This window comes from Actinomadura oligospora ATCC 43269, assembly GCF_000518265.1.
Classification (GTDB): domain Bacteria; phylum Actinomycetota; class Actinomycetes; order Streptosporangiales; family Streptosporangiaceae; genus Spirillospora; species Spirillospora oligospora.
In genome coordinates this window covers 1-115,343 of the sequence record NZ_KI912410.1, presented here as the reverse complement: position 1 = coordinate 115,343, position 115,343 = coordinate 1, and the positions used below count along the sequence as shown (strand labels likewise).

The window sequence follows — 115,343 nt, the reverse complement described above, 5'->3', positions numbered from 1 at the left end:
ATCGTCCAGGCGTACCTGGACGCGCTGGGCGTGCTCCCGGTCGCGGACGCCGCCGGGCTGAGGATCGCCTACACGCCGATGCACGGCGTCGGGCGGGACGTCCTGCTGCGGACGTTCGAGCGGGCCGGGATCCCGGCGCCCGCCGTGGTCGCCGAGCAGGCCGAGCCCGACCCGGACTTCCCGACCGTCGCGTTCCCGAACCCGGAGGAGCCTGGCGCGATGGACCTCGTCCTCGCGCTGGCCGCCCGGACGGACGCCGACCTGGTGATCGCGAACGACCCGGACGCCGACCGGCTGGCCCTGGCCGTCCCGGCGCGGGACGGTGGCTGGCGGGCGCTGACCGGCGACGAGGTGGGCGGGCTGCTCGCCGAGCACGTCCTGCGGCACACCACCGGCGACGACCGGCTCGTCGTCACGACGATCGTGTCGTCCTCGCTGCTGGACGCGATCGCCCGCGGGCACGGGGTGCGGTCCGCGCGGACCCTCACCGGCTTCAAGTGGATCATGAAGGCGGAGGGCCGGCTGGTCTTCGGCTACGAGGAGGCGCTCGGCTACAGCGTCGGCGCCGAGGACGGCGTGGTCGTCCACGACAAGGACGGCATCAGCGCCGCCCTCGCCGCCGCCTCGCTCACCGCCGAGGCGCGGGCCGAGGGAAGGACCCTGCTCGACCTGCTGGACGACCAGGCGCGCCGCTACGGGCTGCACGCGACCGCCCAGCTGTCGATCCGTGTGGACGACCTGTCGCTGATCACGAACGCGATGGCCCGGCTGCGGGCGGAACCGCCCAAGGAGCTGGCCGGACGTCCGGTCGAGGCGATCGACGACCTCGCCCGGGGCGTGGACGGCCTGCCGCCGACCGACGGCCTGCGGTTCCGGCTGGACGGGGCGCGCGTGGTCGTCCGGCCGTCCGGGACGGAGCCGAAGCTGAAGTGCTACCTGGAGGTCGTCACCCCGGTCGGGGAGGACGTGAACGCGGCTCGTGCGCGCGCGAAGGAGGACCTCGGAGCGCTCCGTGAGGCGTTCTCCGAGCTCCTCGGCTGACGCCTGGAGAAGCTGACGCCTAGAGAACGCTGACGACCACCAGCAGGACGACCGGCACGACCAGGGACGCCACGGCCACCGGGGACCACTTCACGGTCCCGGTCGTGGCGTCCTCGTCGGTCTTGGGCCGCTCGCGCTCGGCGATCTCGGTGAGCTGCTCGACCGCGAAGATCGCGGGCGTGCGGCCCTTCAGGGCCTTCTCCGCGCCCTTGGGCAGCCGCGCCGCCTCCCGCTGGCTGCGGGCCTCGGCCTTGGCGGCGGCGCGCGGCGAGGTCTGCAGGACCCAGGCCCGCATCGACCGGTCCGTGCCGTCCGCCTGCGCGAACGTGACGGTGATCGCGTCCTTCGCCCTGATCTCGCGGACCGCCCGCCACGGCGCGCGGATCTCGCGCAGCGGGTTCCGGACGGTCACCCCGGCCTCGTCCGCGACGATCGCGGGCCGCAGCCCGAGCGCGTACGCGACACCGCAGCCGATCAGCAGCAGTGCGGCCATCACCGCGCCGGTGGTGTCCCGGACCGGCTTCCCGGTCAGGCCGAGGCCCAGGTCCAGCAGGTTCAGCACGGTGAAGGCCACCCAGGCCCAGGCCGCGACCCGCGCGACGGGCGACCGGACGGTGTAGAGCGGGGTCATGGCTCAGATCATGCCACCGCGACCACGATGCTCACGCCGTCCGGCGCCGCTGACGTGGCCGGTCAGGCGTTCCGCTCGCCCGCGGTCAGGCGTTCCGCTCGGCCTTCAGGCGGGCGAAGCCGGGCTTGATCACGTCGTTGATCAGGTCCAGCCGCTCGGGGAAGGAGACGAAGGCCGACTTCATCGCGTTCACCGTGAACCACTGCAGGTCGTCCCAGCCGTAGCCGAAGGCGTCCGCGAGCGCGGCGAACTCCTCCGACACCGACGTCCCGCTCATCAGCCGGTTGTCGGTGTTGACCGTGACCCGGAAGTGCAGCTGCCGCAGCAGCCCGATCGGGTGCTCGGCGATCGACTTGGCCGCGCCGGTCTGGATGTTGGACGTCGGGCACAGCTCCAGCGGGATCCGCTTGTCCCGGACGTAGGAGGCGAGCCGTCCGAGCCTGGCCCGCCCGTCGCCGTCCACCTCGATGTCGTCGATGATCCGGACGCCGTGGCCGAGCCGGTCGGCGCCGCACCACTGGATGGCCTGCCAGATGGACGGGAGCCCGAAGCCCTCGCCCGCGTGGATGGTGAAGTGCGCGTTCTCGCGCTGGAGGTACTCGAACGCGTCCAGGTGGCGGGTGGGCGGGTACCCGGCCTCGGCTCCGGCGATGTCGAAGCCGACGACGCCCTGGTCCCGGTAGCGGACGGCCAGCTCGGCGATCTCCATCGACCGGGCCTGGTGCCGCATGGCCGTGACCAGCGCGCCCACCCGGATCCCGTGGTCGCGTCCGCCGCGCGCGAAGCCGTCGAGGACGGCCTCGACGATCTGCTCCAGGCTGAGCCCGGTCCGGGTGTGGAGTTCGGGGGCGTACCTGACCTCGGCGTACACGACGCCGTCCTTGGCCAGGTCCTCGGCGCACTCGTAGGCCACGCGGGTGAGGGCCTCGACCGACTGCATCACGCCGACGGTGTGCGAGAAGGTCTCCAGGTACCGCTCGAGCGAGCCGGAGTTCGACGCCTCGGCGAACCACGTGCCGAGCGCGGCGGGGTCGTTGCTGGGCAGGTCGTCGTAGCCGCCCTCGCGCGCCAGGTCCACGACGGTCTCCGGCCGCACGCCACCGTCGAGGTGGTCGTGCAGGAGCACCTTCGGGGCGCGCCTGATGTCCTCAAGAGTCAGACGTTCGTTCATCTACGAAAGATACCCGCCGCGACCGCCCACACAAGGACGATCGCGGCGGAATCTCCTAACTCAGCCGGTGATGTCGCTGGTCAGCGGCAGGCTGATGGCGCTGTGGCCGAGGTCGACCCGCACCTGGGTGCCCGCCGGGTAGCGGAGCGTGTAGGCGTGGTCGGTGGCGACGAGCATGACGCCGATCCGGTGACCGGCCTTGAACACGTAGTCCTCGGGGACCAGGTTCCACGAGAACGTGTAGTCCTTGCCCGCCTTGACGGGTGACTGGCGCCAGATCGACTGGCGGTTGCGGATGTCCGTCCAGCCGCGCGTGACGATCTTGAACGGCGCGGACGCCGTCTGGTACTTGCGGACGGCGCGGCAGCCCTGGTCGCTCGGGATCGAGTCGCCGTAGCACCACCGGTCCTGGGTGGACACGAGGGCGGTCGGACGGGTGTCGGTGCCGTAGTCGACCACGACCGCCGACAGGTAGGGCGAGCGGCCGTCGACCGACGCGCGCACCTTGATGTTGGCGGTGCCGGAGAACTTGACCGGGTTCTTCAGCGCCGGGGTGACGTAGAGCAGGCGGTTCGGGTCGGCCTGGGACTCGGCGGTGACCAGGTCCTCGGCGGTGCGGGACGGGGCGTCCACGAAGGCCGCCTCACCCTTGCCGCGCGCTCCGAGCACACCGGACGCGCCGTCCTTGCCGGTGGTGAAGCCCAGCGAGACCGGACGCGCGGACGGCGCCGGCCACTCGCGGTAGGTCTCCCACGCGCCCGGGCTGCGCTCGATGTCCACCTTCGGCTGCCGCATGACGTCGTTCTTCACGCCGTACAGCTCGTGCGCGAACCACAGGTTCAGGCTGTCCAGCCAGGCGCCCTGGCGGACGTCCAGCGGGTCGTCGTGCTGGCCCTGGTGCAGCCAGAGCTTGCGGTTCAGATTCGTCTTCTTGAGCGAGTTCCAGAGCAGGGCCATCTCGGAAGGCTTGACGTTCCAGTCGTTCAACCCGCCGGTCATGAAGACGCTGGCCTTGAAGTTCCCGATCTTCTTCGCGAAGTTCCGGACGTCCCAGGTGGCGTTGTAGTCGCCCGTGACCCGGTCCATCTTCTTCTCGATGTCGTGGATCTCGGGGGCGCAGACCTGCGGGTTCTTGCGGCTCAGAACGGCCTTGGCGTGGAGGTCGAGGTCCTCGCCCTCATAACCGTCCGGTGCGACCACACCGCCGTTGGCGCGGTAGTAGTCGTACCAGTTCGCCACGCCGGACACCGACACGACGGTCTTGAGGCCCTTGACGCCGGTCGAGGCCGCCGCGAGCGGCAGCGTCCCGTCGTAGGACTTGCCCGCCATCGCGACGTCGCCGGTGGACCAGCTCGCCTTGACCTCGTTGCCGGACGCGTCGTAGGCCTTCGCGTCGCCGGTCAGCCACTGGACGGCCTTCTTCATGCCGTTCACTTCGTTCGGGCCGATGGCCGTCGGGCAGCCGTCGGAGTTCCCGGTGCCGAGCGTGTCGGCGGCGAGGACCGCGTACCCGCGCGAGACGAAGTAGTTGTCGTAGTACATCCGCGCGTAGCTGGTCGGCGCCGGGGGCTCGGTCGGCGGCGTCCACGGGGACAGGCGCGGGTAGTCGGTGACGTCCGCCGGGTGGTACGGCGGGTCCTGGAGCCCCGCGTAGTACGGGCTGGCCTCCATGATCGAGGCGACCTTGAGACCGCCGTCGGTCTCCTTGGGCCGGGTGACGAACACCGCCACCCGGTCCTTCTTGCCGTCATGGTCGCTGTCCACGTCGGTCTCGACGTAGACCTGCTGCCGGATCGCGTCCTGGAAGGAGAACGTCGGCTGGGTGCGGCCGTCCTTGACGGTCACGTGCGGGCGCTCCGGCGCGGCGGCGGCGGGCAGGGCTCCGGCCACCAGGCCGGACGCCCCCAGGACCGCCGCGACGGGGACGAGTCGGGAAAGGCGCAAGCTGGGCTCCTCTGGGGGAATGAAGATCGCTCAAGACTGGCGATCCTTCCCGGCCCCCGTCAACGGTGAACTTTCACAAACGCGCAGGTTCGGCCGCATCCGGCAACGTCTCATCACCTTCCGGCGGGGCCTGGTCACCTTCCGCCGAGGGCGCGTCTTCGTCTTCCGCCGAGGGCGCGTCTTCGTCTTCCGCCGAGGGCGCGTCGTCGCCTTCCGCCGAGGGCGCGTCGTCGCCTTCCGCCGGGGGCGCGTCGTCGCCTTCCTCTGGGGGCGCGTCTTCGCCCTCCGCCGGGGGCGCGTCGTCGCCGCGCAGGGTCTCCTGCCGGACGAGCCAGGCGACGGCGAAGGCCAGCAGCGCCACGGCCGCCGCGCCGACCACCACGCCGTGCAGGCCCGCGCTGACCGCGTCCCGGACGGCCTCCCGCGCCCCCTCGGGCAGCGCGCGGACCTGCGCCGGGGTGAGGTTCACGGGGCCGTCCAGCCGGGACGTGTAGATCGCGCCGAGCAGCGCGACGCCGAGCGAGCCGCCGACCGTCCGCAGGAGGTTGACCGTCCCGCTGGCCGCGCCCATGTCGCGCGGGTCCGCGCCGTACAGGGTGATCAGCGTCGCGGACTGGGTCAGCAGGCCGAGCCCGACGCCGACCAGGGCGGTCAGCGCGGACGCGACGGGCGTCGGCGTGTGCGTCCCGAGCGGCAGCATGACCAGCGCGCCCGCCGCGGCCAGGGCCCCGCCCACCACCGGGAACCACCGGTAACGGCCCGTCCGCCCGACGACGCGTCCGGTGCGGAGCTGCGCGGCGAGCATCCCGAACATCAGCGGGAGCAGCAGCATCCCGCCGCCCGCCGGGGACGCGCCGCGCACGATCTGCATGTACTGCGGCAGGTACGTCATCAGCCCGAGCATCACCGCGCCGCCGAGGAAGCTCAGCACCTGCGCGAGCGCGAAGTTCCGGGACGCGAACAGCCTCGGCGGGACGATCGGCTCGGCCGCCCGCCGCTCCACCGGCACGAACACCGCGAGCGCCACGACCGCGACCGCCGCGAGCCCGGCGATCTGCGGCGACGTCCAGCCGTACCGGACGCCGCCCCAACTGCCGAGCAGCGTCAGCGCGACGATCCCGGCGGTCAGCAGCGCGGCCCCGGCGATGTCGATCCGCGCCCGGACGCGTCGCGCGGCCAGTCGCACCCGCGTCGCGACCAGCAGCAACGCCACCCCGCCGACCGGGAGGTTCACATAGAACGTCCAGCGCCAGTCCAGGTGGTCGGTGAGCAGCCCGCCGACCAGCGGCCCGCCGACGAACGCGACCGGCACGATCACGCCGATCATCGACTGCAGTCGGGCGCCCTCGCGCGGCGGCACCAGCTCGCCGATGATCGCCATCGCGCCGACCATCAGCCCGCCCGCGCCGAGCCCCTGCACCGCGCGGAAGGCGATCAGCTCGGTCATCGACCCCGACATCCCGGACAGCGCGGATCCGGCCAGGAACACCCCGATGGACGCCATGAACGCGCCCTTGCGTCCGGCGAGGTCGCCGAACTTGCCCCACAGCGGCGTCGTCACGGCCGCCGCGAGCAGGTACGAGGTCACGACCCAGGACAGCTGCCTCACTCCACCGAGGTCCCCGACGATCGTCGGGAGCGCCGTGCCGACGATCGTGCCGTCCAGCATGGCCAGGAACATCCCGAGCAGCAGCCCGAACACCCCGAGCCGGTCGTACCTCCCGCCGTCCATCACGTCGACCGCCGGGTTCGCCGCCTCCTCCGCGGCGGTCACCGCGTCCTCGGGGGCGCTCATGCGGCGTACGGGCTCGCCGCGCGCGCCCCGCGCAGCGCGTCCGCCCACCAGGCGAGCTGGTCGAGCATCTTCTTCGCGGCGGCGTCGGCGTTCGGGTCGGTGACCTCGCCGTCGGCGTCGAACGCGCCCCACACGCCGTTGAACCCGACGCCGTCCCGGATGGTGACGGCGTGCAGTTCGCCGAAGACCTGCCGCAGCTGCTCGACCGCGCGCGTCCCGGCCGAGAAGCCGCCGTAGGAGACGAACCCGACCGGCTTGGCGTGCCACTCCTTGTTGTGCCAGTCGATCGCGTTCTTCAGCGACGCCGGGAAACTGCGGTTGTACTCGGGCGTCACGACCACGAACGCGTCCGCCACCGCCAGCCGCGGCGACACGGCCGCGAGCTGCGCCAACGCGTCCGGGTCCGAGGGCGGCTTGCCGAAGTCCGGCAGGACGGTCGGCAGTGGCGTGGCGGCGAGGTCGACGACGTCCGCGTCCATGTCGTCCCGCTTCGCGAGATGCCGTTCGATCCACGCGGCGACCGTGCCGCCGAACCGTCCCTCCCGGGTGCTGCCGACGATGACCGCGACCTTGAGCATGAAAACCCCTGAGATGTGTACGACGTATCCAACGAGATACAACGTACACATCGATGTGTACATCGTCTACTCCGGATACGATGTACACATGGCCGCCGATCTTCCGCCGCTGTGGGAGCGCATGGAGCGCCCCGCCGCGCCCCGCCAGACGCTGACCCTCGACCGCATCGGCGAGACCGCCGTGCGCATCGCCGACACCGAGGGCCTGGACGCCATCACCATGCGCGGCCTGGCCACCCACCTGGGCGTCGCCCCGATGGCGCCCTACCGGCACATCGCGAACAAGGACGAACTGCTCGAGGTCATGACCGACCGCGTCTACGGCGAGCTGACGGTCGTCCGGCGCGGCACGTGGCGCGAGACCCTCCGCGACCACGCCCTGCGCACGCGCGCGCTCGTCCACGCCCACCCGTGGCTGACCGAGCTCCCCGCCACGGTCACGCCGCTGTCACCCAACCGGATGGCGGTCATGGAGCAGGCCCTCGCGGCCCTGGACGGCCTGGGCCTCGACGCCGACACGATGATGGTCGTCTTCCGGTCCGTCGACTTCTACACCCACGGCGCGACGAGCTCGGAGCTCGCCTTCCACCGCTTCATGAAGCGCCAGGACCTCGCCTCCCCCACCGACGTCCGCGTCGCCCTGGCCCCCCGCATGACCTACTTCATGGACACCGGCCGCTACCCCACCTACCGCCGCTACCTCCACGAGGCCACCCGCAAGGACGAAGCCGACTGGCAATTCGAAACGGGCCTCGACGCCGTCCTGGACGGCATCAAGACCCGCTTCAACCTCTGAAACCCCTACTCCGCGAACACCTCGTCAACGGACGACGCGGTGAGAGCGCGCTGGAACCACGTCTCCAACCGCTCCGGGTCCACGCAGTCGTTCACGGCCTCGCGCCGAGCATCGTCGATACGAAGCCCGCGCGCGTCCAGAAGGGCGAGAAGGTGCCGACGCGACGCCTCCGCATCCCCCTCACCCTTGCCTTCGTCCTTCCAGTCTTTGAAGAGCTGGGTCTTGGGCTCGGTGTCGCGGGTCACCATGAGCTCCTCCAGCATGTTTCGGACGGCGTCGGACTGCAGGGCGGTGACGTTGTCAATATCCGTCTTGCGCTGGTCACCGTCCGGGACGAGACGGGCGAGGGCGTCGATCATGGCCTCGGCGACATCCCGGCCGTGCGGACCGGCGGCATGGACGAGGGTGGACAGGACGGCGTCGAGGGGGTCCTGGACCTCGTCCGGGTCGGTGATGAGGGGGATCTCCTTGGGCCCCACGACGAGCACGTACAGGTAGGAGCCCGGATTGCCGAGGGGGATGCGCACGCGGCACCTCTCGGCCACCTTCTCGTCGTAGCAGAGCACGACGAGGTAGCCCTCGCACCGCTTGCGGGCGCGGAAGTTGGCGACGTAGGCGGGCCACGACCAGAACTTGCCCTCGTCGTAGCGGCGCTGGGACTCGACGATCACGCCGCATCCGGGGTGGCCGTCGGCGTCCGCGTAGACGCCGACGACGCGGTCGGCGCGGTATTCGGTGGGGTCGAACTCGGAGAGGTCCGCCGATTCCAGGCGGAACTCCGCATGGGGTGACATGACAGGGCCGCCCGCCCAGTGCAGGAGGCGGGCGGCCAGGGGTGGATCTTCCTCGATCAGAGCGAGGGGGGACTCATGCTCTCGAGTCGGCATGCTCGAACACTAGGGGTGATCAAAACATCGCGCACGGTGAATTTAGAACATGAGTTCTACTCGGGTCAGGAGAGGCGGTCGATGATCAGGGGGAGGAGGGTGGGGGCGGAGGTCCCGACCTCGTAGCCGCCGTCCAGCGACTCCAGGGCTCGCTCGAACAGGGACGCGTTGTCGGCGTGGAGGGTGAGGAGGGGCTGGCCCTCGGTGACCTTGTCGCCCGGCTTGGCGTGGCAGATGATCCCGGCGCCCGCCGACACCGGGTCCTCCTTGCGGGCGCGGCCGGCGCCGAGGCGCCAGGCGGCGACGCCGACGGCGAACGCGTCCAGCTTGGTGAGGACACCGGAGGACGGCGCGGTGATCGTGTGCGTCTCCGGGGCCACCGGAAGGGGCGCGTCAGGGTCGCCGCCCTGGGCGGAGATCATGCGGCGCCACACGTCCATGGCGGAGCCGTCGCGCAGGGTGTCCGCCGGGTCCTTGCCGACGATGCCTGCGGCGTCGAGCATCTCGCGGGCCAGCCGGACGGTCAGCTCGACGATGTCCTCGGGGCCGCCGCCCGCCAGGACGTCCACGGACTCGGCGACCTCGACGGCGTTGCCGACCGCGCGGCCGAGCGGGCGGTCCATCGCGGTGAGCAGCGCGACGGTCCTCACGCCGTGGTCGGTGCCGATCGCGACCATGGTCTCGGCGAGCTCGCGGGCCTGCTCGACGGTCTTCATGAACGCGCCGGAGCCGGCCTTGACGTCCAGGACGAGCGCGCCCGTGCCCTCGGCGATCTTCTTCGACATGATCGAGGACGCGATCAGCGGGATCGACTCGACCGTGCCGGTGACGTCGCGCAGCGCGTAGAGCTTGCGGTCGGCCGGGGCCAGGCCGCTGCCCGCCGCGCAGATGACCGCGCCCGCGCTCTCCAGGACGTCCAGCATCTCGGCGTTGGAGAGGGACGCGCGCCAGCCGGGGATGGACTCCAGCTTGTCCAGCGTGCCGCCGGTGTGGCCGAGGCCGCGGCCGGACAGCTGCGGCACGGCCGCGCCGCAGGCGGCGACGACCGGGGCGAGCGGCAGCGTGATCTTGTCTCCGACGCCTCCGGTGGAGTGCTTGTCGGTGGTCGGACGGCTGAGCGAGGAGAAGTCCATCCGCTCGCCGGACTCGATCATCGCGGCGGTCCAGCGGCCGATCTCGGCGCGGGTCATGCCGTTCAGCAGGATGGCCATCGCGAGGGAGGACATCTGCTCCTCGGCGATCGCGCCCCGGGTGTAGGCGTCGATCACCCAGTCGATCTGCTCGTTCGACAGCGCGTGGCCGTCCCGCTTGGCGCGGATGACGTCGATGGCGTCCACGTGGGGGGCCTCTTTCAGGAACGGGTGATCAGGTCGTCGGGGCCGAAGGCGTCCGGGAGGATCGCCGAGAGCGGCCGGATGCCGGAGACGGACTCCAGCAGGGTCTCGGGGGTGCCGTGCTCCCAGAGGAGCTGGCGGCAGCGTCCGCAGGGCATGAGGGGGTCTCCGTGGCCGTCCACGACCGCGACCGCGACGAGGCGGGGGCGGTCGCCGGACAGGTCGGCGTCCGGCCCGTACAGGGCGGTGACCAGGCTGCACTCCGCGCACAGGCCGAGCCCGTACGAGGCGTTCTCCACGTTGCACCCGGTGATCACGCGGCCGTCGGAGACCAGCGCGGCGGCCCCCACCGGGAAGCTCGAGTACGGAGCGTAGGCCCGCTTCATCGCGTCCCGGGCCGCACCACGAAGGACATCCCAGTCGATCTCACTCATCAGACAATGATCCCACTCGATGGTCGTGGATCGGGCCCGGCATCGACGGTGCGATGCCGGGCCCGTGTTCGGGGTGGTTACCTCGCCTCGCCGCGACGGTAGATGACGCCGTCGGCGGCGGGCATCCGGAGCCGCTGGCTGGCCAGGGCGAGGACGAGCAGCGTCGTCACGTACGGGATCGTCGAGACGAGCTCGCCCGGGAGCTGGTCGCTCACCACGAACCAGACCAGCAGGACGGCGGCCGTGACGACCGCGACCGCGGACGCGACGTAGGCGCCGCGCACCGTGCGCCGATCCAGGTCCGTGGTGACCAGCGGACGCAACTGCGACCCGCGGAAGAACTGCCAGCCCGCCACCGCGACGAAGATGACCGCCACGAACAGCAGCAGGGCGTGCGCCGAGTCGCCGCCGCCGCGGACGTTCATCGCGTCGGTGTAGCCGAACAGCAGCGAGCCGGACGCGAGCCCGACCGGACGCCAGTTACCGAAGATCATCGCCGCGAGGCCGATGTAGCCGCGTCCGCCGGTCTGGCCGTCCTGGTAGAGGGACGACACGGTGACCATGAACGCGCCCGCCAGGCCCGCGCAGCCGCCCGAGATCATCACGGCCGCGTACTTCATCCGGTACACGTTGACGCCCAGCGACTCGGCCGCGTACGGGTCCTCGCCGCAGGACCGCACGCGCAGCCCGAACGGCGTCCGCCACAGCACGAAGAACGTGACCGGGACGAGCAGGACCGCGATCAGCGTCAGCACCGACATGCCCGCCGTGAGGCCGCGCAGCACGCCCGCGACGTCCGACGCCAGGAACCAGTGGTGCTTCTCCAGCGAGCCCAGCCAGTCCGGGGACTGCCAGGATCCGATCTTCCCGCCGGACAGGAACGGGACGGTCAGCGTCGGCATCGCGTCCACCGGCGGCGACTGCCGCGGTCCGCCGCCCAGCGCCTTGGCGTGCCCGGTGTTGAACACCAGGCCCGCCAGGAACTGGGTCAGGCCGAGGCCGAGGATGTTGATCGCGACACCGGACACGATGTGGTCGACGCCGAAGGTGACGGTCGCGATCGCGTGCACGAGGCCGCCGAGCGCGCCGCCGAGGATCCCGGCGATCGCGCACGCCCACGGACCCCACTGGTAGCCCGCCCAGGCGCCCGTCCAGGTGCCGAGGATCATCATGCCCTCGAGCCCGATGTTGATCACACCGGACCGCTCGGCCCACAGCCCGCCGAGCCCGGCCAGGAAGATCGGGACGGCCAGCCGCAGCGCGGCCGAGACCGTGCCGGACGAGGTGACGTCGTTCGCGTCGTCCAGCACCCGGACGGCCGACAGCAGCACCAGCAGCGCGCCGGCGATCATCATGTAGTGCGGCCAGCGCAGGTTCAGCTTCGCGCGGACGCCGGAGACCTTCTCCGCGACGGTGGCGGTACTCACTTGGCGGCCTCCCCCGCGACGGTGTGCCCGGCGGCGAGTTCGCTGGCCACGCTCTTCTGCTGGAGCCGGATCTCCCAGCGGCGGACCAGCTCGTACACGATGACGACGGTCAGCACGACCACGCCCTGCATCACGCCGACGATCTCCTTCGGCACGTCGACCTCCTGGAGGATGTCCGAGGACTGGTCGAGGAAGGCGAACAGGATCGCGGCGAGCGCGATGCCGACCGGGTGGTTGCGGCCGAGCAGCGCGACGGTGATGCCGGTGAAGCCGAGCCCGGCCGGGAAGTTCAGCGAGTAGTTGTAGGACGCGCCGAGCAGCTCGGGCATCCCGATCAGGCCCGCGACCACGCCGGACAGCACCATCGTGATGACGACCATCCGGCCCGCCGAGACGCCGCTGGCCTGCGCCGCCGTCGGGGACAGCCCGGAGATCTTCAGGTCGAAGCCGAACCGGGTGCGGTTGATGACGACCCAGAACACGATGCCGATCACGATCGCGACCGGAAGCAGGCCGTACATCCGTCCCGGCAGGTCGATGCCGATGCTCGACAGGAAGCCGTTCAGCGGGCCGACCCGGCCGGACGACGGGATGTCCGGGGTGGCCACGTTGTTGCTGCCCGGACGGTCGGCGGCGAGCCGGTCGGTGTTCAGCAGGTAGGCGATGATGCCGGTCGCGATCGCGTTCAGCATGATCGTCGAGATGACCTCGCTGACGCCGCGGGTGACCTTCAGCAGGCCCGCGATGGACGCCCACGCGCCGCCGATCACCATCGCCGCGACGATCACCAGCATCTGCCCGAACGGGGCGGGCAGGGTGACCGCGCCGCCGAGCGAGGCCGCCAGCAGCGCGGCGAGCCGGTACTGGCCGTCCACGCCGATGTTGAACAGCGCCATCCGGAACCCGATGGCGACCGCGATCGCCGACAGGTAGTAGCGGGTCGCGCGGTTCAGGATGTCCACGATCGAGTTGGACGTGGTGCCGTAGTCGATCATCGACTGGATCGAGCTGACCGGGTCGGCCCCGGAGATCCGCAGCACGACCATGGTGATGCCCAGCGAGATCAGCAGCGCCAGCACCGGCGCGCCGATCTTCAGGCCGAGGCCGCGCGGGCCGAGGCCGCGCAGGATCGCCTGCCAGCCCGGCACCTCGTCCGGCCCGTCCGGCCCGTCCGGCTTCGCCACCGCGGGAGCCACGCCCTCCGAGGTCTTCGTCGGCTCGGCCGTCGCGGGGGCGGTGTCCGCCGAGGTCTCGGAGGGCTTGGCCACCGAGGGCCCCTCCTCGGACGGCAGGTCGCGCTTGTCGTCGCTCATGACGCGTCCTCGACGGTGGCGCCGGTCATGGCGGAGCCGAGCTCCTCCGGGGTGACGTTCGCCGGATCCACCTCGGCGACCAGCCGCCCCCGCAGGATCACGTGCAGCGTGTCGGACATACCGATGAGTTCCTCAAGGTCGGCGCTGATGAGCAGGACGGCGAGGCCCGCCGCCCGCGCCCGGCGCAGGTGTTCCCAGATCGCGGCCTGCGCGCCGACGTCGATGCCGCGGGTCGGGTGCGCCGCGATCAGCACCTTCGGCTCGCCGGACATCTCCCGGCCGACGATCAGCTTCTGCTGGTTGCCGCCGGACAGCGCGCCGATCGGCACCTCGATGCCGGGCGTGCGCACGTCGTACTCCTGGACGATCCGGGTCGTGTCCCGGCGCGCGCCGCGCCGGTCGATCCACGGGCCGCGCGAGTTCGGCTTCTCGGTCTGGTGGCCGAGGATCCGGTTCTCCCAGAGCGATCCCTCGAGGACGAGCCCGTGCCGGTGCCGGTCCTCGGGGATGTAGGCGATCCCGGCCTCGCGGCGGCGGCGCGTCGTCCAGCCGGTGACGTCCTCGCCGGCGAAGCCGATCGTGCCGGAGTCCGCGGTCCGGATCCCCATGATCGTCTCGATCAGCTCGCCCTGGCCGTTGCCCTCGACCCCGGCGAGGCCGACGATCTCGCCGCGCCGGATGTCCAGGGTCACGCCGTCCACGACCGGACGGCCCTCGGGGGTGAGCACCACCAGGTCCCTCACCGTGAGCTCGACGTCGTCGGTCACGGTGGACTCGCGGAGCTCGGGCGTCGGCAGCTCGGACCCGACCATCAGCTCGGCCAGCCGCCGCGAGGTGACCTCGCGCGGGTTCAGCCGGGTCGCGACCGTGGTGCCGCGCCGGATCACCGAGATCGAGTCGGCGACCGACAGCACCTCGTCCAGCTTGTGCGAGATGAACAGGACGGTCAGGCCCTCGGCGCGCAGCTCGCGCAGGTTGCCGAACAGCTCGTCGACCTCCTGCGGGACGAGCACGGCGGTCGGCTCGTCCAGGATGAGCACCTTCGCGCCCCGGTACAGCACCTTGATGATCTCGACGCGCTGCCGGTCGCCGACGCCCAGGTTCTCGACCAGCGTGTCCGGGTCGAGCCGCATCCCGTACTGCTCGGCCATCGCGCGGATCCGCTTGCGGGCGGTGCCGAAGTCGATCCGGCCCGCCTTCTTCGGCTCCGCCCCGAGGATCACGTTCTCCAGGACTGTCAGGTTGTCGGCGAGCTTGAAGTGCTGGTGCACCATGCCGATGCCGCGCGCGATGGCGTCCGCGGGAGTGCGGAACGAGACCTTCTCGCCGTCGATCTCGATGGTGCCCTCGTCGGGACGCTGCATCCCGTAGAGGATCTTCATCAGCGTGGACTTGCCCGCGCCGTTCTCGCCGCAGAGCGCGTGCACCTCGCCGCGCTGGATCTCGAGGTCGATGTCCCGGTTGGCCACCACGCCCGGGAACCGTTTGGTGATGGATGTCAGCCTGACGGCCGGCACCTGGTCAGGCACGAGTGCCCCCCTGTGAGGAAAAACCAGTGGAAAACGCGGACCGGCGTCGACCCGCGACAGAGCGCGGGGCGACGCCGGAACCGGTGCGGCGTCAGGCCCCGGGCTTGGTCGAGACCTTGATCTTGCCGCTGACGATGTCGGCCTTGTACTGGTCGAGCTTCGCCTTGATGTCGTCCACGAAGCCGCCGGAGGTCGCGTAGGACACACCGTCGTTCGACAGGTCGTACTTCTTGATGCCGGCCTGGAAGGAGCCGTCGGCGACACCCTTGACGAAGTCGAACACCGAGGTGTCGACGCGCTTCACCATGGAGGTGAGGATGTGGTCCTTGACCGAGCTGACGGCCGGCTGGCCGTACTGGTCGGAGTCGACGCCGATGGCCCACTTGCCGGCGGCGCCCACGGTCTTGATCACGCCGATGCCGGCGCCGCCCGCGGCGTGGTAGATCACGTCCGCGCCCGCGTCCAGCTGGCCCTTGGCGGCCTCGTTGCCGAGCGCCGGGTTCTTGAACCCGTCGAAGTTCGGCGGCTGGGTCAGGTACTTGGCCGGCAGGACCTTGATGCCCGGCTTGGCGGCCTTGGCGCCCGCCACGTAGCCGGCCTCGAACTTCTGGATCAGCGGGGTGTTCACGCCGCCGATGAAGCCGATGGTGCCGGTCTTGGACTTCAGCGCGGCGGCCGCGCCGACCAGGTAGGAGCCCTGCTCCTCGGAGAAGCAGGCGCCCTCGACGTTCGCGCCGGTCACCGTGCACTGGTCGGCGTCCACGACCAGGAACTTGGTGTTCGGGAAGTCCTTGGCGACCTTCACGACCGCGTTGGTGTAGGCGAAGCCGACGCCGACGATGGCCTTGTAGCCCTTGCCGGCCAGCAGGCGCAGGCGGGACTCCTTGTCCGCGTCCGGCTCGTCCGGCTTGGCGGAGATCTCCTCCGTCGTGACGTTCAGGTCCTTCTTGACCTTGTCGAGGCCGGCGGCGGCCGAGTCGTTGAACGACTGGTCGCCGCGCCCACCGATGTCGAAGGCCAGGCCGACCTTGATGCTCTTCTTGCCGTCGCCACCGCTGTCGCCGGAGTCCGACTTCTTACCGCCACACGCGGCGGCGTTCAGCGCCAGCACGGCGCCCGTCATGGAGACGAGCGTGATCTTGAGTACACGGCGCATTATGCCGCGCTCCTTCCGTTCCCCACCCAGAACAACGCGGCCGGACGCGCGTGAGTGCGTACCCCGGCCACACAAACCGATCGGACGCTACCCCGAGGTAGGTGGTGAAACATCCGATGTGCACCGTTTCGCAACGCGTCTGTTACCAACGCGTAGGCATATCGGCGCAGGTGGCGGGGTGAAAACCGGGGCGGAGCCCGGTCGCCGGGCGCGTGCCCAGGGGGAGGAACGGAACGACCCTACTCCGAAACGATCAGTTCAGTAACCGGCCGAACGATCAGCGTGACGGCCGGACCGTGACCGGAGCGGTGATCGGAGCGGTGACCGGGGGGACGATCAGCTCAGCGCGGCCCCCTCGGCGGCGCCGCCGACCGGCTCGTCCCGGCCGGCGTCGAGGCGGCCGTCCCAGAGGGCGGTCAGAGCGGTCGCGGCCAGCACCCGGACGCCGACCGCCACGCACCTCTCGTCCACGTCGAAGTCGCCCCGGTGCAGGTCGTACTCCGCGGACGAGCCGGGCTCGCGGACGCCGAGCCGGGCCAGCGCGCCCGGGATCGACTCCAGGTACCAGCCGAAGTCCTCGCCGCCGAGGCTCTGCGGGGTGGGCACCACGCCCTCGTCGCCGATCACCTGGCCCGCCGCGTCCCGGAACAGGTCCACGCTGACCGCCTCGTTCACCGTCGGCGGGACGCCCCGGACGTACTCCATCGACGCCTCGACGTCGTAGGCGGAGGCGACCGACTGGAGCAGCGCCTTCATCATCTCCGGCGCGCGGTGCCACGCCTCGTCGTCCAGGCAGCGGATGGTGCCCTCGGCGATCCCGTCGTCCGGGATGGCGTTGGCGACCGACCCCGCCGAGACCCGGCCCCACACCAGCGACAGGCTGGACCGGGGGTCCACCCGGCGGGACAGCGCCGCGGGGAGCTCGGTGACGATCTTGGCGAGCGCGTACACCAGGTCGGCGGTCAGGTGCGGACGGGCGGTGTGCCCGCCGGGGCCGGTCACCTTGACGTACACCTTGTCGCAGGCCGCGGTGATCGCGCCGGTCCGCAGCCCCAGCTGGCCGACCTCGATGCGCGGGTCGCAGTGCAGCGCGAACGCCCGATCCACGCCCGCGATGCCCCCCGCCGCGATCACGTCGAGCGCCCCGCCGGGCATCTCCTCGGCGGGCTGGAACAGCAGCCGGACCCGGCCCGGCAGCAGCCCGGCCTCCGCCTGGCGGGCCAGGAACAGGCCCGCGCCCAGCACCATCGCGGTGTGGACGTCGTGCCCGCAGGCGTGCGCGACGCCCGGCACGGTGGACCGGTACGGCGCGTGCTCCTTCTCGTCCTGGAGCGGGAGGGCGTCGATGTCGGCGCGGAGCGCGACGGTGTAGCCGTCCTCCGGGCCGATGTCGCAGTACAGGCCGGTGCCGCGGGGCAGGATCCGCGGTTCGAGCCCGGCCTCCTTCAGCCGCGCCGCGATCCTCTCGGTCGTGCGGTACTCGTTGTGCGCGAGTTCCGGGTTGGCGTGCAGGTCGCGCCGGAACGCGATCAACTCCGGCTCCGCGGCGGCCAGGAACCCGTCGAGCCGCACCCGCAGTGCCGCGTCTCCCACCTGCACGATCCCTCCCGTCCCTGCCGCATCGGGCATCGCCTCCGGCACGGCCCCGGCCACCGGTGCGGCCGGGGGGCCCGTGCCCGCGACCCGGGCCATGGCCTGTGCGGCCGTGCCCCGGGCGCTCGTGACCCCGGTGTCGGTGGCCCCGTCGTCGGTGGCCCTCGCGGTCATGCGCCTCGCGCTCCCGCCGGAATGGCCGGCGGTGTCCGCCGCCCCCGGGGCGGTGGCTGGTCCAGGGCCGGGCATCACCCCGGGTCCCATGTGTGTCATGTGCGCCCCCTGCGCGTGGGCGGGCCGGCCCGGTGGCCGCCCGCCGGTGTCGGTTCGCGGAACAGGCTGCCGGCCGGGATCCTCAGTTCCCGGCACGGGTGGCCTCCCCGCGGGTGACGAACCGGTCCTCCGCGAGCTCGAGGATCGCGGCGTCGACCACGTCCTCCAGAGCGCCGCCGCCCGCGCGGATCGCGCGCTGGCGCTCGTAGGGGGCCCCGTGCTCCAGGACCTCCCCGGCGATCTTGAGCTCGTCGGCGCAGCCGAGCCGCGCGGCGACCGGTTCCAGCTCCGCGACCAGTTCGTACACCTCGTCGCGGAGGGGTGCGGTGTGCCCGCTGTCATCGGTGATGACCAGGGCGTCCAGGCCGTACCGGGTGGCCCGCCACTTGTTGTCGCGCACCACCCAGGCGGCCGGGCGCGGCAGCGTGTAGCCGCGGTCGAGCTGCTGGTCGAAGAGGGTGACCAGGCTCTGGCACAGCGCCGTCGCCATTCCCACCTCGCGGAGCGTGGGTATCCCGTCGAACATCCGGATCTCGACGGTGCCGAACTCCGGGTGCGGACGGATGTCCCACCACACCTCCTTGATGCTGCGGATCGTTCCCGCGCGCAGCAAGGTGTCCATGTAGTCCTCGAACGCCCTCCAGTCGTCCAGCAGGTGGGGCGGGCCGGCGGTCGGGAGCTGGCCGAACACCACCGCGCGGGTGGACGCCAGCCCCGTGTCGTCCCCGCTCCAGAACGGGCTGGACGCGGTGAGCGCGAGGAAGTGCGGGAGGTAGCCGGCCAGCGCGTTCACGATCGGGATCACCTTCGCCCGGTCGGTGATCCCCACGTGGACGTGGACCCCGAACGTCTGGATCCGGCGGGCGAGCCACTGCATCCGCTCGACCAGGTCGGAGTAGCGCTGGGTCGGCGAGGTCTCGGCGTCCCGCCAGTCCGAGATGGGATGGGTGCCCGTGCAGGCGAGCGTCAAACCCCGCGGCTCGGCCACGGCGCGCAGCGCGTCCACCGTGGCGGCCAGGTCGCGCTGGGCCTCGGCGACGGTCTGGCAGACGTCGGTGACGGCCTCGACCGTGGACGCCATCAGCTCGTGGCGGAGCTTGCCCGCCTGCCCGGACGCGCCCGGGGCGTGCAGGGCGCCCGATGAGGGCGGAACGCCCTGTGAGGGCAGGGCGGCGAGCACCTCGCGCGCGTCCTGCCGCAGGCGCCGGGTCGCGGCGTCGACGAGCTGGAGCTCCCACTCCACGCCCAGCGTCGCGCCACGCGACGGGTTGAAGTCAATGGCCACGGCCAACCTCCGTCCACAATCCTTGCAGGTCGATGCGTGGCACGTGGGGCGATTCCGCCAGCGGGTATCTAAGCCTGGACAAACGGCGGCCCAGGTAGGGCGTGTTCCGCACGCGCGGGCCGCCGGGACCCATCATGGCGCGCGGCGCCCCGGCCCCGCCGGGTTCCCCGTCCTTTGCGCAGCATTTGGCCCGGTTGGGCGACCGCCCCTCACACGGCGTCACCGGTTTCGGTCACGACGTACCGGGCCGACATGCCCCATTGTGACTAGTACTTGGCCAGACCGGGAAACCCATTCGTCCGCCGCGGGTATCGGACTCCGCGACCGGTCGCCTACGCTTCCCGGGAGACAAGAGGGACATGCGTCATCGGTTGGAGATGGCCGGAGCGAGGAACGGCAGGGGCTTGCGAGCACAGCGACCTGGTTCAGCACTGCGTTGTCCGTCCCGCCTGCTCGCCGCGACCGCGGCGATCGCGTCCGGGACGGTCCTGGCCCTCCCCGGCGCGGCCTGCGCGGACGCCGGGCCGGTCGGCGGGGCACAGCTCGCCGGCCGCGGCGTGATCGTGAACACGGCGGCCGGGGTCCCCGCGCCGCCGAACATCCACGCCGCGTCCTGGGTGATCGCCGACGCCGACACCGGCGAGGTGCTCGCCGCCAAGGACCCGCACGGCCAGTACCTCCCGGCGAGCACGCTGAAGACGCTGACCGCGCTCACCCTCATCCCCAAGCTGGACGCGGCGCGCAAGATCAAGCCGTCCCAGTCGGCGTGCGACGTCGAGGGCACCAAGGTCGGCATGACGCCGAAGATGGCCTACTCGGTCGACCAGCTCTTCCACGCGCTGATGATGATGTCGGCCAACGACGCGGCGGTGACCCTGTCGGAGGCCAACGGCGGCCTGAAGAAGACGGTCGCCGACATGAACGGCGAGGCGCGCACCCTGCACGCCGGGGACACCCTCGCCGGGTCCCCGAACGGCCTGGACGTCGACCTCGGGCTGAACGTGCGGACGCAGCACACCTCGGCGTACGACCTGGCGCTGATCCTGCGCCAGGGCATGAAGGACCCGGCCTACCGCAAGTACGTGCAGGCCCTGAACTTCTGGTTCCCGGCCCCGCCGGACAAGAAGCAGAAGAAGAAGCACAAGCCGGGCGGCTACCCGATCTACACGCACAACCGGATGCTGCCGGGCCAGCCGCACGCCTACACCGGGATGCTCGGCGGCAAGAACGGCTACACGGTCACCGCCGAGCAGACCTTCGTGGCGGAGGCCAAGCGCGGCGGGCACACCATCCTGATCTCGCTGATGAAGGCCGACATCCCGCCGTCCCCGTACGCGGCGAAGCTGCTCGACTGGGGGTTCGCGGCGCGCGGGAAGGTCAAGCCGGTCGGCACGCTGGTCGAGCCCGGTGACGGGACGAAGGCGGACGCCGCCGGAGGCGAGGACGGCGGCCAGTCGGCGATCGAGAAGGCCAGCTCGTCCCGCACGTGGATGGTCGTGGGCGGCGGCGCGGTCGGCGCGCTGATCGCGATCGGCGTGCTGTTCCTGGTCATCCATCGCCGCCACCGGCGCGGCGACCTCCGGCTTCCCCGGCCGGACGGGGCTTCGGCGGGTTCTCCGCCCGCGGGCGCTCCGGACGTCGCGTCCGGCAACGTCCGCCTCGCGCCGTCGCCGCAGCCCGCCGCTGATGGGCACGACGTCCACGAGACGGCCGAGGACGACGAGGCCGGAGGCCCGCCCCCGCTCACCCCTCGCCTGGACGAGCACCCGTAGCGACGCGCCGCCTCAGGCCGCCGAGCCGGGGACGTCCGCCCGGTGGCTCCCGGGGCCGCGCTCCCCGGACGAGCCCTCGGACGCTTCGCCAGGTGAGTCGCCGGACGGTTCGCCCGGCGAGTCGGCGGACGGCTCGGCAGGCGAGCCGTCCGACGGTTCGGCGGGCGGTTCGCCGGACTCGTCCTCCGGGTGGCCGTCCGCCTTGAGGACGGTCTCGCGGGTGGCCGTCCACGCGGCGGTGAACAGGACGAACCGGGACACGATGTTGATCCAGACCATCAGCCCGACGAGGACCGCGAACGAGGCGTAGACCGGGTTGCGCGTGGTGTGCGCGACGAGCAGCGTGCCGACCTGCTTGAGCACCTCGAAGCCGAGCGCGCCGAGGAGGGCGCCGCGCAGGATCCGCCGCCAGGGCGCGCGCGTCCCGGACATGCGGGTGAACAGCACCAGGAAGATCAGCGCGTTGAACGTGACCGCGACCAGCAGGGACAGCAGCCGCAGCATCGTCCCCGCGCCGGAGACCCGGGCGAGGCCGAACAGGTCCAACGCGCTCTGCGTGGCCTGGGAGGCCACCGACGACACCGCGACGCTGAGCACCACGGTCGTGCCGAGGAAGATCAGCACCCCCGCGTCGCGCAGCTTGAGCATGAGGAAGTTGCCCTCCGGGGACGGTTCGTTGCCCCAGATGTCGCGCAGCGACTCGCGCAGGACCCGGACCCAGCCGAGCCCGGTGAACAGCAGCGCGACCAGGCCGAACACCCCGACGGCGGTGCGGGACTGGGCGATCCGCTCGACCTCCAGCGGGCCGGACAGTCCGGGCAGCAGCTCCTCGATCGCCTTGATCAGGTAGTCGCGGGCCTTCTCGCTGACCCCGACCAGATAGCCGAGCAGCGCGTAGGCGAGCGCGAGCAGCGGGAAGAACGACAGGAACCCGTAGCTCGTCATGGCGGCGGCGAGCCGGTCGCCGGAACGGTCCTGGTAGCGCTCGTAGGCGCGGCCGAGGTGGTCGAACCAGGCCCAGCGGGCACGCAGCGCCCCGATCGCGGCCTTCGACGCGTCCACCAGCGCGTCGAACCGGCGACGGAGCACTGCGATCACGGACATGCACGCAACGTACCCGGCCGTTCGATGATCAGTCCGAAACCGCCCGGCCTGTGGACGAGGTCACTCCGTGGCCCGCTGACCTGGCCTTTCGGTGGCGGGCGACGGCGGCCCGGCGGCGGACGAGGGCGGCGCGACACCGGACGACGGCCCGGCGGAAGGCGACGGCCCGGCGGCGGTGAAGGCGAAGTGGCGGTGTGGACGCCAGATGCCGTCCTCGCCGTGGAGGTAGAGGGAGAACCCGGACGCCTCGAAGTCGGCCCGGTAACCGGCGAGGTCCTTGAACGCGCGGTCGAGGACCTCCTCCGGCAGGTGGTGGGCGACGGTGACGTGCGGGTGGTACGGGAACGACAGCTCCCGGGCGAGCGGCCCGGTCAGCACCCGCGACTGGACGGCCTCGCAGCCGCCGATGCCCTCGGCGAGGGCCACGAACACGACCGGCGACACCGGGCGGAACGTCCCGGTGCCGCGCAGCCTGATCCGGAACGGCGTGCACTCCCCCGCGACCGCGCTCAGGTGGGTCTCGATCGCGGGCAGCGCCGCGTCGTCCACCCGGGTCGGCGGGAGCAGGGTGATGTGCGTCGGGATCTTCCCGGCCAGCGGGTCGCCGAACGACTCGCGCCTCCGCTGGAGGTACGCGCCGAACGGCTCCGGGATCGGGACGGACACGCCGATGGTGGCGGCGCGTTCGGGATCGGTCGCGAGCGAGCGGTGCTCAGCGGCCACGTCCGACGAATCCCACCCGGTCGCGCACGACGTCCATGGTCCGCGCCGCGACCTCGCCCGCCCGTGTCGCGCCGTGCGCGAGGATCTTGTCCAGGGCGTCCTCGTCGCCCAGCAGCTTGAGGGTGCGCTCGCGGATCGGGGTGAAGGTCTCGGTGAGCAGCTCGGCGAGGTCCTTCTTGAACTGGCCGTAGCCGGAGCCCTCGTAGCGGGTCTCCAGGTCGGCGATCGTCTCGCCGGACAGCGCGGCGTGGATGCGCAGCAGGTTGCTGACGCCCGCCTTCTCGGCCTCGTCGAACCGCACCTCCGACCCGGTGTCGGTGACCGCGCGCATGATCTTCTTGCGCATCGGGCCCGCCTCCTCGAGCACGTCCACGATGCCCTGCGGGGACGACGCCGACTTGCTCATCTTGATCGCCGGGTCCTGGAGGTCGGTGATCTTCGCGGCGCCCTGCGGGATGTAGGCGTCCGGCTCGATGAAGGTGGTGCCGAACCGGTGGTTGAACCGTCCGGCCAGGTCGCGGGTGAGCTCGACGTGCTGCCTCTGGTCCTCGCCGACCGGGACGCGGAACAGCCGCTCGCCCCGGCCTGGCTCGGGCGAGTAGAGCAGGATGTCGGCGGCCTGCAGGATCGGGTAGGTGAACAGCCCGACGCTGGCGGCGGACGAGCCCTGCTTGGCGGCCTTGTCCTTGAACTGGGTCATCCGGCTGGCCTCGCCGAACCCGGTCAGGCAGCTCAGCACCCAGGCCAGCTCGGCGTGCTCGGGCACCTGGCTCTGGACGAACAGGGTCGAGCGGTCCGGGTCCACGCCCATCGCCAGTAGTTGCGCGGCCGAGACGCGGGTGCGTCGGCGCAGCAGGGCCGGGTCGTGCTCCACGGTGATCGCGTGCAGGTCCACCACGCAGTAGAACGCGTCGTGCGTCTCCTGGAGCGCGACCCACTGCCGCAGCGCGCCGAGGTAGTTGCCGAGGTGGAAGGAGTCCGCGGTCGGCTGGATCCCGGACAGCACGCGAGGTGCGGCGGCGGGGCCGGACGCGGCCGGGGTGGGCTGTGACGTGGGCTCGGACATCTGCACGGACCGATTCTCTCAGGCCCCTTCCGGGGCGGCGGCTGCCGACCCGTCCGTCACGGAACGCGGCGGCGGACGGCGCGGTCGGCCGTCTCCCACGCCGCGACCCGGGAGCCAGGGTCGGTCGGGCCGATCTCCGCCGCGGGCCGCGGGGACCGGCGGCTCGTGGTGCGCCCGCGCGTGTCGTCCACATCTTATGCGCGCCCGCCGCCGGGTCCGAGTCGCCGGGACGGGCCGGGAGCCGTGGCCCGGCCGATACCCTTGGCCCGAACGGGGGTCCACGCCTCCGGCCCGTCCGGGGGCGCACGCCTCCGGCCCGATCGGGGGCACCGGCCCCCGGCCGGGCGGGGGCCGCTCGCCTCCGCCGAACGCGTCGTCTACGAAAGGTCGGACCTTGAAGCTGCTCGTGACGGGAGGCGCCGGCTACATCGGCAGCGTCGTCTCCGCGCAGTTGCTGGAGGCGGGACACGAGGTGGTCGTGCTGGACGACCTGTCCACCGGGCACGACGACGCGGTCCCGGCGGGCGCGCGCCTCGTCCGGGGGACGCTGCGCGACAGCGCCTTCGAGGTGCTGGACGGCGCGGGCTTCGACGCGGTCCTGCACTTCGCGGCCAAGTCGCTGGTCGGCGAGTCGGTGGCGAACCCGGCCAAGTACTGGGACGGCAACGTCGGCGAGTCGCTGGCGCTGTTCGACGCCATGCGGCGGGCCGGGGTCGGCCGGATCGTGTTCTCGTCCACGGCCGCGACCTACGGCGAGCCCGAGTCCACGCCGATCCTGGAGACCGATCCGACGCGTCCGACCAACCCGTACGGGGCGTCGAAGCTGGCGATCGACACGATCCTGACCGAGTACGCGCGGCTGTACGGCTTCGGCGCGGTCTCGCTGCGCTACTTCAACGTGGCCGGCGCCCTCGGCCCCCAGGGCGAGCGGCACACGGTCGAGACGCACCTGATCCCGAACGTCCTGAAGGTCGCGCTCGGCGAGAAGGACGCGGTGAGCGTCTTCGGCACCGACTACCCGACCGAGGACGGCACCTGCGTCCGCGACTACGTCCACGTCGTGGACCTGGGCCGCGCGCACCTGCTCGCGCTGGACGACACCGAGTCCGGCGCGCACAGGATCTACAACCTGGGCAGCGGCAGCGGCTACTCGGTGAACGAGGTCGTCGAGGTCTGCCGCGCGGTCACCGGGCACGCGATCCCGGCCGTGTACGGGGACCGCCGTCCGGGCGACCCGGCCGTGCTGGTCGCCTCGTCCGAGAAGATCAACGCGGCGCTCGGCTGGAAGCCCGAGCGGGACCTGACCCAGATGGTCACCGACGCCTGGGGCTTCGCCCGCCGCTGACGCCCGGCGCCCGGGCACCCTCCGGCGCCCGGCGTCCGGTTCGCACGTTTTCGTAGGAGTACGCCTTGTCCACCCCCGCCCCCTCCTCGCTCGCCGCCGCCTTCGCCGACGCCTTCGGGCACGCCCCCGAGGGCGTCTGGCACGCGCCCGGCCGGGTCAACCTGATCGGTGAGCACACCGACTACAACGACGGCCTGGTGCTGCCGTTCGCGCTGCCGCTCGGCGTCATGGTCGCCGCGTCCCGGCGGGACGACGACCTGGTCGAGGTGCGCTCGCTCCAGGCGGACGGCACGGTCACCGCCCCGCTGTCCGGCACGCCCGGCGACGTGAAGGGGTGGGCGGCCTACCCGGTCGGGATGGCCCGGGTGCTGCGCGAGCACGGGGTGGGCGGGGCGACCCTGCTGATCGACTCGGACCTGCCGCAGGGCGCGGGCCTGTCGTCGTCGGCGGCGCTGGAGTGCGCGACGGCGATCGCGCTCTGCGACCTGCACGGCGTGGAGATCGCGCCCGCCGAGCTGGCCCGGCTGGCGCAGCGCGCCGAGAACGAGCACGTCGGCGTGCCCAGCGGGATCATGGACCAGTCCGCCTCGATGCTGTCCACGGCGGGCAGCGCGCTGCTGCTGGACTGCCGGACGGGCCTGACCTCCAACGTCCCGTTCGCTCCGGGCGACGCCGGGCTCACCCTCATGGTGATCGACACCCGCGCCACGCACGAGCTGACCGGCGGCGAGTACGCCCAGCGCCGCGCCGAGTGCGAGAAGGCCGCCGGGATCCTGGGCGTGGACGCGCTGCGCGACGTCAGGGACCTGCCCGCCGCGCTCGGCGCCCTCTCCGACCCGGTGCTGCGGCGGCGCGTCCAGCACGTGGTGACCGAGAACCACCGCGTCGAGGCGACCGTGGGCCTGCTGCGCGCGGGCGCGGTCGCCGAGATCGGCGGGCTGCTGCTCGCGTCCCACATGTCCCTGCGCGACCAGTACGAGGTCTCCTGGGACGAGGCGAACGTCGCCGTGGACGAGGCCGTCCGCGCGGGCGCGCGAGGCGGACGCATGGTCGGCGGCGGCTTCGGCGGTTCGGTCATCGTCCTGACGCGCACCGACCGCGCCGACCGCGTCCGGGACGGGATCAACGCGGCCTACGCGTCCCGCTCCTGGACTCCCCCGGTCTTCCTCACCGACACCGCCCCCTCGGCGGGAGCGCACCGCCTCTCCTAGCGGAGCGTGGCCACGGCCGCGTTGTCGGACGGGTCGGTGTCGCTCAGGTCGAGTTCGGCGGACGCGGCGAGCGTCCCGGTGCCGCGCCCGTGCCTGAGGTAGGCGGTGACCGTCCGGCCGTGGCCGGGGCGGAGGTGGCCGAGGAAGCAGCGGACGTACCGTCCCAGCTTGTTCCTCCGCAGGCCGGGGCACTTGGCGCCGCCCACCCTGACCAGGGTGGCGTTGTGGACGCCGAGGTTCAGGTTCACGCGGCGGGCGTCGCGCGGGCCGCGGTCGGCGACGGTCACCCTGACCGGAACGACCTTTCCGGAACGTCCCTTGCGCGGTGTGGAGAGCCGGACGGCGATGTCGGTACTGGGCGTGACCGGCACGTCGGCCTCGGCGCTGTCGTTCCGGGTGGCCCGGTCGGCCGGGCCGACGAGGCGGGCCCTGGCGCGCAGCGTCCCGGACGCCCGGGGCCGGACGATCCCCAGGATGTGGACGGACCGCGAGCGCCCCGCCGCGATCACAGGGAACGCGCAGCGGACCGTCCGGCCGGAGTCGGCGCAGCCGTCTTCGCGCATGCCGACGACGTCCACGCCGTCCGGGAGCCGCAGCTCGGCCCCGCGCGACCCCGCGCCGGGCCCGGCGTCCCACACGGTCAGCGTGTATCCGAGCAGGTCACCGGCACGCACCGGACGAGGCGACGCCGACAGCGTCACCCCGAGATCGGCCGCCCGTCCGACGGCGGGCACCGGCCCCGCTCCGGCCCCGAGCACCCCGACGCCCACTCCCACGCAGGCCACCGCCCGCGCCACCACCCCGAAGAACACCCTCCGAATCCTATTGACAACCCTCCGTCATCGACCCCGGACACGCACATCCCGACCCCGACGGCCAAGGGCATGAACCCGCCACCGGACGGCCGAAGGCCCGGCCCGCGGCGGAGATCCGCTGCGGGCCGGGCCTATTTCGCCTGGTCGAGGGTGTGAAGCCCGGGTCAGTCCTCGGCTTCGAGGTCGGCGGCGATGTGCCGCCGGAGGGCCCGGACGGTGTCGGCGGCGTCCTCCTCGTCGAGGGAGGTGAAGCCCTCGATGGCGGCGTCGGCGAGCTCCAGGGCCTCGCCCAGGCGCTCCAGGCGGGCGAGGAGGCGGGCCTCGTCGTAGTCGATCCGGGCGGTGTGCCAGGTGATCGCGGCGGGGTTCCCGGCGGGCAGCGCGGCCAGGGCGGCGCGCGCCTCGGCCATCTTCTCCAGGGCCTGGTCGGCCTGCTGGGCCCACAGGTGGCACAGCGCGGCGCGGCGGCGGCACTCGATGGCGCGGAACGGCTCGTCCGCCCGCGCGAACGCCGCGGCGGCGGCCAGGAAGCGCTCGGCGGCCTGCGCGTCGCTGTCGCGGTCGGTGAGGACGTTCGCCGACTCCTCCAGGAAGTGGCCGACCACGGCGGGCTCGGTCTCGGCCTCGGCGATCTCGGCGAAGGTGTCGGCGGCCGCCACCTCGCCCAGGTCGCGCTGGGCGGTCGCGAGGATCACGCGGGCGCGCGGCCACTCCTCGGCGTCCGGCCGCAGGGCCGCGAGCGCCTCCTCGATCGTCTCGGCGGCCTCCAGCGGACGGCCCGCGCCCAGGTAGGCGGCGGCGAGGTCGACGCGCGCCTGGTCGGCCTCGTCGCCCCGGCCGAAGCCGGTGAACGCGGCGACGGCCTCCACGAGGTCGGGGACCGCGTCGTCCGCGCGCTGGTCGGAGAGCAGGAAGCGGCCCCGCTCCCAGTGCGCGAACGGGCGCAGGAGGGGCGCGTCGTCGGCGGCGGCGGGCGCGTGCGCGACGGCCTCGTCCAGCGCGGCGTGGACGTCGGGATCGTTGGTCTCCGGCGCGTGCGCGGCGACCTGCGCGTACATCATGGCCGCCTGCGCGAGACGGCTGCTCTGCCCGGCCTCGCGGAAGGCGTCGCGGGCGGAGCGCAGCACGGCCTGGGTCTCCTCGTGCCGCCCGAGCGTCCCGTGGGCCTGGCCCCGCAGGAAGTCGACGTCGCCGTCGGGGCCCTCGACGGCCTCGAGGACGGCGAGCGCGGCCTCCGGGTCGCCGCCCATGAGGTGGAACTGGGCGAGCCGCAGACGGGCCCCGCGGACCCGCTCGGGGTCGGCGTCCAGCCCGGGGAGCCGCTCGACGGCCTCGGAGAGCAGGGCGAACGCCTCCTCGCGGCGGTCGAGCGTCGCCAGGACCGCGCCGAGGCGGCTCGCGACCGACAGGGCGCGGGCGGGCTCGCCCGCCTCCTCGAACCAGGCGCGGGCCCGCACCCAGACGTCGTGGGCGTCCCGCATCGCCTCGTCGTCGGTGAGGGCGACGCCGAGGCCGTCCAGGCGGCGGGCGGCGCGCAGCCACTCGGCGGGCGTCGCGCCGTCGCCGGGCGGGGTGCCCGGCTCGACGCCGGTGACCTTGTCGAAGCGGGCGTACGCGGCGAGCGCGGCCCTGGTGTCCTGCTCGTTCCAGTGCTTCTCGGCGAGGTCGAGCAGCTCGTCCGGGTCGTCCACGGCGGACGGGTCGGGCGTCTCGGACGGCAGCGGGACGACCGCGGACGCGGGAGGCGGCGCGGCGGCGGCGCGGGCGTGCTCGGTCAGCGGCAGGCGCTCGGCCAGCGGCTCGGCGTCCAGCATCGCGCGGACCTCGTCGCTCTGGTGGGACGTCCCGTTGCGGGCGTCGAAGCGTCCGGCGAGGTCGAGCGCGAGCCGCTCCAGCTCGGCGCGCAGGACGGGCACCGCGACGTCCGCGGCGGGACGGTCGCCCGCCTCCGGGCGGTGCACGGTCAGGCCGTCCGCGCCGATCTCCGAGAGGCGGCGCAGCAGCAGCCCGCCCGCGGCGGCGAACCGCATCGCCGCGTACGGGCTGGGCGCGCGGTCGAGCCAGCCGAGGTGCCGCTGGAGGATCTCCAGGCCGCGCGGCTCGTTCCCGGTCACCGCGCAGAACCACACGTGGTTCGCGATGTGGCTCATGTCGCCGAGGTTCGGCCGGAGCAGCCGGTACGCGCGGCGGTGCGCGTCGCGCGCCTCGGCCAGCCGTCCGGTGCGCAGGTAGACGGGGAGCAGCGTGGTGAGCATGTCCTGCGGCTGCTCGGAGCAGTTCAGCTCGGCGGACAGGACGGGCGCGGCGACGGCGAGCGCGTCCTCGTACCGGCCGCGGTCGGCGAGGTGGTCGGCCAGCGCGGACGGGTCGCAGCCCTCGCAGTCCGACAGCGCGTCGCGCTCGGCGGCACGCCACTTGGCGAACAGGTCGTCGGCCGCCTCGACGTCGCCGATGTGCTGGGCCACGACGTGCCGGTAGTGGTGGACGGCCTGGAGGCTGTGCCCGCCGAGCCGGTACCGGCGCTCCATGTCGTCGAGGACGGCGCGGGTGCGGTCGAGCGGGATCTCCGGGAACAGCGTCAGCGAGTTGACGATCCACTTCATCTGCCACAGCAGCCGGTGCTCGGCGTCGTGGCGTCCGGGCTCGCGGTCGTACTCGGCCAGGCAGCGGCTGAACGTGGTGAACGCCTTGGCGGGCTCGCCCCCGTACTGGTAGGCGGTGGTCAGGCCCATCCGGACGCGGAAGGCGAGCTCGGCGTCGGCGGCGGCCTCGGCTCGGCGCAGCGCGTCCTCGACCAGGAGGGTTCTGGCCTCGCCGTAGGGCAGCTCCTCGGCGCGGGCCATCAGCTCGTAGACGTCGGCGGTCACTGGTCGGCCTCCGGGGCGGGGGTGTGCACGGCCCAGTCGAGCAGGCCCAGGAAGGAGCGGTTCAGCACGGCGCTGTCGGCCGGACGCAGCGGATGGTGGCCGAGCAGCAGCGCCTGCCCGTACAGCGCCTGCACCGCCACCTCCACCAGGGACGGCTCGGACAGCGAGGCGATCCGCCGGGTCAGCGGGTTGCGGTGGTTCAGCACGAGCTGCGGACGGTCGGCCGCGGTCATGCCGCCGAGCGCGCCCAGCACGTCCGACCACAGGTCGTCGGCCAGCTCGCGGGCCTCCTCCAGCTCGGCGTGGTGCTGCGCGGCGCGGCTGGTCAGATACAGCGCGGGCAGCGACGCCGGGTCGAAGTCGCGGACGACGACCTCGCAGCCGAGCCGCTCGACGGCGCGCTGCGCGGCGGCCAGGAACGGCCGCAGCCGCAGCTCGGTGCCGGGGTCGACGACGCCGAAGTGGGTGGTCAGCTCGGCCGGTTCGAGGCGGCGGAGCCGGGCGTCCGGGTCGATCGCGGGCAGCCGCTCGATGATCTCGGTGTCGTGCACGTAGCCGCCGTTGACCAGGCCGACGCCCTGCGCGCCCGCCACGGCCGACAGCCGCCGGAACTCGTCCACGCCGGTGACGAACCGGGCGTCGGCGTGGCGGCGGCGGAACTCGTTCAGCGTCATCGGCCCGGCGGAGGTCTCGAACTCCAGCCAGCGGTCGACGATGCGGAGCATGTCGTCGTCGTGCAGGGCCATCGCCTTCACGCCGAGCTGGTGCAGCCGCAGGAACGCGCGCATGCGGGACGGGTCGGTCTCGGCGAGCCCGACCAGCCACTGCCGGACGCGCTCGCCGAGCGCCTGCCGGGTGGCGTCGAGCAGCTCGTCCTCGAACAGGGCCTCGCGGCTGGCGGTCGGGCGCAGCTCCCCCGCGTCCACGACGCAGCGGACGAAGAACGCCCACTCGGGCAGCAGGCCCTCGACGTTCTCGGCGAGCAGCATGCGGCGCAGGTACACGCGGTGCGCGCCGCGCGCGGTCGGCGGGACGGCCTGCGGCAGCACGAACGCGACGCCGCTCAGGCCCGCCTCCGGGACGTCCAGGTCGATCACGTCGAACGGCTCGAACCCGAACACCTCGCGGCAGTAGGCGTCGAGCGCGCGGCGGCGGCGCGCCGGATCCGGGTGGGCGGCGCGCCAGGGCGGGCCGTCACCGGTGATCTTCACGCCGTCGGCGGTCAGGTCGATGGGCAGGAGGCCGCCGTAGGTGCGCGCGAGGTCGGCGACCGTCGCGGGCGCCATCAGGTCGGACGCGCCGGGCCTCGGGCGTAGCGTGACCGTCGTGCCGGGTTCGTCGCGTTCGGCGGGCTCCACCCGGTAGTGGCCGGACGCGTTGCCGATCCACCGGACGGCCGCGTGCCCCCCGCCACCGTCACCGTCGCCCTCGCCGTCGGAGCGCGCCGAGCGGGTCACGACCTCGATCTCGTCCGCGACGAGGAACGCCGACAGCAGCCCGATACCGAACTGGCCGAGGAAGTCCGAGCGGGCGAAGCCGAGCTCGTCCCGCTTGGACGACCGGCCGATCGTGGCCAGCAGCCGGTGCACCTCGTCCTCGGTCAGGCCGATGCCGTCATCGTGGACGCGCAGCGCGCCCCCGCCGGTCTCGATGCGGACCCGTCCGCCGCCCACCGCGCCGAGCGCGGCGGGTTCGTCCGGGGACGCTCCGGAGGCCGCCCCCAGGGCCGCCCGCGCGGTGCTCGCGTCGACCGCGTTCTGCAACAACTCCCGCAGGTAGACCCGGGGACTTGAGTACAGGTGCCTGCTCAGCAGGTCGACCACACCCCGAAGATCGACCTGGAACGCCTGCTCCACCCGAAATGCCTCCCGATTCGCCCGTTTTGGCACGTCCACGCACCCTAGCGCCAAGCATGCCGCGTCGCGCTGACAATTTCGGGGGCCGTTTTTCGCGGAAACGAGAAAACCCCGGGCCGAAGGGCCCGGGGTCCACTCCAAACGGTCAAGTCACGCGGTCAGATCGTTCGACCGGACCGCGTGTCCGGTCGCGCGGCTCGCCTCAGATGAGGCCCAGCTTGCGGACGGCGTCGCGCTCCTCGGCGAGCTCGTTCACCGAGGCGTCGATGCGGCCGCGCGAGAAGTCGTCGATCTCCAGGCCCTGGACGATCTCCCACTTCCCGTCCTTGGTGGTGACCGGGAAGGACGAGATCAGGCCCTCCGGGACGCCGTAGGAGCCGTCCGACACGACGGCCATGGACGTCCAGTCGCCCTCGGCGGTGCCGTTGACCCAGGTGTGGACGTGGTCGATCGCGGCGGACGCGGCCGACGCGGCCGAGGACGCGCCGCGGGCCTCGATGATCGCCGCGCCGCGCTTGGCGACGGTCGGGATGAAGTCGTTCTCGAGCCAGTTCTGGTCGCCGACGACCTCGGCCGCGGACTTGCCGCCGATCTCGGCGTGGAACAGGTCCGGGTACTGGGTGGCCGAGTGGTTGCCCCAGATCGTCATCTTCTTGATGTCGGAGACCGAGACGCCGGCCTTCTTCGACAGCTGCGCGAGCGCGCGGTTGTGGTCGAGGCGGGTCATCGCGGTGAAGCGCTCGGCCGGGACGTCCGGGGCGTGCTGCTGCGCGATGAGCGCGTTGGTGTTGGCCGGGTTGCCGACGACGAGGACCTTGATGTCGTCCGCCGCGCCCGCGTTGATGGCCTCGCCCTGCGGGCGGAAGATGCCGCCGTTGGCCTCGAGCAGGTCGCCGCGCTCCATGCCCTTGGTGCGCGGGCGGGCGCCGACGAGCAGGGCGACGTTGGCGCCCTCGAACGCCTTGGTGGCGTCGTCGAAGATGTCGATGCCGGACAGCAGCGGGAACGCGCAGTCGTCCAGCTCCATCGCGGTGCCCTCGGCGGCCTTCACGGCCTGCGGGATCTCCAGCAGCCGCAGCTTGACCGGTACGTCCGCGCCGAGCAGGTGCCCGGACGCGATGCGGAACAGCAGCGCGTAGCCGATCTGGCCCGCGGCTCCGGTGACGGTGACGGAAACTGGCGTGCGCGTCATAGCCTTCTTCATCTCCTGCAGGACGGGGCTCAGGCGGCCTTTCTGGGGATCTCTCGCCATCGAGATATCCGCGAGTCAGGCTATACCTCGCGCTCACCCTCGCCGTCCGTCAGGGCCGCGCCTGGCATGACTGACTGCTCACACCCTGTGGACGGACGCGGGAAACGGGCGAGGGCCGCCCTGCCGGGATGTCCCGGCGGGGCGGCCCTCTCGCGGCCGGAGGAGATCGTTCCTACACCGAACCATCTCGTTCCGCACCGCACGCACGCGAGGAGCGGCTACCTCAGGCGAGGGTCTCCAGGGCGCGGTTGAACGTGGCGGACGGACGCATCGCGGCCTCGGCCTTGGCCGGGTCCGGACGGTAGTAGCCGCCGAGGTCGACCGGGGAGCCCTGGACGGCGAGCAGCTCGTCCACGATGGCCTGCTCCTGCTCGCCCAGGGTCTTGGCGAGCGGGCCGAACGCGGTCGCGAGCTCGGCGTCACCGGTCTGGGCGGCCAGCTCCCGGGCCCAGTACAGGGCCAGGTAGAAGTGGCTTCCACGGTTGTCGATGCCGCCGAGCCGCCGGGTCGGGGACTTGTTCTCGTTCAGGAACTCGGCGGTGGCGCGGTCGAGCGTGTCGGCCAGGATCTGGGCGCGGGCGTTGCCGGTGGTCCGGGCGAGGTGCTCGAAGCTCGCGGCCAGCGCGAAGAACTCGCCGAGGCTGTCCCAGCGGAGGTAGTTCTCCTTGACCAGCTGCTGGACGTGCTTGGGGGCCGAGCCGCCCGCGCCGGTCTCGAACAGGCCGCCGCCCGCCATCAGCGGGACGATCGACAGCATCTTGGCGCTCGTGCCGAGCTCCAGGATCGGGAAAAGGTCGGTCAGGTAGTCGCGCAGGACGTTGCCGGTGACCGAGATGGTGTTCTCGCCGCGGCGGATGCGCTCCAGGGAGAACCGCGTGGCCTCGACCGGGGACATGATCTCGATGGTGAGCCCGTCGGTGTCGTGCTCGGTGAGGTACTTCTCGACCTTCTCGATCAGGACGGCGTCGTGCGCGCGGTCGGCGTCGAGCCAGAAGACGGCCGGGTCGCCGGACAGGCGGGCGCGGGTGACGGCCAGCTTGACCCAGTCGCGGACCGGCAGGTCCTTGGTCTGGCACATGCGGAAGATGTCGCCCGCGGCGACCGGCTGCTCCAGGACGACCGTGCCCTGCGCGTCCACGACGCGGACGGTGCCGTCCGCCGGGATCTCGAAGGTCTTGTCGTGGCTGCCGTACTCCTCGGCCTTCTGCGCCATCAGGCCGACGTTCGGCACCGAGCCCATGGTGGCCGGGTCGAACGCGCCGTTCGCGCGGCAGTCGTCCAGGACGACCTGGTAGACGCCCGAGTAGCTGGAGTCCGGCAGGACGGCGAGGGTGTCGTGCTCCTGGCCGTCCGGGCCCCACATGTGGCCGGAGGTGCGGATCATCGCGGGCATGGAGGCGTCCACGATGACGTCGCTCGGGACGTGCAGGTTGGTGATGCCGCGGTCGGAGTCGACCATGGCCAGCTCCGGCCCCTCGGCCATCTCGGCCTCGAAGGACGCCTTGATCGCCGCGCCCTCGGGCAGCGCGTCCAGGCCGGACAGGATGGCGCCGAGACCGTCGTTCGGGGACAGCCCGGCCTTGGCGAGGGTCTCGCCGTGGGCCGCGAACGTCCGCGGGAAGAACGCCCTGACGACGTGGCCGAAGATGATCGGGTCGGAGACCTTCATCATCGTGGCCTTCAGGTGGACCGAGAACAGCACGCCCTCGGCCTTCGCGCGCGCGATCTGCGCGGTCAGGAACTCACGCAGCGCCGATACTCGCATCACCGACGCGTCGACGACCTCGCCCGCCAGCACCGGCACCGACTCGCGCAGGACGGTCGTGGCGCCGTCCGCGCCCGCCAGCTCGATGCGCAGCGACCCGTCGGCCGGGACGACCGCGGACGTCTCGGTGGTGCGGAAGTCGTCGGCGTCCATGGTGGCGACGTTGGTCTTGGAGTCGGCCGTCCAGGCGCCCATGCGGTGCGGGTGCGTCCGGGCGTACTGCTTCACCGCGGCGGGGGCGCGGCGGTCGGAGTTGCCCTGGCGGAGCACCGGGTTCACGGCGCTGCCCTTGACCTTGTCGTAGCGGGCGCGGACGTCGCGCTCCTCGTCGGTCTTCGGGTCGTCGGGGTAGTCCGGCAGCGCGTAGCCCTGGTCGCGCAGCTCGGCGATGGCGGCCTTCAGCTGCGGGATGGACGCCGAGACGTTCGGCAGCTTGATGATGTTGGCCCCGGGGGTCTCGGCGAGGTCGCCGAGCTCGGCGAGCGCGTCACCGAGGCGCTGGCCCTCCTCGAGGTACTCCGGGAACACCGCGATGATCCGGCCGGCCAGGGAGATGTCGCGGGTCTCGACCCCGACCCCGGCGGTCGAGGCGTACGCCTCGATGATCGGCAGGAACGAATAGGTCGCCAGGAGCGGAGCCTCGTCGGTATGCGTGTAGATGATCGTCGAGTCTGTCACCCGGACACTCCCTCATTACATGGCGGCATCATTGCTCGATATCAAGATATCCGGTGTTCCGGGCCCTTCCGGACGGCCTCTGGTGTAGACCAGCGAGCACGTTCCAAGGCGCCCGCCCGCACATGGACTGACCTGGGAAAACGTCGGAAAAATCAGTGGTGACGCACTGCGCCTGAGTGGTCGCGCGGGGTCAGCGCGGGACGACCAGGGCGGTGCCCGCGATGGCCACCGCGAACCCGGCCATGATCGTGACGTCCAGCCAGCGCTTGCGGGTCTCCAGCATGCCGACCTGGCTCGGCGGCAGCACCAGCCGGGCGAGCGCGCCCAGCAGGACGGCGGCGGCGAGCAGGCCGGAGCCCTTGCGGAAGTAGTGCAGCGCGCACAGCACGAGGCCGCCCGCGACCCCGGACAGGACGATCAGGTACGGAAGCTGGCCCAGCCAGTTCGGGCCCACACCGCCGCCGCGCGGCGTGCGTCGTCGCCGATGCAGTTGCGTGCTCATGCCGAAGAGCCCCTCGTCCGACGGTCCGTACGGGCGCCCGGCGCACCCGGACGGCGCGCCGCCGCGCGGCACGCCGAGGTGAAGCCGTTCTCCCGCCTCCCACCGTAGCGCCGAACGCCCGAGGGCACGACGGGGGACATCCCGGGGCGCGACGGGCGGACGTCTCAGGGCACTCCGGACGGCGGCCCCGGCACGGTCCACGCACGCCCCGGCGGGGGCCGCGCACGCCCCGGGGCAGGGAGCGTGGCGCTATCGAACACGCGTCGCGGTGGGGGTGCGGATCGCCGAATAACGCCCGCCAGGCTACTTTTCCAACGAAAACCGGAGAACACGGAAACCCCTGCGTCATCGGCCCTACTCACCGGTAGGTGGGTGTGACGATCATCGGCACGGGTAACCCGGCAGACAGGGGTCGCTAACTAGCTGGGAGGACTGCCGTGGAGGGGCCGTTCATGCGGATCGAGGACAGCGGGCTGGTCATGCCGCTGCGCCCCGACGTAACGACGGTCGGCCGAGGGCGAGGAGTCGACATCCGCCTCGACGACCCGAGTGTGTCCCGTTTGCACGCAGAGATCATTCGGCGCGGCCCGTACGTGTACGTCGTCGACATGGGGCTGTCCCGAAACGGGACCCGTGTCAACGGCCGCCCGATCGCGCGCCGTGTCCTGGAGGACGGTGACGTCGTGAGCTTCGGCACGGCGCGCTGCCGGATGGGGGGCATCCCCCGCGAGGAGGTCGATCCCGACGTCGAGCTGCGGCGCGCCGTGGCACCGGAACTCACCCGCCGCGAGGTCGACGTGCTGACCTCGCTGTGCCGTCCCGCCCTGTCGGACGAGGCGTTCGTCGCACCGGCGACCGCCCGCGAGATCGCCGCCGACCTGGTGGTGACGGAGGCCGCCGTCAAGCAGCACCTGCTGCGCCTCTACCAGAAGTTCCGCATCCCGGAGGGCGCCAACCGGCGCACCCGGCTCGCCAACGAGGTGATCGCGATGGGACTGGTCCGGCCGCTGCCGCCGGTGCACGTGCCGCAGCAGGGCCGCACACCCGGGGACGCCCGGGCCACCGGAGAGATCCGTCGTCCCGTCCCGCCACCGCAGGGCGCGACGCACGGCCACCCTCTGAACGGCGGCCCCGGCCGCCACACCACCGCCGCTCGCAGAGCGAGTTAGCAGAAGCGGCACGATCACGCGGTCGCTCCTGAACCCGGCAGCGCACGGAGCGACCGTGCTTCCCCCCGCCGGGGCCCCACGGCCCCGGCGGGTTCTTCTTTTCCCGGGTGATCCGTCAGGCGCGGGCGGTGGTCTCCGCCAGCTCGACGACGTTGGCGAGGAGCATGGCCCGGGTCATGGGGCCGACGCCGCCGGGGTTCGGGGCCACCCATCCGGCGACCTCGCGGACGTTCTCGGCGACGTCCCCGGCGAGCTTGCCGTCCACGCGGGAGACGCCGACGTCCAGGACGGCCGCGCCGGGCTTGACCATGTCGGCGGTGATCAGACCGGGGACCCCGGCGGCGGCGACGATGATGTCGGCGTTCCGGGTGTGCGCGGCCAGGTCGCGGGTGCCGGTGTGGCAGAGGGTGACGGTCGCGTTCTCCGAGCGGCGGGTCAGCAGCAGGCCGAGCGAGCGGCCGACGGTGATGCCGCGGCCGACGACCACGACCTCGGCGCCCGCGATCGGCACGTCGAAGCGGCGCAGCAGCTCGACGATGCCCTTGGGCGTGCAGGGCAGCGAGCCCGGCTGCATGAGGGTGAGGCGGCCGAGGCTGATCGGGGCGAGGCCGTCGGCGTCCTTGGCCGGGTCGATCAGCTCCAGCACGCGGAACTCGTCCAGGCCCTTGGGCAGCGGCAGCTGGACGATGTAGCCGGTGCAGGCCGGGTCCTCGTTCAGCTCGCGGACGGCCCGCTCCACCTCGTCCTGGGTGGCGGTGGCGGGCAGGTCGCGACGGATCGACTCGATGCCGACCTCGGCGCAGTCGCGGTGCTTCATGTTGACGTAGGCCTGGCTGCCCGGGTCGTCCCCGACCAGGATCGTGCCGAGCCCGACGTTCACGCCGCGCTCCTTCAGCGCCGCGACGCGCACCGTCAGGTCGGCGCGGATCTCCGCCGCCGTGGCCTTGCCGTCCAGGATGTTCGCGGTCATCGGGTACCTCCGCGCGGATCTCGCCGAGGCGATAACGCGCACGCCCCGGTCTGCGAATCTCCGTCCACCCAGGCGCGCGGTGTCCGGACCGTGTTCGCTCCCCGGTGGTCGAATCCACCTTGACTGCGCCAGTCGCTTCCGGCACATGCTACCGGTCGGTTCGGAGGGCGGACGCTCCGCGCCGCCCGGCCGGGGCGCGGAGTGGTTTCCCAAAATCAGGCTGAAGTGGACGTTTCGGGCGTCCGTTTTCGTCCCTAACGTCGGTGGACATGAACGATGCGTGGTTCGAACGTCCCGTCCTGACCGGCCGATACGTCCGGCTGGAGCCGCTGTCCCAGGAGCACGCCGAGGGGCTGCTGGACGCCGGGAAGGACCCCGGGGTGTGGCGCTGGCTGAGCGCGCGGCAGCCCGCCGATCTGGCCGAGATGCGGGCGTTCGTCGCGGACGCGCTGGCGGCCTTCGAACGGCGCGAGCGGGTGCCGTGGGTGCAGATCGACGCGGCGACCGGAGAGGTCGCGGGGACGACGTCCTTCTACGAGATCGTCCCGGCGAACCGGAACCTGTACATCGGGTACACCTGGATCGGGGCGCGCTGGCAGCGGACGGGCCTGAACACCGAGTCCAAGCTGCTGCTCATGGAACGGGCGTTCGACGGGCTCGGCGCGGTGCGCGTCGGCTGGCACACCGACCGGCTGAACGAGCGGTCACGCGCGGCGATCCAGCGGCTCGGCGCGTCCTTCGAGGGGTTCCACCGCAAGCACCGGATCCGCCCGGACGGCACGTTCCGCGACACCGCCACCTACGCGATGCTCGACACCGAGTGGCCGGAGGCCAGAGCGGCGCTGCGGGCACGGCTCCACTGAGCGGCCACCACCGCGCCAGCCGGAACGGTCCTGGTCGACGCTGGGTCAGTCCTGGTCGGCGCCGCCGCGGCGGGCGATGAGCCGGTCGGTGCCGTGCCAGCCGAGGCGCGCGGCGAGCATCGCCGCTCCGGCGGCGGCGAGCAGGCCGACGACCTGCCGGGACTCCGAGATCAACACCGGGGCCTGGAGGACGGACCCCAGCGCGAGACTGACGAGGTATTCCATGCGCGGTACTCCCAAGCGAGAGCCGCGCGATGGGCAGGGATGCGTAAGGTGACGCGGCCTCGATCGAGGCTAGACGAAGCGGAAAGTAAAACCTGCCAAGATCAGGACGACCCCCGGCGGCCGTGGCCACCGGGGGTCGTTCCGTCGCCGATCAGTGGAAGAAGTGCCGGACGCCCGTGAAGTACATGGTGATCCCGGCCTTCGCGGCCGTCTCGATCGCCTGCTCGTCCCGGATCGAGCCGCCCGGCTGGACGACCGCCGTGACACCGGCCTCGATGAGGATCTCCAGGCCGTCGGGGAACGGGAAGAACGCGTCGGACGCGGCGACCGCGCCCCGCGACCGCTCCTCGCCCGCGCGCGCGACGGCCAGGCGGGCCGAGTCGACCCGGTTGACCTGCCCCATCCCGACGCCGACGGTCGCGCCGTCCTTGGCGAGCAGGATCGCGTTGGACTTGACCGGACGGCACGCCTTCCAGGCGAACGCCAGGTCGCGCAGGGTCGCCTCGTCCGCGGGCGCGCCGGTCTTCAGCTCCCAGTTCGCCGGGTCGTCGCCGTCCGCGTCCACCCGGTCGACGGCCTGGACCAGGAGGCCGCCGTCGATCCGGCGCGACTCGGTCCGGTTCGCGGGGCCGTCCGGGCAGACCAGCAGCCGGACGTTCTTGAAGCGCTCGGTGAGGATCGTCACAGCCTCGTCGTCGAAGGACGGGGCGATGACGACCTCGGCGAAGCTGCCGGTGATCTGCCGCGCCATCTCCGCGCTCACCGGACGGTTCGCCGCGATCACGCCGCCGTAGGCGGACGCCGGGTCGCACTCCAGGGCCCTGCGGTGCGCGCCCGCGATGTCCGCGCCCACGGCGATGCCGCACGGGTTGGCGTGCTTGATGATCGCGACGCAGGGCTCGGCGAAGTCGTAGGCGGAGCGGTGCGCGGCGTCGGTGTCGACGTAGTTGTTGTACGACATCTCCTTGCCGTACAGCTGCTGCGCGTTCGCGAGGCCGCCCTTGGCGCCCGGCTCGGTGTACAGCGCGGCCTTCTGGTGCGGGTTCTCGCCGTAGCGCAGCGGGTTCTTGCGCTCCCAGGTCGCGCCCTCGAAGTCGGGCCAGCCGGTCTCGGCGGCCTCGGCGTCCGGCGCGTAGGACGACGCGAACCAGGACGCCACGGCCACGTCGTAGGACGCGGTGTGCGAGAACGCCCGCGCGGCCAGGCGACGGCGCTCCTCCAGCGTGAACCCGCCCGCCTGCACGGCCTCCAGCACCTCGTCGTACCGGTCGGGCGAGACGACGACGGCGACGCTGGCGTGGTTCTTGGCGGCGGCGCGGACCATGGTCGGGCCGCCGATGTCGATCTGCTCGACGCACTCGTCCGGCTTCGCCCCGGACGCCACGGTGTCGGAGAACGGGTAGAGGTTCACCACCGCCAGGTCGAACGGCTCGACGTGCAGGTCGTCGAGCTGCTGGAGGTGGTCGTCCTTGCGCCGGTCGGCCAGCAGGCCCGCGTGCACCTTCGGGTGCAGCGTCTTGACCCGCCCGTCCAGGCACTCGGGGAACCCGGTGAGCTTCTCCACCTTCATCACCGGGACGCCCGCGGCGGCGATCCGCCCGGCCGTGGAACCGGTGGAGACGATCTCCACCCCCGCCTCGTGCAGGCCCTGGGCGAGCCGCTCGAGCCCCGTCTTGTCGTACACGCTGATCAGCGCGCGCCTGATAGCCACCCGACTCACCGGCCGAGCTCCCCTCAATCGTCAGCGGACGTGTTGCACGTACTGCTTTTGTCGAGCACTGCTCTTCATCGGGCGCCGCGCCTCATCGAGCGACGCTCTTCATGGAGACCCGTCTGCCCTCGGTGGTCCAGCCGTCCCGGGCGAGCCGGCCGACGACGTCCACCAGGAGGCGGCGCTCCACCTGCTTGATGCGCTCATGCAGGGAGTCCTCGTCGTCATGCCGGAGCACCTGGACGGCCTCCTGGGCGATGACGGGTCCGGTGTCCACGCCTTCGTCGACGAAGTGCACGGTACAGCCCGTCACCTTGACCCCGTAGGCCAGGGCGTCCCGGACGGCGTGGGCGCCGGGGAAGGAGGGCAGCAGGGCCGGGTGCGTGTTGACCGTCCGGCCGCCGAACCGGGCCAGGAACGCCGGGCCGAGGATCTTCATGAACCCGGCGGAGACCACCAGGTCGGGCTCGTGCGCCGCGACGGCGTCGGCCAGGGCGGCGTCCCAGCCCGCGCGGTCGGGGAAGTCGGGGATCCGGAGGGTGAAGGAGGGGAGACCCGCCTCATGCGCGCGCGTGAGACCGGCGATGCCGTCACGGTCGGCGCCCACAGCAACGACGGATGCCCCGTAGGCTGGATCTGCGCACGCGTCGAGGAGCGCCTGTAGGTTGGTCCCCGCGCCGGAGACGAGGACGACGAGCCGGGCGGACACCATGACTCCTCAGCGGTGACGTCGGGGCGGATCGGGCGACCCAAAGCCTATCGGCCCTGCTCGGCGCGCATGACCCGGCGTCGCGGTGAGGCCACGGCCCACCCGGCGGAACCTGCGCGCCCGTATCGACCGACCACGCCAGCAGGGGGACGAACAGTGAACGACCAGCCGGGGACGTCCGGCCAGCCGACCGGGCAGCCCACCGGCCAGGACCCGTGGCGGCCCGAGCCGCAGGACCCCCAGTCGCAGGGCCCGCAGCCCGGTGGCACGCTCCCGCCGGGCCCGGCCGAGCAGACCGCCCGGCGCGCGCTGTGGCTCGGCGTCGGCTCGCTGGTGATCACCCTGTTCTTCTGGCCGTTCGGCCTGGCGCTGGGCATCGCGGCGCTCGTGGTCGGGACCAAGGCCCGGCGCCTGGCCACCGGCCGCCCGGGCGCGCTGCCCGGCCTGACCGGCGGCATGGTCACCGGGGCCATCTCGGTGGTGCTGGGCGTCCTGATGCTCGGGTTCGCCGTCTACCTGTGGCCCGAGGTCTCCGGGCTGGAGAACTGCAAGTCCACCGCCAACACGCAGACCGACCGGCAGGCCTGCGAGGACAAGTGGCTCCCCGAGATCGCGCGCAAGCTGCACGTCCGCACCTCGGACCTCGACCCCCTCAAGGGCATGCTGTAACCGAAGCCACCAGAACGGGCCGGAGCCGCACCAGCGGCCCCGGCCCGCTCCGCGTTCCCGGGGTCAGGTCTGGTCGCGGGGGTCGTCGCGGAGGACGTAGATCGCGCCGCCGCGGGTCTCGGTGCGTTCGGGCTCGTCGTGGCGCTGGCGTGGGACGTCGGTCTCGGCCGGTTCGGGCGCGGGCTCGGGTGTGATCTCGGGCTCGGACGCGTGTTCGACGGCGCGCGGCGCCGGGGCCGGAGCCGGGGCGCGGACGGGTGTCGGGGGCGGGGTGGGCTCGTCGACGAGGTCGGGGAGGTCGTCCTCGGGGCGGGGCCTTGACCGTGCCGGACGGCGCGGGGCGAGGACGGGTTCGGCCTCCTCGAACTCCAGCGCGTCGGCCGGGTAGGGCGACGCCGGGGGCTGCGGCGTGGGAGGCGGGGTCGGCGTCTCGTCCTGCGGACGCAGGGACGGCAGGGACGGCGTGGACGGGGTCGACGACGGCGCGGGGACGCCCGCCTCGGCGGCCTCGCTGCGGCGGCGCTCGCGCCGGGACTCACGCCGGGACGGCTCGGGGGTGTCCTGCCGGACGGGTTCGGCGGCGGGGACGTCCGGGGCGTCGGCGCGGCGCAGGATGCGCCAGTTGGCCAGCCAGGCGGCAATGGCGGCGGAGATCCCGACCTCGAGGGTGGCGAAGAGCCCGACCTGCCACCAGGACGGCCCGACGGTCGCCATCCGCGCCCCGCCGAGCGGGCCGCCGGACAGCGCGGCGAGGACGGCCGTCACGACGCCGGTCAGCGCGCCGGACGCGAAGCCCCACAGTGGCGCGGCCTCCGAGGCCGTGCTCGGCATCGCCCGGACGGTCAGCACGCCGCCGACCGCTCCGGCGAGGAACGGCGCGGCCAGCGCCACCAGGGACACGACGGGCGCGGGCCCCGGCTGCGGCAGGGCCGCGAGCGGGGGGAACACCGGCACGATGTCCAGGAGGACGCCGGTCGCGGCCACGCTCGTCCCGGAGCCGACCGCGAAGCCGGGGCCGATCGCGTAGGCCATGCCCCAGATCACCGCGTTCGGCAGGAACGCCACCTGGACCAGGACCAGCAGGACGCCGCCGACGATGCCGGGGGCGAGCAGGTCGAACTGGCGGGCGGCCTCCCCCGAGTGCACCGCCAGGGACGCGCCGACCAGCACCGCGCCCGTCGCGAGCAGCACCGCGACGGACCCGGCGACGCCGATCACCAGGGAGCGCGGACGGTCCGGAAGCAGCCGCACCAGCGCGCCCAGACCGGACCGGACGCGTCGTCCCGTCCGGGCCGCGACGATGGTGCGGGCCGCGCCCGCGCCGCCTCCCGTGGCCGCGACCACGAAGCACGCGACGACGGCCTGCCAGGGCGAGGGCCGCGCGACCGTGGACGACGCGGCGAGCGCGAGCAGCCCCGCGAGCGCGGCGTAGGGGACCGCCAGCGCGACCGCGGCCCCGACGACGGCGCGGCGGGCGTCCGTGCGGCCCGAGGCGACCGGACGGCCCGCCGCGTCCCTGGGCAGGACGCGCCGGATCATCCAGCCGCCGGTGCGGTACAGCAGCGCGCCGGGGATCAGCAGGACGCCGAGGGGCAGCAGTCCGACGCGTCCGCCGTCCACGGAGAAGCCCGCGTGGTGGGAGACCAGCCAGAAGTTCACGGCCGTCCGGAACACGCCGGGGAGCCCGTGGCCGAAGGCGGTGCGGGGCGCGGCGATCCAGCCGACGAGGGTGATCGTGGTGAGGACGGCGAGGCCGATGCCGATGCTCCAGACCGCGCCGACGAGCCCGGTGACCCACAGCGGCCGTTGCCCCGGGGTGGCCGGGACGCGGGACGCGCCGTCCGCCTCCGCTCCGGAGCCCTCGGCGGGACGTTCCGCCGCGCCGCCCGGGGAGCGTTCCGCCGCGCCGGGCGGGAGGCGTTCCGCCGCGCTGGACGGGGCACGTTCCGCCGTGCCGGACGAATCCCCTGATGAGGGGCCCGCAGAGGTGCCCGCCGTCGTGCCGGTCGCCGCCGCCCGCTGCCGTCCCGTCTCGTTCACGGCGTCCATGCTGGCACCCTCAACTCGTCCCCCGCCCTCCCGAGCCCGGCGTGTCGCCTTTGCGGCGAAGCCGTGACCAGCCCGGCGGCGAAGCCGTGACCGACGCGGTGGCACGGCCGGAACCGGCTCCGCGGCGGGGTCGGGAATGGGCCACGGCGGTGCGGGGAGTGGCGTGAACCGGGTCCCGGCGCGGCAGGATGGACGGAGCACGCGCAACGATCGGGTAACTCTGGATCTCCACGCGACTTCGTTGCGTTGTGCGCATCAGGACGGGTGCTCCTCCGTCGGGGAGGAGGGCACTCGGCGTCCCACGGGGAGGGATCCTGTGTTCGGTCCGCAGAGCGTGCTGGTCATGCTGCTGATCGTGGCCATCGTCGGCGGTCTGGCGTACGTCCTCGCCCGGCAGGGCCCGCCGCTCGTGCTGCGGGTGAGCGCGGGGGTGCTGGCGTTCGCGCTCTCGTCGGTCTTCGGGATGGCGCTGGTCAACCGGTTCTACGACTACTACCAGACCTGGAGCGACCTGGTCGACGACCTGGCCGGGCACCATCCGGGGGTGCAGGCGCTGCCGCCCGGAGGCGGGAAGAACCTCAAGATCGGCGGTACCCCGGCCCGGGACGGCCTGCTGGTGACCACGACGTTCGCGGGGTCCAGGAGCCGGATCAGCCGCGAGGGCCTGGTCTACCTGCCGCCGCAGTACTTCCAGGCGCAGTACGCCTCGGCGCGGTTCCCGGTGCTGGAGCTGCTGCACGGCTCCCCCGGTGAGCCGGAGGACTGGCAGCGCGGCCTGCACGTGACCTCGACCTTCACCTCGATGCTGAACAAGCACCAGGTCAAGCCCACGATCCTGGTGATGCCGAACATCAACGGCAACGCCCACGGCGCGGGCGGTTCGCAGTGCCTGGACCGGCCCAAGGGCGACAGGAACGACACCTACCTCGCCGACGACGTCCCGGCGGACGTCGAGACGTCGTTCCGCACCGACCCGCCCGGGGCGCGCTGGGGCGTCGCCGGGTTCTCCGAGGGCGGATTCTGCGCGGCGAACATGGCGCTGCGGCACGCGAACGTGTTCGGCCTGGCCGGGGTCATGAGCGGCTACTTCCAGCCGCTGCCCGAGCACGGCTCCGACCCGTTCGACGGCAACGCCCGCGCGCGCCTGGAGAACGACCCGCTGTGGCGGCTCACCAACTGGCCGCCCGGCGCGAAGCTGCCCGCGTTCTGGCTGATGGCGGGCCAGTCCGACCGCGGGGACGTGTCGGACGCCAAGCTCTTCCACAGCGTCCTGCAGAGTCACGGGCAGGACGGGCCGATGGTCATGATCCCGCACGCCCGGCACACCTACGCGGCCTGGAATCCGGCGTTCCCCAAGTTCCTGACCTGGGCGACGAACCGGCTCGGCAACCCGGCGCAGGGGACGGCCCGGACGCCGGGGCCGAGCAGGGGGCCGGCGCGTCCGCCGGGCAGCATGCCGTCCGTCCCGGTCCACGCGATCAAGCGTCCCTGAGCCCGCGCCCACGCCGACGCCCCCGGCACGGCGTGCCGAGGGCGTCGATGGAAGTGCGGGTCAGAAGCCAGGTGGGGGCTGGTAGGCGTTCACGCGCTCCCACATGCGCAGGTAGGTCTCGGCGCCGTTGGCCATGTCGTCGGTCAGCTCGGGGCCGGCGGTCTTGCGGACGTCCTCCATCCAGTCGGGGACGAGGCCGTAGTTGGCGACGCCGTCCACGTTGAGGTCCCAGGTGCGCTGGCCGGTGCGCAGCTTGTCCAGCGTGACGCCGCTGAGCGCGGTGAACGGGTACTGGACGTCGCTGCCCTTGCGCGCGGCGGGCAGCGGGCCGAAGCCGTTGGCGTCCAGGCCGTAGCCGAAGCCGAACGGGCCCGTGGCGCCGGACTTCTGGAACGCCTGCTTCGCGTCACGCCAGCCGCCCGCGAACTGGTCGGCGGGCGAGCCGTACTCGGTGACCATGCCGCCGAGCCGGTAGATCCGCTCGTAGTAGCCCGGGTCGGCCCAGCTGTGCGACGAGATCACGCCCGGGTAGTGCGCCTGCTCCAGGATCGTCAGGGCCTGGTCGGCGGCCTTGGCGCTCATGTGGTCGATCTGGACGACCATCCTGCGCTTGATCATCTCCTTGATCATGTGCGCGCCGAGCGGGGTCAGGCCGCGGGTGTTGCAGTGCGGGGCGGCCGGGTAGAACGGCGCGGGCAGGTTCGGCAGGCCGAGCGCGAGCCGGACGGCGGCGGGCAGCGTGACCTGCGGCGTCACCGTGTTGTCGTGCGCGGGGCCGGTGCAGGTCTCGACGTTCCAGAACTGGCCCGTCCCGACGAAGTTGCCGATGTTGACGGCGACGCCCGCCATCCCGCCGTCCATGCGGACGCCGCAGAGCGCGTTGTCGAACTTGTGGCAGACGAACATGCTGGTCACGCCCTGGGCCTTCATGTGGTCCAGGCCCGCGTCGATCTGCTTCTCGGTGCACTGCGGGACGTCCCGGACCTCGCGGCACCCGAACGGCTCGGACGACTCGATGCTCTCGACGACGGCGAGCTTCCCGGACGCGGCGACCGCCCGCGCCTCCTCGGGCGTGTGGACGAGCCGGAACCAGCCCTTCCCCGGCCCGCCGCTCAGGTTGTCGACGTAGGTCTGCAGCTGGACGGCCTTGCCGTGTTCGAGGTCGATCGTGGCGTCCTCGTCACAGGGGTTCTTCTTCAGCGGGTACAGGTCGCAGAGCACCTTGTTCGCGACGTACTGGTCCACGATGATCCGGAGGCCGCCGCGCCAGGCCCGCTCCAGCCAGGTGTAGTAGACCTGCTGGTGGGTCAGCGAGTCGTGGGCGGGCCAGTCCTTGAACGTGGGCCAGCCGACCGGGTCGTGGGTGCCGAACGGGCTGCCGTTCTTGAGGAAGTTCTCGAAGACCGCGAACTCGCCGTTCGGATAGTGGTCCGGGCAGTCGCGCAGGGCGGCGGCGATGCCGTCGGGGTCGAACGGCTGGCCGCAGATCATGCGTCCGCCCATGTCCTCGGCGCCCTCGATGTGGGTGTGGGCGTCGAGGAGCCCGCGCACCGGCGCCGACGCGGCGGACGGCCGGACCGGCGGGGCGGCGGGACGGGCGGCGTGCGCGGCGGAGGCCGTTCCGAGGGCGCACAGGAGGGCGGTCAGCAGGGCCGTGACCGGGCGGGAGAGTCGGGGGACACGCGGGGGGCTCATGGCCGCTCCAGGGGGGTGGGGGCGATGCGCCCTCATTAGAACATGAGCATGGTTCATGTTCTAGCCCCGAACGCCGCGAAAGACGGCGGAAACGGAAAGACGGCGGAAAACGAAAGACGCCCGCGCCGCGGTGTGCGGCTCGGGCGTCCTTCGTGGCCCTGATCGGGTGGATCAGAGGTTGCGCATGATGTCCGCCATGAGGCGGGCGGTCTCGCTCGGGGTCTTGCCGACCTTGACGCCGACCTTCTCCAGCGCTTCCTTCTTCGCCTGGGCGGTGCCCGCGGAGCCGGAGACGATCGCGCCGGCGTGGCCCATCGTCTTGCCCTCGGGAGCGGTGAAGCCCGCCACGTAGCCGACGACCGGCTTGGTGACGTTCTTCTCGATGAAGGCCGCCGCGCGCTCCTCGGCGTCGCCGCCGATCTCGCCGATCATGACGATGGCGTCGGTGTCGGGGTCGTCCTGGAACGCCTGGAGGGCGTCGATGTGCGTGGTGCCGATGATCGGGTCGCCGCCGATGCCGACGCAGGTGGAGAACCCGAAGTCACGCAGCTCGTACATCATCTGGTAGGTCAGCGTGCCCGACTTGGACACCAGGCCGATGCGGCCGGGCGTGGTGATGTCGGCCGGGATGATGCCCGCGTTGGACTTGCCGGGGGACGCGATGCCCGGGCAGTTCGGCCCGATGATCCGGGTCTTGTTGCCCTTGGACTCGGCGTACGCCCAGAAGTAGGCGGTGTCGTGCACCGGGATGCCCTCGGTGATGACCACGCACAGCGGGATCTCGGCGTCGATCGCCTCGACGACGGCGTCCTTGGTGAACTTCGGCGGGACGAAGACGACCGACACGTCCGCGCCGGTCTTCTCCATGGCCTCCTTGACGGTGCCGAAGACCGGGAGCTCGGTGCCGTCGAACTCGACGGTGGTGCCGGCCTTGCGCGCGTTCACGCCGCCGACGACCTGGGCGCCCGAGGCGAGCATCCGGCGGCCGTGCTTGGAGCCCTCCGAGCCGGTGATGCCCTGGACGATGATCTTGCTGTTCTCAGTGAGCCAGATGGCCATTTCACGCACCTGCCGCGGCGAGTTCGGCGGCCCGCTCGGCCGCGTCGTCCATGGTCTCCACCTGCTGGACGCCGGGCAGCGCCGCGTCCTTCAGGATCTGGCGGCCGAGCTCGGCGTTGTTGCCGTCGAGCCGGACGACCAGCGGGCGGTCCACGGCCTCGCCGCGGTCCGCGAGCAGCTTGTAGGCCGACACGATGCCGTTCGCGACGGCGTCGCAGGCGGTGATGCCGCCGAAGACGTTGACGAACACCGACTTGACGTCGGCGTCCGACAGGACGATCTCCAGGCCGTTGGCCATCACCTCGGCGGACGCGCCGCCGCCGATGTCGAGGAAGTTGGCGGGCTTCATGCCGCCGTGGCCCTCGCCGGCGTAGGCGACCACGTCCAGGGTGGACATGACCAGGCCCGCGCCGTTGCCGATGATGCCGACGTTGCCCTCGAGCTTGACGTAGTTGAGGTCGAGGGCCTTGGCCTTGGCCTCCAGCGGGTCGGCGCCGGCCTTGTCCTCGAGCTCGTCGTGCTCCTGGCGGAAGGACGCGTTGTCGTCCAGCGAGACCTTGCCGTCGAGGGCCTTCACCTGGCCGTCGGCGGTGAGGATCATCGGGTTCACCTCGACGAGGGTCGCGTCCTCGTCGGTGAAGACGGCCCAGAGCCGCTCGATGATGGCGGCGGCGCCGTCCAGGGCCTCCTCGGGGAGGCGGCCCTGCTCGGCGATCTGCCGCGCCCGGGCCAGGTCGATGCCGTCCAGCGGCGAGACCTGCACCATGGCGAGCTGGTCGTGCGGCACCTCCTCGATCTCCACGCCGCCCTCGACGGAGCAGATGGAGAGGAAGGTGCGGTTCGCACGGTCGAGCAGGAAGGAGAAGTAGTACTCCTGCGCGATCGCCGAGCCCTCCTCGACCAGGACCTTGTGGACCGTGTGGCCCTTGATGTCCATGCCGAGGATCTGGTTCGCGAGGGTCTCCGCCTCGTCGGCGGTGTCGGCGAGCTTCACGCCGCCGGCCTTGCCGCGGCCACCGGTCTTCACCTGGGCCTTGACGACGACCTTCTTGCTGCCCGCGGAGAAGAGCTCCTCCGCGATGGCACGCGCTTCCTGGGGAGTACGGGCGACCTTGCCGGTGGGCACCGGTACCCCGTACTCGGCAAAGAGTTCCTTTGCCTGATGTTCGAACAGGTCCACGAGGCGTCCTTAACGGATCGACAGCCAACGACCGCGGGTCAAGTGAGGGGCACGGGGACTCAGGGCGCCGTGCGGCCGCCACTCTGCGGTCCGCTCCGTCGAAGCAGCCTAGTCAACCTCCGCCCGTGGTCACGCCGCCGGGGGGCCGCCGTGTTCCCGGAGGGGGTGTGAGGTTGCTCATCCGTCCCTGCTCCCCCGGGCCGGAGGGGGGTATGAGAGGAGGGAGGAACCCTGCGTCGAATGCGGCGTTCACCCCCTGAGCGCACTGCGGCGTTTGGCTGAGTTTGATGTACTAAGGCCCGTCTCAAGGGGGAGGTGCGGTGGCGGACAGCGGAGTCGGGCCGACGGCGTGGCCGACGGTGTGGCCCACCTCATGGCCCGGTCGCGTGCGGCGTGCCTCCGCGCTCCTGCTCGTCTCCGCCCTGGCCGCGACCTGCGGCGTCACGCTCCCGGAGAACGGCGACCCGGAGTGGGCCAGCCCCGGCCTCGTCGGCGGGGGCGGCTGGCCGTTCGCGGGCGACCCGCTGCCTCCCTCGGACGGCCAGGGCGCGCGCTACCTGCCCGACTCGTCCGTCGTCCGGCTCGCGGACGGGCGGGTCCGGCTCGTCCCGACGGGCGGCGAGGACGCCATCACCGTCTCCGGATCGGATCCGCGCGTCGCCGAGGCCGTCCGGGGTGACCAGACCTGGCTGGCGCGCGGGACCGTCCCGGGACGCCTCGTCCCCTGGCTGAAGCCGTGCCCGCCCACGGGCAAGAACCGTCCGGCGCGTCCTGACGACGTCCTCCAGACCACCCGGAACGAGATCAGCACGACTGCGGCATCCCCTCGCGCCGCCGGGTCCGCGCAGGTCGGCGCGGCGCGGCCCGCGGGGGTCGGCGGGGTGAGCGACCAGGCGGTCGCGGAGAAGGGGTGCGTGCCCGTCGCGCCGCGGCCGAAGGTGCCGGAGGTTCCGGCGGCCGGGTCTCCGGCGCGTCCGCCCGCCGCCGGGAAGCCCGCGAAGCCGACCATCGGGCCGACGCCCACGCCCACGCCGACCCCCTCGGAGGATCCGAAGGACGAGAACGGCGAGCACGACCGGCTGACGGTCGCCTCCGCCGCCGACAAGGCGACCGGGTACCGGGACATGGCCGCCCGCGCGCTCCAGGACCTGCGGCTGCTGACCAGGCCGAACGGCGCGTCCCTGGCGTCCTGGTACGGGGCGTGGCGGTACTCGTGGCCGCGCGACTCGGCGTTCGCGGCGGCGGCGTTCACCGTGACCGGCCACCCGGCCGAGGCCCGGCGGATCCTGCGGTTCCTCGCGCGCGTGCAGACCACGAAGGGGATGTGGGCCGCGCGCTACAACCCCGACGGCAGCGCGGTCGCGGACGGACGGCACGCGCAGCTCGACTCGCTCGGCTGGGTGCTGTGGGCCGCGTGGTTCTTCCACACCGAGAACCCGGAGGCCGCCGAGGACCTGCCGGAACTGTGGACGATGGTGCGCCGGGCCGCCGACGAGCTGACCGCGTCGCTGCGCTCGGACGGCCTGCCGCCGCCGTCCTCGGACTACTGGGAGCGACCCGCCTCGTCCGAGCAGGACCCGCGGCACGCCACGCTCGGCGTCGTCGGGCCCGTCCTGGCCGGGCTGCGGGCGGCCTCCGTGCTCGCCCGCGACCTCGGCCACGCCGACCGGGCGGAGCTGTACCGGGGGGCGGCGCACCGCGTGGAGGGCGGGATCACGGCGAGGTTCGCGCCGCTCGGCTACCCGCGCTCCCCCATCCGGGGCGGGCGCATGGACACCTCGGTGACCTTCCTCAGCCCGCCGTTCGGCCCGGCCGACCAGGGCGTGACCGACGCCGTGCGGTCGGCCGCCGGGAAGCTGGCGCTGCCGAACGGCGGCGTCCTGCCGGGCGAGCGCTGGTCGGGGAACGCGAAGGTCGCCTGGACGCCGGAGATGGCGCTGTTCACGCTGTCGGCCGCGGCGGCGGGCCGTCCGGAGGAGGCGATGGCCCGCCTGGACTGGCTGTCCGCGCACCGCACGACGCTGGGCGCGCTGCCCGAGAAGGTGGACGAGTACGGGCGTCCGGCGGCCGTCGCGCCGCTCGGCTGGACGTCCTCGCTGGTCGTGCTGAGCCTGTCCGCGCTGGAGAAGCCGCTCCCCGTCCCGGACGAGGGCTAGACGCCCGGCGGGGCGTGGCGGGCTACGCGAACTGCTCGTAGCCGAGCTTCGCGACCAGCAGCGTCACCACGCACAGCAGGACGATCCGGACGAACCCGGAGCCGCGCCGGATCGCGGTGCGCGCGCCGAGCTGCGCGCCGGTCGCGTTCGCGACGGCCATGGCGAGGCCGAGCGCCCACAGGATGTGGCCCTGGACGGCGAAGACCAGCAGCGTGCCGAAGTTCGTGCTGACGTTGATGACCTTCGCGTGCGCGGACGCGTGGACGAAGTCGACGCCGAGCAGGGCGGTGAACACCACGACCAGGAACGTCCCGGTGCCGGGGCCGAGGATGCCGTCGTAGAAGGCGATGACGAGGCCGGGGACCAGGATCGCGGCGGCGATCCGGCGGCGGGTGCGCAGCACGAGTCTCGGCTCGCGGCCGAGGCTCGGGCGGAACACCACGAGCGCCGCGACCGCGAGCAGGACGGCCATGATGACCGGCTTGAACACCTCCGAGGAGATCACCGAGGCGCACAGCGCGCCCGCCGCCGAGCCCGCGACGGCCAGGCCCGCGCCGGTGAAGGCGACCGTCCGGTCGATCTTGGTGCGGCGCAGGTAGGCGTAGGCGGCGCTGGTCGTCCCGGCGATCGAGGCGACCTTGTTGGTGGCGAGCGCGGTGGCGACGGGCTGGCCGGGGTTGAGCAGCAGCAGCGCGGGCAGCTGGATGAGCCCGCCCCCGCCGACCACCGCGTCCACCCAGCCCGCGCCCAGTGCCGCCACCAGCAGCATGACGACATGCTCGATCCCCACCCGGCGGCCTCCCTGTAAGGGTTTAACGAAGAATGTCGCTTAGCCTAGCGGGACGAACAAGGGCAATGGCCCCTCTTTCGGCGGCAGAGCCGCGTCGGAGGGGCCATGGGGCCGCGTGAGGTGTGGCGACGGTCAGCTCCTGGAGCGCCACTCGTCGGCGAGGACGGCCCACATCTGGTAGTCGCGCTGACGTCCGTCGAAGTTGAAGCCCTGCCGGATGGTGCCCTCGTAGGTGAAGCCGATGCGCTTGGCGGTCGCGATGCTGGCCTCGTTGGACGGCTCGCAGCACCACTCCACGCGCAGCATGCCGCGCACGCCGACCGCCCAGTCGATCATCGCGCCCACGGCCTTGGTGATCAGGCCGCGTCCGCGCACGTCCGGGTCCAGCCACACGCCGACCTCGCACACGTGCTGCTTGGTCTCGAAGATCCGGAAAAGGGTGCCACCGCTGAGCACGCCGTCCACCCAGATGCCCCACAGGCGCGGACCGTCGGCGGCGGCCGACTCGGCGAAGCCCTGGAGGTAGGCGCGGGCGGCGTCCTCGTCGAAGATCCGGGCGGCGAACGGGATGTACGGGCGGATGTCATCGCGGACCTTCTCCACCTGCGCCAGGAACTCGGCGGCCTGCCAGGGCTCCAGCGTGCGCAGCTCGGCCCCTTCGGCCAGCGTCAGGGAAAGCATCAACGACCTCCTGTTAGGGTGCGTACCGAACGTTTGTTATGCACCATAGCCCGCACCGCCGACCGGGAGGAAACCGATAACCCGTGCCCGCCAAGGGAGACCACGACGCCCGCCGCCGCGACGTGTCGGCGGCCGTGTGGCGGGTGCTGGCCGCGCACGGTTTCGACGGCCTGACGCTGCGGGCGGTCGCCGCCGAGATGGGCTCGTCCACGGGCCTGCTCACGCACTACTTCCCGAACAAGAAGGCGCTGGTCGCGCACGCGCTCGACCTCGCCGAGGAGCGGACGCTCCAGAGCCGTCTCACCCCGTCCGGGCAGGGTCTGGCGGCGGTGCGCGAGCTCATCGCGGACGTTCTGCCGATCTCGGCCGTGGCGATCGAGATGAACCGGGTCTGGGTCAGCTCATGGGACGCCTCGCTCGCGGACGCCGACCTGGGCGAGCGCGAGACGCGCCGGTACGAGCGGTTCCGGACGCAGCGGCTGCGCCCGTTCGTCGAGCAGGCGCGCGAGCTGGGCGAACTCCCGGCGGACGCCGACGTCGACGACGTCGCGACGACGCTCATCGCGTTCGCGCACGGCCTGGTGGTGCAGGTGCTGTTCGACCCGGAGCGCTATCCCGCCGCGCGCCAGCTCGCGCTGCTTGACGGATTCCTGACGGCTTTGTCCGTGTAGCGCGGGATCGACCTAGAACCCCTCTTTCGGCCAAGATGTCCAGCCAGAGCCGAAAGGGGTCTTTGGTGACCGTAATGGATTTCGTGGACGCCCATGTCCATCATTGGCTGTCGAGCGTGCACGACTGGTATCCGATGCTTCACGTCACGCTACCGGAGGTGCCGCGCGACTATCCGCCCGAGCGATTCCGGGCGGACGCGGAGGCCGCCGGGGTCCGCCTCCTCGGCACCGTGCACGTGTCGGCGACGACCGTGCCGGGCGCCTTCCTGGACGAGACACGCTGGCTGGACGCGATGGACGCGCCGGACCGTCCATCGGCGATCATCGGCTCGATCGACCCGGACGTGTCGCCGCCCGTCGTCGAGGCGCAGCTGGACGAGCAGGCGCGCAGCCCGCTGTTCCGCGGCGTCCGGGTGTTCGCCGGCCTGTCCCCCGAGGGCGACACCGCCGCCGCCCTCCTGCGTGAGCTGGGAAAACGCGATCTCGTCTTCGACCAGGTGATCCGCGCGCCCGAGGTGGACGCCTACCTGGCCGCGCTCGCCAAGGCCCCGGACGTGCGGGTCGTCCTGGAGCACGCGGGCTGGCCGGAGACAGGCACGCCGGAGGGGTTCATCGACTGGCGGCGGGGCCTGGCCAAGCTCGCCGCGCTCCCCCGCGTGGACTGCAAGATCTCCGGCCTCGGAATGCCGCTCGGACGGCTCGACGCCGCCGCCCTGCGCCCTTACGTCGAGACCTGCCTCGACCTCTTCGGGGTCGATCGCTGCTTCTTCGGCAGCAATTTCCCGGTGGACGGTCTTTCCGGCGGCCTCGCCGAACTCATGACGTCCTACCAGGAGGTCACGTCGGACCTTTCCGCTGATGAGCGACGCAAACTGTTCGTCGAGAACGCGACCCGCCGCTACCGGCTGAACTGATCGGCCCGCCTTCTCACCCGGCGCTCACTCCGCTTTCCGCGCCACCTTTCACGCTTTCCGCGTCGCCTTTCACCCCGCCTTTCGCTCCATCTTCACCCCGCTTCTCGGCGATCCGGCGTTCGACCTCGTCCCAGGAGATCGGGAGGTCGGACGCCGGGACGTTCCAGAAGACGAACGTCGACTCGCGCATCACCGTCCGCTTGGCCCGCATCGTGGACCGGTGCGGCTCCGCGGACGCGTAGGCGTTCAGCGCGTCCCGGCCCGACCAGGCGGAGAGCGTCCAGAACGTCCGGCGCCACGGCTCGGCGCGCAGCGAGATCCCCCAGGCGCCCGGCGAGCGCCGCGCCTGCCGCAGCAGCGCCATCGAGGCCAGCAGGAAGCCCGGCACGTGGCGCAGCGACCGCACCTCCAGCCGCGAGGCCATGACCAGGGCTTCCCCACCAGGCTCGGCGGGTTCGGGAGCGATCCAGGGCAGCGTGGGCATGACGCCCTCCAAGTCGTCGGCGACACTTCATCTTGTCACTGTCTAGTTTCCGTCGCGGACCTGAACTTGTCAATGGCAAGTTTCGGGCGATCTGCCCTAGGCTGGCGGGGTGAGTTCGACCTACCACCACGGCAACCTGCGCCGCGCCGTCCTCGACGCGGCCGTCGCGGCGATCGAGGAGTCCGGGCCGTCCGGCTGGAGCCTGCGCGAACTGGCCCGCCGCGCCGGGGTCTCGCACGCCGCGCCCGCGCACCACTTCGGCGACAAGACCGGCCTGCTGACCGCGCTGGCCGCCGAGGGCTTCGACCTGCTCACCGAGGCCCTCACCGACTCCGGCGGCGACCTGCTCGACCTCGGCGTCGCCTACGTCCGGTTCGCCGCCGAGCACCGCGCCCACTTCGAGGTCATGTTCCGTCCGGAGCTGTACCGGGGCGACGACGCGGAGCTCGCCGCCGCCCGCACCCGGACGGCCGCGATGCTCGACCGCGCCGTCCGGGCCCTGTCCCCCGACCCTGACGCGTCCCTCGCCGCCTGGTCCATCGCCCACGGCTTCGCCGGGCTCTGGCTGAGCGGCGCCCTGCCCCCGGGCCTGGGCGGCGACCCCTCGAGCGCCGCCCGGCCCGTCCTGGCCAAGCTGTTCGCCGTCCGGGAGGACGCCCCGCCCGGCCCCTGAGGCCCGTCCGCCGGGGTCCGCGTGATCGTCTATCTTGCGGACTGTTCAGTGGACGGATCCCGGTGGGAGTGTGGACGGGTGGACGAGAATTCGCTGGCCGAGCGGTTCGAGGAGCAGCGCGGCCACCTGCGTTCGGTGGCCTACCGCATGCTCGGCTCGCTGAGCGAGGCCGAGGACGCCGTCCAGGAGGCATGGTTCCGGCTCAGCCGCACGGACGTGTCGGACGTCGCGAACCTGCCGGGCTGGCTCACCACCGTCGTCGGACGGATCTGCCTGGACATGCTGCGCGCCCGCGGGTCCCGGCGGGAGGAGCTCGGCGACGAGCGGCTGCCGGACCCGATCGTCACGCGCGACCCCGAGCAGGAGGTGCTGGTCGCCGACCAGGTCGGGATCGCGCTGATGGTGGTCATGGAGGCGCTGGCCCCGGCCGAGCGGCTGGCGTTCGTCCTGCACGACATGTTCGCCGTCCCGTTCGACGAGATCGCGCCGATCATCGACAAGTCGCCCGCCGCGACCCGGCAGCTCGCCAGCCGGGCGCGCCGCCGCGTCAAGGACTCCGCGCCCACTCCGGACCCGGACCTGAACCGGCAGCGCGAGGCCGTCGAGGCGTTCCTCGCGGCGGCCCGCGAGGGCGACCTGGAGGCCCTGGTCGCGATCCTCGACCCGGACGTGGTGCTGCGCGTCGACGTCGGCGCGGGCGGCGCGCTGCAGGTCGTCCGGGGCGCGCGGAACGTCGCGGGCCGGGCGCTCCTGTTCCGCGAGATCGCCAAGGACATCCGGACCGTCGTCGTCAACGGCACGATCGGCGCCATGGACGTGTCCCGTGGCGGTCCGCAGTCGCTGCTGGCGCTGACGGTCGTCGACGGCCGGATCACGACGATGGACATCATCGCCGACCCCGATCGCCTCCGGGACCTCGGCCTCTGACGCCGCGCCCTCCCCTGTCACATTCGCCGCCCGCCGCGGGTCAGGGGTTGCGGAGGCCCACGAGTTGGAGGCGCATGTGAGGGGCGAGGATTCGCTGGCCGCGCGGTTCGAGGAGCACCGCGCCCACCTGCACGCGGTCGCGTACCGCGTGCTCGGGTCGAACTCCGAGGCGGACGACGCCGTCCAGGAGGCGTGGCTCCGGGTGAGCCGCGCCGGGGACGACGGCGTCGACAACCTCGGCGGCTGGCTGACCACGATCGTCGGACGGGTCGCGCTGAACATGCTCCGCGCCCGGACGACCCGCCGCGAGGTGTCCTGGGACGAGCCGGACATTCCCGATGAGCCGGACGCGTCGGCGGGCCCCTCGCCCGACACCCCCGAGGACCCGGCCGACGCCGCCGTCCTGTCGAACTCGGTCGGGCTCGCGCTCCTGGTCGTCCTGGAGACGCTCGCCCCGGCCGAGCGGCTGGCGTTCGTCCTGCACGACATGTTCGCGATCCCGTTCGACGAGATCGCGCCGATCGTCGGACGGACGCCCGCCGCCGCCCGCCAGCTCGCCAGCCGGGCCCGGCGGCGCGTCCGGGGCGGACGGGCCGACGCGACGGCCGCCCGCGAACGCGAGGTCGTCACGGCGTTCCTGGCGGCGTCCCGCGAGGGCGACTTCGCGGCCCTGCTCACGCTGCTCGACCCGGACGCCGTCCAGCGCGGCGACCGCACCGCGACCGAGCTGGGCGGACCCGGCCGGATCGAGGGCCGCGAGGCCATGGCGGAGTTCTGGTCGGGCCGCGCCAAGGCCATCCTGCCGGTCGTCGTGGACGGCGTCGCGGGCGGCATGTGGCAGCTCAGGGGGGTTCCGCAGGTCGTGTTCGACTTCACCGTCCGGGACGGCCGCGTGGTCGCGATCGACCTCGTCGCCGACCCGGACGTCCTCGCGTCGGTCGAGCTGGCCAGGCCACCGCGCGACTAGTTTGGGGGGATGGCCGAGCGCAGGGTCCCGCCCACCGAGACGACGATCGCGGCCCGCGACTGGGACGGGCGGGACATCGAGGGCGAGTCGTTCGAACGCGTCCTGTTCTCCGACGTCGACTTCACCGAGATGCGCGACACGTCCGGAACGTTCACCGAGTGCCTGTTCCGGGGCTGCAAGTTCAACGTGTCCGAGCACACCGAGGCGGCGTTCCTGAACTGCGCGTTCGTCCGGTGCTCGTTCTTCGACGCGACGTTCACCGGCTGCAAGCTCGTCGGCAGCGCCTTCAGCGACTGCTCGTTCGACCTGCTGAAGGTGCGCGGCGGCGACTGGTCGTTCGTGGGGCTGACCGGCGCGAAGCTCTCCGGCGCGACGTTCGAGGAGACCCGGCTGCGCGAGGCCGACCTCGGCGGGGCCGTCTGCGAGAAGACCACGTTCCAGCGGGTCGACCTCAGCGGCGCGTGGCTCCGGAACGCGAACCTCCGTCAGGCGGACCTGCGCGGCAGCGCCCTCCCGGCCGAGCACCTCCTGACCGTGGACCTCAAGGGGGCCGTCATCGACCTCCCCCAGGCCATGGTCGTGGCAGAGGCGCTCGGACTGGACGTCCGCCCCTGAGCAGGTAGAGCCCCAGGTCAGACGGCATGTCGCGGCGGAAACTAGAGCTTTTCGACCGGGGCGTAGCGCAGGACGAGCCGCTTGACGCCGTACTCCCCGCCGAAGTCGACGGAGGCGGCGGCCTTGTCGCCCTCGCCGTCCACCGCGACGACCGTGCCGAGGCCGAACGAGTCGTGGGTGACCTTGTCACCCGGGGCCAGGCTGGGGACGGCGCGTGAGCCGGGGGCGCGGACCCCCGGACGGGCAGCGACGCGGGTCGCGGCCGAGCCGAAGGCGCTGGACGCCTCGCGCTCCCAGTCCAGCAGGGGGGCCGGGACCTCGGCGAGGAAGCGGGACGGCGGGTTCACCTGCGGCGCGCCCCACGAGCTGCGCATGGTCGCGCGCGAGAGGTAGAGGCGCTGGCGGGCGCGGGTGATGCCCACGTACGCGAGACGCCGCTCCTCCTCCAGCTCCTTGGGGTTGCTCATGGCCCGCAGGTGCGGGAAGACGCCGTCCTCCATGCCGGTGAGGAAGACGACCGGGAACTCCAGGCCCTTCGCGGTGTGCAGGGTCATCAGGGTGACGACGCCCTGGTCGTCCTGCTCGGGACGCTCCCCGGGCGGGACGGCCCCGGACTTCGCGCCGCCGGGGATCGAGTCGGCGTCGGCGACCAGCGCGACCTGCTCCAGGAAGTCGGGAAGGCGTCCGGCCGGGTCCTCGCCGTCGAGGCGCTCCTCGAACTCGCGGGCGACCGACTCCATTTCCTGGAGGTTCTCGACGCGGGTCTCGTCCTGCGGGTCCTTGGATGCCTGGAGCTCGGCGATGTAGCCGGACTGCACCAGGATCCGCTCGATCAGCTCGGCCGGGCTGGACGTCTCGACCGACGCGCGCAGGTCGTCCAGCAGGGCGACGAACTCGCGGACGGCCTTGATCGAGCGGGTCGCCATGCCCGGGACGTCCTCGGGGACACGCAGGGCCTGCCAGAACGAGATGCGCTCGCGGGACGCGTACGCCTCGACGCACGCCTCGGCCCGGTCGCCGATCCCGCGCTTCGGGACGTTCAGGATGCGGCGCAGGGAGACCGTGTCCTCCTGGTTCGCGAGGACCCGGAGGTAGGCCAGCAGGTCGCGGACCTCCTTGCGCTCGTAGAAGCGCACGCCGCCGACGACCTTGTACGGCAGCCCGACCCGGATGAAGATCTCTTCGAAGACACGGGACTGGGCGTTGGTCCGGTAGAAGACCGCCACGTCACCGGGCTTCGCGTCGCCCGCGTCGGTGAGCTTGTCGACCTCGCTGGCGACGAACGCGGCCTCGTCGTGCTCGTTGTCGGCGACATAGCCGGTGATCTTGTGGCCCTCGCCCTGGTCGGACCAGAGCCGCTTGGGCTTGCGGTCGGCGTTCCGCTCGATCACCGCGTTCGCCGCCGACAGGATGGTCTGGGTGGAGCGGTAGTTCTGCTCCAGCAGGATCGTGCGCGCCTCGGGGTAGTCGCGCTCGAACTCGAGGATGTTGCGGATCGTCGCGCCGCGGAACGCGTAGATCGACTGGTCGGCGTCGCCGACCACGCACAGCTCGGCGGGGCCGATGCCCTCGACCGGCGCGGTCAGCTCGCGGACCAGCTCGTACTGGGCGTGGTTGGTGTCCTGGTACTCGTCGACCATGACGTGCCGGAACCGGCGCCGGTAGTGCTCGGCGGCCTCCGGGAAGACCTGGAGCAGGTTGACCGTCAGCATGATCAGGTCGTCGAAGTCCATGGCCCCGGCCTGCTGCAGCCGGGCCTGGTACATCTCGTACGCCTGCGCGAGGGTCTGCTCCATGTGCGTGGAGGCCCGCGCCTTGAACGTCTCGTAGTCGATCAGCTCGTTCTTCAGGTTCGACACCTGGGCGCTGAACGACTTGGGCGGATACCGCTTCGGGTCGAGGTCGAGCTCGCGGCAGACCAGCGCCATGAGCCGCTGCGCGTCGGCCTGGTCGTAGATCGAGAAGCTCGACGGGAAGCCCAGCCGCCCGGCCTCGCGGCGCAGGATGCGCACGCAGGCGGAGTGGAAGGTCATCACCCACATGGCGCGGGAACGCGGGCCGACCAGCGCGTCCACGCGCTCCTTCATCTCGGCCGCGGCCTTGTTGGTGAAGGTGATCGCGAGGATCTGGCCGGGATGGACGTCCCGCTCGGACAGCAGGTGCGCGATCCGGTGGGTGAGCACGCGCGTCTTGCCGGAGCCCGCTCCGGCGACGATCAGCAGCGGACTTCCGGCGTGCTCGACGGCGGCCCGCTGCTGCGGGTTCAGGCCGTCCAGCAAGGGGTGAGCTTCGGTCTTCGACATCACTCGCGAGTCTACGGTCCGCCACCGACAACCGCGTCCGAACGCGGCGGGGGCATATCGGTCACTCCGCCGCGTTCGGCCGCCGGGCGGGGGCTTCCGGTCGCTTCGCCCGGACGGCCGGGATCAGCGTTTGTGCAGCTCGTGGGCGGATTCGGCGGCGGCGCGGACGCCGTCGAGGTCGGCTCCGGACGCGGCGGCGGAGGCGGCGGCGACCGCGCCCTCGACCAGCGGCGCGTCGGCGAGGACGACGCGTCCCTGGTGATCTTCCAGGACGATCCGCGCGGTGAGGACGGACGAGCCGAGATCGGCCAGGAGCAGCACGCCGTCCCCGCCGTCGGCCGCGGCCACGGCCCGTTCGACCAGGTCGGGGCTGGTGCCGAGGCCGCCGTCCGGGCCTCCCCCGGCGGGCTCGACGACGGCCTCGCCGACACCCATCTCGCGGGCGAGCTCGGCGGTTCCCTCGGCGAGCAGGCGGCTGTGGGAGATGATCACGATCCCGACCATCAGCCCTCCGCCCGGGACGCGACGTCGGCGAGGGCGCGGATCAGCAGCACCGACGAGGCCGCGCCGGGGTCGAGGTGCCCCGCGCTGCGTCCGCCCAGGTAGCTGGCGCGTCCCTTGCGGGCGACGAGCGGGACCGTCGCCTCGGCGCCCTCCACGGCCGCCTTCACCGCGGCCTTGGCGGCCCCGGCCATGCCCTGGGAGGCGGACGCGGCGTAGGCCTCGACGGCGGGGGTCAGGGCGTCCAGCATGGTCTTGTCGCCGGGCTGGGCCCCGCCGAGCTCCCGGATCCCGGCGACGGCGGCCTCCAGTGCCCCGCCGAGCCAGGCGGCGGACACCTCCTCGGCGTCGCCCAGGGCCTTGCCCGCGCGGCGCAGGGCCGTCCCGTAGAGGGGTCCGGACGCGCCGCCGGTCTTGGAGATGATCGCGCGTCCGGCGGCGATCAGGACGCGTCCGGGCGGGACGTCGCCCGGGAGGGCGGCGACGGCGGCGGTGAAGCCCCGGTCCAGGTTGAGGCCGTGGTCGCCGTCGCCGATGGCGGCGTCCAGGCGGGTCAGGCGGTCGGCGTCGGCGGAGATCAGCTCGGCGGCGCGGCGGATCCAGGCGGCGGCGACGGCGCCCGTGAAGGCGGAGGCGGGCGTGGGCGCGGCGCTCATCGGCCCCACCGCAGCGCCGGGGTCTCGACCGGGGCGTCCCAGAAGCGGAGCAGCTCGGGCGTGACGCGGCAGACCGACACCATGCAGCCCGCCATCTCCAGGCTCGTCACGTACGGCCCGACCAACGTCCGGACGGCCGTCGCGCCGTGGCCGGACAGCCAGTCTGCGACCGCGCCCGCCGCGATGTACTGCTCGATCATCGGGGTCCCGCCCATCCCGTTGACCAGGACGATCAGCTCCTGCCCGGCGAGCGGCATGTCCGCGTCGATCGCGGCGAGCGAGGCGTCCACGATCTCCTTGGCCGTCCCGGCCTTGACCCGCTCGCGGCCGGGCTCGCCGTGGATCCCGATCCCCAGCTCCATCTCGCCCTCGGCCAGCTCGAACGTCGGACGGCCCGCCGCCGGGACCGCGCACGGCGACAGCGCCACCCCGAACGACCGGGACCGCTCGTTCACCTCGCGCGCGACGCCCGCCACGGCCGCGAGCGGCGCGCCGTCCTCGGCCACCGCGCCCGCGATCTTCTCCACGAACAGGGTCGCGCCGGTGCCGCGCCGTCCGGCCGTGTAGGTGCTGTCGACGACCGCGACGTCGTCGTCCACGACGACCTGCTCGACCTGGACGCCCTCGTCGTCGGCCAGTTCGGCGGCCATGGCGAAATTGAGGGTGTCCCCTGTGTAGTTCTTGACGATGTGGACGACCCCGGCGTCGCCGCCGACGGCGAGGGTCGCGGCCAGGATCTGGTCGGGGGTCGGCGAGGTGAAGACCTCGCCGGGGGCGGCGGCGTCCAGCATCCCGAACCCGACGAAACCGGCGTGCAGCGGCTCGTGGCCGGAGCCGCCCCCGGACACCAGGGCGACCTTCCCCGCGACGGGCGCGTCCGCCCGGACGACCGTCCGGGCCTCCGGATCGACGCGCAGCGAGGGGTGCGCGGCGGCCAGGCCCCGCAGGGCGTCGGCGACCACGTCGGACGGGGCGTTGATGATTTTGCGCATGTTTCTGCTCTACCCCGGCGGACCGGGCCGTCCCAGACCTGATCCCGACGTTTAGGGTGAGCTTCGTGAGGACTGTCCTGGATCTGAGCGAAATCACCCGGGTGCTGTGCGTGCTGGCCCACCCGGACGACGTGGACTTCGGGTCCGCCGGGACGATCGCGTCCTGGACGGACGCGGGCGTCGAGGTCACCTACCTGATCGTCACCGACGGGGACGCGGGCGGGTTCGACGACGGCGTCACCCGCGTGGAGATGGCCGAGCTGCGGCGCAAGGAGCAGCGCGCGGCGGCCGAGGCGGTGGGGGTGGTCGACGTGCGCTACCTCGGGTACCCCGACGGGCGCCTCGAACCCGGTTTCGGCCTGCGCCGCGACATCGCCCGGGTGATCCGGCAGGTGCGGCCCGACCGGGTGCTGACGCACAGCCCCGAGCGGAACTACCAGCGGATCGCCCCCAGCCACCCCGACCACCGGGTCGTCGGCGGCGCGACCCTGGACGCCGTCTACCCCGACGCGCGCAACCCCTACGCCTTCCCCGAGCTGCGCGAGGAGGGCCTGGAGGCGTGGACGGCGCGGGAGGTGTGGATGTCCGGCGGCCCGACCCCGGACTTCTACGTCGACGTCACCGAGCAGTTCGACCGCAAGCTCGCGGCCCTCAAGGCGCACGCCACCCAGACCTCCCACATGGGCGACGGCCTGGAGAACATGCTGCGCGGCTGGATGGGCGGCAACGCCTCCGTCGCCGGGTTCGGCGAGGGCCGCCTGGCCGAGTCCTTCCAGGTCGTCGACACCGCCTGACCGCCCCGCCCGACCGTCCGGTCATCATGATCTCCCAGGAGCGTGCTTGATCCCCCCGAAGATCCTTTTCGACTGCGACACCGGCATCGACGACGCGATGATGCTGCTCTACCTGGCCGCCGAGGTGCGCGCCGGGGACGCCGAGCTCGTCGGCGTCGGCACCGTCCACGGCAACGTCGACTCCCTGGCAGGCGCGCTGAACACGCTGCGCGTGCTGGAGCTGGCCGGGCTGGACGACGTGCCGGTCGCGGTCGGCGCGGGCCGTCCGATGGCGCAGGCCGTGCATTACGCGGTCGACTGGCACGGCACGAACGGGCTCGCCGACCTCGACCTGCCCGCGCCGCAGGGCGCGCCGACCGGCGAGTCGGCTGCGGCACAGCTCGTCCGGCTGGCGCGGGCGCACCCGGGCGAGCTGACGATCGTGGCGACCGGGCCGCTGACCAACCTCGGCGCCGCGCTGCTGCTCGACGCCGAACTGCCGTCGCTGGTCCGCGAGGTCGTGGTCATGGGCGGCGCGTTCGGCCACCCCGGCAACATCACCACGCACGCCGAGGCGAACATCTGGCACGACCCGGAAGCCGCGGACCTGGTCTTCGCGGCGGACTGGCCGGTCGTGCTCGTCCCGCTGGACGCCACGCACTCGACCGCCGTCGGCGCGGAGTGGCTGGCCCGGCTCGCCGACCACGACCGGCCCGTCGCGCGGTTCGCCTCGCAGATCATGGAGTGGTACGCCGACGCCTACACCCCGACGCTGAGGCGGCGCGGCGCGGTCGTGCACGACGCGCTCGCCGCGATGCTCGCGCTCGACCCGGGGCTCGGCGAGTACGTCGAGCGGCCCGTCCGGGTGGAGCTGCGCGGCGAGCTGACCCGCGGCGCCACCGTCTGGGACGCGCGGTCGCTGCCCGCGTCCGAGACCCGGCGTCCGGTGCGGGTCGCGGTCGGCTCCGACGTCGCCGCCTTCCAGGACCGGCTGCTGGCCGCCGTCCTGTCGTTCTGACCGCTTCGGCCAGCGCCTTCTCACTCGCTGTTGTCGCTTCCGGGACGGCCTGACTACCGTTTGCCTACGCCGTCCCGGGAGCCGCCCCATGTCCGTCCGCCGTTTCGCCGCCACCGCCACCGCAGCCGCGCCGCCGGAGCTGCTCTTCCAGCATCTGGCCGTCGCGGAGGCGTGGAACGCCTGGGGCTGGTTCCCGTTCGCGTCCCGGCGCGTCCAGACGGGCGCGAAGGAGGCGGACGGCGTCGGCGCGGTCCGCCGGATCGGCCCGGCGAAGGAGCGGATCGTCACCTTCGAGCGGCCCGGCCACTACGCCTACGTCGCCGAGTCGGGCCTGCCGATCCGGCACTACCGGGCGGACGTCCGGCTGGTGCCGAGCGGCGACAACACGGTGATCCGGTGGAGCGCGGAGATCGTCCCGCTGATCCCCGGGACGGGCGGCCTCACCGCCGCGCTGCTGCACCGGATGCTCGCCGACTTCGCGCGCCGCGTCGCCCGGCACTGCGAGCGCTGCGAACCGGGCTGCCCCGGCCACCTCTGACCCGCCGTCCCCGGCTGTCAGCGCGCTGTCAGCAGGGCTCAGCGCGCGCTCACCGCCCCGTCAGGGCCGCCTCGCAAGCTGGTCACGTACCGAAGACCAAGAGGGGACGTGACCATGACGAAGGTGCTGATCTCGGGGGCGAGCATCGCCGGTCCGACGCTGGCGTACTGGCTGGACCGGTACGGGTTCGAGGTGACCGTGGTCGAGCGGGCGGGCGGGTTCCGCCCCGGCGGGCAGGCCATCGACGTGCGCGGCACGGCGCTCGGCGTGGCCGAGCGGATGGGCGTGCTGGACGAGGTCCGGGCGCACGCGACGAACCTGCGCGGCATGTCGATCGTCGACGGCGACGGCAACGAGCTCCACCGCAGCGAGGAGCACACGCTCAGCGGCGGCCCGCTCGACTCCCCCGACGTGGAGCTCCTCCGCGACGACCTGTCCGACATCATCGTGAAGGCCGCGGGCGACCGGATCGAGTACGTCTTCGGCGACAGCATCGCGAGCCTGGAGGACGGACCGGACGGCGTCCACGTGACGTTCGAGAAGGCCGAGCCGCGCACGTTCGACCTGGTCGTGGGCGCGGACGGCGTCCACTCCACGACGCGACGCCTCGTGTTCGGCGCGGACGCCGGCTACGTCCCGCTCCGCGCCGCCGCGATGGCCGTGTGGACGATGCCGAACGTCCTCGGCCTGGACCGGTGGCAGATCGGCCACTTCTCCGACTCCGCCGGGACGTCGGGCGCGATGGTGATGACCGTCCGCGACAACACCGAACTGCGCGCCTACGCGATGTTCGAGAACCAGGACGGGCCGCTCCCCCGCGACGTCGCCGAGCAGAAGCGCCTGCTCGCGGGCGGCCTGGCGGACGCGTCCTGGGAGGTCCCGCGGCTCCTGGAGCACATGTGGGACGCGAAGGACTTCCACTACGACGCCCTCGCGCAGGTCCGCCTGGACCGCTGGTCGCACGGCCGGGTCGTGCTGCTCGGGGACGCCGGGTACTGCGGGTCCCCGGCGTCCGGGCAGGGGACGAGCATGGCCATGGTCGGCGCGTACGTCCTCGCGGGCGAGCTGAAGGCCGCGGACGGCGACCACGGGAAGGCGTTCGCCGTCTACGAGGACGAGCTGCGCGACTGGGTCGAGGCCAACCAGGCGTTCGCGCTCCGCGGCCTCCCGGACGAGGGCGCCGACGTCGCCGACCTGGTCGCCGAGAGCGCCGCGGGCCTGACCGACGACTTCGCCGCGCTGACCGGCTCCTACATCCTGAAGGACTACTGACTCAAGGAGTACTGACCCGGCGAGCGCGCCGCCTCAGACGAGGCGGCGCGCGGCGGCCCAGCGGGACAGCTCGTGCCGGTTCGACAGCTGGAGCTTGCGCAGCACGCTGCTGACGTGCGTCTCGACCGTCTTGACCGAGATGAACAGCTCCTTGGCGATCTCCTTGTAGGCGTAGCCGCGCGCGATCAGCCGCAGGACGTCCCGCTCCCGCTGGGTGATCTGGTCGAGCTCGGGGTCCACCGACGGGACGTCGCTGGCGGCGAACGCGTCCAGCACGAACCCGGCGAGCCGGGGCGAGAAGACCGCGTCGCCGTCCGCGACGCGGTCGATCGCGGCGGTCAGCTCGGGCCCGGAGATGGTCTTGGTGACGTAGCCGCGCGCGCCGCCCCGGACGACCCCGATCACGTCCTCGGCGGCGTCCGACACCGACAGCGCCAGGAACCGGGACGGCACCGACCCGGTCAGGCGGCGCAGCACCTCGATGCCGCCGCCGCCCGGCAGGTGGACGTCCAGCAGGACGACGTCGGGCGTGGTGGCGCGGATGACCGCGACCGCCTCGTCCACGTCGCCGGCCTCGCCGACGATCTCGACCGATCCGCCCAGCTCGGCCTTCACGCCGGTCCGGAACATCTGGTGGTCGTCCACCAGGACGACCCTCCGCAGCGGGGACTCGCTCATTGCCTGTTGATCTCCAAACGCACCTCGGTGCCCTCGCCCGGGGCCGTGCGCACCGTCGCCGTGCCGCCGTTGCGCTCCATACGTCCGATGATGGACCCTCGCACGCCCATCCTGTCCTCCGGGACGGCGTCGAGGTCGAATCCCTTGCCCCGGTCGCGGACGAAGATGGTCACCTCGTCGCCCTCGACCTCGGCGAACACCGACACCTCCTTGGTGCCGGAGTACTTGGCGGCGTTGACCATGGCCTCGCGGGCGGCCTGGACGATCGCGCCGACCTTGTCGTCCAGGGGGCAGTCGCCGACCACGACGACCTCGATCTGCACGCCGCGCTCGTCCTCGACCTCTCCCGCGACGTCCTTGACGACGCTGGCGAAGGTGCCGCCCTCCTCGGGTTTCGGCTGGTAGAGCCAGGCGCGGAGGGTGCGTTCCTGGGAGCGGGCGAGACGCTGCACCTCGGCGGTGTCGTGCGCGTTCCGCTGGATCAGGGTCAGGGTGTGCAGCACCGAGTCGTGGATGTGCGCGGCGAGCTCGGCGCGTTCCTGGGAGCGGACGCGCTCGTACCGCTCGGCCTCCAGGTCCTGCCAGAGGCGGACGACCCAGGGCGTGACGATCACCGCGACGCCGGTCGCGATCACCAGCATCGCGATGACGACGGACCGGGCCTGGGCCGCGTCCACGTTGCGGACGACGAACCCGCCGATGCCGCCGACCACCAGCAGAAGTCCGAGGACCGTCCGCCACCAGCGCTGGCGCAGCGGCAGGACCCAGCGCTGCCGCTGGTCCCGGTCGGCCTGCTGCCACAGGATCGCGCCGCCGATCGCGCCCGCGACGAACGGCCACAGCGCGACCTCGGTGAACCCGGCGCCCCAGGTCAGCATGGACAGGCCGCCCGCGACGGCGGTGTAGGCGAGCAGCTGCCGCCAGTCCCGGCCCGGCTTGTCGGCGGGGCCCGCGTTCGGGGCGGCGTCGGGAGGCGGGGTGGACGCGACGAGCACCCAGAACGCCCCGTAGGCGGCGACGCCGATGCCGCTGGCGACCGTGAGCAGCACGAACGCGGCCCGCACCAGAAGGACGTCGATGCCGAGGTGGTCGGCCAGCCCGCGGCACACCCCGGCGACCAGCCGGCCCTTGCGCGCGCGTTCCAGCCGCGGCCGCTCGGCCCGCCCGGCCCTCTCCGGCGGCTCGGTCCCGAGGGCGGCGCCGCTCCCACTCTCGTCGCGTTCTCCCACGTCACCGATGGTCACATGACCGGGACGGATGCGCCATCCGGGACATCCCCCAGAGCCGGTCTCAGGGTCGGCTCAGGGGCGTCCCCGATACCGCGCGCGGGACCGGGACGCCACGATGGTGACATGGACACCGATCAGCAGCAGGGCGCCGGCATGGCGCCGCCGCCCGGCGAGGCGCCCGCGTCCGGCCGGGTGTCGCGGCTGTCGCGCTCCTCCGAGGGACGGTTCCTCGCCGGGGTGTGCTCCGGCCTGGGCGCGCGGACGGGTGTCGACCCGGTCGTGTACCGGGTCGGGTTCGGCGTCCTGACCCTCGCGCACGGGCAGGGCATCCTGCTCTACGTCCTCGCGGTGCTGTTCATGCCGGACCACCCCACCGGCATGTCGGTGGCGGAGCGGTTGTTCCGGCGCCGGTTCGACGCGGGCGGGGTGCTGACCGTCCTCGGCCTGCTGCTCGGCGCGAGCGTGGTGCTCAGCGTGATCGGCTCGGGCGTCTCGACGGACGCGGTCGCGGTGCTGACGGTGTTCGGCCTGGTCCTGCTGGTGGCGCACGCCCGCGGCGTGAACCTGGTGGGCGTCGCGCGGACGCTGCCGGAGCGGCTGGCGGGCCATCCGCCCACGACCCCGGCCGAGACCGAGTTCCGCACGCCGCCGCCGAAGGGAACGCCGATGCCGGACGGCATGATCGACCTTTCCACGCTGGACTCCTCGGGGGCGTCCCGCGCGGCGTCCGGCTCCTCGGCGTCCGGCTCCTCGGCGTCCGGCTCCTCGGGGTCCGGCTCCTCGGTCTTCGACGACACGGTCTCCGGGGACACCGCGCACCACTACGGCCCGGACGCGGTCGACCTCGGCGGGTACGGCGGGCGGGACGGTTCCGGAACGACCGCGACACCGCGCCGCCGGGACCGGCGCAAGTCTCCCCTGACCTGGTTCACCCTCGGCCTGGCGGCGCTGGCGGGCGGGATCACCGCGAACGCCGAGCTGTCCGGACGGGCCGACTGGGACGGCTGGACCCTCGTCCTCGCCGCGGCGCTCGCCGTGGTCGGCGTGGGCCTGCTGGCGGGCGTCCGCTGCCGGGTGCGGGGCCTGGCGACCGTGGCATCCCTGCTCACGTTCGCGCTGTTGACGACGTCTGTGGCCGCGACGGCTCCACGCGGCGGAGAGTACGGGGACACCATGTGGCGACCCACGGACGCGGCGCAGGCCGCGCGGGACTACCGGGTGACGATCGGGAACGGGACGCTCGACCTGACCGCGCTGCCCGTGCGGCCGGGCCAGCGGCTGGAGGTCTCGGCGGCGGTCTGGACGGGCCAGCTGCGGGTGGAATTGCCCGCCAACGCCCGGGTGAAGCTGGACGCGCGGGTCAAGATCGGCGACATCCGCGTGGAGGAGCGCACGGTCGGCGGCCCGAACGCGAGGACGAACGAGGTCCTCGAACCGACTGCGGGCGGCTCCGACCCGGCCGTGATCACCCTCAGGATCCGCGGAACCCTCGGAGACGTGCAGGTGACCCGATGATCGACGGCAACGGCACCGAGAAGACGCGGGCCAGGCGCCGCCTGGACCCCGCCGCGCCCGTCGCCGGGGTGTTCTACCTCGCGGTCGCGGGGCTGTTCGTGGCGGGCGCGCTGCGCGGGCACCCGGTGGGCGATCCGATGCTGGTCGCGGGGGTCGTGCTCGTCCTGATGGGGCTGCTCGGGATCGTCCAGGCGGTGCTCAGGGCCCAGCGCCGGGACCGGACCTAGGGCCGGTTCGTGACGCCTCCCGGCGAAGTGTGATCAGCATCACCTCACCCCAGGGGAACAGTTAAACCGGACATTGGGGTTAAATTTTCTCGTGAGGTTCTCCGAGAAGAAGATTTGGCTCGTGGCCAGGTTGCACGTCGACCTGTGCCGCCTCGCCAGCGTGCTGTGTAGCGGCTGACGCCCCCTTCCTCGTCCTCAACCTCGTTCACCCGCCGTCGGCGGACCGCGCCCGAACGCGCGCGCCCACGGATCGTGCCTCCTGATGCACGCCCGCTCACGGGTCAACGCGCGCTTGCCTCCGCCCCCGGACGCCTCTGTCCCCACGGCGTGGCGCGCCCGCGTTTCCGGCCGCCGGTGAACCGTCCCCTGGAGCAGTCTCAGTGAACCTTCGCGTCTGGAAATGGCAGTTCTGGCAGCAGATCGTGCTGTCGCTCGTGCTGGGCGTCGCCGTCGGCGCCGTCATCAACAACACCGCCGCCGACGGCAGCAAGATCGCCACCGACTGGCTGGACCCCTTCGGCGACGTCTACGTGTCGCTGCTGAAGGTCGTCGTCGTCCCGCTGGTGTTCGCCGCGATCGTGGTGAGCATCGGCAAGCTGCGCAACGTCGGCAACGTCGCCCGCCTCACCGGCAAGACCCTCGGCTGGTTCGTCATCACCTCGGCGATCTCCACGGCCGTGGGCCTCGGCGTCGCCTTCCTGATCAACCCCGGCGAGGGCCTCGGCCAGCTGGCGAGCGAGAAGACCACGACCGACCCGGTCACCTGGACCCAGGTCCTGCACAACCTGTTCCCGTCCAACATCGTCAAGGCGATGGCGGAGGGCAACGTCCTCGGCGTCGTGACCTTCGCGGTGCTGTTCGGCGCGGCGCTGGTCGCGGTCGGCGAGCGCGGCGAGCGCATCACGGCCCTGGTGGACGACCTGTACGGCGTCATGCAGAAGGTCGTCTGGTGGGTCGTCCGGCTCACCCCGATCGGCTCGTTCTTCCTGATCGGCTCGGTCGTGGCCACCTACGGGCCGTCCACGCTGGAGCCGCTGGCCAAGTTCACCGGCGCGATCTACCTGGCCGTCGCGGTCATGCTGCTGATCGGCTACCCGATCCTGCTGCGCGTGTTCGGACGGGTCTCGCCGCTGAGGTTCTTCCGCAACTCCTGGCCCGCGCTGCAGTTCGCGTTCGTCTCGTCGTCCTCGATGGCGACGCTGCCGATCGCGCAGCGCGTCCAGATCGAGCGCAACGGCGTCCAGCCCGAGTACGCCAGCTTCGCCCAGCCGCTCGGCGCGACCATCAAGTTCGACGGCTGCGGCGCGATCTACCCGGCGGTCGCGGCGGTCTTCGTCGCCCAGTACATGAACCTGCACCTGGGCCTCGCCGACTACCTGCTGATCGCGCTCGCCGCGGTCATCGGCCAGCTCGGCACCGGCGGCACCCCCGGCCCGGCGCTGGTGGCGCTCACCCTGACGCTGACCACGGTCGGCCTGCCGCTCACCGCGGTCGGCTACCTGATCGCCATCGACAAGATCATCGACATGGCCCGGACCGCGCTGAACGTGACCGGCCAGATCGCGATCCCGGTGATCGTGGCCCGCTCGGAGAAACTCCTCGACGAGGACCTCTACAACGCCCCCAAGGGCGACCTCGGCACCGCGCCGAAGGAGGTCCCCTCCACCCCGCGCGAGGCCGTCCCGGTCCCCGCCTGACGGCACGATTCCGGGTGGCGCACCGCGCCGCCCACCCCCCGAACGAACGGCCCCGCGCCCCCACCCGGACGCGGGGCCGTTCCGCGCCCGGGGGTCGCCTGTCACCAGGACGGACGCTGGCCCGGCTCCGCGCCCGGGGGCGCCTGTCACCAGGACGGACGCGGACCCGGCTCCACGTCCGGAGGGTCGCCTACCACCAGGACGGACGCAGGCCCGGTTCCGCGCCCGGGGGCGCCTGTCACCAGGACGGACGCGGGGCCCGGCCCTGTCCGGCGGGGTGGGGGCGGCGCTAGTGTGAGCGGCCCGCCGTCCGGGTGCGCGGACGGCGGCACACCCCCTGCCCGAGGAGGCCGACCTTGCTCCGACCGATCGCCGTGACGGCGCTGATCCTGGCCCTGGCCACCGCCTGCGGAGGCGGGGACGGCGACGACTCCGGGACGGACCGGGCCGCGGGCACCGCCCCGGCGCCCTCCTCCGGCACCCCGGGCGCAGCGGGCTCCCTGGGCCCGGCGGGCTCCCCCAGCGCCGCGGGCACTCCGGGCGGGCCGGGCGGGCCGGGCTCCACGGCCTCCCCCGACGCGGCGGGCAGCCCCAACGCGTCGGGCGGCCCGGTCACGATCAACGGCGTCACGCCGGGCCGCGCGGCCCCGTCCAAGCTGGACGGCACGTGGACGTCCGGCCAGGTCAAGCTGTTCTTCTACCGCGGCGCGGCGGCGCTCAACTCGCCGAACTTCTGCACGGGCTCCATCACCCCGCAGAACGCGATCACCCTCACCTGCGCGGACAGGTCCACCCAGCGCACGCAGGGCACGGCCGAACTGTCGGGATCGTCCCTCAAGGTCACCTGGACGGGCGGCACCGTGGACACCCTCACCCGCAAGAGCTGAACCCGGCCCGGCCCGCGACCACCGAAGCGAACGGCCCCACGCCCCGGACGGCCCCCGCATCCTGAACGGCCTCACTTCCCGACAGCTCCGCATCCCGAACGGCCCCATATCCCGAACGGTCTCGCGCCGCTCGGGATGCGGGGCCGTTCGGCCGTTTTCGGTCGTTTTCAGCCTGCGTTGGGCGCAGACGTGCAGGTCAGACGTCCGGTTGTCATGGTGGCCGGATCCGGCCACGGCTAAACGATCTTGTTGACATCAGTAGTTACTGACGGGTTTGGATGAACCTTCACGTTTTTCCTGCAACGCCCGGACCCCCACCCCACCCACGTTCTGCCTGCGTGTCCGGCCGGGGTCCGAGAAGGAGGCGAAGCATGCGTCGTAGGACGCGCGCGGGGGCGGCGGCACTGGCCGCGGCCCTGGGCACCACCTCGTTCCTGACGGTCTCGGTCACGGCGGCACACGCCGCCCCGGCGACCGAGTACTCCGTCCCGATCCCGGACGTGATGCCCAACGGGCTCGCCAAGGGCCCCAACGGCTCGGTGTGGTTCACCGAGAGCGCGGGCGGCATCGGCCAGATCTCCTCCTCCGGGAAGGTGACCGAGTACGCCGTCCCGGACAACTCGCAGAAGCTGAAGGCGCTGCCGTCCGGGATGGCCAACGGATCCGACGGCTCGATCTGGTTCACCGACATGAACCAGACGCAGCCGCGGGTCGGCCGGGTCGACCCGGCGACCGGCAAGTCCACGATGTGGGAGCTGCCGACGTCCGGGGCCGTGAACTTCGCCTACAGCTCGCTCACCTCCATCACGCCCGGAGCCAACGGCACGATGTGGTTCACCGGCGTCAACTCGGGCGCGATCGGCAAGATCGACGCCTCTGGCAACGTCACCCTCTACGCCGCCGGCGGCTACCCCACGTCCGTGGTGGTGGGCAAGGACGGCGGCGTCTGGTACCCCGACGCGACGGGCAGCATCGGACGCCTCGACCCCGCCACCAGCGCGGTCAAGAAGTTCGACGTCCCGGGCGCGGTCCAGGGCAGCCCGGCGTTCACCGACATCATCAACGGCCCGGACGGCAAGGTCTGGTTCAGCGAGTCGGGCGTGAACCGCCTCGGCTCGGTCGACCCCGCGACGGGCGCGGTCCGCCAGTACACGCTGTCGACGGCCGACTCCAAGCCGACCGGCCTGCTCGCCGGCCCGGACGGCCGGATCTGGTTCGCCGAGACCGCGGCCAGCAACATCTCCGCGATCGACCCGAGCAGTGGATCGGTCCAGGAGTACCCGCTGCCGTCGACCCTGTCGACGCCGCGGAGCCTGATGCTCGGCCCCGGCGGGAAGATCTGGTACACCGCCCCCGGCCGTGGCCGCGTCGGCGCGTTCGACCCGGCCAACCCGCCGGCGGGCGCCCCGCACGGCGCGACCCCGCCGCTCTCGACGGGCACCCTGCCGTCGTCCGCGCCCGGCTGGGCCAACCGCTGCCAGGTGGGCGAGATCTGCCAGACGCAGATCGTCACCGGCGGTGAGATGAAGATCGGCAACTTCGTCCAGAAGCTGCCGTCCGGTTCCATCCGGGTCACCGGCGGGATCAACGACCTCACCGACATCTCGAACATCCCGATGAACCCGCCGGTCATCGGCAGCCTGCTGGAGGCCAAGGAGCTCGAGGTCCCCGGCGGCCTCATCGGCCAGCTGCCGCTGGTCGGCCCGATCCTCGGCCAGTCGCCCGCCGCGCTGTGGGCGGTCAACAAGCTGACCGTCACGCAGTCGCTGGCGGGTCCGGCAGCGGCGTACTTCACCAGCACCGGCGGGCTCGGCGCGCGGCTGTCGCTGAACCTCAAGCTGAACAACCCGCTGCTCGGCGACTCCTGCGTGATCGGCCCGGTCAACGCGTCCCTGGAGCCGCAGATGACCGCGGGCGGCATGACCAGCGACCCCGCGCTCGGCTGGAACGCCGGACCGGTCTCGATCAAGGCCCCGGTGTCGGTGCCGTCCGCCAAGGGCTGCGGCCCGTTCGGCATCCTGAACGGCGTCATCAACCAGCTCATGGGCCTGCCGTCGGGCGCGTCCAAGAACATGATGACCCTCAACGGCATCTTCTCGATGGCCGCGGGCACCAACCCGTCCAACGACCAGTCGCTGCGGGCCAAGTCGTCCACGCTGTCCCCGGCGCTGCAGAAGCTGCTGGTCAAGAAGCCCAAGGCGCACGCCATTCCGAAGGCTCCGAAGAAGGTCACGCTCCACCTGACCGCCCGTCACTGACACCGCGCCTCCAGCGCGACCCGTCACCCCGGTCCGCCGCCGTCCGCCCCACGCGGACGCCGGCGGACCGCCGCGTTTCCAGGACCGTCGCACAGAGGGGACCGCCGCGCGTTCGGCGACCGCCACGTCCAGGAGACCGGCACGCGTCCGGCGACCGTCGTGTCCAAGGGACCGCCGTGCGCTCAAGGACCGCCACGTCCAGGAGACCGGCGCGTTCGGCGACCGTCGTGTCCAGGGACCGCCGCGCGCTCGGGGACCGTCGAGGTTACGAAGACCGTCGGGGCTCGGGGACCGTCGAGGGTGCGAAGACCGCCGGGCCCGGGGATCGCCAGGGTTTTGGCCGCCCTCAAGGATTGTCGGCCCGGGGGGTCGCCCGGCCTCAGGGGCCCGGCCGGGGTCAGGTGGGGGTGCTGAGCTGGGCGTGGAGGGTGATGGCGAAGGCGGGGCCCGCGTTGGTGAGCTCGTGGGTGTGGGTGCCGCCGTGGACGCGGACGCGGTTGGCGCGGAGGGGGCGTTCGGCGACGCCCTCCTCGGCGATGGAGACCTCGACGAGTTCGCCCGCGATGAGGATGCTGACCTCGGTGGCGACGTGGTCGTGGACGCCGGTGCGGTGGGCGGGGGGCCAGGTGGTCAGCCACAGCCGGACGCCGTCGACGTCGTCCAGCGGGACGCGGACGGGCCCGGCGGGGTCGAAGCCGACCAGGTGCCACCAGCCGTCCGGGCGGGCGGCGAGATCGCGGATGCGGGAGGCGAGCTGTCCCACGGTGGGCGGGCGCTTCAGCAGGTCACGGCCGTGCGGGTCGTCCTGCCCGCGCATCATGAGGTCGGGAGCCAGATCGAGGTCCACGTGAGGAAGTCCTTCGGCTGCGCCCCGTCCGTGCGGACGGATCAGGGCGGGTGTCGAGTCGGAGGTCGGGAAGATCAGCGACGACAACACGAAGGACACAGCGCGCTGGAGGCCCGGCCGATGGCCACGGGGCACCCCTGGAAGACTCGCGCTGGCATGCACACCAGGACACACTCCGTGACCGTCCGTTGTCAAGTCGATCAGCGCGAGACGACCTGAAGTCCTGTTTTTCCTAGTGTTCACCGATTGATCACGTCCGGTCCGGAAATCCGCTTCCGGACGGGGAGAACATGCGGATCGGCATGACCGAAAGACGATCGGAGTCGGCGATGGAGCTGGACAGGCGGAATCTGCTGCGCGGCGGGCTGGTGGCGGGCGGCGGCGCGGCGCTCGGCCTGCTGTCCAGCGGGACGGCGAGCGCGAAGCCCGGGCCGACGGCCCCGGCCCTCGCGCGCTCGGGCCGCGCCCGGATCACGCACGGCGTTCAGGCCGGTGACGTGACCGCGCGCGAGGCCGTGGTGTGGACGCGGTCGGACCGTCCGGCGCGGATGCTGGTCGAGGTGTCCCGGCGGCCGGACTTCCGCGGCGCGGACCGGATCCGCGGCCCGGTGCTCACCCCGGACACCGACCTGACCGGCAAGACGTTCCTGCGCGGCCTCCCTGCGGGCGAGCAACTGCACTACCGGGTCGTCCTCGCCGACCTCGACCGGCACGGCGTGACGTCCGCGCCCGTCGTCGGACGGCTCCGCACCGCCCCGCGCAAGCGCTCCGACATCTCGTTCGTGTGGTCGGGCGACCTGGCCGGGCAGGGCTGGGGCATCAACCCCGAGCTGGGCGGATACCGGATCTTCGACGCGATGTCCGCGGTGGACCCGGACTTCTTCCTGTGCAGCGGCGACCTGGTCTACTCCGACGGCCCGGTGCAGCCGACCGTCGCGCTGCCGGACGGCCGCACCTGGCGCAACCTGGTGACGCCCGAGAAGACCAAGGTCGCCGAGACGCTCGCCGAGTACCGCGGCCAGTTCCGCTACAACCTGGAGGACACGGCCTTCCGCGCCTTCAACGCGCGCGTCCCGATGCTCTACCAGTGGGACGACCACGAGGTGCTGAACAACTGGTACCCGGGCGAGATCATCAACCGTCCGGGGTACACCGAGAAGCGCGTGGACGTCCTCGCCGCGCGCGCCCGCCGCGCGATGTTCGAGTACACGCCGACGACCGTCCGCGCCCAGGTCGGCGGACGGATCTTCCGCAAGGTCTCCTACGGCCCGCTGCTGGACGTGTTCATGCTCGACATGCGCACATACAAGAACCCGAACACGACCGGGACCGAGGCGTCCGGGCCCGGCCTGCTCGGCCCGGAGCAGGTGGCCTGGCTGAAGCGCGAGCTGCGCGCCTCGAAGGCGACCTGGAAGGTCATCGCCAACGACCTGCCGCTCGGACTGATCGTCCCGGACGGCACGGAGGGCAAGCCGAACATCGAGGGCGTCGCGCAGGGCGACAACGGCAAGCCGCTCGGCCGCGAGCGCGAGTTCGCCGACATCCTGAGCTACGCGAAGAAGCACCGCGTGCGGAACATGGTCTGGCTGACCGCCGACGTCCACTACACGGCCGCGCACTACTACGACCCGGCGAAGGCGTCGTTCTCTGACTTCGACCCGTTCTGGGAGTTCGTGTCCGGGCCGCTGAACGCCGGCGCCTTCGGGCCCAACGCCCTTGATTCCACGTTCGGCGCGACGCTGAAGTTCCAGTCGGCGCCGCCGCGCGCCAACACGTCCCCGGCCGAGGGCTTCCAGTTCTTCGGCCAGGTCGCCATCGACGCCGCGTCCGAGACGCTGACCGTCACCCTCCGCGACCTGGACGGCAAGGCGCTGTTCACGAAGCCGCTGACGCCCGTCCGCTGATCTTTTCTGAGCACCGGCCCCCGTCCGCGATCCGGACGGGGCCGGTTTCGTCATTCAGGACGGGCGCTGATGCGGGCTCGCCAGGAGCCGCGAGCCAGGTGGATGGTGCCGCTGGAGGAGATCCAGGCGCGTGCGCCGAAGAGCGGGAGTTCGCCGTCGAGCAGCCAGCGGTGGCGGAGATCGTCCAGGGCGTCCCAGAGGCGGCGAGGGCCCGCCTGGCGGACGAGCGGGAGGGCGTCGGCGGTGGCGGTGGCTCGGGCCCAGGAGCCGTCCGGGTGGATCATCCAGGCCGTTCGGTGCTCCCCGCTGCGCTCGATGCGGTGCGTGAGGCCGGGGTGGTCGATGGCGAGCATTGAACGCAGCTCCCAGGACTCCTCGACGTCGACGATCGGGTAGCGGCCGATGCTCTCCTCGGCTTCGTCCTCTTGGAGTTCGGGGGCTGGGGTGGGCGGGTAGTCGGGGCCGGTGCGGGTCGACATGAACCCGGCGCGATCCCATTCGATGCGTCCCTCGGCGGGCATCGCGGACGCGTCGTCGGTCTTGGTCGCGGTCAGGATCGCGTGGATGCCGGTGAGGGTTGTGACGAGCCGTCCGCCGGGCCGGAGTGCCTGGATCCAGGAGGACGGGATGGGGCGGACGGCGACTGTGGACACGATCCGGTCGTAGCTGTCCGGGAGCGGGCCTGTCGCGTCGCCTGCGACCAGGCGGGCGCGGACGCCGAGAGCGCCGAGGCGTTCGGCTGCGGCTTCGACCAGGTAGGGATCGACGTCCATGGCGGTGAGGGTGTGGCCGCCGAGCGCCGATGACAGCAGCGCGGTGCCGTAGCCGGATCCGACGCCGACGTCCAGGACGTCGGCTCCGCTGTAGAGCTGGGCGTGCCGGTACATGGTCAGCAGGAGGCTGGGCAGGGTGGAGGACGAGGTCGGACGGCCGCTTGTTGTGTCGTCGGGCGCGGCGTGGTCAGCGTGGCGGGGGCCGACCTTGGTGACGAGGGTTCGGTCGCTGTAGATCGTCCGGAGCCATGCGGACGTGTCGTCCGAGCCGTCGCGCAGCGTCCAGGCGGTGTCGTCGTCCTCCCACCAGCGCGGAACGAGCAGGTGGCGGGGTGTGGAGCAGACCGGCCCCCACCAGCGCGAACCTGGGTGAGTGACCCGGGAGGCGAGGGCCTGGGCGAGCGTTACCCAGGTGTTCGGCATCGGCTGTCGCTCCTAACGGTCGGGGTTGCAGAAGGACGGATTGCAGGACTCGGTTTCGGCGGGCGCGCAATCGTTGCTGTCGTCGTTCGGCTTGCAGCCGTTGGCGTCGGGGCTTCTGCGCGGTATCCGTCTGCGCAGCTCACGCCAAGCCTGCCCGGACAGGACGTCACCGAGGGTGTGCTCGCGGACGTTGCCTGCGGAGATGGCTCGGGCCATCGTGCACAGCCAGACCTCACCGTCCGGGCCGATGGCCGCACGTCCGTCACCGCAGCGTCCGCACAGTTCGGCGAGCGGGTCGATACCCGGCTCGGCGGCACGGCCGATGCGTCGGGTGTGGTCGGCCGATACGTTCGTGACACCCCTGAGCCGAAGCTGTTCGGCGGCTTGGTGGACGCGCTGACTGTCCAGCACGCGGACGATCCCGACGCGCAGGGGGATGCCCAGTTCGGCAGCGCGGTCGATGTTGGCGCGGGTCTGCCGCCAGGTCGGCCGTCCGGTGATCGCGCCGTGCTGGTCCTGGTCGTCGCTGTACCAGGAGGTCGCCAGCCGGACGCCGTCCTGGGCGAGGACGCGCCACAGGTCGTCTCTGACGTGGACGAGGTTGGAGTACACCTCGATGCCGAGGCCGACACCGACAGCGTGATTGATCAGGGTGGCCAGCCCCGGGTACAGGGTCGGCTCGCCGCCGATGACGCACAGCTCCCGAACACCCAGGTCAGTGGCCTGATCGATGACGCGATGCCAGTCAGCGGACGTCATCGTCCCGGACGGCACGCCGGGCCCGGATGCGTTGTAGCAGGGACGGCAGGCGAGCTGGCAGCGGCGAGTGATCTCCAACCACAGCCGATCCCAAGCCTTATCGGACGTCTCCGTAGGTGTGATCGCGGGGACGGTCATCTCACGCTCCTGCGGCGTTGAGTTGGGTGGCGAACGCGCCCTTGAGCGCGGTGATCGCCTCGTACGGATGGTCGATCTCGGCGAGCGGAACGCCGTCCAGGTGCCACCACCAGCGGCCATCGTCGTCCGGACGGCGCGCACAGGTGATCAGGCCGTCAGCGAGAACGTCCGCAGGCTGATCGGACTCGTTGCCCTTGCCGGGATGGACCATGACGCGAAGCCCCGCGTCACTCCACTCGGTCGCAAAGCCGTGGACCGAAAGCTGCGGCTTCAGCCCAGCCAGCGCCCGCCTCGCCGGACTCCCGAAGTCGGTCACCACGACCGTCTCCCGAGCCGAGGACGCCGGACGGGCGGTTCGTCGGACGGGACGGGCCACCCCGCATCGGCGACAAGCGGCCCCAGCGCGTCATGGACGGCCGCGAGCACTTGCGGCAACTGGAAGCGCGTGCCCAGAAACCGTCCGGACGAGTCGCAGAACCAAGCGACCTCGTCGTCCCCGCTGAGCAACGGCTCGACGTGCACAGAAAGTCCGGTCCGATCCAACGCGGGATGCGTCACCCGCACCAGCGGCGGCGACAGCTCGTACCGCGTCAGGACGGTCCACCCGGCAGCGGTCAGAAGCTCGGCCAGCTCACGCAGGTAGCGCTCGCACGAGGGCGTCCGAGTCATCCGCACAGCAGACTCACGTCCCAGGCCACAACGACACCGACCAGCGCCGCAGCCGCCCCCACCAGCGCCAACCCCCGCGTCCCGAGCCGCCGCCGCCGAACGGGCCTCCGCACCACGCAGGCATCGGAGTACCGCGCCGCCCGAGCATGAGCCGTCTGCATCGGCCGAGGGGACGGGGAGGCACCCGCCGACATCACCCGGGCCGTCACCGTCACGAGCGGCGGAGGCGGCGCGTCCTCCCGGACGGCCCGAACGTCCATCGTCGGCCGACGCGGCGGCCACGTCGCCGGAAGCGTCCGCCGAATGCACGCGGCAAGCTCCGGTGCCGTCCGTGCCTCAACCAGGCGGTCACCAAGCAGGGCCCACCACGTCCCCGTGTACTCACCCCACCACGACGGAACTCCCGGAAACTGGCGCTGCAACGCAGCCAGCAGGACGTCCGGGTCGGCCTCCACAAGAAGGCTCATGACGCGACCGCCCCAGCGGACCGAGCGAGCAGCCGCCGGATCTCACCCACCGCGTAGTGCGCGCACTCCGCCGAGGCCAGCGGCGTGCCCGACGCGTCCCAGAACCAGAGCCGGTCGCCGTCGCCGGGCCGCTCGCAGCACACGACACGCACTTCGGCCTGCGGACGGTCCGGGTCAGCGACCAGGACGATCGCATCGGACGCCTCGACCGACAGCTGCCGTTCGCGGAGGCACCCGGCCAGCACCCCGAGGTACTGCCTGGCGGTCAGCGCACCGGGCCACCCGCACGCCCCCGAAGCACACGCCTCGGCCACCTCACCGTCCCAGACGACCGTCCGCGCGAGCATCCACCGCAGACCACGAGCGTCCGCCGCACTCAGCGCCCGAACCCCACCCCGCGAGTCCCACTCCGCGCCGCTCCTACGCAGAGCACCCCACTTCAAGCCGGACGGATCACCAGAAAGGTGGACCACCCAGCCAGGAAACTCCTTGCTCAGAAGTTCCAGTTCTGTGCGTTCCTGATCAGTCAGACCAGAAACATCTGGCTTACCCCTAAGATCTGCCATGGATCGGACCTCCTGCGTCCGGTCAAGGCCCCGGGTCCCCCGCTGTTCGCGCAGCGGGCCGGGGCCGCCTCATGTCGGATCGCGTCGACAGCACCCAGAACTCGGGATAGCGCTCTGACCACAGCCGACACGCATTGAAGAGCCGTCCTCAAGGAGCCCGAAGCCGGGCCACCTTGCAGCGCATGACACACAATGCGCCTGCCTGATTACCCACGGCGACGACACTGCTGGACATCTACCGACATCTATCCGCCAAGGACCTGACGCCAGATGTCCCGGGATGACAGGCTCGGGCCATGAACGAGCGCCTCCGCCGCGCGATGTTCCGCAGCGGCCTCGACATCGACAGCCTCGCCCAAGCCGTCGAGGTCAGCACCAAAAGCGTCGAGCGCTGGCTCCACAGCGGAATGACTCCGTATCCGCGCACCCGTTATCGTGTGGCCGCCGTTCTCGGTGAGGATGAGTCGTACCTGTGGCCTGCCGCGATCGACAAGGCATCCCTAACCGGCGCGGAATTGGTCGCCACCTGGCCCAGGCGCAGCGACGTCCCCCGTGAACTCTGGACCGACCTTCTCCGGCAGGCGGAGCGGAATATCGACTACATCGCGTTCGCCGGCTTGTTCCTCGCCGAAGAGATCCCCGATTGGATCCCAACCCTGCGAGCCAAAGCCGAAGCAGGCGTCCGTGTTCGGATGCTCTTCGGAGATCCTCAAGGACAGCAGCTCGCTTCACGTGACTCTGAGAACGAGATCGGCGGCGGGGTCGGTGGTCGGGTGGCCGCGGTCCTGTCCCACTACCGACCGCTCGCCGATCTCCTGGACATCCGGCTCCACGACACCCCGTTGTACGCCTCGATCTATCGGTTCGACGACGAGATGATCGTGAACATCCACGTCTACGGAATCCTCGCTGCCTACACTCCGACGATGCGGATCCGGCGGGTCGACGGCGCGTATTTTCAGACCTTCCTGGAGAGTTATGAGAAGGTCTGGGCTTCCGCTCGGCACTTGGAGGTGAGTGGGAATGGGCAAGACGCGCCGCGTTGACCACTGGAAGGATCCGTACGCACCTCAGCCGACAAGCCGGACACCTTCGGCCTCGGTTCTGGCGCGTGACCCGGATGGCCGAATCCTGTTGCTCCGCCGCCCGGACAACGGCCTCTGGACGATCCCGACCGGCGGCCTGAAGAAGGGCGAGACCATCACCGAATGCGGCGTCCGCGAATGCCGTGAGGAAACTGGCCTCGACATCGAGATCACCGGCCTGGTCGGCGTGTTCACCACACCAGATCACGTGATCGAGTACGTAAGGGACGGCCGGGTCGACGAGGTACGCCAGCCAGTGAACGTGTGCCTACACGCGCGGCCGGTCGGCGGAGCCCTGACCACGACGGACGAGGCATCCGAAGTGAAGTGGGTCAGCCCGGACGACCTGGACGAATACGAGATTCATCCGGCATTGCGTCGCCGGATCGACCACGGGCTCAACAGCAACACCCCGCACATCGACTAAGCACCCAGCACAAAGCTGCGCACCACAGGCATCCTCATACGTGCCGCACACCGATCAGTGACGGCCGGGAAACGTGACAATCGAGGATGCGAAAAGGCGACCTACCGCGTCTGCGAAGACCTCCAGCCGGAGAACGGATCTCCCCTCGGGCACCCGGCTGATCCGCCACGTGTGGCGAGCCCTCAAGGGCATGAGGACCTGATCGACGTCATGCCGATCTACCAGAGGCAGAAGTTGCGAACCCTCGTGGGACGATGAGGACCTCACGACCTGCGCCACTCCCACAAGACGTGGATGCTGTTGCGAACCCTCCTAAGACCGATGAGGACGTGGGAGGTCGAGGACACGACCTGGTACGTCCTCGTCTTGTTGCGAACCCTCGTAGGGGCGATGAGGGCATCTGTGTACGACCGATGGCACAAGACCCACCCCCGGTTGCGAACCCTTGTAGGAGCGATGAGGACCCGTCCCGGTCCAGCAGGACGTCCTGCTGGACTGGTTGCGAACCCTTGTAGGGGCGATGAGGACCCCAGGGTAAAGCCGCAGGCGCGCGGGTGGAAGGGGCGGCCGCCGGAGGCGGATTCTTCAGCGAACCTCCGGTAGTGCCGTCGGGCCCGGCGTGTCGCTGAATCCGGCTTGATCAACTTGGGGTCGGAAGCTCGCGAGCAACTGCAGGAGGTCATCAAGTGAGCGGTGGCAGTGTCCCGGAGACACCTTGCTCCGCCGCCCCAGCGCATGACCGATCGCCGGTGGTGACGTCCAGGGGTGCCCCACCAAGAGGACCCTGTGCCAGATCCCCATCGTCAAGGGCCCGGCGGGCGGCTCGCTCCGTCTCGGACCTGCTGGGCCGTTACCCGATCTCACCGTCATCCTTTTGGAGCCGAGGAGGCAATTGACGCTCCGTGATGATCCGACAACTGTGATGGCATGAGTAGCGCCGTTGGTGATGCCATACGTGCGGGGCGCCTTCGAAACGGGTGGACGCAGGCCGAGTTCGCCCGCCATGTGCACGTATCGCCGTCCACCGTGTCCCGGTGGGAATCCGGCCACACCCATCTCGTGGATATTCCAACCCTGCGCAGGATCGCGAATGAGTTGGGGTTGGCACCCGAATCTCTCGGACTCACCTCTGGGCCAGCGACGAAGGCACAGGGCGTGATGGATGATGATCCTGTGCACCGTCGTGTCCTCTTGGCCAACCTCGCGGTGACCGCCGCGGGCACTGCCATCCCGGCTGGGTGGTCGAGCGGGACGGCCAATGCGAACGCGGACACGGGGGCGCGACTACTGGACGCTCTGCGCGGCATGCTTCTTGGTACGACCACACCCACGGGAGCGATCCCCACAACGCTGCACCAGGCGAACGTGTTGCTAGCCGACACGACACAGGCCTTCGGCGCGTGCCGATACCGGGACCTCGGCGCCGTGCTGCCCCGCCTCCTCGCGGGTGCGCAGCAAGTGGCCGCAGACCGAGGCTGTCCAGCCGCGCACACGGTCGTCGCTCACGGATACAACCTGGCAGCGCGGCTGCTGATCAAGCTGGACGCAGCCGAGCTGGGGTTGATGGCTGCGGACCGCGCTCAGAGTTTCGCCGCAGCGAGCAACGATGGGGTGCTCATCGGGGAGGCTGCTCGGAACATGTCGGTCCTCGCGCGGAAGATGGGATGGCACGACCAGGCCACCGACCTCGCGCTGCGCGCAGCCGATCAGATCCGCGCCACCGACCCGCGGTCGAAGGCCCAGCGTGGCCTGTTGCTGATGTCGGCGGGATACACCGCCGCCAAGCAACACGACACTGCCGGGCTGACCGATTTCACCGCGCAGGCAGAGCAGATCGCCGGGACGCTCCCGGACAGGATCCTTCTCCCCACGCACGGAGGCGGTTTCGGTGGGCCCGTGGTCGCGCTCCACCTGATCTCCGGTCACAACGCTGCCGGTGATCCGGCCGCTGCTCTCGAAGTTGCGCACAAGATCAGGCTCGGTGCCCTGCCGAGCGTCGAGCGGCGCGCTCGGTACCTGACCGATGTCGCCACGTCCTACGGCATGTGGGGCAAGCGAGCGGAGTGCCTGGACATGCTGCTGCAGGCCGAGCGAATCGCCCCACAGGAGATCAGAGCCCGTCCCGCTGTCCGCAACCTCGTCAACGGCATGCTCACCAGCGGACACACCTCCCGGGAACTCCGCGGGTTCGCCGCCCGGCTACGCCTGCTCTAGCGGCCCGTCAACCCTGCTTGCAGGATCTGCACGCAGCTCGTGCACGCGATGCATGTCCCACGACGGCACCTTGTCCTCCGGCGCATTGTGGAGCCATCCACGAAACGACCCAGCAGGGAGGCAGCCATGAGTCTGGCCGCGTTCGCCCCGCCTCGCGAGCTGACGCTCGACGTCGACGACCTGTTTGACGGTGATCTGGTGCTCATCGTCCAGGGCCCGGAGATCCGCAACGACTACAAGAAGACGGCGGGATCCTCCGACGGCGCGAAGACCTACGACACCACCGCCACCTGATTCCACTTTCGCCGACCGGGGCCCCACCGGGCCCCGGTGGCTGACCGCGAGAGGAGACGGCAGTGTTGAAGCTGAGGATCACCCCGACCGACATGGCCTGGACGTGGAACGGCACCGCGTACGTCACCGAAGCGGGCGGGAGCGAGGTGACACCGTTCACGCACCCGCTGGTGGAGCAGATCGCCGCGGTCGACGGAACCCGGACCGCGATCATCGTCCGGGAGCGAGCACCCGGACGCGCGGCCACGTCAGCGGCCCCGGTCACGGTCACTCCGCACGAGCTCGACGAGATCACCGACCAGGCGCGGCAGTGGCCGCTCGACTACATCCTGATCGAGACCGCTCCGCTTCGGCCGGTCCGGATCACCGCCGGTGGTGTCCGCAGCACACCACTGTTCCTCTCCCACCAGGACGGCATCCTGCACGGCTCGTGGGACATGGCCGACCTGCGGCCCTACGTGCGCGGCCTCAACCCCAAAGAAGTCACGCGGATGCTGGTGTACCGCCCGCGGTACAGCACTGACACGGCGTTCGTGGGGATCCACCGGATGACCGAGCGCGCTGTCGCGACGTTCGGCGGTGATCTGGTCATCCGCTATCCCGAGCCGGTCCTGCACGCCGAACCCCGCACCCTGACTGCGAACGCGGACGTTCTCTCCGCGTTCAGGACCGGGATCGACATGGCGCTGGATGCCCGCCCACTGGAGCCCGACGCGACCCTGTGCCATCTCACCGGGGGCCTGGACTCCGGCTCGATAGCCACCCGCGCCGCGCGGCGCTGGCCCGGCCGCGTCAACACGGCCACCCTCGTGATCATCGGCGCGGGCCGCGATCAGCAGGTCCGGCGTCGCGCCGAGATCCGCGACAGCCTTCCGTTCGGCCCGGACGACCTGTGCCTGGACACCCGCGACCTCTTGATGTTCACGCCGAGCTCTGCCCGAGCCCGAGGCGCGCCGGTCAGCCCTTACGACGAACCCCTCCACCAGCACTTCGTCGAACTCAACGCGCAGATCGCCGCCCTCGGAGCGCACACGGTCGTCACCGGGCTCGGCGGGGACGAGATGGTCGCGGTCGGATCGGCCGAGTCCGCGCAGGCCGCCCGCGACAAGCGGCAGAACTTCGACCTGCCATGGCTCGGGCCAAGGGCACGCGCCGGAATCGAGTACGGAGACGACGGCATCGCCCCACCCGCCATGGCAGGCGGGATCACCCTCCTCGCCGCCGAGTGCGTCGCCCCGCCACTGCTCCAGGCCGGGCTGTGGCCTGTCCACCCGTTCACCCACCGCGCGCTGGTCGAGCTCGGCGACCAGTTGCCGTTCCACTGGCGCGAACTCAAGCAGCTCCAGCGGCGCCACCTCTCGACGTTCGGGCTGTCGGAGGACGCATGCAACCCGAAGGCACGGGAGTCCTTTGCCGAGCTCGTCGAGGAATCCCTGAAATTGCACGGGATCGCGCTGCTCCACCGCATCCTGAACGAGGGGTCCCCGCTGATCGAGGGTGGCCTCCTCGATCCCGATGGGCTCAAGAGCATGGTCATCGCCCTGGAGAGCGAGCCCTACCGGGAGGACCCCCACTCCAAGCTGGTGGAGGTCATCACCTTGGACGCGGCAGCGCGGGCCTTCCTCTAAGGCGGTCGGAAAGGTCCAGTCGCTCTGACCGCCGGGCCATCATCCACAAGTGAGCGTTGGTGCGCTGTTCCTCGCGCACCAACGCGAACCCCTGCGTGAGGTTGTAACGGGCGACCGCCTCAACCTGGCAGTGGCGCCGCACCCAGGGGATCCCGAGCCTCGCAGCCCGGTCGACGGTCCACAGCGCCATCGTCTCCCCGAGCCTGCCCGGCATCTCGGGCCTGGTGATCGACCCCGACAGGTAGAGGGCCGGTTCGGCGCGCTCGGCATCCGTCCACCCCCACGGCGGCCCCACGTCCTGGACGAGCATCTGCCCGACGACACCGGCCTGGTCATCGACCAGCACCCACACGTCACCGTCCGGATTGTCACACTGGGCCACCATATGCTCCAGCGCAGGCCGCCAGCTCTCCAAGCCGCGGGCCTCCTGCCACGCGCAACGCGCATCAACGAGAGTCCTGACCTGGAACTCGTCGCTGCGGATCGCGGGCCGCATCTCCATCACGCCCCCATTCTGCCCAGCCCACTGACTCCTGACAGGCGAACCACCCGCCGACACGGAGTCGACAGTCGGTCGCGAACCTCGCCCCTAGAGGACGAGCGCCACCCTGCTGAGCCACGCAATCCTCGGCGAGCCCGCCGGTGCGGTTGCGAACCCTCATAGGGGCGATGAGGACGGGACGCGCTCGCGGAGACGTGGCTGCGGCTGGCCGTTGCGAACCCTCGTAGGGGCTATGAGGACCCCCAGGGTAAAGGCGCAAGCGCGCGAGTGGAAGGTGGCTTCGCCGGAAGGGGATTCTTCAGCGAACCGTCGGTTGTGCTGTCGGGCCCGGCATGTCGCTGAAATCCGGCTGATCCACTTGGCACCGGGCGCATACGGGCCACGCGGCTACATGGACCTGCTGCAGGAGGAGTTTCGTTCGCTGACGGGCGTGAGGCGCGTCACGGGTGGGGCGGGTGCTGGCTGCTCAGGGGGCCGCCGCCAGCTGCCTGTCGGAAATCGTGGAGATCGCGTGGAACGGATGGGCTCGTGGCTTCCTCTTCACGGGCGACATCACTTCCTCCCTGGAGGTTCCTATGACCGCGACCACCACGCCTGGCATGCCCGACGTGCCGGGTGTCGACCACCGGTTCGTCGATCTTCCGCAGCGCGGCGTCCGGCTCCATGTCGCGGAGGCGGGGCCTCGGGACGGTGAGCCGGTTCTGTTGCTCCACGGTTTTCCGCAGCATTGGTATGCCTGGCGGCATGTGATCCCGCAGCTGGCCGTCGACCATCGGGTCATCGCCGTCGACCTGCGCGGATTCGGCTGGTCGGACGCGCCCCGCGACGGGTACACCGGCGGCGGCCTCGCGCGCGACGTGATCGCGCTGCTCGACGCGCTGGATCTCGACCGCGTGCGCGTGATCGGCCACGACTGGGGCGCGTGGGTCGGTTTCATCCTCGCCATCGAGTCGCCGGAGCGCGTCAGCCGGTTCGTCGCGGTGAACATGACGCATCCGTGGCCGGAGCACCTCAAGCTCATGCCGAATCTGTGGCGCATGTGGCACACGGCGCTCCTCGAGTACCCGCCGATCGGACGGCTCGTCCTGCGCGGACGTCGGTTCGTCAGGTTCCTGCTCCGCCACTGGGCCGCCGACGCCACCCTGTGGAAGCGCGAGGACCTCGACGTCTACGCCGACGTCTTCCGCGATCCGGCGCGGGCACGGGCCGGGGAGCAGTTCCACTTCCAGTACGTCGTGCACGAGATCCTGCGGCACCCGCGTGGCCGGTACCGTCGCGCACGGCTGACGGTTCCGACACTGATCCTCGCCGGGGAACGTGACCTCGTCATCCCGCCGAGCGTCGTCGGCGACGGGACGAGCCATGCCGACGACCTGCGGGTCAAGGTGATCGAAGGAGGCGGGCACCTGCTGCCCGAGGAGCGGCCGGAGGCCGTCGCGGACGAGGCGCGGGACTTCTTCACCCAAGGCGCGACCCCGGCGTTCAGCGTCGCTCGGGGAGCGAGCGTGGCGTCCTCATAATCGTGGACAGATCATCACGACGGACGGGAGGGGTGGGACAGGTGGCGGAACCCGGCGCAACGGCATCGGGCCCGCCCGACCGCTTCGCCGTCACCGCCGACCTCGTCCGGCGGGCGCAGCGCGGCGACGCGGTGGCGGTGAACGATCTCCTGGACGTCCTGACGCCGTATGTCACCAGGCTCTGTGGCCCGATCGCGCTCCAGGACTCGGCGGACGCGGCGCAGGAGGCGCTGCTCGCCGTGTTCCAGGGCCTGCGCAACGTCCGCGATCCCGATGCCTTCTACAGCTGGGTGCGGACGACGACGGTGCGCGAGGCCGTCCGCGTCGCACGCCGTAACCAACGCCAGATCCCCACCGAACTCGACGTCATCCCGGATGTCGGCAGCCCCGAACTGGCGGCCGACGTCCGGGACGTCCTCGACCGGCTGTCGCCCGAGCACCGGGCGATCCTCGTCCTGCGCGAGATCGAAGGTCTGGACGAGAAGACCGCGGCCGACCGGCTCACGATCTCGCCGGGCACGGCGAAGTCCCGGCTGAGCCGTGCCAAGAGCACCTTCCGAAAGGCATGGACGTCATGACCGCCCACTGGCCAGTCGCCGAGCTGGACCCGGTCCGGCGCATGCGCGTCCTCGCCGCCTCGATCCCCGGCGTCATGTACGCGGAGGAGCACCTGGACATCCCCTACGAACGGGTCTGGACCTACGTCGACGACGTCGAGACGAGCATCCCCGCGCTGATCGCGGACGTCCGCTCCTTCCGGATCGTGGCCCGGGACACCGCCACCCCCGACCCGGCCGAGAAACGGCTCACGGCCAAGGCTGTCGGCCTGCTCGGCAATCGAGGCGCCTTCGAGGTCGTCCTGAAGCCCGGCTGGTGCCTGATGCAAAGCCGCCTGGTCATCGGCGGCATGGCGGCGACCCCGGAAGGCGACGGCACCCGCTTCGCCGGTTGCGGCGGCCTGCGCTTCTCCGGCGGACGCCTGCTGGTCAGGATGGTCCACGCAACGGGCGGCGCCCAACGAATAGTCAACCGCCTACGGCAACAACTCGACCCCTAACGAACAAACCCCAACGACGCCCGGCATCCACCCCAGCGGCTCCGGTTCTCCGCGTGCTGGCTGAGCCGCGTTCGCAGGGGCGGTTTGTCGTGCGTTCGGGGTGTGGCCGAGGGGGCGGGGGTGGTGGGTGTGTATTGCGGGTGTATCGGAAAGCGCATACGGCGGGGCAACGGGGGGCCGGGTTCAGTGGGGGTTTCAGCGGTGGCGTGTGGACGGTCGATCGGAGAAGGGCGTGGTCATGGACTCGGGTTCCGTTGGGGGTATTGGGCGGCGGAGGTTGCTGGGGTGGGGTGGGCTGGCGGCTGGTGTGGCGGTGGCCGGTGCGCCGCTCGTGGGTGTTGGGAGCGCTCGTGCCGAGACGGTGCCGACTGATACCGAGGGGATTCCGGCGGACGCTCGGCCCGGCGGGGCCTATGACCGGTACGTGGCGGGGCTGGCGGCCGAGGGCAAGTTCTCCGGTGTGGTGATGTTGGCGCACCGGGGGCAGACGGTGCTGTCGCGCAGCTACGGAATGGCCGACAGGGAGAAGGGGATCCGCAACCACGCGGGCATCGCGTTCAACCTCAGTTCGGCGGGCAAGCCGTTCGGTCCGGTGGCCATCCTGCAGCTGGCGCAGCAGGGCAAGCTAAGGCTTTCGGACACGGTGGGCGCTCACCTGACGGGCTTCGCTAAGGAGATCGCCGAGCAGGTGACGATCCATCACCTGCTCAGCGGCACGTCTGGACTGAACAGCCCGGACGAGGATCTGCAGCGCGTCTTCCAGAGTCGGGACGAGGTGCACGAATTCTGTGAGCAGTGGGCTCGGCAGGCGAATCTGGTGGCTTCCCCTGGCACTCCCACCGACCACGCGGGTGCCGAGGTCGCCATCCCCGCGCTGATCGTGGAGGCCGTCACCGGGACCAAGTACTGGGACTACGTCCAGGAGAACATCTTCGGACGCTGTGGCATGACCGGGACGGCGTTCTACACCAGGCCGCAGTGGCTCACCGACGAACACATCGCGCACTCGTACATGCGGCAGGCCGACGGCAGCCAGATCGACGCCGTCCGCAACCTGGACAAGGGCAGCTCGGACCCGTGGCAGTTGGGCAAGAACCCCGGCCGCGCCTTCATCGACGCACCCGGGGACGGGGGCTTCGCCACCGCGCCGGACCTGGTCAAGTTCGCGGGGGCGCTCGCCGACGGCACGCTGCTGGACCGGCACTACGCCGAGCTGTTCACCGGACCCAAGATCCCTCACGCTCCCCAAGGAGGCGGAGGCGGAGGCGGCCTGGCCGCCGGGACGGCCCCCGCGGGCGCTTCGTTCGGGGCCTACGGGGTGCCGGTCAGCCTCGTCAACGGACAGTGGGTGGTCCACCGCGCCGGGGTCAACCCCGGCAGCGCGGCCAACTGGACCATCTACCCCGACACCGGATGGGTCGGGGTCATCCTCGCCAACTGCGACGGCGTGCCGTTCCAGGAGATCATCCAGCAGGAGATCCAGGCCATCACCGGTGGGGCCTGACGCCACGGAGGCATGCCCCTGCGATTTGTTCTCGGAGGCGTGAACTTCTTCGTGCTCTCGGGAGATCCAGACGCCCGGTTCGGGGCCCGGGTTCGGCGCGGAGCGGGTCGGATTGATCACGTCGGGTCGCACCAACCCCCGGGACGGTGGCCGCATCACACCCCACACAGCGCGGTCACGGAGATCGCGCCCCGAGGTTGGGAGCTCCCCCCATGCGCAAGATCCTGCTCTCCGGTGTGACCGCGGTGCTGGCGCTCAGCCTGACGGCCTGCAACTTCAACGTCAACGGCAAGACGTCGGCGTCGGGCCCCTCCACCGCCGCGCCCGCGCCGAGCGACAGCACCGCCCCGGGCCACGCGTCCGCCCCGTCCGGCAAGGCGTCCAGCCCCGGCGGCGACTCCGACGGCTCCGACCCGAGCCCCTCGGCGCGCCCCTGCGACCCGAACGTGTCGCCGATCCGCGAGGGCGCCTGCCCGGTCAAGTCCAAGTGGGGACGGCTGCGCTACCTGGCCTCCGGCAAGTACACCGTCGGCGACACCGCCTTCTTCACCACCCAGGACACCGTCCTGGTCGTCGCGAGCGGCACCTGCCCGGACGGCACCGGCTCCGGGCCCAACATGCGCTGCAGCCTCAACGGCATCGAGGACTGGATGCAGGCGTCCCCGCACAACGTCACCGTCAGCTTCTCCGGTGGGAACGCCACCAAGATCCAGGAAACCCAGTAACACCGAGCGCACCCGCGCACACATACGCACACGCACACGCCCGCGACCGCCTGCGGGATCCGGCTTCCGGGTCCCGGGCGCGCGGGCGGTGCGCGTTTCCGGGCAGGTGACGCCCGCCCCCTCACAGCCACGCCCCGCTGGTTCACCGGCGGGGCGTTTCTTGTGCGCGCCGGGCCCGCATCATCGACGGAGCCGCGGGCGCGTGAACGTGATTCCGGGGGCGAGCGGAGTAGAGGTGACGATCATCCTCTCGGAGGTGCCCATGCCGGACCCCATGGAAGGGGCGGAGACGTGACCGCCCCACCCGAAACGGCCTCGACGGACGCGGAGCTGCTCGCCGCGTCCGTCCGCGACCGCGACCGCTTCACCGCCGTCTACGACCGGCACTACGCCGACGTCCACCGCTACGTCGCCGGACGCCTCGGACCGCAGACGGCCGAGGACGTCGTGGCCGATACCTTCCTCGCCGCGTTCCGCCGCCGCGCCGCGTTCGACCCGTCCCGCGGGTCCGTCCGGCCCTGGCTGTTCGGCATCGCGACCAACCTCATCGCCCAGCACCGCCGCGCCGAGACCCGCCGCTACCAGGCGTTCGCCCAGGTCGGCGCGGACCCCCACCCCGGCGGACACGACGACCGGGTCGCGGCCTCGGTGTCCGCCGAACGGCTCCAGCCGGAGCTGGCCCGCGCGCTCGCCGCGCTGTCCCGCAAGGACCGCGACGTCGTCCTGCTCAAGGCCCTCGCCCAGCTTTCCAACGAGGAGATCGCCGAGGTCCTCGGCATCCCGTACGGCACCGTCGGCTCCCGCCTGAGCCGGGCGCGCATGAGGCTGCGCGCCGCACTCCCCGCCCACTCGAGAGGACTGTGACCATGGACGAGCTCCAGATGATCGCCACGATGCTGGACGAGCCGCCCACGCAGCAGAGCGAGGACGCCGTCCGCCACCGCCTCCTCAACGGGATGCGCGAGCCTGAGCTCCCGGCGCGACGCGCCTGGCGGCGTCCCGCCCTGTGGAGCGGCCTCGGCCTGACCGCCACCGCCGCCGCCGTCGCGGGGGCGGTCGTCCTGTCGTCCGGGACGTCCCCGCGCGCACCCGACCACGGGACGGCCACACAGCCGATGTCGGCGAAGACCGTGCTGCTCATCGCCGCCGAGCACGCCGAGGGCGCACCGGCCACCGGCAGGTACTGGCACGTCCTGAGGATCCAGTCGCGCGCCTTCCGGAACGAGCAGAAGGACTACTGGACGCTCGGACGGCAGCTGGTCGGCCAGTGGAGCCTGCCGGACGGCCGCTCCTGGACGGGATACCGGGGACTCGGCGCCGTGCCCATGACCGCCAGGGACGCGCCCGCGTTCCGGCGGGACGGTTCGCCCGACCCGAGCCCGATCTCCCCCACGCTCGACAAGGACACCACGACGAAGACGTTCCTGGTCTGCGGCAGTGCGATGACGTTCAAGCAGGTCCAGGCGCTGCCGGACGACCCCGGCAAGCTGAGGGACGCTCTGAGTCGGGCCGTCCTGCGCAACCACCCCACGGCGGGCCGGACCGCGGACGAGGTTGTGAAGTACTGCGTGCCCGACCTGCTCAGCTTCGTCCCCGCACCGCCGAAGGTGCGTGCCGCCGCCTACCGGATGCTCGCCACCATGCCCGGGGTCAGCACCAGGGGCCAGGTCACCGACGAGCGCGGACGCAAGGGGATCGCGCTGGAGGTGCGGGGCCGGCGCGGCATCACCGACACCGTGATCATCGACCCGGACTCCTCGCTCGTGCTGAGCACGTCGCGCACCGTTCCGGGCGTCCCCGGCCAGTTCGACAAGGTGCTGTACCTCCGCTCCGGCTGGACCGATGGCAACCCGGAGATCCCCACCCTCCCCTGACGACTGCCGGGGGCGAGGGTCGGCGGCGGGGCAACGCCGACCCCCGCGCGGACGCGTGAGGGCGTGGCTATTCTCGGCTTGTGGGCGAGATCGTGGTGGTACGCGATGGCTCTGGGCCGGACGTCCTGCTCGTGCATGGTGGGGCGGGCCCGAGGACCACGTGGGGCGCCTTGGCTCCGCTGGCCGCCAGGTGGACGTTGGGATACGTCCACCGCCGTGGCTATCCGCCGAGTCCACCATCCCAGAAGCGACAGGACTTCGAGGTGGACGCCGGAGACCTGGCGCCGCTGCTCGTCGGACGGCCACACGTCGTGGCCCACTCCTACGGCGTCCTCGGGACGTTGATCGCGACCGCCGCCGCGCCGGACGGCGTGCGCTCGCTCACCCTGATCGAGCCGCCGCTCAACCACCTCGTCCCTGACGATCCCGAGGTGGCGCGGCTCGAACGCATCGGCGACGCGGTCCTCACCCACGGCATGGGCACGGACCCGGACGAGCTGCGCGAGTTCCTCCGCCTCGCGGGAGCCCCCGTCGGGGACGGCCCGCTCCCCGAGTCCGTGGTCGCCGGGGTCCGGCGGGCGCACGGTTCCCGGCTGACCAGCGAGGCGCGCCCCCGACTCGACGTGATCCGGGACGCCGGTGTGCCGGTGCTCGTCGCGTCCGGAGGCCACACGTCCGCGCTCGAACGGATCTGCGACGCTCTCGCGGACGCGCTCGACGGCGAACGCGGCGTGCATCCGGGCGCCGGTCACTTCGTCGCCGCGGCGGAGGGCTTCGCCGAACGACTTGAGACCTTCCTGCGTTCGCTCGTCTAGCGTGGGCGGCGGCCTGATGTCGATCACCTGGGAGCCCGCGTGCGCTGGACCGTGAAGTCCGAGGAGCAGTTGTACCGGGACGGCTGGCTGGACATCCGGATCGCCGAGGTGGACGCCGGAGGCAGGACGCTGGACCACCGGCTGATCCGGACGCGGCCCAGCGCGGGGGTCGTGGTGGTCGACGAGCGGCGGCGCGTCCTGCTGATGTGGCGGCACCGTTTCATCCCCGACGCGTGGGGCTGGGAGATCCCGATGGGACGGATCGAGGACGGCGAGACCGCGTCGGCCGCCGCCGCGCGGGAGTGCGAGGAGGAGACGGGGTGGCGGCCGGACGGCCTCCTGCGCCCGCTCATGACCGTCCACCCGTCGCCGGGCATCAGCGACAGCGCCCACCACGTCTTCCGCGCGGACGGCGCGACGCACATCGGCCCGCCGACCGAGGGATGGGAGTCGGAGCGCATCGAGTGGCTGCCGCTCGCGGACGTCCCCTCGCTGATCGCCCAGTGGGAGATCACGAGCGGCTCGTCGGTCGCCGCCCTGCTGTACGCCCTCAGCACCGAGCCATGACCCGGCATCGGACGGGCCTCGGCGGAGGCTTGTCCGGGCGTCCTCCTTTCCGTCATGATTCCGGGCATCATCGGGGAAAGGGGCCTGATTTGCGGGGTTTCAGGTCGGCGGGGGTCGCGGTCGCGGCGGCTCTGCTCGCGGCGGGATGCGGGGGTTCCGGGGACGGCAAGCCGGTCGCCGCCACAACGCCCCCGAAGGTGCATTCGACGGCTCGTCCCACCTGCCTGATAAGCGATGCGGGCGGGTCCGCCGTCTGGGCCGGGGACACGCAGGTGCTGCTGCTCGGCACCGGGACCAAGGGCGTCGTCCTCGCGCCGCAGATCGACGGGAACGCCTGCAGCTGGACGGACGAGATGCACCGGCTCGCCAAGGCCGGGTACCGCGTCGCGGTCGTCAGCTACGAGGACGACCGGTCCAAGTCGCTTCCGGCCGCCGTGCGGGTGCTGACCTCGCAGGGAGCCACCAAGGTCGTGCTGATGGGGGCGTCCGCCGGGGGCGGGCTCGTCGTCGACCAGGCGGGCGGGATCAGTCCGGCTCCCGTGGGCGTGATCGCGGTCAGCCCGGTCGAGGTGTGGCCGCAGAAGCCGGGGCCGGAGGGGTACCGGGGCCCGATGCTGCTGCTGGAGTCCACGTCCGACACCGGCGCGCCGGTGAGTGAGGTGAAGGCGCTGGTCGGACGGCATCCGGGTGGGGCGCAGAGCCTGTACTTCGACGGGAACGACCACGGGTACTCGCTGGTGATGCTCCAGGACAGGGCGCGTCCCGCGATCGACGCCTTCCTCAAGAAGACGCTGGGGTGACCGGTGCGTCTCTACCTCTCCTCCTTCCGGATCGGTGACCGTCCGGACCTGCTGCTCGGGTTGTGCGGCGGGCAGCGGAAGGTCGCCGTCATCGCCGACGCGCTGGACGCGGCGTCCGAGGAGACACGGCGGGACGGCGTCCAACGGGAGATCGCCGCGCTGGCCGCGCTCGGGCTGGAAGGCGGCGAGATCGACCTTCGCGAGTTCGCCGGACGCCCTGGAGACCTGGCGGACGAGCTGGAACGCTTCCCCGCCGTGTGGGTGCGCGGCGGAAACGTGTTCGCGCTGCGCTACGCGATGGCGCGAAGCGGCGCGGACGCCCTCCTGACGAAGCTCGTCCAGGACGACGCGATCGTCTACGCCGGGTACAGCGCCGGAGCCTGCGTCCTCGCACCCAGCCTGCGCGGCCTGGAAGCCTACGACGACCCGAACCTGCACGGCCTGCTGACCTGCGACGATCCCAGCCAGCGCGGCCTAGAAGGCTCGGACGTCGTGCCCGAGACCGTCTGGGACGGGCTCGGCGTTCTCGACTTCGCGTTCGTCCCGCACGTCGGCTCACCGGGGCATCCCGAGTGCGAGGCGCTGACCCGGGTCGCGGACGGCTACCGCGCGAACGGGGTTCCGTTCAGGGCGCTGCGGGACGGGCAGGTGCTCGTCGTGGACGGGGAATCGTCCGCGATCGTCCTCTGAGTCGCGAAATACGTGTGAGTCGCATCACGCGAAGGGGTGGTCGGCGGGTTCGGCGCGACATACGTTCGTGGAGCCGCACGTCCCGGAGGGAGTGACTCCGCATGCCACGAATCCGTGTCGAGGTCGACGGGGAGACGTACGAGGACGACGTCGAACCGAGACTCCTGCTGGTCCACTATCTGCGTGAACGGCTGGGGAAGGTCGGGACCCCGGTCGGCTGCGACACCACCAACTGCGGCGCGTGCACCGTCCTGCTGGACGGGCTGAGCGTCAAGAGCTGCTCGGTCCTGGCCGTCCAGGCGGACGGGCTCCCGGTCACGACCGTCGAGGGGCTGAGCCTCGACGGGACCGGCGACCACCCGCTGCAGCAGGCGTTCCATCGCGCGCACGCGCTCCAGTGCGGGTACTGCACCCCTGGAATGATCATGGCTTCGCTCGACCTGCTGCGGGACAACCCCGACCCGTCCGAGCAGGAGGTCCGGGAGGGCCTGGAAGGCAACCTGTGCCGCTGCACGGGCTACCAGAACATCGTGCGGGCCGTCCGGAGCGCGGCCACCGAGATGCGCGGACGCGAGGTGACATCGTGACCGAGATCGGGCATGCCAGGCTCCGGTCCGAGGACACGCGCCTGATCACCGGGCGGACGCGCTGGACCGACAACCTCACCCCCGCCGGAACGCTGCACGTGGCGTACCTGCGCAGCCCCCACGCGCACGCCCGCATCGACAACGTCGACGTCGAGGCGGCCAAGCGCAGGCCGAACGTCGTGGCCGTCCTCTCGGGCAAGGACCTCGCCGAGGAGCAGGGCGCGCTGCCGTGCGCGTGGCAGGTCACCGAGGACATGAAGCTCCCCGCGCATCCGCCGATGGCGGTCGACGAGGTCCGGTACGCGGGCGAGCCCGTCGCGTGCGTGGTGGCGCGCGACCGGTACTCGGCCGTGGACGCGCTGGAGGACATCGACGTCGACTACACGCCGCTTCCCCCGGTCGTGGACATGGAACAGGCCGTCCAGGAGGGAGCCGACCTCGTCCACTCCGACATGGGGACGAACGCGTCCTACACGTGGGTGTTCGAGCAGGGTGACCTGGACGCCGCGATGCGGGACGCGCCCGTCGTGCTGGAGCGGCGGTTCGTCCAGCAGCGGCTGATCCCGACGGCGATGGAGCCGCGCGCGGTCCTCTGCGAGCCCGACGGCTCGGGCCCCACGATGGACTTCACGCTCCACTCGGCCACGCAGATCCCGCACATCCTGCGGCTGATGCTGTCGGTGGTCACCGAGATCCCCGAGCACCGGATCCGGGTCGTCGCGCCCGACGTCGGCGGCGGGTTCGGGTCGAAGCTCCAGGTGTACGGCGAGGAGGTGCTCGCGCTGCTGCTCGCGCGCCGCCTCGGACGCCCGGTGAAGTGGACGGAGTCGCGCAGCGAGGGCAACATGGCCGCCCACCACGGACGCGACCAGATCCAGAAGGTGACCCTCGCGGCCGACCGGGACGGGATCATCAAGGGCCTGAAGGTCGAGCTGCTCGCCGACATGGGCGCGTACCTGATGCTGGTCACGCCCGGGGTCCCGCTGCTCGGCGCGTTCATGTTCAACGGCATCTACAAGATGGACGCGTACTCCTTCACCTGCACGGGCGTGTTCACGAACAAGACCCCGACGGACGCCTACCGGGGCGCGGGACGTCCCGAGGCGACGTTCGCGATCGAGCGGCTCATGGACGAGCTGGCGGCCGAACTCGGCGTCGACCCGATCGAGGTGCGCCGCCGCAACTGGATCAGGCACGAGGAGTTCCCGTACGACACGATCGCCGGGCTCACCTACGACACCGGCAACTACGAGGCCGCGACCGAGAAGGCCCTCGCGCTGTTCGAGTACGACAAGCTGCGCGCCGAGCAGAAGGACCGGCGCGAGCGGCGGGACCCGGTGCAGCTCGGCATCGGCGTCTCGACCTACACCGAGATGTGCGGGCTCGCGCCGTCCCGGGTGCTCGGCTCGCTGTCGTACGGCGCGGGCGGCTGGGAGCACGCGTCGGTGCGCGTCCTGCCGTCCGGGAAGGTCGAGGTCGTGACCGGGTCGTCCGCGCACGGGCAGGGCCACGAGACCGCCTGGGCGCAGATCGCGTCGGACCGGCTCGGCGTCCCGTTCGAGGACGTGAAGGTGCTGCACGGTGACACCGCGGTGTCCCCGAAGGGCATGGACACCTACGGGTCGCGGTCGCTCGCGGTCGGCGGCGTCGCGCTGTACCGGGCCTGCGACAAGGTCGTGGAGAAGGCGAAGGCCATCGCCGCGCACCTGCTGGAGGCGTCCGAGGACGACCTGGACTTCGGCGGCGGACGGTTCAGCGTCCGGGGCGTCGAGGCGGCGGGCCTGTCGATCCAGGAGGTCTCGCAGGCCGCGTTCGCCGCGCACGACCTCCCGGAAGGCGTCGAGCCGACCCTCGACTCCGACGTCACCCACGACCCGGACAACTTCTCGTTCCCGCACGGCACCCACCTGTGCGCGGTCGAGGTCGACACCGAGACCGGCTTCACGAAGATCCGCGAGTACGTGGCCGTGGACGACGTCGGGACGGTCGTGAACCCGATGATCGTGGAAGGGCAGGTGCACGGCGGCCTCGCCCAGGGCATCGCACAGGCCCTCTACGAGGAGGCCGTGTACGACGCGGACGGCAACCTCACGACGACCACGATGGCCGACTACCTGCTGCCGTCCGCGGCCGACCTGCCGCACTTCACGACCGACCGCACCGAGACCCCCGCCGCCGGGAACCCGCTCGGCGTGAAGGGCGTGGGCGAGGCGGGCACGATCGCCTCGACCCCGGCCGTGGTCAACGCGATCGTGGACGCGCTGCGCCCGTCCGGCGTCCGCGACGTCCCGATGCCCTGCACGCCCGAACGCGTCTGGACGGCGCTGCGCGAGGGAGGCGCACGGTGATCCCCCCGACCTTCGAGTACCTGCGTCCGGAGTCGCTGGACGAGGCCGTCCGGATGCTGCCCGACGCGGGCGAGGACGCCAAGGTCCTCGCCGGAGGGCAGTCGCTCATGCCGCTGCTGCGGCTGCGCCTCGCCTACCCCGACGCCCTGGTCGACCTCGACCGCGTCGCGGAGCTGCGCGAGATCCGGGACGACGGCGACGCGATCGTCATCGGCGCGACCGCGACGCACCACCAGGTCGTGCGCGACCCGCTCGTCCGGGAGCACGCGCCGCTGGTCGCCGCCGCGACCGCGACCGTCGCGGACCCGGCCGTCCGGCACCGCGGCACGTTCGGCGGCTCGCTCGCGCACGCCGACCCGGCCGGTGACCTGCCCGCCGTGGCGCTCGCCCTGGACGTGGTGATGCTCGCGCGCTCGGCGTCCGGCGGCGACCGCGAGATCCCCGCCCGCGAGTTCTTCGTGGACTGGATGACCACCGCGCTGGAACCGGACGAGCTGCTCACCGGCGTCCGCATCCGGAAGCCGGGTCCGGGCTGGGGTTTCCACTACGAGAAGTTCCACCGGACGGCGCAGGCGTGGGCGATCGTCGGGGTCGCGTGCGCGGTCCGGCGCGTCCAGGGCGCGGTGGAGGACGTCCGGATCGGGCTCACGAACATGGGATCGGTGCCGCTCCGCGCGTCCGCCGTCGAGGAACGTCTCGGCGGCGGGACGCTGTCCGACAGCGCGTTGCGCGAGGCGTCCGAGCATGCCGCCGAGGGCACTGAACCACCGGCCGACCTGCACGGATCCGCCGACTACCGGAGGCACCTGGCCCGCGTCCTCACCCGCCGCGCGCTGACCGCCGCGACCACCCGCTGACGCGATCGGGCGCACGGCCGGAGGTGTCCGGCCGTGCGCCCGCCCGTGTGCCCTGAACGCGCACGCCGCACGTCCCCGTCTGGCGGGGAGCGACCGGGGGAACGTAGGGTCACGTCAACCCCCGGACGAAGAGAAGGACCCGAAACCATGGAGCTCGACCACGAATTCACCGTCCCCGTCCCGGTGGAGCGGGCCTGGTCGGTGCTGCTCGACGTGGAGCGCGTCGCGCTGTGCATGCCGGGCGCGACCCTCGACTCGGCGGCCGACGAGGAGTACCAGGGACGGCTCCGGGTGCGGGTCGGCGCCATGACGATCACCTACCGCGGCGTCGCCCGGATCGTCGTCGCGGACGAGGGCTCCCGGTCCCTCACGATCGACGCGCGCGCCAAGGAGGCGCGCGGCTCCGGCACCGCCAACGCGACCGTCCAGGCCCGGCTGCACGACGAGGACGGCACGACCCGCGTGATCGTCCACACCAAGCTGAACGTGACGGGCCGTCCGGCGCAGTTCGGCCGGAACATCCTGTCCGAGGTGGGCGGGAAGCTCATCGGCCGCTTCGCCAAGGCCCTCGCCGAGGAACTCGCCGCCTCCGACGACGACGCTTCCGAGCCGGTGAAGCAGGTGGCCGAGGCGAAGACGGCCCAGGCGACGCGTCCGGAGGTCGTCGAGCGGCCCGCCGCGCCGCAGCCCGACGAGACCCCGTCCGAGGACGAGACGCCCGCCGAGACGCCCGCCGAGACGCCCGCCGAGACGCCGCCGGTGCCGACCGTCCCGCGCCCGCGTCCGGTCAGCCCCGTCGAGCAGGACGTCCCCGAGAACCGGGCGGCAGAGGAAAGTAGCGGCCAGGACGCCGTGCCCGCGCCGGTCACCCGGATCCACCCGCGCCGCGAGGACGACGCGATCAACCTGCTGGAGGTCGCCGGTCCGTCCGTCGTGAAGCGGGCCCTCCCGGTCGCCGGGGCCGTCGCGTTCCTGCTGGCCCTCATCTACCTCCTGCGCCGACGCCGCCACTGACCTCCGGGCACGGGCTGGGGTCGGCGGAGGCCGCGCATCCCGATCGGATCGCCAAGGGGAGGTCAATGATCGTCCGGGTTACGGTCGCGACGTTGGCGGTGCGCGGGCGTGTTCCGGTCGGCTTGACCCGTGCACACCCTCGATGGACGGCCCGCCGGACCGGCGCATCCCCGTGACGCCTGGTGGTACCGGGAGCGGCGGGCGATCCTGTCACGCGAGCTGCGCCGCCTCGGCCCGCCCGGCCACGCCGCGCACCTCGGCTGCGGCGACGGCCGGGACACCCTCCAGCTGCGCGGGAACGGCTGGCGCACCACCGCGCTCGCCCCCGACCCGTCCGCCGCGCTCGCCCTCGGCGTGGACGCGCTGCGCGCCGACATGTGCCACCTGCCGCTGCCGTCGGGGACCATCGACCTCGCGGTCGCCTTCGACATCCTCGCCCGCGTCGAGAACGACCACGCCGCCGCCGCCGAGATCACGCGCGTGCTGCGTCCGGGCGGGACGGCCCTGGTGGCCGTCCCCCACGACATGCGGCTCTGGTCGACGCACGACCTGGCCGCCGGGCACGTCCGCCGCTACGGTCGCGACGCGCTGACCGCGCTGCTCACCGGGGCGGGCCTGGTCATCGAGCGGCTGTGGAACTGGAACGTGCTGCTGCGCCCGCTCGCCCGCCTGCGCCGCCACCACGTCGCGGGCTGGGAGACCCGGACACGCCACCCGGCCGCCGACCGCGTCCTCGGCTGGATCGTCCAGGCCGAGGACCTCCTCCCCCTGCACGGCCTGTCCGGCACGACCCTGATCGTCCGCGCCCACCGCCCCCCAGAAGCCCACCCGCTCACCCACGACGTCCCGCAGCACCCCTGACCAACCCGAACGCCGCCACCTCCACGCGCGCGGGTTAGTTGGCGAGGAGGCGGTCTAGCGCGCGGGAGGCGGCGTGGCCGTCGTCGTGGGGGCAGTAGGTGGCGCGGAAGGCCGCGTAGGCGTCGGCGTGGGGCGCGCAGGCGGTGTCGAGGTCGGCGAGGGCCTCGGCGACCTCCTCGGACGTCCGGACGACCGGGCCCGGGGCCTCCGCCTCGAAGTCGAGGTAGAAGCCGCGGACGGTGTCGCGGTACGCCTCCAGGTCGTAGGCGTAGAACACGATCGGCCTGCCGGTGACGGCGAAGTCGAACATCGCGGACGAGTAGTCGGTGACCAGGACGTCCGCGGCGAGGTACAGCTCGGCGATCTCCCCGTACCGGGACACGTCGATCACGAACCCGTCGGAGTCCGACCACGTCCGGTCGGTGATCAGGTAGTGCGCCCGGACGAGGAGGACGTGGTCGTCGCCGAGCCGTTCGCGCAGCCGAGCGAGGTCGAGTTCGAGCGAGAACGCGCGGCGGCCCGGCGCGAGGTGGTGGTCGTCCCGCCAGGTCGGGGCGTAGAGGACGACCCGCTTCCCCTCCGGAATTCCGAGCCGTTCCCGGACGCGCGCCGCGATCGCGTCGCCGTCCGGCGAACTCAGCAGGTCGTTGCGCGGGTACCCGGTCTCCAGGATCTCGCCGTCGTACCGGAACGCGCGCCGCATGATCGACGTGGTGAACGGGTTCGGCGAGATCAGGACGTCCCAGCGCGGGACCTCGCGCGCCATCCAGTCGAGCGTCTCGGTGCGCTTGTACGGCATGTCGCGCAGGTCGTGGGCGAGCCGCTTGAGGGGCGTCCCGTGCCAGGTCTGCAGGTAGGTCTGGCCCGCGCGCTTCACGAACCACGGCAGCTGGCCGTAGTTCCCGACGATCCAGCGCGCCCGCGCCATGACCTCGTAGTGCTCGCGGCTCCCCATCAGCACCGCGCGGGCGCCGTCCGGCACGTCGAACTGCCCGTCCCGCGTCACCCACACGCACTCGACGTCCGGACGCCGCCGCCGGAGCTCCTCGAACACCGCGCGCGGGCTGCACGAGTACTGGACGCCTTCGTACGAGTCGAAGACGGCGAGGTCGCGCAGCGGACGCTCGCGCATGCGCGGGTACTCGTCCTCCTGGATGCGCCGCTGCGCGTGGTGGCCGCGCTCGTCGTCCGCGAGGTCCTGCCGGACGTTGAGGGCGAGCGCGTCGCCCTGGTGCAGGCCGAACGCGATCTCGTGCAGCCCGGCGACCCTCGGATCGGGCAGGCCGGGGATGGCCGCACGCTCCATCACGACCATGGTCTCGCCGATCTCGGAGCCGACGACGAGGTCCCAGACGCCGCTGCCGAGCGGACGTCCGGAGCCGAACAGCGGCATCCGGCCGGGGGTCAGTTCGACGCGGAACGCGTGATCGTCCCAGGTCAGCGGGACGCGGTACTCCTCGTTCGACCGCCGCCGCCGGACGATCAGCTCGCCCGGGACAGGCCCCGCCGACATCTCGCCGGTCAGCACGAGCCGGTCGTCGCCGTCCGCCCAGCCGACGCCGGTGACCACCGGACGCCGGAACCGCTCGACGCCCCGGACGTTGCCGTACCGCGTCCGCGTCAGCGCGAAGTCCTGCGCGCCGACCGGGTAGCGCGCCTCGCCCACCCCGTCTGCGAACATGATCCGGATCGGCTTGTCCGCGCCGCACAGCCGGAACTCCCAGTTCACGCCGTCGCTGATGCGGGTCGCGCGGGAGACGCGGTCCTCGGCGGACGGGTCGGGGAGCAGCTCGTCCAGCGGCAGGTCGACAGTGAACCGCTTCCCGCCGTCCTCCGGCATCACGTCCTGGAGGGGCCTCTCGACCAGCCCCTGCCCGTGCTGCCGCCACACCCGGACGACCGGCGTCCCGCCGAGGGCGACGGACGTCCAGCCGTCCAGGCGCAGCGCGCCGTCCTCGGTGATCCGGTGCCCGAGGACGAGCGCCCGTTCCGGCTTCACCTGCACGACGAACCCGTCCGGATCGAAACACGGCTGCACCCTGAAGCGCCCGCCCTCACCGCGCCCGGCCTCGCCACGGCCGACGGCACCGCGCCCGGTAGCGCCGCGGGTGAGCGTCCGCGCGGGTGCCCAGCCCGCGCGGGGACGCTTCGGAGGGCCGACCCGGCGCTCGCCGCGCATGCCCTGCGCGTCCACGGCGACGTGCAGTTCCCAGGTCGTCCCGTGCCGGTGACCGGCCTTCCTGAGGCGGTCCGGGTCCAGCAGGAAGGTGAAGCCCGAGTGGGCGTAGTCCGCGGCCGACTGCCCGGACGCGGCCGTCACGTCAGGCCGGACGACCCGCTCGTGCGGAAGCTCGATCCGCCGCCCTCCGTGCCGGTCCTGAAGCCAGAGGCTCATCTTCAGGTCACGCGGAGAGGCTGCGGGGATCCGCGAGAAGTGCGCGTGCCCATCGATCCGGAGCCGCCCGTCCTCCCAGCGCACGTCGTCCACGTACGCCCACAGCCTCAGCTCGTCGGTGACGTCGTACACCTCGTCCGGGACGCCGCGCGCGACGTCCCCGAAGTACGGATAGTCCAGGTACCAGCGGTGCCGGAACACCCCGCGCCGGACGGCCGCCGTGTCCCGGTCGCCGGTCCTCTCGAACCGCAGGACCTCCAGCAGTTCCGGCACCATCCGGCGTTCCAGCAGGTGGAACCGGAGCCGTTTGCGCATCGGCAGCGACGCGCGGGCCCCGGGCGCGGAGTCCCGGAGGCAGCCGACGCCGAGGGCGACGATCCGCTCGCGCTCCTCGCCCGTCGCGAGGAGGAGGCTCTCGGTGAGGACGCCGAGGTCCACGTCCAGCGCGTACCGGTCGTAGGCGACCTTGAGCGCGGGGTCGTGCTCGTCCAGGAAGGCGTGCACGAGGCGGACCGACGTCATGCGGTCCTCCAGGTTGGCCGGCTCGGCCTTCCTCTTCGTGATGGATCCCTGGCGCTCACGCCAGTAGTAGACGGGCTGCGAGAACACGTCCACGGACGTCGCCAGGACGTGCGCGGCGACCATGACCGGCGAGTCCTCGTAGAGGATGCCGGGGAAGCTCAGCTCCCGCTCGTCCCAGAACGAGCGCCGGAACACCTTGTTCCAGACCATCCGGTCCTGCATGAGGTCGTGCTGCCGGGACACGTGCGTCCGCTCGACGCTCCGCGCGCACGGCTCCCGGTGCGCCCAGCACTGCCAGGTCCGCGCGTCGTTGAAGCGGCGGACGTTCCCGCACGCCATGTCGGACCCCGTCCGGTCCAGGCTCCCGGTCATCAGCTCGTAGGCGTACCGGGCGACCACGTCGTCGCTGTCCACGAACGCGAGGTACTCGCCGGTCGCGTGCCGGACGCCGGTGTTGCGCGCGGGCCCGAGCCCCTGGTTCTCCTGCTGGACGAGCCGGAACCGCGGGTCCCGGTCGGCGAACGCCTTGGCGATGACCGCGCAGTTGTCCGGCGACCCGTCGTCCACCATGACGACCTCGAGGTCGTCGAGGGTCTGCCGGGCGAGCGAGACCAGGCACTCCTCCAGGTACTCCTCCACGTCGTGGAACGGGACGACGATGCTGATCTTCGGTGCCACAGGGCGCTCCAGGGTGATGCGGGCCAGAGGACGGGGCGTCAGCGGTCAGGTTCGTCTGGAGGGGGACGGGGCAGGGGTCAGAGGATCGCGTCCAGGACGCGCGCGGCGGCGCGTCCGTCGTCGTGGGGGCAGTAGCGGTCCTGGAAGGCGGTGTAGCGGGCGGCGTAGGCGGGGACGACCGTGTCCAGCGCGCGGAGGGCGTCGGTCAGGTCGTCCTGGGTGCGCAGCACCGGGCCCGGGGCCTCGGCCTCCAGGTCGATGTAGAGACCGCCGCCCGGCTCGTCCTCCTGCGGGTGGAACAGGATCGGCCTGCCGGTCACGGCGAAGTCGAACATCGCCGACGAGTGGTCCGTGACCAGCACGTCCGCGACCAGGTACAGCTCGGCGATGTCCGGATAGGACGAGACGTCCAGGACGGCGGCGTCCGCCGGGACGGGCGTCCGGCCGGTGACCAGGTGGTGGGTGCGCAGCAGCAGGACGTGGCGCGGTCCGAGCGCGGCGGACATGCGCGCGAGATCGAGCGCGGGCCGGAACCCGCGTCCTGCGCCCCGCGCGTCGTTCCGCCAGGTCGGCGCGTACATGACGACGCGCTTGCCGGACGGGATGCCGAGCCGCAGCCGGACGGCGTCGGCCATCCGCTCGCGGTGCGCGCTGGCGAAGATGTCGTTGCGCGGATACCCGCTGACCAGCAGCTCGCCGTCGTAGCCGAACGCGCGGCGGAAGTGCGGCACGGAGAACCAGTTCTGGGCGAGCAGCAGGTCCCACTGCGGGACGTCGTGCTCCATCCAGGGCCGCCTCCCGGCGCGCCGCTCGGGCCGGTCGGCGACGTCCCAGCCGATCCTCTTCAGCGGCGTCCCGTGCCAGCACTGCACGTAGGTCTGGCCGTCGCGCTTGGCGAACCACTCCGGCTGCGACCAGTTCCCGAACACGTAGCGGGCGGCGGCCATCACCTCGTAGTGCTCGCGGCTCCCGGCGAGGACGGTCCGCGCCCCGGTGGGCGTGCCGAAGTCGGCGTTCCGGGTCACCCAGACGCAGTCGAGATCGCTGCGCCGCCGCCGGAGCTCGTCGTGCAGCCCGCGCGGATTGCACGAGTACTGGCGTCCCCGGTACGAGTCGAAGACGACCAGGTCACGGACGGGACGGACGCGCTGGGCGGCATAGTGGCGACGCTGGATCCGGGCCTGCCGGTACGCGCCGCGCTCCTCCTCGCCGAGCGCCGTCCGGACCTTGAGCCGGACGGCCCCGTCCCCGCCCGCGAGCAGCGTCAGCTCGTGCCGTCCGCTGACGCGCGGCCCGGGGAGCCCGGCGGCGGGACGGCGCTCGGCGAGCACCGGACGCTCGCCCGCGAGCAGCTCCCAGCGCCCCGGGACGAGTGGACGGTCGAGCCCGAGCGACCGCATCCGGCGCGGCGTGAGCGTCCCGACGAACAACCGTCCCTGCCAGCTCAGCGGGATCGTGTACCGCTCCCCCGAGTCGTGCCGCCGGATCGTCAGGACGTCCGGGCTGGAACCGGGATCGGCGCAGGTCCCGGCCAGGTGCAGGGTGCCGTCGGCCCGCCAGAACGCCTCGGTCAGGACCAGGTGCGGCGCGCGGCTGATCCCGCAGAGGTCGCCGGAGCGCGACACGGTCAGCGCGAACTCGGCGTCGTCCACGGCGTACCGGCCCTCGCGGACGTCCGCCGGGACGATCACCTTCAGCCCGCCGGTGACCGCGAACGACCAGTCGGCGCGGACGGCGGTGAGGTCGGCGAGCGGCAGCCGCGCGCGGAACGCGACGCCGCCGGCCGCCTCGTCGTCGATCCGCTCGACCCGATCGATCCTCGCCCGGACCTTGGCGAGGCCGCGCGCGGTCGCCGTCAGGCACGCCTTCGGGCCCGGGTCGTCGAGCAGCACGCCCCGGACCTCCAGGTGGTCGCCGCTCCGGCCGTGCCCGGTCAGGACGGCGTCGCTCGTCCTGATCCGCAGCAGCTGGCGGCCGTCCGCCGCGATCGTCTGCAGCCGGACCTCGGAGGACAGCGGGCGGTCCAGCGGCCACCGCTCGCCCGCCCTCGGGGGCGCGAGCGTCCGCCGCCGGTGCACGCCCTGCGTCGCGATCTCCACGCAGAGCCGCCAGTCGCCGGTGCGCCAGCGGCCGAGCAGCTTCAGCGCCGCCGGATCGATCTCCGCGGTGAACCCCGAGTCGTCGTAGCAAGACGCGGTCTGCCCGGACGCCGCGGTCACGTCGGGACGGCGCGTCCGCCGGACCGGGACGCGCACCAGTCCGGGCCGTCCGCTCGCGAGGAGCCATAGCCGGATGCGGCTGCCCTCGGCGTCCAGCATCGGGATGTAGGCGTGCCCTTCGACGCGCAGCCGGTCCCCGGCCCAGACGAGGCTGTCGACGCGCGCGACCGGCCGCATCTCGTCGGTCACGTCGTACACGTGCGCGGGAACGCCGAGCGACGCGTCCTCGAAGTAGGGGTGGCAGGCGAACCAGCGGGCCCGGCGGCCCCGCCGCACCACCGGCACGTTCACGGCCTCCCCCGCGAGCTCGTGCCGGACGACCTCCAGCAGCTCGCCGCCCAGCCCCCGGGTGAGGAGGTGCAGCTTGAGCCGGGTCAGCGCGGGCAGCCCGGCGGGGACGGACGGGACGAGCCGTCCGGCGATCTCCGCGCCGAGCGCCGTCAGCGCGGCGCGCTCCGCCTCGTCCGCGCGGGCCAGCGCGGACATCAGCGCGGCCAGCTCGATCCGGACCAGCACGTGCTCGTCATAGAACCGGACCGCGCCCGGAGCCTCGCGGCTCAGGAAGTCGCGATCGGCGCTCGCCGTGGCCAGCCGCTCGGTCAGGGCCCGCCGCTCGGCCATGGAATGCCGCTCGCCCAGGGGGCGCGGCTCGCCCCGGCGGCCTCGCGCGGACGGGTACGCGACGTCCAGCACGTCGATCTTCTCCGCGAGCGCAAGAGCCCGGACCGCCGTCGAACGTTCCCCGTTCGCGCAGGTCAGGCCGCCGCGCTCCCAGAAGCTCCGCCGGAACACCTTCCCCGCCAGGCCCGGATCGTGCATCAGCCTGGGGCTCCGGAGCAGGCTCGTGCGCTCGACGTTCGTCCGCCCGGACACCGCGAGATCGGCCCCGGTCCGGTCCAGGGACGCCGCGAGGACGGCGAAGAACGCCGAAGGGACGACGTCGGCGGCGTCCACGAAGGCGAGCAGCCTCCCGTCCGCAGCCGCGACCCCCGCGTCCCGCGCCGCGTCCAACCCTCCCGGGGAGACCGGCTGAGCATCGTCCAGAGACGAGTGCTCAGCGTCCGGCCTGTCCGATCCGTCGGGCTCGGACTCGGGCTGCTCGACGAGACGGAAACGGCCGTCCCGGGCGGCCATCTCCTTGGCCACGACCGCGCCCGCGTCGTCCGACCCGGCGTCCACCAGGACGACCTCCAGGTCACGCAGCCGCTGCTCGGCGAGAGCCGTGAGGCAGGCGTCGAGGTGTTCCTCGGCGTTGCGGAACGGGACGACCACGCTGAGCTTCGGGGACATGCCTCCAGGATGGTCACACCTGGTGACCGGGCAGGCCCGGATCGTCATCGCCAGGCCGCCCCCTGACCCAGACTTGACCCGACCGTGGCGCGTCCCCGCGCGCCCTGTCCCCCCTGGTCAGCCGCCGGTTCGCAGGCCCGGCCACTCCTTGGCGACGGCCTCGCGGAGCGCCTCGGCGAGCGTCGCGAACTCGTCCGGGCGGGCCGAGGTGCTCCGGTACGCCAGCCCGATCCGGCGGGACGGCGCGGGCGCGGCGAAGCGGTGCTCGGAGAGGCCCGCGGCCCGGCGCGTCTCGACGGCGAGCGCGGTCTCGGGGACGAGCGTCACGCCCAGCCCGCCCGCCACCAGCTGGACGAGCGTGGACAGGCTCGTCGCGTACGTCGCGGACCCGGCGCGCGCGCCGACCTCGCGGCACACGTCCAGGGCCTGGTCGCGCAGGCAGTGGCCCTCGTTCAGCAGGATCACGTCCAGGTCGTTCAGCGTGTCCCGCTCGACCAGCGGCGGCAGCTCCGCCCCGGCGGGCGCGACGAGCGCGAAGTCCTCGTCGTAGAGGGTGAGTTCGGTCACCCCGGACGCCGGGACGGGCAACGCCAGCAGGATCACGTCCAGCCGTCCGGCGAGCAGCTCGCCGGTGATCTCACCGGTCTGCTCCTCGTGCACCGACAACTCAAGCTCGGGGAACCGCGCGGCCAGGTGCGGCAGGACGACCGGCAGCAGGTACGGCGCGACCGTCGGGATCACGCCGAGCCGCAGCGGCCCGACCAGCGGCCCGCGGACCGCCTCGACGTCCTCGACCAGCCGGTCCAGCTCGGCCATGACGGTCTCGGCGCGGCGCGCGACCCGCTCCCCGGCGGGTGTCAGGAGCACCCTGCGTGTCGTACGCTCCACCAACCGGGTGTTCAGCGCCTCCTCCAGCGCGGCCACGGACCCCGACAGCGCGGGCTGGCTCATCCGGAGGGCCGCCGCCGCGTCCCGGAAGTGCAGGTACTCGGCCAGCGCCAGGAACGCCCGCAGCTGGGCGACGGTCGGACGGCTGATAGCCAACTCCTATCACTCGAGTCACACTGATCCGATTTCTCTTTTCACCGTACCTGGTGCACCCTGGTCATCGTCGGTCGGCGGGGGGCATGACCGAGATGGCTCCCCCACGGCCTGACCTGCCAGGACGTGTCCCGCCGCCGCGCGTGGCCGTCCTTTCGGAGTCGCAAACCAAAGGAGCCCTGCGTGCTTACCGTCGGAGACCAGTTCCCCGAGTACGAGCTGACCGCCTGCGTCTCGCTGGACGCGGACAACGCCTTCGAGACGATCAACCACAAGACCTACGAGGGCAAGTGGCGCGTGGTGTTCTTCTGGCCGAAGGACTTCACCTTCATCTGTCCGACCGAGATCGCCGAGTTCGGCCGCCTCAACGAGGAGTTCGCCGACCGTGACGCCCAGGTCCTCGGCGCGTCCGTCGACAACGAGTTCGTCCACTTCGCGTGGCGCAAGGACCACCCGGACCTGCGCGAGCTCCCGTTCCCGATGCTGTCGGACCTGAACCGCGAGCTCACCTCCGAGCTCGGCATCCTCACCCCGGACGGCGTCGCCCAGCGCGCCACCTTCATCGTCGACCCGAACAACGAGATCCAGTTCTCGATGGTCACCGCGGGCTCGGTCGGCCGGAACGTCAAGGAGGTCCTCCGGGTCCTCGACGCCCTGCAGAGCGACGAGCTGTGCCCCTGCAACTGGAACAAGGGCGAGGACACCCTCGACGCCGCCAAGCTGATGGCCGGCGCGGACGCCTGACCCTCCCCTGCCCCACCCCGCCGCCCAACCCGCGGCACCGCCGCATGATCAGCGGCACGGCCGCGGCGCGCGGCGACGCCGCCTGACGTGCGGCGCCCGCCGCGCGCATCGCGGCACCCGAGGAAGCGGCCGGTCGCGGACGACCGCGGCCGGCCGCAGCCGTCCCCGAAAGGAACCCGACATGAGCGTCGACGCGCTGAAGGCCGCCCTCCCCGACTACGCCAAGGACACCAAGCTGAACCTGGGCTCGGTGACGACCACCTCGTCGCTGTCCGAGCAGCAGCTCTGGGGCACGGTGCTCGTCTCCGCCCTGGCCAGCCGCAACGCCCGGGTCGTCCGCGAGATCGCCGACGACGCCGCCGACTACCTGTCGGCCGAGGCGTTCGACGCGGCCAAGGCCGCCGCGTCCATCATGGCGATGAACAACATCTACTACCGCTCGACGCACCTGCTGAGCGACGACACCTACGAGACGCTGCGCGCGGGCCTGCGGATGAACATCATCGGCAAGCCGGGCGTCGAGAAGACCGACTTCGAGCTCTGGTGCCTCGCCGTCTCCGCGATCAACGGCTGCGGCAAGTGCCTGGACTCGCACGAGAAGGTCCTGCGCGACGCGGGCATGCCGCGCGAGCAGATCCAGGAGGCCCTGAAGATCGCCTCCGTCGTCCACGCCGCCGCCCTCACCCTCGAGGCCGAAGAGGCCCTCGCCCCCGCCACGGTCTGACGCCCGCCCCTTCCCAGCCCGAAGGTGAAGTCCTTCGGCCGGAAGAACACCACGCGCCACCAGAGCCCGGACCGGAGTCCTCCGAGCCGGGCTCTCGCACGTCACAGGCCGTCCCCCACCCCCGCAAGCTCCCACCATCGGGGGTGTCCACCAGGATGCCGACCAGGACGGGCGCGCCGCCGTCACGGACGACGCCGAGGGTAAGGCCCTCCGCCCAGCCGACAGCACCCAGCCGCTCGGCGGACGCCGACGCCGCCACGGCCAGACCTGCGCCCGCACCACGACCAGCGCGCCCGCCAACGCCCACCCGCACGGCGTCCCCGTCCACGCACCGCCCAGCCCCGGGCCAGGCTCGCGGCGGTCCCACCTGGACCGCATCCCCGTCCAGGCACCGCCCGACCGCGCCGCGTCCCGTCCACGGGTCGCCCGACCCCTGATCGCCCGTCAACGCGGAAAGGCCCCGGACAACCGTCCGGGGCCTTCCCACAAACTCAAACCACGCGGCCGCGCCCGCCACCGCGCGAGCGCGCCACCGGCCGCCCGGCGGACGACGCGGAAGGCGGACCCTCCGGGCGGCAGGTCGCCGGGAGGGTCACTCCCACTCGATGGTGCCCGGGGGCTTGCTGGTGACGTCGACGACGACGCGGTTGACCTCGCGGACCTCGTTGGTGATCCGGGTGGAGATCTTCGACAGGACGTCGTAGGGCAGCCGGGCCCAGTCGGCGGTCATGGCGTCCTCGCTGGTCACCGGGCGCAGCACGACCGGGTGGCCGTAGGTGCGGCCGTCGCCCTGGACGCCGACCGAGCGGACGTCGGCGAGCAGCACGACCGGGAACTGCCAGATCTCGCGGTCGAGGCCGGCGCGGGTCAGCTCCTCGCGGGCGATCGCGTCGGCGTCGCGCAGGATGTCCAGCCGCTCGCGGTTCACGGCGCCGATGATCCGGATGCCGAGGCCGGGGCCGGGGAAGGGCTGCCGCCAGACGATCTCGGCGGGCAGGCCGAGCTGCTCGCCGAGCGCGCGGACCTCGTCCTTGAACAGCGTGCGCAGCGGCTCGACCAGCGTGAACTGCAGGTCCTCGGGCAGGCCGCCGACGTTGTGGTGGGACTTGATGTTGGCCGCGCCGGTGCCGCCGCCCGACTCCACCACGTCCGGGTACAGGGTGCCCTGGACGAGGAACTCGACCTCCTCGGCGGAGGTGCCGACGATCTCCCGCGCGGCCTCCTCGAACACCCGGATGAACTCGCGGCCGATGATCTTCCGCTTGGTCTCGGGGTCGGTGACGCCGTCCAGCGCGGTGAGGAACCGCTCCTGGGCGTCCACGACGTGCAGGTTGACGCCGGTGGCGGCGACGAAGTCCTTCTCGACCTGCTCGGCCTCGCCCTTGCGCAGCAGCCCGTGGTCGACGAACACGCAGGTCAGCTGGGATCCGATGGCGCGCTGGACGAGCGCCGCCGCGACCGCCGAGTCCACGCCGCCGGACAGCCCGCAGATCGCCCGCTTGTCCCCGACCTGCTTGCGGACCTCCTCGATCGACTCCTCGGCGATGTTGACCATCGTCCACCCGGGACGGCAGCCCGCGCCCTCGTAGAGGAACCGGCGGAGCACCTCCATCCCGTGCTCGGTGTGCAGCACCTCGGGGTGGAACTGGACGCCGTAGAGGCCGCGCTCCCGGTCCTCCATGCCCGCGACCGGGGTGACGTCGGTGGACGCCGTGACCGTGAAGCCCTCGGGCGCGGCCGACACGTAGTCGCGGTGCGACATCCACACCTTCTGCCTCGCGGGGAGCCCCTCGAGCAGCGTGCCCGGCGTGGCGGCCAGCGCGATCTCGGCGCCGCCGTACTCGGCGACCTCGGAGTTGGCGACCGTGCCGCCGAGCGCCTGGGCCATCACCTGGTGGCCGTAGCAGATGCCCAGCGTCGGGACGCCGATGTCGAACAGGCCCTCCTGCGCGGCCGGGGCCCCTTCCTCGTACACCGAGGCCGGGCCGCCGGACAGGATGATCGCCTTCGGCTTCTTCGCGAGCATCTCCGACGCCGACATGGTCGACGGGACGATCTCGGAGAACACGTTGCACTCACGGACGCGCCGGGCGATCAGCTGCGCGTACTGCGCGCCGAAGTCGACGACGAGAACGGTGTCAAAGGACTGGTCTACTGCCACCAACAGCGCCTTTCGCGGTACGGACGAGGCGGAGAGTTACTTCCAGTTTAGGGGCCTCTGCCTGCGCCGATGCCCCCGCCCCGCGTGGCCCCCACCACGCTGCGCCTCTGTCCGATAACGGACGGCGCCGAATCCCCCGCGGTCCGAGCACTCGCGGCCACCCTCTGATACGTCTTGACGACGCACCGTGGCCATCCCCGCCGTCCCGCAAAGGAGATCCGTGAACCCTCTCCTCGCCACTCTCCTCCTAGCCACCACCCCCCTCACCCCCCACCCCCTGGCCCTCCCCTCCCACCCC

At 72.2% G+C, this 115,343-nt stretch carries 101 protein-coding genes and 1 riboswitch (1 of these 102 running past the window's edge); of the genes, 50 read left to right on the top strand and 51 right to left on the bottom strand.

The features are described from left to right. Positions 1 to 1,041: the 3' portion of a phospho-sugar mutase gene (locus tag P696_RS0132170; RefSeq protein WP_157430055.1), read on the top strand. It extends 591 nt beyond the left edge of the window; the window shows 1,041 of its 1,632 coding nt (coding positions 592-1,632); its start codon lies off the left edge, out of view; it ends in the stop codon at positions 1,039 to 1,041. Positions 1,042 to 1,060: 19 nt separating this feature from the next. On the opposite strand, the gene P696_RS0132165 is transcribed toward P696_RS0132170, so the two are convergent. The 5 genes from P696_RS0132165 to P696_RS0132145 all read right to left on the bottom strand — a co-directional run bounded on the left by P696_RS0132165 (position 1,061) and on the right by P696_RS0132145 (position 7,160). Further along, positions 1,061 to 1,672, bottom strand: a complete 612-nt coding sequence (locus P696_RS0132165; RefSeq protein WP_026415552.1) for a PH domain-containing protein — start codon at positions 1,670 to 1,672, stop codon at positions 1,061 to 1,063. Positions 1,673 to 1,757: 85 nt separating this feature from the next. Further along, on the bottom strand, positions 1,758 to 2,843 hold the full coding sequence (locus tag P696_RS0132160) for an adenosine deaminase (RefSeq protein WP_026415551.1): 1,086 nt from the start codon (positions 2,841 to 2,843) through the stop codon (positions 1,758 to 1,760). A 60-nt stretch (positions 2,844 to 2,903) separates the two neighbouring features. Beyond that, positions 2,904 to 4,787 (bottom strand): Xaa-Pro dipeptidyl-peptidase, encoded by a 1,884-nt coding sequence (locus P696_RS0132155; protein WP_026415550.1) that lies wholly within the window; start codon positions 4,785 to 4,787, stop codon positions 2,904 to 2,906. A gap of 73 nt (positions 4,788 to 4,860) precedes the next feature. After that, positions 4,861 to 6,582 (bottom strand): MDR family MFS transporter, encoded by a 1,722-nt coding sequence (locus P696_RS49470; RefSeq protein WP_157430053.1) that lies wholly within the window; start codon positions 6,580 to 6,582, stop codon positions 4,861 to 4,863. Further along, on the bottom strand, positions 6,579 to 7,160 hold the full coding sequence (locus P696_RS0132145; RefSeq protein ID WP_026415549.1) for an NADPH-dependent FMN reductase: 582 nt from the start codon (positions 7,158 to 7,160) through the stop codon (positions 6,579 to 6,581). The genes P696_RS49470 and P696_RS0132145 overlap by 4 nt, the downstream gene beginning before the upstream one ends. Before the next feature lie 88 nt (positions 7,161 to 7,248). Between P696_RS0132145 and P696_RS49465 the strand changes: the two genes are divergently transcribed. Next, complete coding sequence (locus P696_RS49465) at positions 7,249 to 7,956, top strand: TetR/AcrR family transcriptional regulator (protein ID WP_034488536.1); 708 nt, start codon at positions 7,249 to 7,251, stop codon at positions 7,954 to 7,956. A gap of 5 nt (positions 7,957 to 7,961) precedes the next feature. Here P696_RS49465 and P696_RS0132135 read toward each other — a convergent pair whose 3' ends face one another. From P696_RS0132135 to P696_RS49455, 9 genes are all read right to left on the bottom strand, one after another. Next, the gene (locus tag P696_RS0132135; RefSeq protein WP_157430052.1) at positions 7,962 to 8,843 is read right to left on the bottom strand and encodes a hypothetical protein; all 882 of its coding nucleotides are present in this window, start codon (positions 8,841 to 8,843) and stop codon (positions 7,962 to 7,964) included. A 65-nt stretch (positions 8,844 to 8,908) separates the two neighbouring features. Continuing rightward, a complete protein-coding gene (locus tag P696_RS0132130) occupies positions 8,909 to 10,180 on the bottom strand; it encodes a thymidine phosphorylase (protein WP_026415547.1) in 1,272 nt (423 codons plus the stop codon). Between the two features lie 14 nt (positions 10,181 to 10,194). Continuing rightward, positions 10,195 to 10,611, bottom strand: a complete 417-nt coding sequence (locus P696_RS0132125; RefSeq protein WP_034488157.1) for a cytidine deaminase — start codon at positions 10,609 to 10,611, stop codon at positions 10,195 to 10,197. A 77-nt stretch (positions 10,612 to 10,688) separates the two neighbouring features. Beyond that, entirely contained in the window at positions 10,689 to 12,038 is a 1,350-nt protein-coding gene (locus P696_RS0132120; RefSeq protein ID WP_026415545.1) for an ABC transporter permease subunit, read from the bottom strand. Further along, positions 12,035 to 13,351, bottom strand: a complete 1,317-nt coding sequence (locus P696_RS0132115; RefSeq protein ID WP_084338531.1) for an ABC transporter permease — start codon at positions 13,349 to 13,351, stop codon at positions 12,035 to 12,037. Before P696_RS0132115 ends, P696_RS0132120 begins: the two co-directional genes overlap by 4 nt. After that, positions 13,348 to 14,880 (bottom strand): ABC transporter ATP-binding protein, encoded by a 1,533-nt coding sequence (locus tag P696_RS0132110; RefSeq protein ID WP_026415543.1) that lies wholly within the window; start codon positions 14,878 to 14,880, stop codon positions 13,348 to 13,350. The genes P696_RS0132115 and P696_RS0132110 overlap by 4 nt, the downstream gene beginning before the upstream one ends. Positions 14,881 to 14,971: 91 nt before the next feature. Then, positions 14,972 to 16,036, bottom strand: a complete 1,065-nt coding sequence (locus tag P696_RS0132105; RefSeq protein WP_026415542.1) for a BMP family lipoprotein — start codon at positions 16,034 to 16,036, stop codon at positions 14,972 to 14,974. Between the two features lie 336 nt (positions 16,037 to 16,372). After that, complete coding sequence (locus P696_RS49460) at positions 16,373 to 17,665, bottom strand: amidohydrolase (RefSeq protein ID WP_051468613.1); 1,293 nt, start codon at positions 17,663 to 17,665, stop codon at positions 16,373 to 16,375. 319 nt (positions 17,666 to 17,984) lie between these two features. Then, positions 17,985 to 19,187 carry a glutamate--cysteine ligase gene (locus P696_RS49455; RefSeq protein WP_034488154.1) on the bottom strand — a complete coding sequence of 401 codons (1,203 nt, stop codon included), beginning with the start codon at positions 19,185 to 19,187 and terminating at the stop codon, positions 17,985 to 17,987. Between the two features lie 404 nt (positions 19,188 to 19,591). Here P696_RS49455 and P696_RS49450 point away from each other — a divergent pair, with 404 nt between their 5' ends. Beyond that, a complete protein-coding gene (locus P696_RS49450) occupies positions 19,592 to 20,959 on the top strand; it encodes a D-alanyl-D-alanine carboxypeptidase family protein (protein ID WP_245627897.1) in 1,368 nt (455 codons plus the stop codon). A gap of 12 nt (positions 20,960 to 20,971) precedes the next feature. Here the strand turns inward: P696_RS49450 and P696_RS49445 are convergent, their stop codons facing one another. From P696_RS49445 to trpS, 3 genes are read right to left on the bottom strand one after another with little or no spacing between them, the layout of a single operon-like run. Next, complete coding sequence (locus P696_RS49445) at positions 20,972 to 22,063, bottom strand: YihY/virulence factor BrkB family protein (RefSeq protein WP_064744164.1); 1,092 nt, start codon at positions 22,061 to 22,063, stop codon at positions 20,972 to 20,974. Between the two features lie 60 nt (positions 22,064 to 22,123). Then, positions 22,124 to 22,786: a 2'-5' RNA ligase family protein gene (locus P696_RS0132080; RefSeq protein ID WP_051468427.1), complete on the bottom strand. Its 663-nt coding sequence runs from the start codon at positions 22,784 to 22,786 to the stop codon at positions 22,124 to 22,126. Continuing rightward, positions 22,776 to 23,852: a tryptophan--tRNA ligase gene (gene trpS, locus P696_RS0132075; protein WP_051468426.1), complete on the bottom strand. Its 1,077-nt coding sequence runs from the start codon at positions 23,850 to 23,852 to the stop codon at positions 22,776 to 22,778. The genes P696_RS0132080 and trpS overlap by 11 nt, the downstream gene beginning before the upstream one ends. A 394-nt stretch (positions 23,853 to 24,246) precedes the next feature. On the opposite strand from trpS, the gene galE reads away from it, so the two are divergent. Together galE and galK are read left to right on the top strand one after the other, a co-directional pair. Next, positions 24,247 to 25,197 (top strand): UDP-glucose 4-epimerase GalE, encoded by a 951-nt coding sequence (galE, locus tag P696_RS0132065; RefSeq protein WP_026415539.1) that lies wholly within the window; start codon positions 24,247 to 24,249, stop codon positions 25,195 to 25,197. A gap of 65 nt (positions 25,198 to 25,262) precedes the next feature. Continuing rightward, the gene (gene galK / locus P696_RS0132060) at positions 25,263 to 26,408 is read left to right on the top strand and encodes a galactokinase (protein WP_026415538.1); all 1,146 of its coding nucleotides are present in this window, start codon (positions 25,263 to 25,265) and stop codon (positions 26,406 to 26,408) included. Here galK and P696_RS0132055 read toward each other — a convergent pair. From P696_RS0132055 to P696_RS0132030, 6 genes are all read right to left on the bottom strand, one after another. Next, positions 26,405 to 27,220, bottom strand: coding sequence for a DUF11 domain-containing protein (locus tag P696_RS0132055; RefSeq protein ID WP_026415537.1), 816 nt, complete (start codon positions 27,218 to 27,220; stop codon positions 26,405 to 26,407). The two genes, galK and P696_RS0132055, sit on opposite strands and share 4 nt — an antisense overlap. 167 nt (positions 27,221 to 27,387) lie before the next feature. After that, positions 27,388 to 30,090, bottom strand: a complete 2,703-nt coding sequence (locus P696_RS58455; RefSeq protein WP_051468425.1) for a hypothetical protein — start codon at positions 30,088 to 30,090, stop codon at positions 27,388 to 27,390. Next, positions 30,087 to 31,946 (bottom strand): HSP90 family protein, encoded by a 1,860-nt coding sequence (locus tag P696_RS0132045; protein WP_026415536.1) that lies wholly within the window; start codon positions 31,944 to 31,946, stop codon positions 30,087 to 30,089. The genes P696_RS58455 and P696_RS0132045 overlap by 4 nt, the downstream gene beginning before the upstream one ends. A gap of 202 nt (positions 31,947 to 32,148) precedes the next feature. After that, positions 32,149 to 33,138 (bottom strand): malate dehydrogenase, encoded by a 990-nt coding sequence (locus P696_RS0132040; protein ID WP_026415535.1) that lies wholly within the window; start codon positions 33,136 to 33,138, stop codon positions 32,149 to 32,151. Positions 33,139 to 33,421: 283 nt separating this feature from the next. Continuing rightward, entirely contained in the window at positions 33,422 to 35,641 is a 2,220-nt protein-coding gene (locus P696_RS0132035) for an NADP-dependent isocitrate dehydrogenase (RefSeq protein WP_026415534.1), read from the bottom strand. Between the two features lie 190 nt (positions 35,642 to 35,831). Continuing rightward, the gene (locus P696_RS0132030) at positions 35,832 to 36,143 is read right to left on the bottom strand and encodes a DUF3017 domain-containing protein (protein WP_026415533.1); all 312 of its coding nucleotides are present in this window, start codon (positions 36,141 to 36,143) and stop codon (positions 35,832 to 35,834) included. A gap of 437 nt (positions 36,144 to 36,580) precedes the next feature. Between P696_RS0132030 and P696_RS0132025 the strand changes: the two genes are divergently transcribed. Beyond that, positions 36,581 to 37,312 carry an FHA domain-containing protein gene (locus tag P696_RS0132025; protein ID WP_026415532.1) on the top strand — a complete coding sequence of 244 codons (732 nt, stop codon included), beginning with the start codon at positions 36,581 to 36,583 and terminating at the stop codon, positions 37,310 to 37,312. A gap of 115 nt (positions 37,313 to 37,427) precedes the next feature. Here the strand turns inward: P696_RS0132025 and P696_RS0132020 are convergent, their stop codons facing one another. After that, a complete protein-coding gene (locus P696_RS0132020) occupies positions 37,428 to 38,282 on the bottom strand; it encodes a bifunctional methylenetetrahydrofolate dehydrogenase/methenyltetrahydrofolate cyclohydrolase (protein WP_026415531.1) in 855 nt (284 codons plus the stop codon). A 59-nt stretch (positions 38,283 to 38,341) separates the two neighbouring features. Next, positions 38,342 to 38,428: riboswitch (ZMP/ZTP riboswitch) on the bottom strand. Positions 38,429 to 38,551: 123 nt separating this feature from the next. On the opposite strand from P696_RS0132020, the gene P696_RS0132015 reads away from it, so the two are divergent. Further along, a complete protein-coding gene (locus tag P696_RS0132015) occupies positions 38,552 to 39,145 on the top strand; it encodes a GNAT family N-acetyltransferase (RefSeq protein WP_026415530.1) in 594 nt (197 codons plus the stop codon). A gap of 45 nt (positions 39,146 to 39,190) precedes the next feature. Here P696_RS0132015 and P696_RS0132010 read toward each other — a convergent pair whose 3' ends face one another. The 3 genes from P696_RS0132010 to purN all read right to left on the bottom strand — a co-directional run bounded on the left by P696_RS0132010 (position 39,191) and on the right by purN (position 41,793). After that, positions 39,191 to 39,370, bottom strand: coding sequence for a hypothetical protein (locus P696_RS0132010; RefSeq protein ID WP_026415529.1), 180 nt, complete (start codon positions 39,368 to 39,370; stop codon positions 39,191 to 39,193). A 151-nt stretch (positions 39,371 to 39,521) separates the two neighbouring features. Next, the gene (gene purH / locus P696_RS0132005) at positions 39,522 to 41,090 is read right to left on the bottom strand and encodes a bifunctional phosphoribosylaminoimidazolecarboxamide formyltransferase/IMP cyclohydrolase (protein ID WP_026415528.1); all 1,569 of its coding nucleotides are present in this window, start codon (positions 41,088 to 41,090) and stop codon (positions 39,522 to 39,524) included. Positions 41,091 to 41,172: 82 nt separating this feature from the next. Further along, positions 41,173 to 41,793, bottom strand: coding sequence for a phosphoribosylglycinamide formyltransferase (gene purN / locus P696_RS0132000; RefSeq protein ID WP_026415527.1), 621 nt, complete (start codon positions 41,791 to 41,793; stop codon positions 41,173 to 41,175). Between the two features lie 153 nt (positions 41,794 to 41,946). Here purN and P696_RS0131995 point away from each other — a divergent pair, with 153 nt between their 5' ends. Next, positions 41,947 to 42,459 (top strand): DUF4190 domain-containing protein, encoded by a 513-nt coding sequence (locus tag P696_RS0131995; RefSeq protein WP_026415526.1) that lies wholly within the window; start codon positions 41,947 to 41,949, stop codon positions 42,457 to 42,459. A 63-nt stretch (positions 42,460 to 42,522) separates the two neighbouring features. On the opposite strand, the gene P696_RS49435 is transcribed toward P696_RS0131995, so the two are convergent. Further along, on the bottom strand, positions 42,523 to 44,508 hold the full coding sequence (locus tag P696_RS49435) for a cell division protein PerM (protein ID WP_084338527.1): 1,986 nt from the start codon (positions 44,506 to 44,508) through the stop codon (positions 42,523 to 42,525). A gap of 316 nt (positions 44,509 to 44,824) precedes the next feature. On the opposite strand from P696_RS49435, the gene P696_RS0131985 reads away from it, so the two are divergent. Continuing rightward, positions 44,825 to 46,000, top strand: coding sequence for an alpha/beta hydrolase (locus tag P696_RS0131985; RefSeq protein WP_026415525.1), 1,176 nt, complete (start codon positions 44,825 to 44,827; stop codon positions 45,998 to 46,000). Positions 46,001 to 46,060: 60 nt separating this feature from the next. On the opposite strand, the gene P696_RS49430 is transcribed toward P696_RS0131985, so the two are convergent. From P696_RS49430 to sucC, 3 genes are all read right to left on the bottom strand, one after another. Continuing rightward, the gene (locus P696_RS49430; protein ID WP_157430051.1) at positions 46,061 to 47,695 is read right to left on the bottom strand and encodes an amidohydrolase family protein; all 1,635 of its coding nucleotides are present in this window, start codon (positions 47,693 to 47,695) and stop codon (positions 46,061 to 46,063) included. 171 nt (positions 47,696 to 47,866) lie between these two features. Then, the gene (sucD, locus tag P696_RS0131975) at positions 47,867 to 48,754 is read right to left on the bottom strand and encodes a succinate--CoA ligase subunit alpha (protein ID WP_026415524.1); all 888 of its coding nucleotides are present in this window, start codon (positions 48,752 to 48,754) and stop codon (positions 47,867 to 47,869) included. Position 48,755: 1 nt separating this feature from the next. Beyond that, complete coding sequence (gene sucC, locus P696_RS0131970) at positions 48,756 to 49,934, bottom strand: ADP-forming succinate--CoA ligase subunit beta (protein ID WP_026415523.1); 1,179 nt, start codon at positions 49,932 to 49,934, stop codon at positions 48,756 to 48,758. 386 nt (positions 49,935 to 50,320) lie between these two features. Between sucC and P696_RS57620 the strand changes: the two genes are divergently transcribed. Further along, positions 50,321 to 52,090 (top strand): glycoside hydrolase family 15 protein, encoded by a 1,770-nt coding sequence (locus P696_RS57620; protein ID WP_211245909.1) that lies wholly within the window; start codon positions 50,321 to 50,323, stop codon positions 52,088 to 52,090. Positions 52,091 to 52,112: 22 nt separating this feature from the next. Here P696_RS57620 and P696_RS0131960 read toward each other — a convergent pair whose 3' ends face one another. Both P696_RS0131960 and P696_RS0131955 read right to left on the bottom strand, forming a co-directional pair. Next, positions 52,113 to 52,880, bottom strand: coding sequence for a TSUP family transporter (locus tag P696_RS0131960; RefSeq protein WP_026415522.1), 768 nt, complete (start codon positions 52,878 to 52,880; stop codon positions 52,113 to 52,115). Positions 52,881 to 53,012: 132 nt separating this feature from the next. Beyond that, on the bottom strand, positions 53,013 to 53,561 hold the full coding sequence (locus P696_RS0131955; protein WP_026415521.1) for a GNAT family N-acetyltransferase: 549 nt from the start codon (positions 53,559 to 53,561) through the stop codon (positions 53,013 to 53,015). An 83-nt stretch (positions 53,562 to 53,644) separates the two neighbouring features. On the opposite strand from P696_RS0131955, the gene P696_RS0131950 reads away from it, so the two are divergent. Beyond that, entirely contained in the window at positions 53,645 to 54,232 is a 588-nt protein-coding gene (locus P696_RS0131950) for a TetR/AcrR family transcriptional regulator (protein WP_026415520.1), read from the top strand. Between the two features lie 74 nt (positions 54,233 to 54,306). Further along, the gene (locus P696_RS49420; protein ID WP_245627951.1) at positions 54,307 to 55,146 is read left to right on the top strand and encodes an amidohydrolase family protein; all 840 of its coding nucleotides are present in this window, start codon (positions 54,307 to 54,309) and stop codon (positions 55,144 to 55,146) included. A gap of 13 nt (positions 55,147 to 55,159) precedes the next feature. Here the strand turns inward: P696_RS49420 and P696_RS49415 are convergent, their stop codons facing one another. Beyond that, positions 55,160 to 55,630 carry a DUF3291 domain-containing protein gene (locus P696_RS49415; protein WP_051468423.1) on the bottom strand — a complete coding sequence of 157 codons (471 nt, stop codon included), beginning with the start codon at positions 55,628 to 55,630 and terminating at the stop codon, positions 55,160 to 55,162. 109 nt (positions 55,631 to 55,739) lie between these two features. Here P696_RS49415 and P696_RS0131935 point away from each other — a divergent pair, with 109 nt between their 5' ends. The 4 genes from P696_RS0131935 (at position 55,740) to P696_RS0131920 (ending at position 58,812) form a co-directional block, all read left to right on the top strand. Then, on the top strand, positions 55,740 to 56,303 hold the full coding sequence (locus tag P696_RS0131935) for a TetR/AcrR family transcriptional regulator (RefSeq protein WP_026415519.1): 564 nt from the start codon (positions 55,740 to 55,742) through the stop codon (positions 56,301 to 56,303). Positions 56,304 to 56,381: 78 nt separating this feature from the next. Then, positions 56,382 to 57,230 carry a sigma-70 family RNA polymerase sigma factor gene (locus P696_RS0131930; protein WP_026415518.1) on the top strand — a complete coding sequence of 283 codons (849 nt, stop codon included), beginning with the start codon at positions 56,382 to 56,384 and terminating at the stop codon, positions 57,228 to 57,230. A gap of 76 nt (positions 57,231 to 57,306) precedes the next feature. Then, positions 57,307 to 58,197, top strand: coding sequence for a sigma-70 family RNA polymerase sigma factor (locus P696_RS0131925; protein WP_026415517.1), 891 nt, complete (start codon positions 57,307 to 57,309; stop codon positions 58,195 to 58,197). A 9-nt stretch (positions 58,198 to 58,206) separates the two neighbouring features. After that, positions 58,207 to 58,812, top strand: a complete 606-nt coding sequence (locus P696_RS0131920) for a pentapeptide repeat-containing protein (protein ID WP_026415516.1) — start codon at positions 58,207 to 58,209, stop codon at positions 58,810 to 58,812. Between the two features lie 41 nt (positions 58,813 to 58,853). Here P696_RS0131920 and pcrA read toward each other — a convergent pair whose 3' ends face one another. The 4 genes from pcrA to dhaK all read right to left on the bottom strand — a co-directional run bounded on the left by pcrA (position 58,854) and on the right by dhaK (position 63,264). Continuing rightward, the gene (pcrA, locus tag P696_RS0131915; protein WP_084338521.1) at positions 58,854 to 61,115 is read right to left on the bottom strand and encodes a DNA helicase PcrA; all 2,262 of its coding nucleotides are present in this window, start codon (positions 61,113 to 61,115) and stop codon (positions 58,854 to 58,856) included. Positions 61,116 to 61,238: 123 nt separating this feature from the next. Further along, positions 61,239 to 61,619 carry a dihydroxyacetone kinase phosphoryl donor subunit DhaM gene (dhaM, locus tag P696_RS0131910; protein WP_034488144.1) on the bottom strand — a complete coding sequence of 127 codons (381 nt, stop codon included), beginning with the start codon at positions 61,617 to 61,619 and terminating at the stop codon, positions 61,239 to 61,241. Continuing rightward, positions 61,619 to 62,272 (bottom strand): dihydroxyacetone kinase subunit DhaL, encoded by a 654-nt coding sequence (gene dhaL / locus P696_RS0131905; RefSeq protein WP_051468611.1) that lies wholly within the window; start codon positions 62,270 to 62,272, stop codon positions 61,619 to 61,621. The genes dhaM and dhaL overlap by 1 nt, the downstream gene beginning before the upstream one ends. Next, positions 62,269 to 63,264 carry a dihydroxyacetone kinase subunit DhaK gene (dhaK, locus tag P696_RS0131900; RefSeq protein WP_026415512.1) on the bottom strand — a complete coding sequence of 332 codons (996 nt, stop codon included), beginning with the start codon at positions 63,262 to 63,264 and terminating at the stop codon, positions 62,269 to 62,271. Before dhaK ends, dhaL begins: the two co-directional genes overlap by 4 nt. Before the next feature lie 65 nt (positions 63,265 to 63,329). On the opposite strand from dhaK, the gene P696_RS0131895 reads away from it, so the two are divergent. The 4 genes from P696_RS0131895 to P696_RS0131880 all read left to right on the top strand — a co-directional run bounded on the left by P696_RS0131895 (position 63,330) and on the right by P696_RS0131880 (position 66,865). Then, on the top strand, positions 63,330 to 64,058 hold the full coding sequence (locus P696_RS0131895) for a PIG-L deacetylase family protein (protein WP_026415511.1): 729 nt from the start codon (positions 63,330 to 63,332) through the stop codon (positions 64,056 to 64,058). A 46-nt stretch (positions 64,059 to 64,104) separates the two neighbouring features. Then, a complete protein-coding gene (locus P696_RS0131890; protein WP_026415510.1) occupies positions 64,105 to 65,055 on the top strand; it encodes a nucleoside hydrolase in 951 nt (316 codons plus the stop codon). A gap of 88 nt (positions 65,056 to 65,143) precedes the next feature. Beyond that, the gene (locus P696_RS0131885) at positions 65,144 to 65,593 is read left to right on the top strand and encodes an SRPBCC family protein (RefSeq protein ID WP_026415509.1); all 450 of its coding nucleotides are present in this window, start codon (positions 65,144 to 65,146) and stop codon (positions 65,591 to 65,593) included. 114 nt (positions 65,594 to 65,707) lie between these two features. Next, positions 65,708 to 66,865, top strand: coding sequence for an FAD-dependent monooxygenase (locus P696_RS0131880; RefSeq protein ID WP_026415508.1), 1,158 nt, complete (start codon positions 65,708 to 65,710; stop codon positions 66,863 to 66,865). 33 nt (positions 66,866 to 66,898) lie between these two features. Here the strand turns inward: P696_RS0131880 and P696_RS0131875 are convergent, their stop codons facing one another. After that, positions 66,899 to 67,543, bottom strand: a complete 645-nt coding sequence (locus P696_RS0131875; protein WP_026415507.1) for a LuxR C-terminal-related transcriptional regulator — start codon at positions 67,541 to 67,543, stop codon at positions 66,899 to 66,901. Continuing rightward, positions 67,540 to 68,688 (bottom strand): ATP-binding protein, encoded by a 1,149-nt coding sequence (locus tag P696_RS0131870; protein WP_026415506.1) that lies wholly within the window; start codon positions 68,686 to 68,688, stop codon positions 67,540 to 67,542. The genes P696_RS0131875 and P696_RS0131870 overlap by 4 nt, the downstream gene beginning before the upstream one ends. A 207-nt stretch (positions 68,689 to 68,895) precedes the next feature. On the opposite strand from P696_RS0131870, the gene P696_RS0131865 reads away from it, so the two are divergent. From P696_RS0131865 to P696_RS0131840, 6 genes are all read left to right on the top strand, one after another. After that, entirely contained in the window at positions 68,896 to 70,287 is a 1,392-nt protein-coding gene (locus P696_RS0131865) for a PspC domain-containing protein (protein ID WP_026415505.1), read from the top strand. Beyond that, on the top strand, positions 70,284 to 70,514 hold the full coding sequence (locus tag P696_RS0131860) for a hypothetical protein (RefSeq protein WP_026415504.1): 231 nt from the start codon (positions 70,284 to 70,286) through the stop codon (positions 70,512 to 70,514). Before P696_RS0131865 ends, P696_RS0131860 begins: the two co-directional genes overlap by 4 nt. Positions 70,515 to 70,605: 91 nt before the next feature. Further along, a complete protein-coding gene (locus P696_RS59445) occupies positions 70,606 to 70,692 on the top strand; it encodes a putative leader peptide (protein WP_425394174.1) in 87 nt (28 codons plus the stop codon). Positions 70,693 to 70,894: 202 nt separating this feature from the next. Continuing rightward, positions 70,895 to 72,211: a dicarboxylate/amino acid:cation symporter gene (locus tag P696_RS49410; RefSeq protein ID WP_034488141.1), complete on the top strand. Its 1,317-nt coding sequence runs from the start codon at positions 70,895 to 70,897 to the stop codon at positions 72,209 to 72,211. Positions 72,212 to 72,567: 356 nt separating this feature from the next. Then, a complete protein-coding gene (locus tag P696_RS0131845; RefSeq protein ID WP_026415503.1) occupies positions 72,568 to 73,098 on the top strand; it encodes a hypothetical protein in 531 nt (176 codons plus the stop codon). A 371-nt stretch (positions 73,099 to 73,469) separates the two neighbouring features. Further along, on the top strand, positions 73,470 to 75,356 hold the full coding sequence (locus tag P696_RS0131840) for a Vgb family protein (protein ID WP_026415502.1): 1,887 nt from the start codon (positions 73,470 to 73,472) through the stop codon (positions 75,354 to 75,356). A gap of 397 nt (positions 75,357 to 75,753) precedes the next feature. Here P696_RS0131840 and P696_RS0131835 read toward each other — a convergent pair whose 3' ends face one another. Then, a complete protein-coding gene (locus tag P696_RS0131835) occupies positions 75,754 to 76,203 on the bottom strand; it encodes a cupin domain-containing protein (RefSeq protein WP_026415501.1) in 450 nt (149 codons plus the stop codon). A gap of 302 nt (positions 76,204 to 76,505) precedes the next feature. Between P696_RS0131835 and P696_RS0131830 the strand changes: the two genes are divergently transcribed. Continuing rightward, positions 76,506 to 78,107, top strand: coding sequence for an alkaline phosphatase D family protein (locus P696_RS0131830; protein ID WP_245627896.1), 1,602 nt, complete (start codon positions 76,506 to 76,508; stop codon positions 78,105 to 78,107). Between the two features lie 50 nt (positions 78,108 to 78,157). Here P696_RS0131830 and P696_RS0131825 read toward each other — a convergent pair whose 3' ends face one another. From P696_RS0131825 to P696_RS0131800, 5 genes are all read right to left on the bottom strand, one after another. Next, positions 78,158 to 79,303 (bottom strand): methyltransferase domain-containing protein, encoded by a 1,146-nt coding sequence (locus tag P696_RS0131825; RefSeq protein ID WP_026415499.1) that lies wholly within the window; start codon positions 79,301 to 79,303, stop codon positions 78,158 to 78,160. A gap of 12 nt (positions 79,304 to 79,315) precedes the next feature. Further along, positions 79,316 to 80,140, bottom strand: a complete 825-nt coding sequence (locus P696_RS0131820) for a radical SAM/SPASM domain-containing protein (protein ID WP_211245907.1) — start codon at positions 80,138 to 80,140, stop codon at positions 79,316 to 79,318. Positions 80,141 to 80,201: 61 nt separating this feature from the next. Further along, on the bottom strand, positions 80,202 to 80,519 hold the full coding sequence (locus P696_RS0131815; RefSeq protein ID WP_026415497.1) for a hypothetical protein: 318 nt from the start codon (positions 80,517 to 80,519) through the stop codon (positions 80,202 to 80,204). Continuing rightward, positions 80,513 to 80,869: a hypothetical protein gene (locus P696_RS0131810; protein WP_157430048.1), complete on the bottom strand. Its 357-nt coding sequence runs from the start codon at positions 80,867 to 80,869 to the stop codon at positions 80,513 to 80,515. Before P696_RS0131810 ends, P696_RS0131815 begins: the two co-directional genes overlap by 7 nt. Positions 80,870 to 81,332: 463 nt before the next feature. Continuing rightward, on the bottom strand, positions 81,333 to 81,683 hold the full coding sequence (locus tag P696_RS0131800) for a hypothetical protein (RefSeq protein ID WP_026415495.1): 351 nt from the start codon (positions 81,681 to 81,683) through the stop codon (positions 81,333 to 81,335). A 515-nt stretch (positions 81,684 to 82,198) separates the two neighbouring features. Here P696_RS0131800 and P696_RS0131795 point away from each other — a divergent pair. The 5 genes from P696_RS0131795 (at position 82,199) to P696_RS0131770 (ending at position 87,550) form a co-directional block, all read left to right on the top strand. After that, positions 82,199 to 82,948 carry a hypothetical protein gene (locus P696_RS0131795; RefSeq protein ID WP_034488136.1) on the top strand — a complete coding sequence of 250 codons (750 nt, stop codon included), beginning with the start codon at positions 82,199 to 82,201 and terminating at the stop codon, positions 82,946 to 82,948. After that, positions 82,926 to 83,414, top strand: coding sequence for an NUDIX hydrolase (locus P696_RS0131790; RefSeq protein WP_170026645.1), 489 nt, complete (start codon positions 82,926 to 82,928; stop codon positions 83,412 to 83,414). The genes P696_RS0131795 and P696_RS0131790 overlap by 23 nt, the downstream gene beginning before the upstream one ends. Before the next feature lie 927 nt (positions 83,415 to 84,341). Further along, complete coding sequence (locus tag P696_RS49400) at positions 84,342 to 85,628, top strand: helix-turn-helix transcriptional regulator (protein ID WP_084338517.1); 1,287 nt, start codon at positions 84,342 to 84,344, stop codon at positions 85,626 to 85,628. Positions 85,629 to 85,754: 126 nt separating this feature from the next. Further along, complete coding sequence (locus P696_RS56470; protein ID WP_157430047.1) at positions 85,755 to 85,922, top strand: hypothetical protein; 168 nt, start codon at positions 85,755 to 85,757, stop codon at positions 85,920 to 85,922. Positions 85,923 to 85,984: 62 nt separating this feature from the next. After that, a complete protein-coding gene (locus P696_RS0131770; RefSeq protein WP_026415492.1) occupies positions 85,985 to 87,550 on the top strand; it encodes an asparagine synthetase B family protein in 1,566 nt (521 codons plus the stop codon). Here P696_RS0131770 and P696_RS0131765 read toward each other — a convergent pair. Continuing rightward, positions 87,516 to 88,055, bottom strand: coding sequence for a GNAT family N-acetyltransferase (locus tag P696_RS0131765; RefSeq protein ID WP_170026643.1), 540 nt, complete (start codon positions 88,053 to 88,055; stop codon positions 87,516 to 87,518). The genes P696_RS0131770 and P696_RS0131765 overlap by 35 nt on opposite strands. 572 nt (positions 88,056 to 88,627) lie before the next feature. On the opposite strand from P696_RS0131765, the gene P696_RS49395 reads away from it, so the two are divergent. The 16 genes from P696_RS49395 to P696_RS49385 all read left to right on the top strand — a co-directional run bounded on the left by P696_RS49395 (position 88,628) and on the right by P696_RS49385 (position 103,271). Next, entirely contained in the window at positions 88,628 to 89,572 is a 945-nt protein-coding gene (locus P696_RS49395; RefSeq protein WP_051468422.1) for an alpha/beta fold hydrolase, read from the top strand. A 41-nt stretch (positions 89,573 to 89,613) separates the two neighbouring features. Beyond that, on the top strand, positions 89,614 to 90,150 hold the full coding sequence (locus tag P696_RS0131755) for an RNA polymerase sigma factor (RefSeq protein WP_026415490.1): 537 nt from the start codon (positions 89,614 to 89,616) through the stop codon (positions 90,148 to 90,150). Further along, positions 90,138 to 90,629 carry a hypothetical protein gene (locus P696_RS49390; RefSeq protein WP_051468421.1) on the top strand — a complete coding sequence of 164 codons (492 nt, stop codon included), beginning with the start codon at positions 90,138 to 90,140 and terminating at the stop codon, positions 90,627 to 90,629. The genes P696_RS0131755 and P696_RS49390 overlap by 13 nt, the downstream gene beginning before the upstream one ends. A gap of 424 nt (positions 90,630 to 91,053) precedes the next feature. Next, entirely contained in the window at positions 91,054 to 92,133 is a 1,080-nt protein-coding gene (locus tag P696_RS0131745; RefSeq protein ID WP_211245906.1) for a serine hydrolase domain-containing protein, read from the top strand. Positions 92,134 to 92,345: 212 nt separating this feature from the next. Beyond that, positions 92,346 to 92,858: a hypothetical protein gene (locus P696_RS0131740; RefSeq protein ID WP_026415488.1), complete on the top strand. Its 513-nt coding sequence runs from the start codon at positions 92,346 to 92,348 to the stop codon at positions 92,856 to 92,858. A gap of 291 nt (positions 92,859 to 93,149) precedes the next feature. Then, the gene (locus P696_RS0131730) at positions 93,150 to 93,722 is read left to right on the top strand and encodes an RNA polymerase sigma factor (RefSeq protein WP_026415487.1); all 573 of its coding nucleotides are present in this window, start codon (positions 93,150 to 93,152) and stop codon (positions 93,720 to 93,722) included. Between the two features lie 2 nt (positions 93,723 to 93,724). Next, positions 93,725 to 94,732 (top strand): CU044_5270 family protein, encoded by a 1,008-nt coding sequence (locus P696_RS0131725; RefSeq protein WP_034488129.1) that lies wholly within the window; start codon positions 93,725 to 93,727, stop codon positions 94,730 to 94,732. 80 nt (positions 94,733 to 94,812) lie between these two features. After that, positions 94,813 to 95,547 (top strand): alpha/beta fold hydrolase, encoded by a 735-nt coding sequence (locus tag P696_RS0131720; protein WP_026415485.1) that lies wholly within the window; start codon positions 94,813 to 94,815, stop codon positions 95,545 to 95,547. A gap of 39 nt (positions 95,548 to 95,586) precedes the next feature. Then, positions 95,587 to 96,114, top strand: a complete 528-nt coding sequence (locus P696_RS0131715; protein WP_026415484.1) for an NUDIX hydrolase — start codon at positions 95,587 to 95,589, stop codon at positions 96,112 to 96,114. An 89-nt stretch (positions 96,115 to 96,203) separates the two neighbouring features. Further along, complete coding sequence (locus tag P696_RS0131710) at positions 96,204 to 96,914, top strand: alpha/beta hydrolase (RefSeq protein ID WP_157430046.1); 711 nt, start codon at positions 96,204 to 96,206, stop codon at positions 96,912 to 96,914. Between the two features lie 3 nt (positions 96,915 to 96,917). Next, a complete protein-coding gene (locus P696_RS0131705) occupies positions 96,918 to 97,604 on the top strand; it encodes a Type 1 glutamine amidotransferase-like domain-containing protein (RefSeq protein ID WP_026415482.1) in 687 nt (228 codons plus the stop codon). Positions 97,605 to 97,705: 101 nt separating this feature from the next. Beyond that, a complete protein-coding gene (locus P696_RS0131700) occupies positions 97,706 to 98,191 on the top strand; it encodes a (2Fe-2S)-binding protein (protein ID WP_026415481.1) in 486 nt (161 codons plus the stop codon). Then, complete coding sequence (locus P696_RS0131695; RefSeq protein ID WP_245627895.1) at positions 98,188 to 100,539, top strand: xanthine dehydrogenase family protein molybdopterin-binding subunit; 2,352 nt, start codon at positions 98,188 to 98,190, stop codon at positions 100,537 to 100,539. Before P696_RS0131700 ends, P696_RS0131695 begins: the two co-directional genes overlap by 4 nt. Beyond that, the gene (locus P696_RS0131690; RefSeq protein ID WP_026415479.1) at positions 100,536 to 101,396 is read left to right on the top strand and encodes an FAD binding domain-containing protein; all 861 of its coding nucleotides are present in this window, start codon (positions 100,536 to 100,538) and stop codon (positions 101,394 to 101,396) included. The genes P696_RS0131695 and P696_RS0131690 overlap by 4 nt, the downstream gene beginning before the upstream one ends. Positions 101,397 to 101,543: 147 nt before the next feature. Beyond that, positions 101,544 to 102,410, top strand: coding sequence for an SRPBCC family protein (locus tag P696_RS0131685; RefSeq protein WP_026415478.1), 867 nt, complete (start codon positions 101,544 to 101,546; stop codon positions 102,408 to 102,410). Between the two features lie 129 nt (positions 102,411 to 102,539). Continuing rightward, positions 102,540 to 103,271, top strand: coding sequence for a class I SAM-dependent methyltransferase (locus P696_RS49385; protein WP_051468420.1), 732 nt, complete (start codon positions 102,540 to 102,542; stop codon positions 103,269 to 103,271). 34 nt (positions 103,272 to 103,305) lie between these two features. On the opposite strand, the gene P696_RS0131675 is transcribed toward P696_RS49385, so the two are convergent. From P696_RS0131675 to P696_RS0131665, 3 genes are all read right to left on the bottom strand, one after another. After that, the gene (locus P696_RS0131675) at positions 103,306 to 106,866 is read right to left on the bottom strand and encodes a bifunctional glycosyltransferase/CDP-glycerol:glycerophosphate glycerophosphotransferase (RefSeq protein WP_026415477.1); all 3,561 of its coding nucleotides are present in this window, start codon (positions 106,864 to 106,866) and stop codon (positions 103,306 to 103,308) included. Between the two features lie 77 nt (positions 106,867 to 106,943). Next, the gene (locus P696_RS0131670; protein WP_026415476.1) at positions 106,944 to 110,375 is read right to left on the bottom strand and encodes a bifunctional glycosyltransferase/CDP-glycerol:glycerophosphate glycerophosphotransferase; all 3,432 of its coding nucleotides are present in this window, start codon (positions 110,373 to 110,375) and stop codon (positions 106,944 to 106,946) included. A 117-nt stretch (positions 110,376 to 110,492) separates the two neighbouring features. Then, entirely contained in the window at positions 110,493 to 111,419 is a 927-nt protein-coding gene (locus P696_RS0131665) for a hydrogen peroxide-inducible genes activator (RefSeq protein ID WP_026415475.1), read from the bottom strand. 180 nt (positions 111,420 to 111,599) lie between these two features. Here P696_RS0131665 and P696_RS0131660 point away from each other — a divergent pair, with 180 nt between their 5' ends. Then, a complete protein-coding gene (locus P696_RS0131660) occupies positions 111,600 to 112,160 on the top strand; it encodes a peroxiredoxin (RefSeq protein WP_026415474.1) in 561 nt (186 codons plus the stop codon). Between the two features lie 181 nt (positions 112,161 to 112,341). Continuing rightward, complete coding sequence (gene ahpD / locus P696_RS0131655; RefSeq protein WP_026415473.1) at positions 112,342 to 112,884, top strand: alkylhydroperoxidase, AhpD family; 543 nt, start codon at positions 112,342 to 112,344, stop codon at positions 112,882 to 112,884. 592 nt (positions 112,885 to 113,476) lie between these two features. On the opposite strand, the gene guaA is transcribed toward ahpD, so the two are convergent. Next, the gene (gene guaA, locus P696_RS0131650) at positions 113,477 to 115,045 is read right to left on the bottom strand and encodes a glutamine-hydrolyzing GMP synthase (RefSeq protein WP_211245905.1); all 1,569 of its coding nucleotides are present in this window, start codon (positions 115,043 to 115,045) and stop codon (positions 113,477 to 113,479) included. Positions 115,046 to 115,343: the final 298 nt, after the last annotated feature.

What these genes read in the sequence shown, in the direction of transcription:
- P696_RS0131740 (WP_026415488.1), top strand. Translation starts at nt 92,346, where the DNA reads ATGCGCAAGATCCTGCTCTCCGGTGTGACCGCGGTGCTGGCGCTCAGC.
- P696_RS56470 (WP_157430047.1), top strand. Translation starts at nt 85,755, where the DNA reads ATGAGTCTGGCCGCGTTCGCCCCGCCTCGCGAGCTGACGCTCGACGTC.
- P696_RS0131860 (WP_026415504.1), top strand. Translation starts at nt 70,284, where the DNA reads ATGATCGACGGCAACGGCACCGAGAAGACGCGGGCCAGGCGCCGCCTG.
- P696_RS0131955 (WP_026415521.1), bottom strand. Translation starts at nt 53,561, where the DNA reads ATGCTTTCCCTGACGCTGGCCGAAGGGGCCGAGCTGCGCACGCTGGAG.
- P696_RS49460 (WP_051468613.1), bottom strand. Translation starts at nt 17,665, where the DNA reads ATGCCCGATGCGGCAGGGACGGGAGGGATCGTGCAGGTGGGAGACGCG.
- dhaL (WP_051468611.1), bottom strand. Translation starts at nt 62,272, where the DNA reads ATGAGCGCCGCGCCCACGCCCGCCTCCGCCTTCACGGGCGCCGTCGCC.
- P696_RS49400 (WP_084338517.1), top strand. Translation starts at nt 84,342, where the DNA reads ATGAGTAGCGCCGTTGGTGATGCCATACGTGCGGGGCGCCTTCGAAAC.
- P696_RS49420 (WP_245627951.1), top strand. Translation starts at nt 54,307, where the DNA reads ATGGATTTCGTGGACGCCCATGTCCATCATTGGCTGTCGAGCGTGCAC.
- P696_RS49445 (WP_064744164.1), bottom strand. Translation starts at nt 22,063, where the DNA reads ATGTCCGTGATCGCAGTGCTCCGTCGCCGGTTCGACGCGCTGGTGGAC.
- P696_RS0131725 (WP_034488129.1), top strand. Translation starts at nt 93,725, where the DNA reads ATGGACGAGCTCCAGATGATCGCCACGATGCTGGACGAGCCGCCCACG.
- P696_RS0132160 (WP_026415551.1), bottom strand. Translation starts at nt 2,843, where the DNA reads ATGAACGAACGTCTGACTCTTGAGGACATCAGGCGCGCCCCGAAGGTG.
- P696_RS0131825 (WP_026415499.1), bottom strand. Translation starts at nt 79,303, where the DNA reads ATGCCGAACACCTGGGTAACGCTCGCCCAGGCCCTCGCCTCCCGGGTC.
- P696_RS0131800 (WP_026415495.1), bottom strand. Translation starts at nt 81,683, where the DNA reads ATGCTCGCGCGGACGGTCGTCTGGGACGGTGAGGTGGCCGAGGCGTGT.
- trpS (WP_051468426.1), bottom strand. Translation starts at nt 23,852, where the DNA reads ATGTCCGAGCCCACGTCACAGCCCACCCCGGCCGCGTCCGGCCCCGCC.
- P696_RS0131790 (WP_170026645.1), top strand. Translation starts at nt 82,926, where the DNA reads ATGGGCAAGACGCGCCGCGTTGACCACTGGAAGGATCCGTACGCACCT.
- P696_RS0132145 (WP_026415549.1), bottom strand. Translation starts at nt 7,160, where the DNA reads ATGCTCAAGGTCGCGGTCATCGTCGGCAGCACCCGGGAGGGACGGTTC.
- P696_RS0131795 (WP_034488136.1), top strand. Translation starts at nt 82,199, where the DNA reads ATGAACGAGCGCCTCCGCCGCGCGATGTTCCGCAGCGGCCTCGACATC.
- pcrA (WP_084338521.1), bottom strand. Translation starts at nt 61,115, where the DNA reads ATGTCGAAGACCGAAGCTCACCCCTTGCTGGACGGCCTGAACCCGCAG.
- dhaK (WP_026415512.1), bottom strand. Translation starts at nt 63,264, where the DNA reads ATGCGCAAAATCATCAACGCCCCGTCCGACGTGGTCGCCGACGCCCTG.
- P696_RS0131670 (WP_026415476.1), bottom strand. Translation starts at nt 110,375, where the DNA reads ATGTCCCCGAAGCTCAGCGTGGTCGTCCCGTTCCGCAACGCCGAGGAA.
- sucD (WP_026415524.1), bottom strand. Translation starts at nt 48,754, where the DNA reads ATGGCCATCTGGCTCACTGAGAACAGCAAGATCATCGTCCAGGGCATC.
- P696_RS49465 (WP_034488536.1), top strand. Translation starts at nt 7,249, where the DNA reads ATGGCCGCCGATCTTCCGCCGCTGTGGGAGCGCATGGAGCGCCCCGCC.
- P696_RS0131685 (WP_026415478.1), top strand. Translation starts at nt 101,544, where the DNA reads ATGGAGCTCGACCACGAATTCACCGTCCCCGTCCCGGTGGAGCGGGCC.
- P696_RS0132015 (WP_026415530.1), top strand. Translation starts at nt 38,552, where the DNA reads ATGAACGATGCGTGGTTCGAACGTCCCGTCCTGACCGGCCGATACGTC.
- P696_RS0132030 (WP_026415533.1), bottom strand. Translation starts at nt 36,143, where the DNA reads ATGAGCACGCAACTGCATCGGCGACGACGCACGCCGCGCGGCGGCGGT.
- P696_RS0131920 (WP_026415516.1), top strand. Translation starts at nt 58,207, where the DNA reads ATGGCCGAGCGCAGGGTCCCGCCCACCGAGACGACGATCGCGGCCCGC.
- P696_RS49430 (WP_157430051.1), bottom strand. Translation starts at nt 47,695, where the DNA reads ATGAGCCCCCCGCGTGTCCCCCGACTCTCCCGCCCGGTCACGGCCCTG.
- P696_RS49395 (WP_051468422.1), top strand. Translation starts at nt 88,628, where the DNA reads ATGACCGCGACCACCACGCCTGGCATGCCCGACGTGCCGGGTGTCGAC.
- ahpD (WP_026415473.1), top strand. Translation starts at nt 112,342, where the DNA reads ATGAGCGTCGACGCGCTGAAGGCCGCCCTCCCCGACTACGCCAAGGAC.
- P696_RS0131810 (WP_157430048.1), bottom strand. Translation starts at nt 80,869, where the DNA reads ATGACTCGGACGCCCTCGTGCGAGCGCTACCTGCGTGAGCTGGCCGAG.
- P696_RS0131830 (WP_245627896.1), top strand. Translation starts at nt 76,506, where the DNA reads ATGACCGAAAGACGATCGGAGTCGGCGATGGAGCTGGACAGGCGGAAT.
- P696_RS0132020 (WP_026415531.1), bottom strand. Translation starts at nt 38,282, where the DNA reads ATGACCGCGAACATCCTGGACGGCAAGGCCACGGCGGCGGAGATCCGC.
- P696_RS0131700 (WP_026415481.1), top strand. Translation starts at nt 97,706, where the DNA reads ATGCCACGAATCCGTGTCGAGGTCGACGGGGAGACGTACGAGGACGAC.
- P696_RS0132125 (WP_034488157.1), bottom strand. Translation starts at nt 10,611, where the DNA reads ATGAGTGAGATCGACTGGGATGTCCTTCGTGGTGCGGCCCGGGACGCG.
- dhaM (WP_034488144.1), bottom strand. Translation starts at nt 61,619, where the DNA reads ATGGTCGGGATCGTGATCATCTCCCACAGCCGCCTGCTCGCCGAGGGA.
- P696_RS0132115 (WP_084338531.1), bottom strand. Translation starts at nt 13,351, where the DNA reads ATGAGCGACGACAAGCGCGACCTGCCGTCCGAGGAGGGGCCCTCGGTG.
- P696_RS0132135 (WP_157430052.1), bottom strand. Translation starts at nt 8,843, where the DNA reads ATGCCGACTCGAGAGCATGAGTCCCCCCTCGCTCTGATCGAGGAAGAT.
- P696_RS49470 (WP_157430053.1), bottom strand. Translation starts at nt 6,582, where the DNA reads ATGAGCGCCCCCGAGGACGCGGTGACCGCCGCGGAGGAGGCGGCGAAC.
- P696_RS0132040 (WP_026415535.1), bottom strand. Translation starts at nt 33,138, where the DNA reads ATGACGCGCACGCCAGTTTCCGTCACCGTCACCGGAGCCGCGGGCCAG.
- P696_RS0131880 (WP_026415508.1), top strand. Translation starts at nt 65,708, where the DNA reads ATGACGAAGGTGCTGATCTCGGGGGCGAGCATCGCCGGTCCGACGCTG.
- P696_RS49435 (WP_084338527.1), bottom strand. Translation starts at nt 44,508, where the DNA reads ATGGACGCCGTGAACGAGACGGGACGGCAGCGGGCGGCGGCGACCGGC.
- P696_RS49390 (WP_051468421.1), top strand. Translation starts at nt 90,138, where the DNA reads ATGGACGTCATGACCGCCCACTGGCCAGTCGCCGAGCTGGACCCGGTC.
- P696_RS0131865 (WP_026415505.1), top strand. Translation starts at nt 68,896, where the DNA reads ATGGACACCGATCAGCAGCAGGGCGCCGGCATGGCGCCGCCGCCCGGC.
- P696_RS0132165 (WP_026415552.1), bottom strand. Translation starts at nt 1,672, where the DNA reads ATGACCCCGCTCTACACCGTCCGGTCGCCCGTCGCGCGGGTCGCGGCC.
- P696_RS0131885 (WP_026415509.1), top strand. Translation starts at nt 65,144, where the DNA reads ATGTCCGTCCGCCGTTTCGCCGCCACCGCCACCGCAGCCGCGCCGCCG.
- P696_RS0132010 (WP_026415529.1), bottom strand. Translation starts at nt 39,370, where the DNA reads ATGGAATACCTCGTCAGTCTCGCGCTGGGGTCCGTCCTCCAGGCCCCG.
- P696_RS0131875 (WP_026415507.1), bottom strand. Translation starts at nt 67,543, where the DNA reads ATGAGCGAGTCCCCGCTGCGGAGGGTCGTCCTGGTGGACGACCACCAG.
- P696_RS0131840 (WP_026415502.1), top strand. Translation starts at nt 73,470, where the DNA reads ATGCGTCGTAGGACGCGCGCGGGGGCGGCGGCACTGGCCGCGGCCCTG.
- P696_RS49415 (WP_051468423.1), bottom strand. Translation starts at nt 55,630, where the DNA reads ATGCCCACGCTGCCCTGGATCGCTCCCGAACCCGCCGAGCCTGGTGGG.
- purN (WP_026415527.1), bottom strand. Translation starts at nt 41,793, where the DNA reads ATGGTGTCCGCCCGGCTCGTCGTCCTCGTCTCCGGCGCGGGGACCAAC.
- P696_RS0132105 (WP_026415542.1), bottom strand. Translation starts at nt 16,036, where the DNA reads ATGCGCCGTGTACTCAAGATCACGCTCGTCTCCATGACGGGCGCCGTG.